General features: G+C 58.5%; 83 protein-coding genes, 1 tRNA gene and 2 pseudogenes (1 of these 86 cut by a window edge). 21 read left to right on the forward strand and 65 right to left on the reverse strand.

Annotation, left to right across the window (positions count from 1 at the left end; translation table 11 throughout):
• On the reverse strand, positions 1-93 hold the start of the coding sequence (locus QLG02_RS07695) for a hypothetical protein (RefSeq protein WP_282464906.1). It extends 231 nt beyond the left edge of the window; only the first 93 of its 324 coding nucleotides appear in the window; its start codon is at positions 91-93; the stop codon falls past the left edge of the window.
• Entirely contained in the window at positions 90-2,069 is a 1,980-nt protein-coding gene (locus tag QLG02_RS07700; protein ID WP_282464907.1) for a reprolysin-like metallopeptidase, read from the reverse strand. The genes QLG02_RS07695 and QLG02_RS07700 overlap by 4 nt, the downstream gene beginning before the upstream one ends.
• 209 nt (positions 2,070-2,278) lie before the next feature.
• On the opposite strand from QLG02_RS07700, the gene QLG02_RS07705 reads away from it, so the two are divergent.
• Positions 2,279-3,490 carry an RsmB/NOP family class I SAM-dependent RNA methyltransferase gene (locus tag QLG02_RS07705; RefSeq protein ID WP_282464908.1) on the forward strand — a complete coding sequence of 404 codons (1,212 nt, stop codon included), beginning with the start codon at positions 2,279-2,281 and terminating at the stop codon, positions 3,488-3,490.
• A 77-nt stretch (positions 3,491-3,567) separates the two neighbouring features.
• Here the strand turns inward: QLG02_RS07705 and QLG02_RS07710 are convergent, their stop codons facing one another.
• The gene (locus tag QLG02_RS07710; protein ID WP_010673955.1) at positions 3,568-3,912 is read right to left on the reverse strand and encodes a Grx4 family monothiol glutaredoxin; all 345 of its coding nucleotides are present in this window, start codon (positions 3,910-3,912) and stop codon (positions 3,568-3,570) included.
• A gap of 286 nt (positions 3,913-4,198) precedes the next feature.
• Here QLG02_RS07710 and sodB point away from each other — a divergent pair, with 286 nt between their 5' ends.
• Positions 4,199-4,780, forward strand: a complete 582-nt coding sequence (gene sodB, locus QLG02_RS07715; protein ID WP_016350066.1) for a superoxide dismutase [Fe] — start codon at positions 4,199-4,201, stop codon at positions 4,778-4,780.
• Positions 4,781-4,906: 126 nt separating this feature from the next.
• Here the strand turns inward: sodB and QLG02_RS07720 are convergent, their stop codons facing one another.
• The 41 genes from QLG02_RS07720 to QLG02_RS07920 form a co-directional block, all read right to left on the reverse strand.
• A complete protein-coding gene (locus QLG02_RS07720) occupies positions 4,907-5,719 on the reverse strand; it encodes a VacJ family lipoprotein (RefSeq protein WP_016350065.1) in 813 nt (270 codons plus the stop codon).
• A gap of 80 nt (positions 5,720-5,799) precedes the next feature.
• Positions 5,800-7,074 carry a c-type cytochrome biogenesis protein CcmI gene (gene ccmI, locus QLG02_RS07725; RefSeq protein ID WP_276844490.1) on the reverse strand — a complete coding sequence of 425 codons (1,275 nt, stop codon included), beginning with the start codon at positions 7,072-7,074 and terminating at the stop codon, positions 5,800-5,802.
• Positions 7,071-7,550 carry a cytochrome c-type biogenesis protein gene (locus QLG02_RS07730; RefSeq protein ID WP_273762643.1) on the reverse strand — a complete coding sequence of 160 codons (480 nt, stop codon included), beginning with the start codon at positions 7,548-7,550 and terminating at the stop codon, positions 7,071-7,073. Before QLG02_RS07730 ends, ccmI begins: the two co-directional genes overlap by 4 nt.
• Positions 7,551-7,561: 11 nt before the next feature.
• Entirely contained in the window at positions 7,562-8,092 is a 531-nt protein-coding gene (locus QLG02_RS07735; RefSeq protein WP_005298853.1) for a DsbE family thiol:disulfide interchange protein, read from the reverse strand.
• Positions 8,089-10,044 (reverse strand): heme lyase CcmF/NrfE family subunit, encoded by a 1,956-nt coding sequence (locus QLG02_RS07740; RefSeq protein ID WP_276844486.1) that lies wholly within the window; start codon positions 10,042-10,044, stop codon positions 8,089-8,091. The genes QLG02_RS07735 and QLG02_RS07740 overlap by 4 nt, the downstream gene beginning before the upstream one ends.
• An 82-nt stretch (positions 10,045-10,126) precedes the next feature.
• Positions 10,127-10,618 carry a cytochrome c maturation protein CcmE gene (gene ccmE, locus QLG02_RS07745; protein ID WP_011705301.1) on the reverse strand — a complete coding sequence of 164 codons (492 nt, stop codon included), beginning with the start codon at positions 10,616-10,618 and terminating at the stop codon, positions 10,127-10,129.
• Positions 10,615-10,821 (reverse strand): heme exporter protein CcmD, encoded by a 207-nt coding sequence (gene ccmD / locus QLG02_RS07750; RefSeq protein ID WP_011705300.1) that lies wholly within the window; start codon positions 10,819-10,821, stop codon positions 10,615-10,617. The genes ccmE and ccmD overlap by 4 nt, the downstream gene beginning before the upstream one ends.
• A 2-nt stretch (positions 10,822-10,823) precedes the next feature.
• The gene (locus tag QLG02_RS07755) at positions 10,824-11,564 is read right to left on the reverse strand and encodes a heme ABC transporter permease (RefSeq protein ID WP_011705299.1); all 741 of its coding nucleotides are present in this window, start codon (positions 11,562-11,564) and stop codon (positions 10,824-10,826) included.
• Between the two features lie 163 nt (positions 11,565-11,727).
• Positions 11,728-12,396, reverse strand: a complete 669-nt coding sequence (gene ccmB, locus QLG02_RS07760) for a heme exporter protein CcmB (protein WP_011705298.1) — start codon at positions 12,394-12,396, stop codon at positions 11,728-11,730.
• Between the two features lie 5 nt (positions 12,397-12,401).
• A complete protein-coding gene (ccmA, locus tag QLG02_RS07765) occupies positions 12,402-13,037 on the reverse strand; it encodes a cytochrome c biogenesis heme-transporting ATPase CcmA (protein WP_011705297.1) in 636 nt (211 codons plus the stop codon).
• A gap of 154 nt (positions 13,038-13,191) precedes the next feature.
• On the reverse strand, positions 13,192-13,578 hold the full coding sequence (locus tag QLG02_RS07770; protein WP_011705296.1) for a DUF2802 domain-containing protein: 387 nt from the start codon (positions 13,576-13,578) through the stop codon (positions 13,192-13,194).
• 18 nt (positions 13,579-13,596) lie between these two features.
• Positions 13,597-14,085 (reverse strand): chemotaxis protein CheW, encoded by a 489-nt coding sequence (locus QLG02_RS07775; RefSeq protein ID WP_005298836.1) that lies wholly within the window; start codon positions 14,083-14,085, stop codon positions 13,597-13,599.
• 69 nt (positions 14,086-14,154) lie between these two features.
• On the reverse strand, positions 14,155-15,027 hold the full coding sequence (locus tag QLG02_RS07780) for a chemotaxis protein CheW (RefSeq protein ID WP_139390161.1): 873 nt from the start codon (positions 15,025-15,027) through the stop codon (positions 14,155-14,157).
• Positions 15,024-15,818 carry a ParA family protein gene (locus tag QLG02_RS07785; RefSeq protein WP_011705294.1) on the reverse strand — a complete coding sequence of 265 codons (795 nt, stop codon included), beginning with the start codon at positions 15,816-15,818 and terminating at the stop codon, positions 15,024-15,026. Before QLG02_RS07785 ends, QLG02_RS07780 begins: the two co-directional genes overlap by 4 nt.
• Positions 15,819-15,822: 4 nt before the next feature.
• Positions 15,823-16,749: an OmpA family protein gene (locus tag QLG02_RS07790; RefSeq protein ID WP_282464909.1), complete on the reverse strand. Its 927-nt coding sequence runs from the start codon at positions 16,747-16,749 to the stop codon at positions 15,823-15,825.
• Between the two features lie 2 nt (positions 16,750-16,751).
• Positions 16,752-17,489, reverse strand: a complete 738-nt coding sequence (locus QLG02_RS07795) for a flagellar motor protein (protein WP_282464910.1) — start codon at positions 17,487-17,489, stop codon at positions 16,752-16,754.
• A 2-nt stretch (positions 17,490-17,491) separates the two neighbouring features.
• The gene (locus tag QLG02_RS07800) at positions 17,492-18,607 is read right to left on the reverse strand and encodes a chemotaxis response regulator protein-glutamate methylesterase (RefSeq protein WP_016350060.1); all 1,116 of its coding nucleotides are present in this window, start codon (positions 18,605-18,607) and stop codon (positions 17,492-17,494) included.
• A gap of 32 nt (positions 18,608-18,639) precedes the next feature.
• The gene (locus QLG02_RS07805) at positions 18,640-20,832 is read right to left on the reverse strand and encodes a chemotaxis protein CheA (protein ID WP_282464911.1); all 2,193 of its coding nucleotides are present in this window, start codon (positions 20,830-20,832) and stop codon (positions 18,640-18,642) included.
• Positions 20,833-20,843: 11 nt separating this feature from the next.
• Positions 20,844-21,584 (reverse strand): protein phosphatase CheZ, encoded by a 741-nt coding sequence (locus QLG02_RS07810; RefSeq protein ID WP_011705289.1) that lies wholly within the window; start codon positions 21,582-21,584, stop codon positions 20,844-20,846.
• Positions 21,585-21,596: 12 nt separating this feature from the next.
• Entirely contained in the window at positions 21,597-21,980 is a 384-nt protein-coding gene (cheY, locus tag QLG02_RS07815; RefSeq protein ID WP_010634617.1) for a chemotaxis response regulator CheY, read from the reverse strand.
• Between the two features lie 111 nt (positions 21,981-22,091).
• A complete protein-coding gene (locus QLG02_RS07820) occupies positions 22,092-22,811 on the reverse strand; it encodes an RNA polymerase sigma factor FliA (protein ID WP_011705288.1) in 720 nt (239 codons plus the stop codon).
• On the reverse strand, positions 22,804-23,679 hold the full coding sequence (locus QLG02_RS07825; RefSeq protein ID WP_010634619.1) for a MinD/ParA family protein: 876 nt from the start codon (positions 23,677-23,679) through the stop codon (positions 22,804-22,806). The genes QLG02_RS07820 and QLG02_RS07825 overlap by 8 nt, the downstream gene beginning before the upstream one ends.
• 1 nt (position 23,680) lies before the next feature.
• Positions 23,681-25,102, reverse strand: coding sequence for a flagellar biosynthesis protein FlhF (gene flhF / locus QLG02_RS07830; protein ID WP_194758976.1), 1,422 nt, complete (start codon positions 25,100-25,102; stop codon positions 23,681-23,683).
• 16 nt (positions 25,103-25,118) lie between these two features.
• On the reverse strand, positions 25,119-27,221 hold the full coding sequence (flhA, locus tag QLG02_RS07835; protein WP_029301481.1) for a flagellar biosynthesis protein FlhA: 2,103 nt from the start codon (positions 27,219-27,221) through the stop codon (positions 25,119-25,121).
• Positions 27,222-27,328: 107 nt separating this feature from the next.
• Entirely contained in the window at positions 27,329-28,459 is a 1,131-nt protein-coding gene (gene flhB, locus QLG02_RS07840; protein WP_282464912.1) for a flagellar biosynthesis protein FlhB, read from the reverse strand.
• 134 nt (positions 28,460-28,593) lie between these two features.
• Positions 28,594-29,385, reverse strand: a complete 792-nt coding sequence (gene fliR, locus QLG02_RS07845) for a flagellar biosynthetic protein FliR (protein WP_041217138.1) — start codon at positions 29,383-29,385, stop codon at positions 28,594-28,596.
• A gap of 67 nt (positions 29,386-29,452) precedes the next feature.
• On the reverse strand, positions 29,453-29,722 hold the full coding sequence (gene fliQ / locus QLG02_RS07850; RefSeq protein WP_041217139.1) for a flagellar biosynthesis protein FliQ: 270 nt from the start codon (positions 29,720-29,722) through the stop codon (positions 29,453-29,455).
• A gap of 27 nt (positions 29,723-29,749) precedes the next feature.
• On the reverse strand, positions 29,750-30,529 hold the full coding sequence (gene fliP / locus QLG02_RS07855) for a flagellar type III secretion system pore protein FliP (RefSeq protein WP_016350054.1): 780 nt from the start codon (positions 30,527-30,529) through the stop codon (positions 29,750-29,752).
• Positions 30,516-30,899, reverse strand: coding sequence for a flagellar biosynthetic protein FliO (fliO, locus tag QLG02_RS07860; protein ID WP_017778741.1), 384 nt, complete (start codon positions 30,897-30,899; stop codon positions 30,516-30,518). Before fliO ends, fliP begins: the two co-directional genes overlap by 14 nt.
• Complete coding sequence (gene fliN, locus QLG02_RS07865; protein WP_011705280.1) at positions 30,896-31,288, reverse strand: flagellar motor switch protein FliN; 393 nt, start codon at positions 31,286-31,288, stop codon at positions 30,896-30,898. The genes fliO and fliN overlap by 4 nt, the downstream gene beginning before the upstream one ends.
• A 51-nt stretch (positions 31,289-31,339) precedes the next feature.
• Positions 31,340-32,410 (reverse strand): flagellar motor switch protein FliM, encoded by a 1,071-nt coding sequence (gene fliM / locus QLG02_RS07870; RefSeq protein ID WP_011705279.1) that lies wholly within the window; start codon positions 32,408-32,410, stop codon positions 31,340-31,342.
• A 9-nt stretch (positions 32,411-32,419) separates the two neighbouring features.
• Positions 32,420-32,938 (reverse strand): flagellar basal body-associated protein FliL, encoded by a 519-nt coding sequence (fliL, locus tag QLG02_RS07875; RefSeq protein ID WP_011705278.1) that lies wholly within the window; start codon positions 32,936-32,938, stop codon positions 32,420-32,422.
• A gap of 57 nt (positions 32,939-32,995) precedes the next feature.
• Positions 32,996-34,996, reverse strand: a complete 2,001-nt coding sequence (locus QLG02_RS07880) for a flagellar hook-length control protein FliK (protein WP_282464913.1) — start codon at positions 34,994-34,996, stop codon at positions 32,996-32,998.
• 91 nt (positions 34,997-35,087) lie between these two features.
• Positions 35,088-35,528, reverse strand: a complete 441-nt coding sequence (fliJ, locus tag QLG02_RS07885) for a flagellar export protein FliJ (RefSeq protein ID WP_011705276.1) — start codon at positions 35,526-35,528, stop codon at positions 35,088-35,090.
• Positions 35,529-35,554: 26 nt separating this feature from the next.
• On the reverse strand, positions 35,555-36,886 hold the full coding sequence (gene fliI / locus QLG02_RS07890; RefSeq protein ID WP_011705275.1) for a flagellar protein export ATPase FliI: 1,332 nt from the start codon (positions 36,884-36,886) through the stop codon (positions 35,555-35,557).
• 72 nt (positions 36,887-36,958) lie between these two features.
• Complete coding sequence (gene fliH, locus QLG02_RS07895; protein ID WP_282464914.1) at positions 36,959-37,765, reverse strand: flagellar assembly protein FliH; 807 nt, start codon at positions 37,763-37,765, stop codon at positions 36,959-36,961.
• A gap of 64 nt (positions 37,766-37,829) precedes the next feature.
• Positions 37,830-38,891, reverse strand: a complete 1,062-nt coding sequence (fliG, locus tag QLG02_RS07900; protein ID WP_011705273.1) for a flagellar motor switch protein FliG — start codon at positions 38,889-38,891, stop codon at positions 37,830-37,832.
• A complete protein-coding gene (fliF, locus tag QLG02_RS07905) occupies positions 38,884-40,596 on the reverse strand; it encodes a flagellar basal-body MS-ring/collar protein FliF (protein ID WP_016350050.1) in 1,713 nt (570 codons plus the stop codon). The genes fliG and fliF overlap by 8 nt, the downstream gene beginning before the upstream one ends.
• A gap of 57 nt (positions 40,597-40,653) precedes the next feature.
• Positions 40,654-40,971: a flagellar hook-basal body complex protein FliE gene (gene fliE, locus QLG02_RS07910; RefSeq protein WP_011705271.1), complete on the reverse strand. Its 318-nt coding sequence runs from the start codon at positions 40,969-40,971 to the stop codon at positions 40,654-40,656.
• Between the two features lie 202 nt (positions 40,972-41,173).
• Complete coding sequence (locus QLG02_RS07915) at positions 41,174-41,950, reverse strand: lipoprotein (protein WP_043124314.1); 777 nt, start codon at positions 41,948-41,950, stop codon at positions 41,174-41,176.
• Between the two features lie 228 nt (positions 41,951-42,178).
• Entirely contained in the window at positions 42,179-43,270 is a 1,092-nt protein-coding gene (locus tag QLG02_RS07920) for an HD domain-containing phosphohydrolase (protein ID WP_282464915.1), read from the reverse strand.
• Between the two features lie 269 nt (positions 43,271-43,539).
• On the opposite strand from QLG02_RS07920, the gene rimO reads away from it, so the two are divergent.
• Entirely contained in the window at positions 43,540-44,868 is a 1,329-nt protein-coding gene (gene rimO / locus QLG02_RS07925) for a 30S ribosomal protein S12 methylthiotransferase RimO (RefSeq protein WP_011705268.1), read from the forward strand.
• A 100-nt stretch (positions 44,869-44,968) separates the two neighbouring features.
• Here rimO and QLG02_RS07930 read toward each other — a convergent pair whose 3' ends face one another.
• The 4 genes from QLG02_RS07930 to QLG02_RS07945 form a co-directional block, all read right to left on the reverse strand.
• Positions 44,969-45,463, reverse strand: coding sequence for a GNAT family N-acetyltransferase (locus tag QLG02_RS07930; RefSeq protein WP_226033192.1), 495 nt, complete (start codon positions 45,461-45,463; stop codon positions 44,969-44,971).
• A 377-nt stretch (positions 45,464-45,840) separates the two neighbouring features.
• Positions 45,841-59,148: an MARTX multifunctional-autoprocessing repeats-in-toxin holotoxin RtxA gene (gene rtxA / locus QLG02_RS07935; RefSeq protein ID WP_282464916.1), complete on the reverse strand. Its 13,308-nt coding sequence runs from the start codon at positions 59,146-59,148 to the stop codon at positions 45,841-45,843.
• Positions 59,149-59,165: 17 nt separating this feature from the next.
• Positions 59,166-59,627 (reverse strand): RTX toxin-activating lysine-acyltransferase RtxC, encoded by a 462-nt coding sequence (rtxC, locus tag QLG02_RS07940; RefSeq protein ID WP_161772470.1) that lies wholly within the window; start codon positions 59,625-59,627, stop codon positions 59,166-59,168.
• 20 nt (positions 59,628-59,647) lie between these two features.
• Complete coding sequence (locus QLG02_RS07945) at positions 59,648-60,046, reverse strand: peptide chain release factor 1 (RefSeq protein WP_076361215.1); 399 nt, start codon at positions 60,044-60,046, stop codon at positions 59,648-59,650.
• A 332-nt stretch (positions 60,047-60,378) separates the two neighbouring features.
• On the opposite strand from QLG02_RS07945, the gene QLG02_RS07950 reads away from it, so the two are divergent.
• The 5 genes from QLG02_RS07950 (at position 60,379) to QLG02_RS07970 (ending at position 68,160) form a co-directional block, all read left to right on the forward strand.
• Positions 60,379-62,442 (forward strand): type I secretion system permease/ATPase, encoded by a 2,064-nt coding sequence (locus QLG02_RS07950; protein WP_282464917.1) that lies wholly within the window; start codon positions 60,379-60,381, stop codon positions 62,440-62,442.
• Entirely contained in the window at positions 62,439-63,803 is a 1,365-nt protein-coding gene (locus tag QLG02_RS07955) for an HlyD family type I secretion periplasmic adaptor subunit (RefSeq protein ID WP_224480156.1), read from the forward strand. The genes QLG02_RS07950 and QLG02_RS07955 overlap by 4 nt, the downstream gene beginning before the upstream one ends.
• Positions 63,804-63,805: 2 nt before the next feature.
• The gene (locus tag QLG02_RS07960; protein WP_282464918.1) at positions 63,806-65,965 is read left to right on the forward strand and encodes a type I secretion system permease/ATPase; all 2,160 of its coding nucleotides are present in this window, start codon (positions 63,806-63,808) and stop codon (positions 65,963-65,965) included.
• 138 nt (positions 65,966-66,103) lie between these two features.
• Positions 66,104-66,778, forward strand: coding sequence for a response regulator (locus QLG02_RS07965; protein WP_016350040.1), 675 nt, complete (start codon positions 66,104-66,106; stop codon positions 66,776-66,778).
• Positions 66,778-68,160, forward strand: a complete 1,383-nt coding sequence (locus tag QLG02_RS07970) for an ATP-binding protein (protein WP_282464919.1) — start codon at positions 66,778-66,780, stop codon at positions 68,158-68,160. The genes QLG02_RS07965 and QLG02_RS07970 overlap by 1 nt, the downstream gene beginning before the upstream one ends.
• A gap of 302 nt (positions 68,161-68,462) precedes the next feature.
• Here the strand turns inward: QLG02_RS07970 and glk are convergent, their stop codons facing one another.
• The gene (gene glk, locus QLG02_RS07975) at positions 68,463-69,431 is read right to left on the reverse strand and encodes a glucokinase (RefSeq protein WP_241870984.1); all 969 of its coding nucleotides are present in this window, start codon (positions 69,429-69,431) and stop codon (positions 68,463-68,465) included.
• Positions 69,432-69,780: 349 nt separating this feature from the next.
• On the opposite strand from glk, the gene QLG02_RS07980 reads away from it, so the two are divergent.
• Together QLG02_RS07980 and pyk are read left to right on the forward strand one after the other, a co-directional pair.
• Entirely contained in the window at positions 69,781-70,635 is an 855-nt protein-coding gene (locus tag QLG02_RS07980; RefSeq protein ID WP_005298732.1) for a MurR/RpiR family transcriptional regulator, read from the forward strand.
• Between the two features lie 163 nt (positions 70,636-70,798).
• Entirely contained in the window at positions 70,799-72,238 is a 1,440-nt protein-coding gene (gene pyk, locus QLG02_RS07985) for a pyruvate kinase (protein ID WP_011705256.1), read from the forward strand.
• Positions 72,239-72,303: 65 nt separating this feature from the next.
• Here the strand turns inward: pyk and QLG02_RS07990 are convergent, their stop codons facing one another.
• From QLG02_RS07990 to QLG02_RS08005, 4 genes are all read right to left on the reverse strand, one after another.
• Complete coding sequence (locus QLG02_RS07990; RefSeq protein WP_282464920.1) at positions 72,304-73,350, reverse strand: efflux RND transporter periplasmic adaptor subunit; 1,047 nt, start codon at positions 73,348-73,350, stop codon at positions 72,304-72,306.
• 15 nt (positions 73,351-73,365) lie between these two features.
• Complete coding sequence (locus QLG02_RS07995; RefSeq protein WP_282464921.1) at positions 73,366-76,428, reverse strand: efflux RND transporter permease subunit; 3,063 nt, start codon at positions 76,426-76,428, stop codon at positions 73,366-73,368.
• Positions 76,429-76,598: 170 nt separating this feature from the next.
• A complete protein-coding gene (locus QLG02_RS08000; RefSeq protein ID WP_282464922.1) occupies positions 76,599-78,923 on the reverse strand; it encodes an acyl-CoA dehydrogenase in 2,325 nt (774 codons plus the stop codon).
• Positions 78,924-78,971: 48 nt separating this feature from the next.
• Positions 78,972-79,625, reverse strand: coding sequence for a TetR/AcrR family transcriptional regulator (locus tag QLG02_RS08005; RefSeq protein WP_011705252.1), 654 nt, complete (start codon positions 79,623-79,625; stop codon positions 78,972-78,974).
• Between the two features lie 468 nt (positions 79,626-80,093).
• On the opposite strand from QLG02_RS08005, the gene QLG02_RS08010 reads away from it, so the two are divergent.
• The 3 genes and pseudogenes from QLG02_RS08010 to QLG02_RS08020 all read left to right on the forward strand — a co-directional run bounded on the left by QLG02_RS08010 (position 80,094) and on the right by QLG02_RS08020 (position 82,255).
• Positions 80,094-80,834 (forward strand): phosphatase, encoded by a 741-nt coding sequence (locus tag QLG02_RS08010; RefSeq protein WP_118881649.1) that lies wholly within the window; start codon positions 80,094-80,096, stop codon positions 80,832-80,834.
• An 85-nt stretch (positions 80,835-80,919) separates the two neighbouring features.
• Positions 80,920-80,995: transfer RNA gene (locus QLG02_RS08015), tRNA-Thr, on the forward strand.
• Between the two features lie 203 nt (positions 80,996-81,198).
• Positions 81,199-82,255: pseudogene (locus QLG02_RS08020) on the forward strand (IS3 family transposase).
• Between the two features lie 140 nt (positions 82,256-82,395).
• On the opposite strand, the gene QLG02_RS08025 reads toward QLG02_RS08020, so the two are convergent.
• The 3 genes from QLG02_RS08025 to QLG02_RS08035 all read right to left on the reverse strand — a co-directional run bounded on the left by QLG02_RS08025 (position 82,396) and on the right by QLG02_RS08035 (position 84,554).
• The gene (locus tag QLG02_RS08025) at positions 82,396-83,094 is read right to left on the reverse strand and encodes an EAL domain-containing protein (protein WP_348994621.1); all 699 of its coding nucleotides are present in this window, start codon (positions 83,092-83,094) and stop codon (positions 82,396-82,398) included.
• A 9-nt stretch (positions 83,095-83,103) separates the two neighbouring features.
• A complete protein-coding gene (locus QLG02_RS08030) occupies positions 83,104-83,472 on the reverse strand; it encodes a winged helix-turn-helix domain-containing protein (protein WP_201903579.1) in 369 nt (122 codons plus the stop codon).
• Positions 83,473-84,035: 563 nt separating this feature from the next.
• Positions 84,036-84,554: a hypothetical protein gene (locus QLG02_RS08035; protein WP_282464924.1), complete on the reverse strand. Its 519-nt coding sequence runs from the start codon at positions 84,552-84,554 to the stop codon at positions 84,036-84,038.
• Between the two features lie 746 nt (positions 84,555-85,300).
• Here QLG02_RS08035 and QLG02_RS08040 point away from each other — a divergent pair.
• Positions 85,301-85,597 (forward strand): type 1 fimbrial protein, encoded by a 297-nt coding sequence (locus QLG02_RS08040; RefSeq protein ID WP_282464925.1) that lies wholly within the window; start codon positions 85,301-85,303, stop codon positions 85,595-85,597.
• A 151-nt stretch (positions 85,598-85,748) separates the two neighbouring features.
• On the opposite strand, the pseudogene QLG02_RS08045 reads toward QLG02_RS08040, so the two are convergent.
• The 7 genes and pseudogenes from QLG02_RS08045 to QLG02_RS08075 form a co-directional block, all read right to left on the reverse strand.
• A pseudogene (locus tag QLG02_RS08045) lies at positions 85,749-86,017 on the reverse strand (IS5/IS1182 family transposase); the annotation flags it as partial.
• 1,391 nt (positions 86,018-87,408) lie between these two features.
• Positions 87,409-88,197, reverse strand: a complete 789-nt coding sequence (locus QLG02_RS08050) for a hypothetical protein (RefSeq protein ID WP_201903585.1) — start codon at positions 88,195-88,197, stop codon at positions 87,409-87,411.
• Between the two features lie 1,220 nt (positions 88,198-89,417).
• Positions 89,418-89,642, reverse strand: coding sequence for a transposase (locus tag QLG02_RS08055; protein WP_282464926.1), 225 nt, complete (start codon positions 89,640-89,642; stop codon positions 89,418-89,420).
• Positions 89,643-89,854: 212 nt separating this feature from the next.
• Positions 89,855-90,841, reverse strand: a complete 987-nt coding sequence (locus QLG02_RS08060) for a fimbrial protein (RefSeq protein ID WP_282464927.1) — start codon at positions 90,839-90,841, stop codon at positions 89,855-89,857.
• Between the two features lie 314 nt (positions 90,842-91,155).
• A complete protein-coding gene (locus tag QLG02_RS08065) occupies positions 91,156-93,807 on the reverse strand; it encodes a fimbria/pilus outer membrane usher protein (protein ID WP_282464928.1) in 2,652 nt (883 codons plus the stop codon).
• Positions 93,808-93,896: 89 nt separating this feature from the next.
• Positions 93,897-94,595: a molecular chaperone gene (locus QLG02_RS08070; RefSeq protein ID WP_282464929.1), complete on the reverse strand. Its 699-nt coding sequence runs from the start codon at positions 94,593-94,595 to the stop codon at positions 93,897-93,899.
• 127 nt (positions 94,596-94,722) lie between these two features.
• Entirely contained in the window at positions 94,723-95,250 is a 528-nt protein-coding gene (locus QLG02_RS08075) for a fimbrial protein (RefSeq protein WP_201903590.1), read from the reverse strand.
• A gap of 661 nt (positions 95,251-95,911) precedes the next feature.
• Here QLG02_RS08075 and QLG02_RS08080 point away from each other — a divergent pair.
• Positions 95,912-96,070 (forward strand): hypothetical protein, encoded by a 159-nt coding sequence (locus QLG02_RS08080; protein ID WP_282464930.1) that lies wholly within the window; start codon positions 95,912-95,914, stop codon positions 96,068-96,070.
• 1,232 nt (positions 96,071-97,302) lie between these two features.
• Here QLG02_RS08080 and QLG02_RS08085 read toward each other — a convergent pair.
• Positions 97,303-99,591 (reverse strand): FdhF/YdeP family oxidoreductase, encoded by a 2,289-nt coding sequence (locus tag QLG02_RS08085; protein ID WP_282464931.1) that lies wholly within the window; start codon positions 99,589-99,591, stop codon positions 97,303-97,305.
• Positions 99,578-100,384, reverse strand: coding sequence for a formate dehydrogenase accessory sulfurtransferase FdhD (locus QLG02_RS08090; protein WP_282464932.1), 807 nt, complete (start codon positions 100,382-100,384; stop codon positions 99,578-99,580). The genes QLG02_RS08085 and QLG02_RS08090 overlap by 14 nt, the downstream gene beginning before the upstream one ends.
• Positions 100,385-100,532: 148 nt before the next feature.
• Here QLG02_RS08090 and QLG02_RS08095 point away from each other — a divergent pair, with 148 nt between their 5' ends.
• From QLG02_RS08095 to QLG02_RS08120, 6 genes are all read left to right on the forward strand, one after another.
• The gene (locus QLG02_RS08095; RefSeq protein ID WP_274436885.1) at positions 100,533-101,447 is read left to right on the forward strand and encodes a LysR family transcriptional regulator; all 915 of its coding nucleotides are present in this window, start codon (positions 100,533-100,535) and stop codon (positions 101,445-101,447) included.
• 413 nt (positions 101,448-101,860) lie between these two features.
• Positions 101,861-102,433: a TetR/AcrR family transcriptional regulator gene (locus tag QLG02_RS08100; protein WP_016350031.1), complete on the forward strand. Its 573-nt coding sequence runs from the start codon at positions 101,861-101,863 to the stop codon at positions 102,431-102,433.
• 21 nt (positions 102,434-102,454) lie between these two features.
• Entirely contained in the window at positions 102,455-103,264 is an 810-nt protein-coding gene (locus QLG02_RS08105; protein ID WP_282464933.1) for a winged helix-turn-helix domain-containing protein, read from the forward strand.
• Positions 103,264-103,779, forward strand: a complete 516-nt coding sequence (locus tag QLG02_RS08110; RefSeq protein WP_017408465.1) for a FidL-like protein — start codon at positions 103,264-103,266, stop codon at positions 103,777-103,779. The genes QLG02_RS08105 and QLG02_RS08110 overlap by 1 nt, the downstream gene beginning before the upstream one ends.
• Positions 103,780-104,504: 725 nt before the next feature.
• The gene (locus QLG02_RS08115; RefSeq protein WP_010634659.1) at positions 104,505-104,783 is read left to right on the forward strand and encodes a BMC domain-containing protein; all 279 of its coding nucleotides are present in this window, start codon (positions 104,505-104,507) and stop codon (positions 104,781-104,783) included.
• Positions 104,784-104,799: 16 nt separating this feature from the next.
• On the forward strand, positions 104,800-105,043 hold a 244-nt coding region (locus QLG02_RS08120), incomplete at its 3' end, for a BMC domain-containing protein (RefSeq protein WP_282464934.1).

Below are 105,043 nucleotides of genomic sequence, written 5' to 3' on the forward strand. Positions count from 1 at the left end.
GGCCAGACTGGCGCTGACCGCCTGCTCCAGGGTATCGGCGTCGGCCTGACAGCCGCCAAGCAGGGACACCAGCACCAGCCAGCCAGCTCTCATCCGCGCCTCCGTTGCCAACCCAGCAAGGCCAGCGCCAGAGTCCAGAGACCGAGGGCACCACCGCCGCCACCGCCCGAACTGCCGCCGCTTTGGGCGACCGGCAGCTTGGCAGGACTGATGGCGAAGAAGATGTTGTCGCTGCAGGCCACCTTGAGGCGGGCGGCGCTGGCCAGATCCGCCGGCAGGGTGACGGTGGCGGCGCCGCTGTTGGGTTGGCTGACCGCCAGATTGCTCCAGCTGGCCCCCTCGTTCTGGGTGATGAACAGGTCTACCTTGCTGCAGCTGATCGGCGCCAGCGTGGTGCCGGCCACATCCCAGCTGACCGCCTGGTTTGCCCCCGGCGTCAATGCCACCCCAAGCGGGGCGGTCAGGCGGAAGGCGCTGCCGGTGTTGACCACCTGAACCTTCATGTCGTCGCTGGCGACACCGCCCTTGCCATCACGCACCGTCAGCCGGAAGTTGAGATCCCGGTTGGTGGTGGGCCAGGCTTCGCCCTTGGCGAGCGTGCCCGAGAGCAGAGAGGGCAGGCTCGGCAGGATCCGCTCCGGCGAGCTGGTGGGGGAAACAAAGCGAAACAGCGGCCGGCTACCGTCGTCCACCATGGTGGCCGGGCTGCTCGACTCCGTGCCCAGGTCGATCTGCTCCCAGGTGTAGGTCAGAGGATCCCCGTCCAGATCGGCGCCGGCCCCCTTGAGTACGAACGGCGTGTTGGCCGGAATGATGCGGCTGGCCCCGGCCGCCGCCTGGGGCGCATTGTTGCCGAGGTTGAGGGTGGTGCCGCAGGCCGGCACGGTCGCCATGTGCGCCCGCATCTGCTCGATGGACTTGCTGTGGAAATAGGGGTCGCTGTGGGGCTGGATGTTCTCGTCCCCGCAGATCCCGGCATAGGCCATGATGGAGGTGCCGCTGCCCGGCTCCCAGGCTTGGGTCGCCTCCCGATTGCCGCTGCCACAACTGTTGGTGGTGCCGTTGAAGGTGTGGTCGGCGCCGAACTGGTGGCCAATCTCATGGGCCACGTAGTCGATAAAGAAGGCATCCCCCACCGGGGTGGCCGAACCGGTCATGCCCTGCGAACGGGTGGCGGTACAGAGCGCATCGAGATTGGCCAGCCCGCCGCCCCCGGTATTGACCACATGGCCGATGTCGAACTGTCCAAGCGGCGCGCTGGGCAGGGTCTGGGCATTGGCCTGCACCACGCTGTTGATGCCCATGTCGGCATCACCATTGGTGAAGGGATCGCTGGCCGGATCGATAAAGATGATGTTGTCGTTGCCGCTGGCCAGCTGAAACTCGGCCCCTACGTCGCGCTGGTACACCTCGTTGACCCGGTTGAGCAGGGTGGCGATGGCCGCGGTGGCCAGCACCTTGGAGCCACCATGGAACTGGGTGTACTCCCCCGCCGCCGAGATGGCGATAACGTAACGCTTGCGCACGTTGCCATCCACCTGCACCTTGTGCGCCAGCGCCCTGCTGGCCTCGCTGCCGATAACCTTGTCCGCGTCCTCCTCCAGCCGGCTGTAGGCATCCTGCTGGTAATAGACGGCATAACCGTCGGCATTGCGCAGCGGGTCGACGAACACCGTCTTGCCCTGATGGGTGAACATGGCATGAAAGCCCAGCGGCCCCAGGTCAAAACGTCCCGTCTCTACCGGTGCCGCCGGGTTATGGCCCTTGAAGGTCAGGATCTCGGGGAATTTGGCCGCCTGATCGGCCGGCAGCAGATCATAGGCCTGCAGGGTGAAGGTCACCTCTCCCCCGTCGGGCAACGGCAGGGTCAGCGAACGGGCCCCGGCCTGCAGGCCGGCAAAATAATCGATGGGCACCTTGGCGACCCGAAACTGGTTGGCCCGCACTTCATAGCCGTCGGCGGCGCTGGCGCGCGCCGCCACCGTGTCCCACTCCTTGGCCGCGAGGCCACCCGAGCTCATCAGGCTGGCTACCACCAGCGCCAAGGGAGAAAATTTCATCAACTGCATCTTTTTAGTCCTTTTAAATGCACTCACCCAAACTGCAACTGGCATCATTCGCCTGCCGCCCTGCTTAGTCCAGCACCAGCTAGCGGATATTCCCCGAATGGGGAGTGTTGCACCAACCCTGTCTAGCCCCTATCATTGCGCGGATTTATCAGTTTTTGAGCCGCGTCACCATGACGACGGTTCGTCTTTATCTGACCAAGGTTAATCTCATGCTCAAGTCCCCACTGTTGCCCCGTTTCGGGGATCTGATCGTTGCCATCGTTGACGATGTGCTGGGTCAGGGTCTTACCCTCGACCGCGCCTATGCCCGTCACTTCTCCGGCATCGAACTCAAACCGCAAGAACAGGCAAGGATTGCCCTGGTCACCGGCGATCTGCTGCGCCGCCTCAGCCTCTACTGCTTCCTGACCGGCATTCAGGTTCGTCAGGCCGAGAAGAACGTCTGGCCGCTGCTGCACAGCTGGCACGCCTTCCACAAGATAGACCAGCCGAACCACCCGACCCTGGATCGCTTCAACGAGGAGGCGTTCCGTCGCCGCCTGACCGAGGCGAAGAAGAACCCGGTGCTGATGGATGGCTGCCCGACCTGGCTGGAAAAACTCGGCAGCGAGCAGCTGGGTGAGGCCTGGCCTGCCGAGCGTGCGGCCCTGGCCTGGATGCCCAAGCGCTACCTGCGGACCAACACCCTCAAGGGCACCCGGGACGAGCTGCAGGCCATCCTGGCCAAGGAACATGTCACCACGGTGCCCGTCGACGGCGTTGAGACCGCCCTGCAGGTCACCACGGATGCCGCCCTGTTCCGCACCCAGGCCTTCGCCGATGGCTGGTTCGAGCAGCAGGATGCCGGCTCCCAGCAGGTTGCGGCCGCGCTGGAAGTGCGCCCCGGCATGCGCGTCATCGATGCCTGCGCCGGTGCCGGCGGCAAGACCCTGCATCTGGCCGCCATGATGGAGGGCAAGGGCCGCCTGCTGGCGATGGATGTGGAAGAGTGGAAGCTCGAAAACCTCAAGCAGCGCGCCCGCCGCGCCGGGGCCCACAACGTAGAGACCCGGGTCATCACCAGCAGCAAGACCGTCAAGCGCCTCAAAGAGAGTGCCGATCGCGTGCTGCTGGACGTGCCCTGCTCCGGCCTCGGCGTGCTCAAGCGCAATCCGGATGCCAAGTGGCGCGACACCGCCGAGCGGCTGCCGGTGCTGGTTGCCCTGCAGGCAGAGATCCTGCAGCGCTACAGCCAGATGGTGAAGGTGGGCGGTCTGCTGGTCTATGCAACCTGCTCCATCCTGCCGGAAGAGAACCGTCAGCAAGTGGACAAGTTCCTCGCCGCCAATGAAAACTACCGCCTGCGGGATGACCACACCGTCAGTCCGGCCGCCACCGGCTTCGATGGCTTCTACATGGCACGCATCGAACGCATCGCCTGATGCCTGTCGTGACATAAAGTTGTGAAATAAAAAAGGGGAGCCACTGGCTCCCCTTTTTGCATGATGCAGCTGCTGCCTTATTCGGCGGCGGCGTCATCCTGCTTGTGTTTGGCGGCCGTTTCCTTGATCAAGGTCTGCAGCTCGCCGGCCTGGAACATCTCGATCATGATGTCGCAGCCACCGACCAGCTCACCTTCCACCCACAGCTGGGGGAAGGTCGGCCAGTTGGCAAACTTCGGCAATTCGGCGCGGATATCCGGGTTTTGCAGGATGTCGACGTAAGCAAACGGCTCGCCACAGGACATCAGGGCCTGGGAGGCCTGGGCAGAGAAACCGCAGCTGGGTAGCTTGGGGGAGCCCTTCATGTACAGGATGATGGGGTTTTCAGCCAGCTGCTGTTTGATCTTTTCAATAGTTTCCATAGGTGCCTCACTAGAGCGATTTCGGCGGCCATTCTACTGCAATCCGGGCAGACCACAAACTGGCAAACCACCTCGGATGCAAGAAGTGATGAATCAATACGCCGCAGCTTGATCCGGATCATGGCGAGAATCAAGAGTTGTTAGCCCATCTTTGATGCTGGTACAATCGATGGGCTTTGGGCCATCTGGCCCCCTTATTTCAAGAACAATTCTTTTCAAGATAGAAAAGAGTACGCAATGTCTTGCAACCGTCGCCTTCGCACGGCCAGCCAATGGAGAGTAGAAAATGGCATTCGAACTTCCCGCTCTGCCCTATGCAATCAATGCTCTGGAACCGCACATCTCCCAGGAAACTCTGGAATACCACCACGGCAAGCACCACAACACCTATGTGGTCAACCTGAACAACCTGGTGCCGGGTACCGAGTTTGAAGGCAAGTCTCTGGAAGAGATCATCAAGACCTCCACTGGCGGCATCTTCAACAACGCCGCCCAGATCTGGAACCACACCTTCTACTGGCACTGCCTCTCCCCGAACGGCGGTGGCGAGCCCACTGGCGCCCTGGCCGATGCCATCACCAAGGCCTTCGGCTCCTTCGCCGAGTTCAAGGATGCGTTCACCAAGTCTGCCATCGGCAACTTCGGTTCCAGCTGGACTTGGCTGGTGAAAAAGGCTGACGGCTCCCTGGCCATCGTCAACACCTCCAACGCCGGTTGCCCGCTGACCGAAGCCGGTACCACTCCGCTGCTGACCGTCGACCTGTGGGAACACGCCTACTACATCGATTTCCGCAACCTGCGTCCGAAGTACATGGAAACCTTCTGGACCCTGGTCAACTGGGAATTCGTGGCCAAGAACCTGGCCTGATAGCCCCCGTTCTTGCCAAAACGCCCCGCTCTTGCGGGGCGTTTTTTTTATGCCTGTGCAACAGCAGAGACGAAAAAGGCGCCCGCAGGCGCCTTTGTTACGTTACTCGAGCCGGATACGCTGGCATCACTGGTCGATTTCATCCAGATAGTCGTCCAGATTGCTGTCGTCTTGCTTCTCCTGCTGCTCTTGCTTGAGCTCGGTCTGACGACCGGTCACCTTGTTCTGGTTGTACTGCAGATAGAAGTCCTTGGTCAGGGCGTAAGGATCGAGCGCGTTGTCGATGATCCGCTCCTGATCGATCAGCTTGGAACGGGTACCCAGACCATCCAGCGCCCAGTGCACCACCTTCAACGGGAAAGTCAGCAAGGCATAAGGGAAATACAAGGTATCCACAGTATCCCCCACCAGCTTGCGGGTGGTGGTCGGGCCGTAGACCGGCACCATCAGGTAGGCGCCATCGCCGATATCGGCGCGGCCCAGCACGGTATTGAGCTCCAGCTTGTTGCGCGCCAGACCGGCATGCTTGGCCACATCGAAGATACCCAGCAGACCCACGGTGGTGTTGAGGGTGAAGCGACCCAGGTTGGTGCCCGCCCCCTTCAAATCGCCGGTGATGAGATGGTTGACCATGCTGCTCGGCTCGTTGAAGTTTTCCACCAGGTTTTCGATGCCGTCCTTCATTCCCTGCGGGATATAGCGGGCGTAGCCATGCACCACTGGACGGGCCACATAGGGCTCCAGCACATCGTAGTTGACGGCCCACATGGCCCGGTTGGCGCCCTGGAACGGGTCACGACCATCGCTGGCCGTGCTGGTCGCACCGGGCCGGCTCGGCGTCTCCTTGAGGTCAAGGCTCTCGGGCCCCTGCTTGGGCGGGCCGCCAGCACAGCCGCCCAGCAACAAGGCCACCATCAATGCCCCTACACGCACATACATATGGAAGTCCTAGCTTTTTATTGTGATTAATCTGAATTATAGGCAGCCCGGCTCCATCGAGGGGCCGGGCCAAAGGCGTATTAGAGGGCGTGATCGATGCGGATGTCAATCGGTGCTGAAGGAATCGAACCGGTAGCAACCGGAACGGAGACGCCTTCAAACGCCCCTTCCTTGTTCATGACGTTGCCGCCACGGGAGAGGCGCGCCTTGAACTGCAGCTCGGGGTAGGCAGCCAGCTTGTTGCCTTCCATCATGGCGTCACCGTCACCCAGCGACAGGGTCAGCGGGAAGTGCGGCCCCGGGATACGCTTGACCGCGATGGGCATGGGCGGTCCGTTGGGGATCACCGCAAACACGAACAGATGGGCATCTTCCGGCAGTGCAATGCCATCGGCCAGCGTCACCTTGAGCGGGAACTCGCCAGCCTTCACCTCCAGCACCTGGTCAGAGGCCGCGTTCTGCCCGCTCGCCTCAACCGGCACGGCCGCACTGACCATGCCGCGCTTCTTCAACTGCTGCTCGGCGTAGTCGATGGAGCGCTCCACCATGGTGTAACGGGTCGAGCCCTTCTCCATCAGTGGCAACATCTCGCGCCAGCGTTGCAGAGCGGTCTTGAAGTCCTCTTTTTGCAGCGCCATGAAGGCGTAGACAGAGCGCGCCTCGATATTGGCAGGATCCTGGGCAATGGCCACCCGCAGCAGCTGATCGGCCTGCGCGTCATCCCCTGTCATCATCAGCGCCTGGGCGTAGGGCACCGCCACCATCGCCTTCTGCGGGGCCAGCCCGTAGGCCCGCTCCAGCGCCTCGCGGGCCATCTCGGGATCATTGCCATCCAGCGACAGCCGACCCAGCAGCAGCCAGCCGCGGTAATCATTCGGCTCATCCTTCAGGCGGGTACGCAGGGCCAGGGTGAAGTCCAGCAGATCCTGCTCGGTCACCTCGGCGTCCCGCTCCACCAGGATGCGGTTGCTGAGCTCGCCCAGCCGGCTGTTGGCATCCTGCCAGCGGCTGACCTCCTGCCAGGAGCCGAGCTTGTAATAGAGCCCCAGGCTCACCACCAGCAGCACCAGCACACCCGGGATCCAGATCATGCTCTTGCCGCCGCGGGCGGTCTGCTCCACGTCGGGAATGTCGTCCAGCAGGCTGCGTTGCAGCTCGATCAGGGAGTCCTGCTCCTCCGCCAGCACCCCTTGCTCGCGCTCTTCCCCGATCTCCAGCAGACGCTGGCGATAGAGCTGTTTGTTGAGGGCCGAGCGGCTGATGCTCTGCTTGCCCTCACCCCGCCACAACGGCAGTACCAGCGCCAGACTCACCAGCGCCAGCAGGGCCGCGATCACTATCCAAAATGCGGTCATTGTTTCTCTTCCTCTTTGAGCAGGGCAGCCAGACGACGCTGCTCCTCCGCGCTCAGGGCGCTATCCGCCGGCGTGGCAGCCGCGGGACGACGGCGACTGCGCACCACCACTATGACGACACCGATGACGATCACCAGCAGGGGGCCAAGCCAGAGGATCAGGGTCGACGCCATCAGCGGCGGGTTGTACAGGATGAAGTTGCCGTAGCGGGCCACCATGTAGTCCACCACTTCCTGCTTGTCCTTGCCCTCGCGCACCATCTGGTAAGTCTTGTCACGCAAGTCCTTGGCCAGGCCCGCGTTGGAGTCGGCGATATCCTGGTTCTGGCACTTGGGGCAACGCAGCTCCTTGGTCAGCTCGCGAAAGGTCTGCTCCTGGGCGTCGCTGTCGAAGGTGTAGACATCGATGGCGGCCAGCGCCTGGCCCGCCCCGCCCAGTCCCGCCAGCAGCAGCAGGGACGCAATAAACATTCTCATCAGGCTCTCCCTCACTTCATGGCGTCATAGATGGGTTTGAGGGTGCTGGCCCACACCTCGGGGTTGACGTCCCCCACGTGGCGATAGCGAATGATGCCCTGGCTGTCGATGAAGAAGGTCTCCGGCGCGCCGTAGACCCCCAGATCCAGCCCCAGCATGCCGTCGGGATCATAAAGATTGATCTGGTAGGGATTGCCGAGCTCCGCCAGCCAGTTGATGGCCTTGGCCCGTTCATCCTTGTAGTTCATGCCGACGATGTAGATCCCCTGCCCCGCCAGCTGCTTGAGGTAGGTGTGCTCCCCATAGCAGGTCGGGCACCAGGTGGCCCAGACGTTGAGCAGCATGGGGCGCCCCTTGAGGATGCTCCTGTCATGCTGCTTATTGAGGTCGTAGATGTCCTGCAGGGTGAACACGGGCACTTCCTTGCCCACCATCACGGACTCGAGCTTGGTGGGATCGGAGTAGAGCCCCTTGAACAGAAACACGGCCCCCAGCAGAAACACGATGAAGGGGATCAGAAACAACCAGGTCTTCTTGCTCATGCCTTGGCCTCCTCGTCACGGCGACCGAAACGGTAACGCTTGTCCAGCATCGCCAGCATGCCGCCGATGGCCATGAAGACGCCGCCGAACCAGATCCAGCGCACGAAGGGTTTGTAATAGATCCGAACCGCCCAGGCGCCGCTATCGAGCTGCTCGCCGAGCGCCGCGTAGAGATCCCGGGTGAAGCCGGCATCGATGGCCGCTTCGGTCATCGGCATCCGGGTCACCTTGTACATGCGTTTCTCCGGCTTGAGCAGGGCGACCTGCTTGCCGTCCTTGTGCACTTCCAGCACGCCCTTGAAGCCGTCGTAGTTGGGGCCGTTCTTCTCCTTGATGCCGGTGAAGACGAACTCGTAGTCGGCAAACTGGACCCGATCGCCGGCCTGCATCCGCAAATCCTTCTCGATGCTGTAGTTCTGGGTACAGGCGATGCCGATGATGCTCACCGCAAGGCCCACGTGGCCCAGGATCATGGCCCAGTGGCTATTGCCAAGGCGGCGCACGCCGACGGCGAAGCTGTGCTTGTGGGTGGCACGCACCCAGGTCTCCTGCACGCTGGTCACGATGATCCAGGCGCCAAGCCCGATACCGAGCGCAGCCCAGGGCTTGAACTCCTCGGCCAGCAGCAGCGGTAGCAAAATGGCGGCGGCCAGGCTCAATACCAGCGCCAGCACCACCTTGCCCTGGAGCTCGCCCAGCTCCTGGCGGCGCCAGCGAAACAGCGGGCCGACCCCCAGCAACAGGGCGAACGGAATGATCAGCCAGCTGTAGATGTGGTTGAAGAAGGGAGTACCGATGGAGATGCTGCCCAGCCCCAGCTCCTTGTGTACCAGCGGCAACAAGGTACCGAGCAGCACGGTCAGCAGCCCCGCCACCAGCATGATGTTGTTGCACAGCAGCAGGGTCTCGCGGCTCCACAACTCGTGCTTGCCGTGGCTTCTCACCTGAGAGCCCTTGAAGGCAAACAGCAGCAAGGATGAACCGATGACCGCCAGCAGGAAGCCCAGAATGAACAGGCCGCGGGTCGGGTCGGAGGCAAATGCATGCACCGACACCAGCACGCCGGAGCGCACCAGGAAGGTACCGAGCAGGCTCAGGGAGAAGGCGGAAAGCGCCAGTAGCACGGTCCAGGCCTTGAAGGTGGCGCGTTTTTCACTCACTGCCAGCGAGTGCAGCAGGGCGGTGCCCGCCAGCCAGGGCATGAAGGAGGCGTTTTCTACCGGATCCCAGAACCACCAGCCGCCCCAGCCGAGCTCGTAATAGGCCCACCAGGAGCCCAGCACGATACCCAGGGTGAGGAAGACCCAGGCCGCCATGGTCCAGGGACGCGACCAGCGCGCCCAGGTGGCATCAAGCCGGCCTGTCATCAGCGACGCGATGGCGAAGGCAAAGGCCACCGAGAAGCCCACATAGCCCATGTAGAGCATCGGCGGGTGGAAGATGAGGCCGGGATCCTGCAACAACGGGTTGAGGTCGCGCCCATCCACCGGGAAGTAGGGCAAGGTACGGATGAAGGGGTCGGAGGTAAACAGCACGAAGGCGGTAAAACCGACCGAGATGAGGCCGAGCACGCCGAGCACCCGCGCCACCGCGTCGAGCGGCAGGCGACGGCTGAACATGGCGACAGCCGCAGTCCAGCCCCCCAGGGTCAGCACCCACAGCAGCAGAGAGCCCTCGTGGGCGCCCCACACCGCGGAGATGCGATAGGCCAGCGGCAGCAGGCTGTTGGAGTTGGTGGCCACGTACTGCACCGTGAAGTCGTTGTCGATGAAGGCCCAGGTCAGGCACAGGAACGACAGCAACAGCAGCAGGAACTGGGCATAGGCCAGCGGACGGGCCGCCGACATCATGCCAAGGCGCCCCCATTTGGCCCCGAGCAGCGGATAGCTGCCCAGCAGCAGGGCGGTGGCGAAGGCCAGGATCAGTGAAAACTGTCCCAATTCAGGGATCATGGCTGAACTCCTTTCAAATGAGCCGCAGCACGAACCTGTAAACCGGCTTGAAAAGGTGAAAACGGTGCGAATGCTGCCGGGATCATTGCTTGCTCCCCTTCAGCTGCGCCTCGGTATATTCCGGCTTGAAGTGCATGCCGTTGGTGGCATCGGCCACTTCCGGCGGCATGTAGTTCTCATCGTGTTTGGCCAGCACCTCGAAGGCGGCGACCGTGGTGGCATCCTTGAGGGTGCCCTGGGCGACGATGCCCTGCCCTTCGCGGAACAGATCCGGCAGGATGCCGTCGAACTCGACGGTCACCAGATGCCCACCGTTGTCCACCAGCTTGAAGGCCACCTTGAGGCTCTGGGGATCCCGCTGTACCGAACCCGGTACCACCAGACCGCCGATGCGCAGGCGCTGTCCCTCTTCCGGCTTGATCTTGTCCGGGCCCTTGCCCTCCACCAGCTCGCTCGGGGTGTAGAAGAGATCGATGTTCTGGCTGAGGGCATAGAGCACCAGGCCGATCACCGCGGCAAGCCCGGCACTGATCGCCAGGATGATGGTGAGGCGTTTCTTGCGTCTCGGGTTCATAGGGTGTTCTCCATCTGCTGGGCCGCCTTGCGGCGGGCCTCGCGCGCCTGCTTGTTGCGCAATTCACCGAGCAGGGCGCGGGTTTTCATACGGGTGGAAATGACGATGCCGACCAGGCAGAGCAGGGTCAGACCGAAAGAGAGCCAGACGTAGAAGGCGTAACCGCCCATCGCCAGAAAGTCACTGAATGAGGCAAAGTGCATGCTTACTTCTCCTGCTCGGCTATCTCTTTGACCCAGGGGCGGTGCCACTCCCGCATCAAGAGCTCGTTTCGAAAACGCATCAGGGAGAGGGCCCCGAGGAAAGCGGCAAAGGCCAGGATCATGATGAGCAGCGGCCACAGCATCTCGGGCGAGATGGAAGGCTTGTCAAACTTGGTGATGCTGGCGCCCTGGTGCAGGGTGTTCCACCACTCCACCGAGTAGTGGATGATGGGCAGGTTGATCACCCCCACCAGCGCCAGGATGCCGGCGGCGCGACCGGCCAGCACCTTGTCGCTGAAGGCGTTGTAGAGGGCGATGACACCGAGGTAGAGGAACAGCAGGATCAGCTCGGAGGTGAGTCGTGCATCCCACACCCACCAGGTGCCCCACATGGGTTTGCCCCAGGCGGCGCCGGTAAACAGTGCGATGAAGGTGAACACGGCGCCGACCGGCGCGACCGCGGCCACCGTCATGTCCGCCATCCGTAACTGCCACACCAGGCCGATGAAGGCGGCCACCGCCATGGTGGAGTAGGCCCCCATGGAGAGGATCGCGGCCGGAACATGGATGTAGATGATCCGGAAGGAGTCGCCCTGCTGATAATCCGCAGGTGCAAAGGCCAGCCCCCAGAGGGTGCCGATGATGAATGCCAGCAGGCTTGTCACGGCAAACCAGGGCAGCAGGGTCCCTGCCAACTGGTACGCGCGCTCGGGTTTAGCGTAAGGGTGCAACCATTTCCACATAGCTCACAAAACCTTTCTGTTATTAATATCGTGGCGAGGCCTACCATACCCACTGCCGGAAAACATCACATCCCCCGAAAGCAATAAGCAGCCATCCTCTTGATCTATCTCAATTATATTTTTTATAACGGCCCTTCCATTGCCACTTTTTCAGACGCTTTCGTCAATTCACGCTGACTCGCAGCGCCGCCGAGACCGCCAGCGGGGTCAGGGTCAGCGCACCGGCCAGCATGGCCCCCAGAATCGCCAGCTGCCCCGAATAGGGCAGCCCCATCCCCGCCGCATCGATGGCGGAGGTGGCAAAAATCAGTACCGGAATATAGAGCGGCAGGATCAGCAGGCTGAGCAGTACCCCCCCCTTGCGCAAACCGACCGTCAGGGCGACGCCGACCGCCCCGAGCAGGCTCAGCACGGGCGTCCCCAGCGCCAGGGTGGCGACCACCGCCAGATAAGTGTTCATGTCCAGCGACAGCAAAATGGCGAGCAGCGGAGAGATGAGCAGCAGTGGCAGGCCAGTCAGCAACCAGTGAGCGATCACTTTGGCCAGCGCCAGCAAGCCCAGCGGATGGGGCATCAGCATCATCTGCTCCAGCGCGCCGTCGCCAAAATCATCGCGAAACAGCCGCTCCAGCGACAGCATGGCCGCCAGCAGCGCAGCCACCCAGATGATGCCGGGAGCGATGCGGGCCAGCAGCTTGGGCTCGGGGCCGATCCCTAACGGAAACAAGGTGATGACGATGAGGAAAAACCAGAGCGGGTTGAGGATGTCGGAGCGCTGGCGCAGGGCCATCAGCAGCTCGCGGTGGATCAGGTGCATTACGGCGCGCAACATCAGAACTACTCCTGCAGCAAGGGCGTGAGAGAGAGGGTCTTCAACCGTCCCTGCATCAGGGTCATGTCCTGATGGGTGGTGAGGATCACCATGCCCCCTCGTTCGGCGTGGGTCAGGAACAGCCGCTCCAGCACCTTTACCCCCTGCTTGTCGATGGCGGTGAACGGCTCATCCAGGATCCAGAGTGCCGGCTTGTCGCTGAGCCACAGGCGGGCCAGCGCAACACGGCGCTGCTGGCCGGCAGAGAGCTGACCGGTGGGATTGTCTTCAAACCCGGCCAGACCGACCTGGGCCAGTACCCGCCACAGATCCACGCTGGTATCGGCCGCATGATGCAGTTTCTGGTAGAAGGCGAGGTTTTCGAGCGGTGTCAGGGCAGCCTTGACGCCAGGCTGATGACCGAGATAGAGCAGATTGGCGTGATATTCATCGCGGCAACTGCGGATATTTTCGCCATTCCAGCACACTTCACCGGCGAATGGTTGGGACAAGCCGGTCAGCAAGCGCAGCAGGCTGGTCTTCCCTACCCCGTTGGGGCCTTCAATTTGCACCAGATCACCGGGAGCCACCGCAAAGGATAGATGTTCAAACAGAGTGCGATCTTCACGCACGCAGCTCAGATTGTGAATTTGAAGCAGCATGAGGATGTAATCAGTGAAAAGAAGCGGCCTGCATATTAACACAGTATCGGGAAGCGTCTTTTCAAAGATGCCAATTATCAGCAGGATTTGTGGGGGAGATCCCGCCTTGAAGAGAGGGGAGGAAAATCAGGAAGGCGGATGCCTTCCCGAACATTCATGAGCGGCCTTTTCGCAATGAAATCAACAATTCAGCCTCGGCCTTAGGCAATTCACATTCATTCATGACCTCATCGAGGTCGGCACCGAGTTCCACCATCTTGGCGGCGCGGCTGTACAGGCGACGTTCCGGATCCTGCAGGGTCAGCTCCTGCTGGCGATCGTTGATCTGCTGCATGGCCCCTTCGACGGACTGCAGACGCTGGCCCATGCCGATGGCCCCGGTATGCAGCTCCATCATCTGCTTGCGCAGGCTCTCGAGCTGCCCTTGCAGCGTCTCCACCCTGGCCTCGGACTCTCGCTGGCCACGTCGGCTGCCAATCACCCCATACAGGGCCAGCACCAACGCCAGCAAGGACAACCCCAAGGCGGCAATTTCAATCATCAACACATTATCTTCCTATCAGAGGGAACCGATATCTTCCCACTCTTCATCGGAGAGCAGCTTGTTCAGATCGACCAGGATCAACAGCTGACCATCGCGGTTGCTGACACCCTGAATAAACTTGGCACTCTCTTCGGTACCCACCGCCGGGGCCGCGTCGATCTCGGAGGAGCGCAGATAGACCACCTCGGCCACGCTGTCGACCATGATGCCGATCACCTGCTTCTCCGCCTCGATGATGACGATGCGCGAGTTTTCACTCACATCGCCGGAGGGCAGGCCGAAACGGGAACGGGTATCGATGACGGTCACCACGTTGCCGCGCAGGTTGATGATGCCCAGTACATACTCGGGTGCACCGGGCACGGGAGCGATCTCGGTGTAGCGCAGCACCTCCTGCACCTGCATCACGTTGATGCCGTAGGTTTCATTTTCCAGCTGGAAGGTGACCCATTGCAGCACTTCATCTTCGGCCAGATTCTGTGCAATATTGCGCTTTTCTGTCATGTTTTTATTCCTTTTATGAAAACGTCTACTGGTAAAACTAGCAATAAAACAGCCCGAGTGCAGAAGTTATCAGCGACCTTCTATGTTGACCCCGCGCTCCAGCAACAGGAGCAATTCCTTCACGTGCAGCAGGGCACACATCTTCTCCTTGACCATGCCCGCCAGCCAGGGACGTTTGCCCTCCTGATGGCGCCATTTGACCTGGTCACGATGCAATAACTCCGTTCCCTTCAGATGATGGCAGGCAAGTCCCCAGGGAGATTCACCCAACATGATCAAATACTTGTAATCAGGCACTTCCAGGTGTTGGCCGGGCATGACCCACTGCGCCGTGTCCACCACGTTCATCTTCTGTTCGCGGGAAGTCATGATCCCCTTGTACCAGCCTGGCTGACCAAACAGGGTGTTCACTTCTCCCAGTTGATGAATGCCGCCAAGCTCGGTCAACGGCACCGCAAAGGTGACACCGGCGACCTCAAAGAACAGCGCCTGAAACTCCTTGCCGGTATCGATATTCTCCCAGGTGGAGGGTGCAACCTCCTCCTGTGGCGCCAGCGCAACTTCTGTCTCCGTCACCACCAGCGTGGCAGGATCCGCAGCTGCAGGCTCGGGCATCACCTCGGGCCAGACTGGCTCGACGGGCAGCAGGGCATCTTCTGCCTCAATCTGGAGCGGCTCGCTGACGACCTCTTCATGGCTCAGCGCGTCGATTTCAAACTGCACCTGACCGACCTGAGCCAGCAATTCACTCAACTGCTCCAGCCGTTGATCCGCTTCCAGATAAGGCTGCGCCACCTTATCGGCAACCGGCTGGGGCTGACGCTGCAACTGGATGACGGGGGCAGAGTCAGGCTCGTCGGACGAATCCAGCAACAGCGCATCATCCAGCAACAGGGAGTGGAAGTAATCATCCATGGCCCGAACTTGGGTGGTATCTCTCATGATGTCACCTCATGAGCACGCTGACGCTCTTGCGCATCAAGATAGTTGAGCAGGGTCTCATAGGCATAGGTGCCACGGCTGCTCGGCGAATAGATGGAGGGGGGAATGTGAAGCAAACTGGCATCCCGGAATTTGGTATCTATGGGTATGACGGCATTCCATACCGCATTGCCGTGCTGCTCCTTGATGGACTGCAGAGTCATCAACGAGGCACGGGTTCGCTTGTCAAACATGGTGGGAATGACGGTATAACGGAACTTCTCCCGTTTGGAGCGCTGCATGATTTCAAACGTCTTCATCATCCGCTCCAGCCCTTTGAGCGCCAGAAACTCGGTCTGCACCGGTACCAGGATCCGGTCACACGCCGCCAGCGCATTGACCATCATGACCCCCAAGACAGGCGGGCAGTCGATCAGCACGTAATCGTACTGATCCTGAATGCGCAGCAACGCCCGCTTGAGTACCAGCCCCATCCCTTCCCGATTGCCCATCACCCGATCCAGGGTCGCCAGGGTGATTGACGCGGGCAGCAGATGAATGTTGTCAAACTTGGTGCGCAGCGTCAGTTTATTGACGAGCTCTGCCGTTGGTTTGACCGCCTGAAACAGCTCATAAAGAGTGCCATCCAGCCGGTCGGAATCAAAATCGAGATAAGAGGTCAGGGAGGCATGAGGGTCGGTGTCAATCAACAGCACCCGCTGACCGCGCTGGGCCAGAATACCGGCCAGCGAGACCACTGTGGTGGTTTTACCGACCCCACCCTTTTGGTTGGCAACCGTCCAAACAATCACTGTATCAATCCTGCCTCGTTGTTATGCGTATGCCACCACCTGGCAGCGTGATCACCTTGACCTCTCCTGCCTCGACCGCCTGTTGCACTGCCGGCACTGGTGTCTCCGTTACAGGCTGCACCGAGGGAGTTGATACCGGTACGGGTGGCACCCAGGCGAACTTGGAAATAGCGACCACCACCTTACGATTCTGTAAGCGCCCCTGCTCGGTACTGTTATCCGTGAAGGGAGAAAACTCCCCGTAAGCTTCATAGGCCAACCGCTGCGGCGCTATCCCTTTGGTGATGAGCGCGGTGAGCACGGCTTCCGCCCTTGCCGCAGACAACGTCCAGTTGGAACGAAAAATTTCATTATTTATCTGCTGGTTATCGGTATAACCGCGCACTCTTACATAGTTATCGACCTGCTTCAGAATACTTGAAAGAGTATTTAGCACGGGATCGGCATTGGTACTCATGAAGGCGCTGCCGCTGCCGAACAACAGACCTGAGCTCAGCTCGACGGTCAACCAGTTGTCATTGAGTGTCAACTTGACTACCCCGGCATCGACCAGAGAACCCATGCTCTCCTGCAATTGCGTATCGATCTTCGCAAGAGTCATACCATCTTGCACGATGGGAACACCTGAGATGGGAGCCAAAGAGGGTGAGCGGGCTGTGGCGCTCTCCAGAACCGAGGAGGCGGCAGATACCTCGTTGTTCAACAACGACTTTCCCTGCCCTTCCAGCAAACCGTCGCTGCGTGGCTGCATGACGTTGAATGCCTGGGTCATGCCATCGATGACCGCGCGATACTTGTCCTTGTTGACCAGTGCCACCGAATAGAGCACCACGAACAGGGCGAAGATCAGCGTCATGTAATCGGCGTAGGAAACCAGCCAGCGGTCGAGATGTTCCCGGCCTTGCAGATGCAAACGGTAGCGCTTGCGCATGGCTATTCTCCCTTCAGATAAGCCTTCAACCGCCGTTCAACCTGAGGACCGTTTTCGCCGTGGGCGATTGCCATCAAGCCTTCCAGCGTCATCTCCTGAAACAGGGCGTAATGATAGTGAAAAGCCCGCAACCGGTTGGCAATCGGCAGGTATAACAGGTTGGCAAAGCCAACCCCGTAAATAGTGGCGACAAACGCAACGGCGATACCGGCACCCAGCGAGGCGGGTTCTTCCAGATGAAACATGGCCTGGATAAGTCCAATCACTGCGCCAATGATACCTATGGTCGGACTGTAACCCCCCATGGCTTCAAAGACCCTGGCGGAGTGTTCGTTTCGCTCCTGCTCGATGTCAATATCCGCTTCCAGCAAGATGCGAATATCATCTATCGACACCCCGTCCACTATCATGGTGAGCCCCTGCCGGGTAAATTCGTCGCTCTCCTGATCAGCCTGGTTCTCCAGCGCCAGCAACCCTTGCTGACGTGCAAACACGGCCCAGGCTTGCAGTCGTTCAGCTTGTGCGACCAGATCCCAGGCAGGAGGTAACAGCATCCAACGGGTCTGTCTTATCGCTTCCAGTAGAAACTTGCGTGGCGTCTGCAAAATGACAGCCCCCCAGGTTCCTCCTACAACGATGACGAAAGCAGGCCCATCAAGCAGGGTGAGCAGGTTGCCGCCATGCCATAACTGGGCAATGGCGATGGCTCCCAGTGCCAGGATCAGGCCGAACATGCCCATCGTTAGCGGCCCAGCTCAACCAGGATTCGTTGTGCAACCCGATCAAGCGGCAGTGATTCCGTGGCGATGCCGGCTTTGGCAACCGCTTGCGGCATGCCATATACCACGCAGGAGGCTTCATCCTGTGCCCAGATGGTAGAGCCCTGCTCCTTGAGCAGACGCGCACCATCCCGACCATCCGCCCCCATCCCGGTCAACACGATGGCAAGCACCTTGTCGGCATAGGTTTTGGCAGCTGACGCAAAGGTGATGTCGACGCACGGTTTATAATTCACCTTGTCATTGCCATCGACAATCCGGATACGGGCCCCCGCACCACGCCCCTCCAGCAGCATCTGCTTGCCGCCCGGAGCCAGGTAGGCATGGCCAGGTTTGAGCACATCGCCATCTTCCGCTTCCTTGACTCCGATCTGGCACAGACCATTGAGTCGAGCGGCAAACGCGGCGGTAAAGGTCGCCGGCATATGCTGGATCAACAAGATGGGATGAGGGAAATCACCGGGTAATTTGGTCAACACGTTCTGCAGCGCAACCGGGCCACCCGTCGAGGTACCGATGGCCACCAGCTGATAACTCTTGCCACTGCGTTTGAAGGCTGCTGCAGGCATGGCTCGCGGCGGCTCGGCCTGACGCTCTGCTGGCCGGGCGATTGGGCTGCCTAGCGGGGAACGGGCAGCGGGTTCAGGCGCTTTCGGACGAGCAGGTGCTGCCATCAGGAAACGCTTGCGAGAAATCTCCTTGACTCGCTGCTGCAACAGGCGAACGGCCTCATCCTTGTCACGGGCGATATCTTCAAATTTCTTGGGCAGGAAATCGAGCGCCCCGGCATCCAGCGCATCCAGCGTCGCCTTGGCCCCTTCATGAGTCAAAGAGGAGAACATCAGGATCGGAGTCGGACACTTGGCCATGATCTCGCGTACGGCACTGATGCCATCCATCACGGGCATCTCGATGTCCATGGTGATCACATCCGGGCGCAGCTGGATCGCCTTGTCCACGGCCTCACGTCCATTTTGAGCCGTATCGATCACCGTCAGCATGGGATCCTGAGTGATGATCTCGCTGACCCGACGACGGAAGAAGCTCGAATCATCGACAACTAATACCTTGACTGCCATTGTTATTTTTCTAACTCCTTGGGCCTGGGCTATCAATGTCTACGGGCATACGCCTTGAGCAGACTCGGCACATCCAGAATGAGTGCAATACCGCCATCGCTGGTGATGGTGGCTCCCGCCATGCCTGGGGTACCTTGCAACAGGCTGTCCAGCGGCTTGATCACCACTTCTTCCTGGCCAATCAGGTTATCCACGACAAAACCGATCTGCTGCGTGCCAATCTGCACGATGACCACATGACCCGTATCCTGCCGTGACTTCTTCTGTTTTCCTCTGACCAGCCAGTTGTACAGATAGAAGAGCGGGATGGCTTTTTCGCGCACTATGATGGTGAGCTGTCCATCCACCATGTTGGCCTTCTTGAGATCCAGGTGGAAAATCTCGTTCACGCAGCCCAGCGGCAACGCGAAGGTCTGTTCACCCACTTCCACCATCAGGGTCGGCAGAATGGCCAGGGTCAGCGGCACCTTGATTTCAAGACGGGTGCCCTTGCCCCAGGTCGAATCGATATGCACCGAGCCATTGAGGCTGACGATACTGGTCTTCACCACGTCCATCCCGACACCACGGCCGGAGATATCCGAAATCTCGGACTTGGTAGAGAAACCTGGGGCGAAGATCAGGTTGTAGGCATCGTTGTCGCTCATCCGCGCCGCCGTATCGGCATCCAGCACACCACGGCTGATGGCGATGGACTTGAGCTTCTCAGGATCCATGCCGGCACCATCATCTTCGATGCACAGCAAGATATGATCGCCCTGCTGGGAAGCGCTCAGGGTAATGGTGCCCTGCCGTGGCTTGCCTGCTTTCTCACGGACATCCGGCATTTCAACCCCATGGTCACAGGAGTTGCGCACCAGGTGAACCAGCGGGTCAGCCAGCGCTTCAACCAGGTTCTTGTCCAGATCCGTCTCTTCCCCGACCATCACCAGCTCAATTTCTTTCTTGAGGGTACGAGCCAGATCACGAACGACGCGCGGGAAGCGACCAAACACTTTCTTGATGGGCTGCATGCGGGTTTTCATCACCGCACCCTGCAGATCTGCCGTCACCACATCCAGGTTGGCAACCGCTTTTGACATGTCTTCATCGTTGCTGGCAATACCAAGGCTGACCAGACGGTTGCGCACCAATACCAGCTCACCCACCATGTTCATGATGACGTCCAGCGTCTTGGTATCCACCCGAACGGTGGTATCGCTCTGCACTGCGTTGTCAGCAGGAGCAGGGGCCGGTTGCTTGGCTGGCGCAGGGGCTGGTGCCGGTTTTGCCGGTGCAGCAGCCGGTTTGGCGGCGACCGGTGCCGGGGCTGGCTTGGCTGCCGGAGCTGGCGTGGCGGCAGCGGGTGCTACCGCGGCCTGTACAGGCGCGGCTGGCGGCGGCGTAATACTGGTTTGCGGCCCCTGGCCACGACCGTGCAGTTCATCCAGCAGTCGCTCGAATTCATCGTCATCGATCAGTTCATCAACTTCTTTTTGTACTGATTTCAATGGATTGCTATCAGGTGCTCCGCCATGTTGGCCCTGACCATGCAACTGATCGAGCAGGGCCTCGAACTCATCGTCGGTAATATCTCCGGAGCTTGCCACCACCGGGCTAGCGGCAGCAGTTGGTGCGCCTCCCACCCCATGCAGTTCATCGAGCAGGCGTTCGAACTCATCGGCGGAGATCTCGTCGATGGATCCCCCACCGCTGACTACGGAAGACGCGGGGCCGGGATCGGCGACAGGTTCCGGAATGGCTGCGGCTACCTCGACCACCTCTTCAACGGCAGGAGCCATCTCTTCGGATGCAGCATTGCCACCCGCAGAGGCGGTCAACAACTGCTCTTCCCCTTCAGGCTTGCAGAGCTCATGCAGGTCGTGCAGGATTTCAGCGGAAGCCGGGCTTGGTGGTTCGCGATTCTGCACCTGGGCAAACATCACATTGATGGCATCCAGCGCCTGCAAAATGACATCCATCAACTCGGCGGTAACGGTCCGCTTGCCATTGCGCAAGATATCGAACACGTTCTCGGCACCGTGACAAACATCCACCAACTCGGTCAGCGAGAGAAAGCCGGCACCGCCTTTGACGGTATGGAAGCCGCGAAATATGGCATTCAACAGATTCTTGTCATCGGGTCGCTTTTCCAAGTCGACCAGTTGTTCAGACAACTGTTCCAATATTTCGGATGCTTCGACCAAAAAGTCTTGCAGTATGTCTTCATCAACTTCGAAGGCCATGCGTCACTCCATTAAAATCCCAGGCTAGACAGCAGATCGTCCACATCATCCTGACCATTGACCACATCGGAACGAGTCTCAGGGTTCATGATGGGGCCTTCAGCTTCAATCCCGCTTACAGGAAGGCTGCGAGAAGAATGCTCAGCAGATGCCTCACCAAACATAGTCAGCATTTCTATTAATTTAGTTTCAACTTCCTGAACCAACTTGATGACCTTGCGGATCATCTGGCCGGTCAAATCCTGAAAATCTTGCGCCATCAGGATTTCTGTCAGCAGTTGCCGTAATTTATCGGCATCAGATTCAGAAGCCTTAATGAAATCATCCAGTTGGTGACATAAAGACTTGAACTGCCCAACACTCATCTCTCTGCTCATCAGGGCATTCCAGTTGGGCAGAACAAGCTGAATATTGTCATTGAGTCGATCGGCAATCGGTAGACTGGCTTCCACGGCATCCATGGTGCGATTGGCAGCCTTGTCCGTCATGTCGATGACATAACTGAGTCGCTCCCGCGCATCGGGAATTTCATGGGTGGCCAGATCGGGGATCCGGGGATCTAACCGAAAATCTTGTAGGGAATCATGCAGTTGTCGGGTCAACTGACCCACTTTGTCAAACAGGGCCGCCGCATTGGGAGCACACGCATCGGCGATGAGAGTGTCGGCCTGTTCAAATTCACCTTGCTCAAGATGGGCAACAAGCATCCTTGCCTGATCGAGCGAAATCATTGCACTCGTTTTGGCCTTCATCCCTGCTGCTCCTTAGCCGATTCGTTCAAAGATTTTGTCGAGTTTCTCTTTGAGCGTTGCAGCAGTGAAAGGCTTGACGATATAACCATTGACGCCCGCCTGGGCAGCTTCAATGATCTGCTCGCGTTTCGCTTCGGCAGTCACCATCAGTACCGGCAGGTGTTTGAGTTTGTCATCGACGCGAATAGCCTTGAGCAGGTCGATGCCTTGCATGCCCGGCATGTTCCAGTCGGTCACGACAAATTGAAAATCACCATTTTTCAACATTGGCAAGGCCGTGTTGCCATCGTCTGCTTCGTGGGTGTTGTTGAATCCCAAGTCACGCAGCAAGTTCTTGATAATCCGGCGCATCGTTGAAAAATCGTCAACAATGAGGATTTTCATGTTCTTGTCCAAAATTCCCTCCTAAATAGCCGCCAGAGCGGCTCACTTACATGATGCAGATCGCAGGTTTTGTTTTGCGGATTATGCCTTAGAGTTTTGTTTCAGTGTAGCCAGTACAAACACTTATACATGCCAATCTCTTAAACGCGCGCGTAATCTGTGCATCGCCTGACTGTGTATCTGGCTCACGCGAGACTCGCTGACGTTCAATACCTCGCCTATTTCACGCAAGTTCAGTTCTTCATCGTAGTAAAGGGAGAGCACCAGCGCTTCCCGCTCCGGCAGGCGGCCGATGTGTTCGGCCAGCGCCCCTTGAAAACGCTCGGCGGCCAGTTCATCAAACCCGTTGCTGCCCGGCTCGTCATCGGGGTGGCCAATGACATCCTCGCTGACGCCAAGATCTTCGATGCCGATGATCTTGCCGCAGGAGACATCCTGCAACATGGTGTGATACTCACCAAGGCTGACCCCCATCTGGGCAGCGACTTCGCTATCGCGAGCATCACGGCCATGGGCTTGTTCAACATTTTCGATGGCTTCGGCGATGGTGCGGCTGTTGCGGTGTACCGAACGCGGCACCCAGTCACCCCGCCGGATCTCGTCGAGCATGGAACCGCGGATACGGATCCCTGCGTAGGTTTCAAAGCTCGCCCCCTTGCTGCCGTCAAAATTGCGGGAGGCTTCGAGCAATCCAATCATACCTGCCTGGATCAGGTCATCCAGCAAGACACTGCTTGGCAGGCGAGCCAACAAATGCTGGGCGATCCGTTTCACCAGCGGAGCATGACGCTCGACCAGCACATAGGAATCCTGATGACGCAAGTACGCTTGGGCTTTATTCACGGGAACCTTCCTGTGCTATGACCGGCTTTTGCAGCAAATTTTCCAGGAAAAATTCGAGATGACCACCGGGTTGGTTAGGAATGGGCCAGCTTGCCGCCTTGTTGGCCAGCGCTCTGAACGCCAGCGCGGCCGGGGACTTGGGAAAGGCTTCGACAATCAGCTTCTGCTTGCGCACGGCGGCTCGCAGATTGGTGTCGTAGGGGACGCAGGCAACCAGCTCCAGCGAGGTATCCAGGAAACGGTCGGTGACCCGGGTCAGCTTGGCGTAGAGTTCCTGCCCTTCGCGCAAGGAGCGAACCATGTTGGCCACCACCTTGAAGCGGAAGACACCGTGCTCCTTGGAGAGGATCTTGATGAGGGCGTAGGCATCCGTGATGGAGGTCGGTTCATCGCACACCACCACCATGATGTCCTGGGCCGCACGGGTGAAGCTCAGCACCATGTCGGAGATGCCGGCCGCCGTATCCACCAGTAGGATGTCGACCTGGGTCTTCATCTCGCTGAAAGCGCGGATAAGCTCGGCGTGTTGCACCGGCGAGAGCTCGACCATGGACTGGGTACCCGAGGTGGCCGGCACTATCATCATGCCGTACGGGCCCTCGACGATGATGTCGTCAATGGTGCATTCGCCGGCCAACACGTGGGACAGGTTGCGATGCACCCGCAGCCCCAGCATGACGTCCACGTTGGCCAGGCCAAGGTCGGCGTCCAGTACCATCACACGTTTGCCCTGGGCGGCCATGGCTCCCGCCACGTTCAGGGTCACGTTGGTCTTGCCGACGCCCCCCTTGCCACCAGACACGGCGATCACTTTTACTCGATTGTTTTGACGCATTTTGCGCAGACCACTCGCCTGATCCATATACATGTTACTCATAAAACTCCGAATCTTCGGCCTCGCCAAAGCCTGTGCCCCAGAAATAGGGTTCTTCTGTTTCCCGCTCCAGCGAGCCCATGGCAGCTCCGACGAGCTGTGCCGCATTGGCGACCTGAATATCTTCCGGAACCCTTTGTCCATCAGTGATATAGCTGATGGGCAATGCATTCTGGATACACACGTTAATCACTTCGCCCAGATTCAGACTCTCATCCAATTTGGTAAGTATGCAGCCGCTCAATGGAATGCGCCGGAAATGGTCCACCGCTTCCTGCATCACCCGACGCTGGGAAGTGGCCGACATCACCAGGTAGCTGCGGATGCGTACCTTGGCATTCTTGACCAAGGTATCGAGCTGCTCGGTCAGCCGGATATCCCGCTGCCCCACTCCGGCAGTATCGATGAGCACCAGCCGGCGGTGGCGGAACTGATAGAGCGCATTGGCCAGCTCCTCGGCATCCCGCACCTGCCGCACCGGGCAGCCCATAATGCGACCATAGGTCTGCAACTGCTCATGGGCACCGATCCGGTAGTTGTCGGTGGTGATGAGCGCCACCTGCTCGGCGCCATACTTCATGGCAAACCGCGCCGCCAGCTTGGCGATGGTGGTGGTCTTGCCCACCCCGGTCGGCCCGAGCAGGGCAACCGCCCCACCCTGCCGCAGAATTTCGTCTTCGCTAATCTTGAGCTGGGCCGTCAACACCTCGGCCAACTGGGCCATGGCCTGATGAATGGACATATCCTCGGGGATAAGGCCAGCCAGCTGATCGGCAAAGGCATCGTCAAACCCTATCTTCTTGAGCTCCTTGATGAGCAGGGCACGCATCGGCTCGCGGCGCTCCACCTCCTGCCACATCAAGCCGGAGATCTGGTGCTCCAGCAGCTTGCGGATGCTGGCCATCTCCTTGCGCATCCCCTCCATCTCCTGATCCCGCTGGGGGGATTGAGGAGCACGGCCGGGCGCGGCGGCTCTCGTCTTCGGTTTGGCAGGCTCGGGAGCCGCTCCCCACTGCCCCTGCTCGGCCAGAGTACGGGGCGCACCGCTGGCAGCAGCCGACGGGGCGCCGTTCAGGCCCGCCTGACCATTCTGGGCCGGGTTCAGCTTCTGCTGGCGGGCCAGCAAGGCGGCCAGGGTGTCGGCATAATGTTCGTTCTGCTCCTGGGCCGGACTCGGTGCAGGGCGGGTCATCTGCCGTCCGGCAGACGAGATATTGACGCTCTCATCGTTCAACTGACGGCGAACCGGCGCATCTTTGGGTCCCGGAACCTGGGATTGATAATCGACAGCGGCGACTATCTCCACCCCACCGGTGACCTTCTTGTTGGACATGATGACGGCATCGGGCCCGAGAGTCTCCTTGACCTCGGCCAGAGCCGTTCGCATGTCCTTGGCAAAAAACCGCTTAATCTTCACCCGTCATCTCCGCTAACTAGTTCTGCCCTACCGCACTGACGATGCGGATTTGCTTGTCATCAGGCACTTCCTGATAAGACAGAACGCGCAATCCAGGAATGGCATTCTTGACAAATTTCGCCAGGGTATTGCGCAGTATCCCTGATGTCAGAAGCACGGCCGGTTGGCCTTCCAGTTCTTGTCGTTGAGTGGCTTCCACCAGCGAGCGTTGCATCCGCTCCGCCAGACCCGGCTCGATGCCGGCGCCATCACCACCCCCTGCCTGTAGGGATTGATGCAATATACGTTCCAATTCCGGTGCCAAGGTGATCACCGGCAGTTCGGGATCCGGGCCGGCAATCTCCTGCACGATCAGCCGGCGCAGGGCGATACGGCAGGCCGCCGTCAGCACTTCCGGATCCTGGCTGCGCGGGGCATATTCCACCAGGGTCTGCAGGATAGTGCGCATATCGCGGATTGGCACGCCTTCATTGAGCAAATTCTGCAACACCTTCACCAGGTTACCCATGGTGATGACCTCAGGAACCAACCCTTCCACCAGCTTGTTCTGGTGCTTCCCAATCATGTCGAGCAACTGTTGTACTTCGTCATGGCCCAGCAGCAAGGCGGCATGGTTGGAGAGGATCTGGCTCAGGTGAGTGGCCACCACGGTCGCGGTATCCACCACTGTGTAGCCAAGGGTCTGCGCCTGGGAGACCTGCTCCTTGGCAACCCACACCGCCTCCAGTCCGAAAGCGGGATCCCGGGTCGCAACCCCCTGGATCTGGCCGAACACCTGGCCCGGATTGATGGCCATTTCCTTATCATGGTAAACATTGGCCTCGCCGGTACTGACTCCCATCAAGGTGATGCGATATTGGTTCGGGGCGAGATCCAGGTTGTCGCGAATATGCACCGCAGGCACCAGAAAACCCAGCTCCTGGGAGAGCTTCTTGCGCACCCCCTTGATCCGGTTGAGCAGCTCGCCGCCCTGGTTGCGATCCACCAGCGGGATGAGTTGATAGCCCACCTCCAGCCCGATGATGTCCACCGGCATCACGTCGTCCCAGCTCAGGTCTTTCTGCTCGTGGGTCTGCTCCGTGCTCGCCGGCATCAGCTCGCCCTTGGCCGCCTTGGCCGCCAGCTGTTTCTCGCGGCGCAGCAGCCACCAGGCACCGGCGGCGGCGATGGCCCCCAGACTCAGGAACGCCAGATGGGGCATGCCGGGCACGCTGCCCATCATCAGCAGGATACCGGCCGAGATGATCAGGGCTTTGGGATTGTCGAACAACTGCCCCAGCACCGCGGTGCCCATGTCCTGATCCGTGTTCTGGCGGGTCACTATGATGGCAGCAGCGATGGAGAGCAGCAGCGACGGGATCTGGGCCACCAGACCGTCACCGATGGCGAGCAGGGTATAGATCTGGGCCGCTTCGCCGAAGGTGAGCTGGTGCTGCACCATGCCGATGATGAAGCCGCCCAGGATGTTGATGAAGAGGATCATGATCCCTGCCACCGCATCCCCTTTCACGAACTTCGAGGCACCGTCCATGGAGCCGTAGAAGTCGGCTTCCTGGGTCACGTCCTGGCGGCGCTTCTTGGCCTCTTCCTGATTGATGAGGCCGGCGTTCAAGTCCGCATCGATGGCCATCTGTTTGCCGGGCATGGCATCCAGGGTGAAGCGGGCGCTGACTTCTGAGATCCGGCCCGCCCCCTTGGTGACCACCACGAAGTTGATGATCATCAGGATCATGAAGACGATGATACCGACCGTGTAGTTGCCGCCGATCACCACGTTGCCAAAGGCTTCGATCACGTGGCCGGCCGCCGCACTGCCGTTGTGGCCTTCCAGCAGCACCACCCGGGTAGAGGCGACGTTGAGCGCCAGCCGCAGCAGGGTCGCTATCAGCAGCACAGTCGGGAAGGCGGCAAATTCGAGCGGGCGGCGGGTGTAGACGGCCACCAGCAGTACCACGATGGAGAGCGCGATGTTGAAGGAAAACAGGATATCCAGCATCAGCGGCGGAATGGGCAGCACCACCATGCCAAGAGAGGCCAGCACCAGCAGCGGCGTCCCCAGGCCCTTGGTCAACAGCCACTTGTACTCTTTGATTCGGCCCAATGATGCCTGGAGTTTCATCGTTTTTCTCAATCTCAAACCGCTGATGCCAGATTAAAGCAAACATCAAGCCAATAATACAAGATATTGAAATACAATGATTTTATTTTGACTGTGTCAGAAGTTTGTCATTTGCGGAATTCGGTTGGAATGGGCAGATCCTTGGCCAGCGGATTGGGACGGCGACCACGGCCACGGCGGAACTTCTTGAGCTGATAGACATAGGCCAGCACCTGGGCCACGGCGGCAAACAGCCCTTCCGGGATCTCGTGACCAATCTCGGTGGCGTGGTAGATGGCGCGGGTCAACGCCGGGGATGGCATCACCGGGATCTCGTACTCCCTGGCTATCTCTCTGATCTTCATCGCGATTTCATCGGTGCCCTTGGCCACGACCTTGGGCGCGCTACCCGGCTTGGCCGTATCGTACTTGAGTGCCACCGAGTAGTGCGTCGGGTTGGTGATCACCACGTCCGCCTTGGGCACATCCCCCATCATGCGGCGCATCGCCATCTCCATCTGCAAGCGGCGGATCCGCCCCTTCACCTCGGGTTTGCCTTCGCTGTCCTTGAACTCGTCCTTGACCTCCTGCTTGGTCATCTTGAGCTGGCGCATGTGGTTCCACTGCTGGAACGGCACGTCGATGGCCACGATGGGAATGAGGGCACAGCAGAGAATGATCAGCATCCACAGCAGCAGATCCAGCGCGTCTATGATGCCGCCCGGGTAGCCCTCGAGGGAGAGATTGAGCAGATGGTTGAACTGGCTGGAGAGCATCCACCAGGCGAACAGGGTGATGAACACCACCTTGGCGATGGACTTGACCAGCTCGACCAGGGATTGTACCCCGAACATCCGCTTGATGCCGTTGAGCGGGCTCAGCTTGCTCCACTTGGGCAGCATGGCCTCGGAGGAGAAGTTCATCCCCCCCATCAGGGTGTTGCCGACGAAGGCGGCGATGGCCACCAGCATGAACAGCAGACCGAGTGGGTGCAGCAGCTCGCGCAGCAAGGCCGGCAGCATGGTCATCATGGCATTGGGATCGAACGCCTGCTCCCGATCCAGGGTAAAGCCCATGGTGAGCACCTTGACCATGGCACCGGCCAGGCTCTCCTTGACCATCAGCAGGCCAAACACGGCCGCCAGCAGGACGCTGGCGGTACCCAGCTCCTTGGATCGTGCAATCTGCCCTTTATCACGGGCTTGTTGCAGTCGTTTGCCCGTGGGTTGTTCGGTACGTTCCTGATCGGTATCAGCCATGCTGACCCCCGCACAGGTCGAGGCAATCAGGCATCAAAGCCGCCTGAGCGCCGTTGTTCAGTAGCACCATGCCAACGGTGCAGATCCAGGAGATCCATCCCAGGCAATGGAGCCCCCAGCCTGCCGCCTGCATCTTACTGGCCCCCCAGACACTGGGTGCCGATGAGGGTGCAACTGGTCTCCTGCACCCGCTCCCACATGCTGTCGAAATGGCCGAGGAAGCCACCGATGGTGAGCCAGAGGATCAACAGGCCCGACATCATGCTGACCGCAAAGCCGATGCTGAAGATGTTGAGCTGGGGTGCGGCACGGGTCATGACGCCGAAGGCAAAGTTGATGAGCAGCAGGGCGACGATGGCGGAGAGCGCCATCACCAGCGAGGCCTGATACATGACCCCGAGAAAACCGATCAGATCGCGAATGGAAGGCAGGCTGAGGCCGCTGTCCGACACCGGCAGGGTATCAAAGCTCAGCACCACCATGCGCAGCATGATGAGGTGGCCGTCCACCGCCAGAAACACCAGGGTCGCCAGCATCAGGTAGAACTGGCCCACCACCGGTGCCGATTGGCCGTTCATGGGATCCACCAGGGTAGCGAAACCCAGGCTGGTCTGCATGGCGATGATCTGGCCGGCCATCACGAAGCTCTCCATCAGGAACTGGGTCATGAGGCCGAGCGCGACCCCGATGAGCAACTGCTGGCCCAGCACCAGAAAACTGCCGACCGAGAACAGCTCGATCTTGGGCATGGGAGGAAGCAAAGGGGCAATCATCAGGGTCAGCGCCAGCGCCAGGCTGATGCGCACGCGAGCCGGTGTCAGCCGGCTGCCAAACACCGCCATCACCATCAGCAGCCCGCTCACCCGCGCCAACGGCCAGACGATGGAAGACAACCACTCCATGATGAGAGCGGTGGTGTAGATCATCCCGGCACCTTGCGGGCCATCGAGGCCGGCAACGAGCGCAGAAGGCCGCTCTGCTCGAGCGGGCCCCTCATCCCACCACCTCCGGAATTTGGCTCACCATCAGCAGGAAGAAGTCCATCAAACTCTGCAAGCCCCAGTGCGCCCCCGCCCCCAGTGCAAACAGGGTGACGATGAGGCGGGGCAGAAAGCTCAAGGTCTGTTCGTTGATGGAGGTGGCCGCCTGGAAGATGGCCACCACCAGGCCGATGGCAAGGCTCGGCAGGATCACGGCGCTAACCATGATGGTGACCAGCCAGAGCGCCTCGCGAAACACGTCGATAAAGGTTTCAGGACTCATGCCATTCGCTCCTTGCGTTGCTCGCCTTTAACCACCGGCACCCAGCCCGAAGCTGTTGGCCAGGGATCCCAGGATCAGGTTCCAGCCATCCACCATGACGAACAACATCAGCTTGAATGGCAGGGAGACCAGCATCGGCGACAACATCATCATCCCCATCGCCATCAGGATACTGGCCACCACCAGGTCTATCACCAGGAACGGCAGAAACAGCATGAAGCCTATCTGGAACGCGGTCTTGAGCTCGCTGGTGACAAACGCCGGGATCAGCACCCGCAGCGGCACGTCGGCGGGCTTGTCCACCTGCACGTTCGCTATCTCCATGAAGGTGTTGAGATCCTTGATCCGGGTCTGGGCCAGCATGAACTGGTGGATGGGCAGCTCGGCCTTCTCCAGCGCCTCCTTGGCCTGGATGGTCTCGGCCAGATAGGGTTGCAACGCCTCGTTGTTGATGCGATCCAGCACCGGCGACATGATGAAGAACGACATGAACAAGGCGATGCCGATCAACACCTGGTTGGAGGGGCTCTGCTGCAGGCCGATGGCCTGGCGCAGGATGCCGAGCACTATGATGATGCGGGTAAAGGAGGTCATCATGATGACCATGGCCGGCAGGAAGGAGAGCGCCGTCATCAGCGCCAGCACCTGCAGGGTCAGGCTGTATTCCTGGCTGCCGTCCGCCATGGTCTTGATGGTGACTGCCGACATGCCGTCCTGGGCCAGCGCCAGCGGCGAGCAGAGGATCAGGAGGGATAACAGGCCGACCAGCAGCCCACCGTGCGGCCGTGAGCCGTTAGCTTTTTTCATGCTTGCCCATCAATTTGCCAAGCTGCTGGGAGAACGCCTGGGGCTGGCTCTCGTCCAGCGGCTCTTCCAGGCGATAGAGAAAGTTGACCTGCTGCGGCGTCACCCCAAGCAACAGTTGCTGTTCGCCTACCTTGACCACCAGCAGCTTCTCCTTGTAGCCCACCGGCAGGCTGGCGATGACCCTCATCTGACCGCCCCCCATGGCGGTGGCAATCTTGCTCTTCTTGAGCAGGAAACCGAGTACCAGGATGAGGCCGATGACCATCAGGCTGGAGAGCAGCCAGGAGGTGAGGCTGGGCGGATTGGCGCCCGCACCGGGTTCGGCCAGTGCGGGGAGGGACAACAGCAGTAACGGGAACGCGCGGATCATTTGAGTTTCTTGATCCTTTCGATTTGACTGATGACGTCAGTCAGCCGGATGCCGAACTTGTCGTTCACCACCACCACCTCGCCATGGGCGATCAGGGTGCCGTTGACCAGTACGTCGAGCGGCTCGCCCGCCACCCGATCCAGCTCCACTACCGAGCCCTGGTTGAGCTGCAGCAGGTTGCGGATGCTGATCTGGCTGCGGCCCACTTCCATGGCGATGGTCACCGGAATATCCAGAATGGTATCCAGCTTGCGCCGCTCCTCGGCACTGATGGGGGCATCATCCTTGAGCTCTTCGAGGGGAGCGGGCTTGGCTTCAGCAGTCACCTGCTCTTCCAGCGCGGCTGCCCAGGCGTCCGCCATCAGATCCTCTTCATCAGTTCCGCTCATCTTGAATTCCTTATGCTGCTTTCTTGACGGCCTGCCAGCGCAGAACGCCGTTTATCGTTGTTGATCTTCGATGCTGCGCTCGAGCTCTTCCAGCTCGGCCTCGCCATCGATGCGTACACCGCCCCGGGTCACCAGATGCATCTCGGTCTTGACCCCTTCCGGGCGCTTGAGTTTGTCGGTGATCTTGAGCGCCACATTGTCCTTGGTCCGCCCCATCTTGGCATGGAAGGTGGGCAAGTCCTCCACGAACACCAGCAGGTTTTCCGGCATCTCCACCGGGATGATGTCGCCGGGCTGCAGCTCCATCAGCTCGCGCAGGGTGAGCTCGGTTTCCAGCAACTTGGCCCGCAGCTCCACCTTGACGTCCATGATCTCGTCGCGCAGCGCCTTGCTCCAGCGCACGTCGGTGTCACCCTTGTCGCTCTGCACGCCGGCATCCAGCAGCTCGCGGATGGGCTCCAGCATGGAGTAGGGCATGGCCACGTGAAAGTCACCGCCACCACCATCCAGCTCGATGTGGAACGAGCTGACCACGATCACCTCGGTGGGGCTGACGATGTTGGCCATGGCCGGGTTCACCTCGGAGTCGAGGTACTCGAAGCCCACGTCCATCACCGGCGCCCAGGCGTCCTTGTAATCCTCGAATACCAGCTTGAGCAGCATCTGGATGATGCGCCGCTCGGTGGGAGTGAACTCGCGCCCCTCGATCTTGGCGTGGTAGCGACCGTCGCCACCGAAGAAGTTCTCCACCAGGATGAAGACCAGTCGCGCCTCCATGGTGATGAGCGCCGTCCCCTTGAGCGGACGGAAGCGCACCATGTTCAGGCTGGTCGGCACGAACAGGGTGTGCACGTACTCGCCAAACTTGAGCATCTGCACGCCGTTGATGGAGACCTCGGCGGTGCGGCGCATCATGTTGAACAGGCTGATCCGCATGTGGCGGGCGAAACGCTCGTTCACCAGCTCCAGGGTCGGCATGCGACCACGGACGATGCGGTCCTGGGAGGAGAAGTCGAACTGGGCGACGCCGGGATCCCCCGCCGCGCCTATCTCTTCCTCTTCGACATCATCGACCCCGTGCAAGAGGGCATCAATTTCGTCCTGACTTAACAGATCGCTCACGCTTCACCCTTATTGCATGACAAAGCCGGTAAACAGCACTTGTTCGATAACGGGGGAAGAGACCAGGTCATTGAGCACCCGACGGCACTCTTCCAGTGAATCCTTGCGCAGCTTCTCCTTGCCCTCGAAGGTCATCAGCTGCTCGCTGGTGGCCGCACTGAAGACCCGCAGCAGGGTGCCTTCGATGAGGGGGATATTCTGCTTGGCCAGCGTCTCGTCGGCGGTACCGCGCACCATCAGCTGGATCTTGATCTGCACCAGCCGGTCGCGCTGACCACCGGAGACGTTGAACACGAAGGGGCGCGGCATGCCCACGTAGAGCGAAGGCTGGGGTGCCGCCTCCTTGGGCTTGGCATCCTTGCCCTCCCCCGCGGCTTCGGCCGCCGGTTTGTCGCCGCCGGACAGCATGAACCAGGCGCCGGCCCCGCCGCCACCCAGCACAATCACGGCCAGGGCGATAATCATGATCAGCTTCTTTTTCTTGCCTGCCGCCGGATCTTTCAGCGTCAGTTCGTTATCGTCTGCCATCCCTTGTCCACCCTAGTCTCAAACTTGTTCGATATCATAAACTTACTCGGGCTGGCATCAAGCATAGAAATCAATTCCGCTGTCGTTTGTCGATTCCGTCGACAAACGCATGCCGGCGCCCGTGACCTCTGCCTCAGTTTGGCCTGTTTCGGCAAAAGATCCGCTGCCTTTTTGGCCTTGCTGGCCCTGACCGGCAAACGCCGACTGACCCTGTGACTGCTGCTGCGGCTGTTGTTGCACCAGGGTCTGGCCCAGCTGGATGCCCTGCCCGGCCAGCATATCACGCAGCCTGGGCATGGCCTGCTCCAGCATTTCCCGGGTCTGGCCGTGCTGCACCACGAAATGGACGTTGGCCTGGCTGTCTGCCCCCATCTGGATCTGGATCTTCATCTTGCCAAGGCCGAGGGGATCGAGCTGGATCTCCGCCTGCTGCAGCTTGTCCGCCAGCATCAGGTTGACCTTCTGGTGCAACTGGGCCGGCGCCTCCGGATCGGCCAGCTTGAGGTGGGGCAGGTTGGCGGGCTCGCGCCGCGCGGCTGCTTCGGTAGCCGCCGGCCGGTTGTCATGCCCCACTGCCTGGGGCTGGCTGTTCTGCTGGACCTGCTGGCTGCGGCTGCTCTCCGGGGTGGTGGTCGTCTCGCTGCTCTCCTGGGCGCCGCCGCGAGCCAGCTCTGCCACCTTCTGCTTCACGTCGACTTTCACCTCGCTGCGGGCCCTGGGGGCTTCGCTGCGCTCGGTGGCTTCCATCTGCTTGAGCCCGGCTGACAGGCTGGCCAAGGACGCTTGCGGGCCCTGCGGCTCGCTGCTGGCGAGCACCTGTTGCGGCGCCACCAGCACGGGTTCGCTGGCGGGGGCAGTGGCCGGCGCCGGTGCACCGCTGCTGGCGGCAGGAGCAGGCTGACCCTCGGCCTTGGCGGCCACCGCCTTGGACTGCCCATCCACATCGGCGGCGGTCTGCGTTGGCGCCTTGTCAGCAGCGCCGTTGCTCGAGCCGCCATCGGTGCGGGTCACCCCCTCTTCAAACGCTCTGGCGGCGCCGGGCTGAGTGGCCACGGCCTTGTGGGTGGCCTGCAGCGGAGCGGTTTTTACCGGCTCTTCCTTGCCCGCCATGGGCGGCACCACAGGCTTGGCCCCCTTGTCGGCGCCCTCCAGCTGGATCTTGGTGTCATTCTCACCCTGTTCGCTTAACGCGGCGGCAGGCACCTTGCTCAACAAGGCCGCCCGCTCGGCGGCGGAGAGCTCGCTTTTGCTCCCCTTGGTCTCTTTGCCATTGTTATCGGTAGGTTGGTCGGCATTGGCGCCGCTCTCCTTGCCGCTTTCCTCTTTTCCGGTTTCCTGCAGCTGAGCCGCCAGGGCGGCGTCATCCGTCGTGACGGCATCTGGCTGCGCGGCTTTCGCATCAACCGGCACTCTGGTTTCGCCCGTGAGCAAGCTGGCAGTCTGGCGGGCCAGCGCGGCGGCACTGGTCATCGCCCCCTGTTTATCGCTGCTGCCGGCGAGCGGCTGGGTGAGGGTGGCCGCTGCCTCGGTTGACTCGGCGTCCGCGTCTGCCTGCGGCAACATCTTGCCGTCCGTCTCGACGACGGGCGCCGTGGCGACCAGATTGATGGCCGGCGGGGCGACCAGGGAGGTGTCCTGTTTGAGGGCATCCTGCAGACGCTGCAAGAAATCGTTGGGGGCGAGAGCGGGGTCGGGCTCACTCCCCTTCTGTGGTTTGTCGTCGGCACTACCGGCCTCTTCGGCCTCATTTGCCAAAGATTTGGCAGCCTCGCCCTTGGCGGTGGACACCGGCTTGTTGCTGTCCGCTGCACCAACATTCCCCTGCTCGGCGCCGGGCCGCGCCGGAGCCTTGCTATCAGCGTTGGGGGCCTTGCCATCGGCTTTGGCATTGACCTTGTCAGCCTGCTGCACCCGGTTCATCACCTCAGAAAAGCCGACCTTGCCGTCGCTCTGCTGGGCCCCTTCACCGCCATCCTGGCTCGCCGTCAGCACAGCGCTCTTGTCGGCAGCGGCAGCGGTCAGTGCGGCGGGAGAATTGGTTAACAGTGTCTGCATCATGGTGAAGATTCCTGGCGACATTCGGCTTCGGGTTTATCCTCAGCTCCCCGGGGGAAGTGAGGCGCACACGGGATGGCAAGAAGAAAGCAAGTTACAGGCCAGAATGGTGGAAACGGCGCAGCATGGCGTACTCGTCCAGCATCTTCTGCTCCTGGCGCTGGGCTTTCTGCTGCTCGCGTCCCGCCTGCTTGGCCAGCAGCAACTCCACCGCCTTGCGCCGCTGCTGGGCAGCCAGCCACTCCTCGCGGCGCAGTTCCAGCGCCTGGCGTACCTGCAGCACCCCTTCGTACTGCTGGGTGGCCGCCTGCTCGAGCTTGTTGATGAAGGCGTGATACTGGCTGTTCTGCTGGGCACCTATGCCCTGCAGGCCGCGGTCGGTCCACTGCTGGTGGTAGATCTGGCGGTACTGGTTGAGCGCGTCCTGCTGCTCCATGAAGATCTTCAAGTCCTGCTGGGCCTTGGCCAGCGCCAGCGCCGCCTGCTGTTCGGCCTCCACCAGCCGCTCCGACAACATTACCAAGCCTTTACTCATGGGCACGCCTCCCTCTTATCTTCTCGTCAACGCATCAGCGGCATGGCCACCAGCTGCAGGGCCTGCAGGCCCGCATCGTAGTGAATGACCTCGCGCATGCCCTGTTGCAAGAACTGATCCAGATAGGGTTTCTGGATTATGGCGCGGTCGATACGGGGGTCGGAGCCCTGGCTGTAGGCACCGATGGTGATGAGATCGCGGTTCTGCTGGTAGAGGGAGTAGAACTGCTTGAGGGTGCGCGCCAGCTCCATGTGTTCCGGCGAGGTCACCATGGGCATTACCCGGCTGATGGACTTTTCGATGTCGATGGCCGGATAGTGGCCCGCATCGGCCAGCTCCCGCGACAACACGATATGGCCGTCGAGGATAGCCCGCGCCGCGTCGGCGATGGGATCCTGCAGATCGTCCCCTTCCGTCAATACGGTGAAAAAGGCTGTGATCGAGCCCTGGCCGTCGCTGCCGTTGCCGGCCCGCTCCACCAGTGCCGGCAATTTGGCGAACACCGAGGGCGGATAGCCCTTGGTGGCCGGCGGCTCGCCCACTGCCAGGGCGATCTCGCGCTGGGCCTGGGCGTAACGGGTGAGCGAGTCCATCAGCAGCAGCACGTTGAGCCCCTGATCGCGGAAATACTCGGCGATGGCCAGCGCCGTCTCACACCCCTTGAGCCGCATCAGCGGCGAGGCATCGGCCGGCGCCGCTACCACCACGGAGCGGGCACGCCCCTCCTCCCCCAGGATCTCCTCGATGAACTCCTTCACCTCGCGGCCCCGTTCGCCGATGAGCCCAACCACCACCACGTCGGCCACCGAGCCGCGAGTCATCATGCCAAGCAGCACGGATTTGCCGACGCCGGAGCCGGCGAACAGCCCCATCCGCTGGCCCTGCCCTACCGTCAGCACGGCGTTGATGGCGCGCACCCCCACGTCCATCGGCTGATGGATCGGGCGGCGGGAGAGCGGGTTGATGCGGTGCTGGGCAAACTGCACCGTCTGGGAAGAGAGGATGGGGCCAAGCCCGTCCAGCGGCTGACCGATGCCGTCGATGACCCGCCCCAGCAGGTTCATGCCGACCGGGATGCCGTGCTCCTCGGTGATGGGCACCACCCGGGCGCCCGGAATGACCCCCTTGAGCTGCTCGCTCGGCATCAAAAACAGCCGATCGCCGGAGAAGCCAACCACTTCGGCCTCCAGCGAGCCATCCTGGGTATCGATGCGACAGAGTGCCCCGATCGCGGCGCGGCAGCCGATGGCTTCGAGGGTCAGCCCCACCACCCGGGTCAGCTTGCCGGCCACCGGCGGTTTGGGGGCGATATCGCGTACCCGATACCCTTGCAACCGATTGAGTAACGAGCCGCTCATCCGGCCTCCTGAGATATGACGTTGAATGGGTAGAGAAAGCAGACGGGCCGCACCCTGGCGGCCCGCACGCCCTTAGCCACGGGCATCCTGCGATGCATTGTCGCGCAGGAAGTTGCGCAGCAGCTGATCGATGCGCCCCGCGAGGGTCAGATCGATGCTGGAGAGTTCGGTGGCCAGTTGCAGATCGCCGGGGGAGAGGGTGGGATCGCTTTGCAGCCGCCAGTGGCGCTTGGCGCACTCCTCGGCGCCGAACGCCTGCTCGACCCGGGCCAGATCATCCGGGTGCAGCATCAGGGTGACCCCCAGTTCGGCGGCCGGCAACAGCGCCAGCCCCTGCTTGAGCGCTTCGAGCAACAGCCGGGGCGAGGTTTCAGCCTCGTGACGGATGAGGGCGCGGGTCAGCTGCATCACCAGGGCGATGAGCTGCTGCTCCACCGCACCGTCCAGCTCCTTGAGCGGGTTGGCGAGGCGATCGATGAGCCCCTGCCAGTGGCTCATCTGCTGATCCACCAGCTCACGGCCGAGAGCCAGCCCCTCCTCCTTGCCCTGCTCCAACCCGGCAGCATGGCCCTGCTGCAGGCCTTCCAGCTTGCCCTCTTCGAGCCCCTTGGCGTAACCGGCGTCACTCCCCTCGGCCATTCCCTCTTCCCAGGCGGCCTGGCGGATCGCTTCGAGCTCCTCGGCTGTGATGCTGGGGGCCGGCTCCTCCACCGGCTCTTCGACCGGGACCTCTTCTTCCTGCCGATACCAGTCCGGCGTCAGCCCGAGGGCATTGGTCTCGACTTCGGCCTCGACCTCCATCTCGGGCCAGCCCCAGGTCTGGACCTGGCTCTCATCCCCGTCGGGTCTGACATAACCACGCAGCTTGTTGTTGTTCATCTGTCTGCCGCACTCCTCGCCATAACGCTGCCCGCTCTGCTATTCACGCCGACGTGACCGCTCATCAGAGGAACTCCTCGCCGCCACCGGCACCCAGCATGATCTCGCCGGCATCCGCCAGACGGCGGGCGATGGAGAGGATCTCTTTCTGGGCCGCTTCCACTTCGGAGACCCGGATCGGCCCCATGGCCTCCAGATCGTCCGCCAGCATCTCGGCGGCCCGCTTGGACATGTTCTTGAATACCTTCTCGCGCATCTGATCGTCGGAGCCCTTGAGCGCCCGTTGCAGCAGATCGCCCGGCACTTCCCGCAGCATGGTCTGGATGCCGCGATCGTCCACATCGATGAGGTTTTCGAACACGAACATCAGATCCTGGATCTGCTGGCTCATCTCCTCGTCCGACTCGCGGATGGAGTCCATCAGCTGGCCTTCGATGTTGGTGTCGAGGTAGTTCATGATGTTGGCTGCCGCCTTCAGGCCGCCCATCTTGGCTGCCTGGGCACCCGCCGCACCGGCGAACTGTTTCTCCATGATGTCGTTGAGCTCTTGCAGCGCCGCCGGTTGCACCTCTTCCAGGTTGGCGATCCGCATCACCAGATCGAGGCGCACCTGTTCCGGGAACTGGCTCAGGATCTCGGCCGACTGTTCCGGCTCCAGATAGGAGAGGACGATGGTCTGGATCTGCGGGTGTTCGTTCTGGATGATGCTGGCCACCTGGCGGGCATCCATCCACTTGAGCGAATCGAGGCCGCGGGCACCTGACCCCAGGATGATCTGGTCCACCAGGTTGCTGGCCTTGTCTTCGCCAAGGGCCGCCACCAGCGCCTTGCGCACGAAGTCTTCGCTGCCGATACCGATGTTGGTGTACTTCTGGATGTCGTCGATGAATTGACGGTGTACCGCCGCCACCCGGTCGTGACTGAAATCCGACATGGAGGCCATCGACATGCCGAGCCGCTGCACCTGCTTGGGCTCGAGATGGCGGAAGATCTGGGCGGCATCCTCTTCGTTGAGGCTCAGCATCAATACCGCCGCCATCTCCATCCCGCTCATCTGATCCAGGATCTGGCGCTGACTGTCGGTGATGTCATTGCCGGTGACCTGTGTCTTGTTTTCGTCAGCCATCTTTGTTCGCTACCCATTCTTTAATGACCTGTGCGGCCAGATCCGGTTCGTTCGCCACCAGCGCACGTACCGCCTTGAGCAAGTCCTCGTCACGGTGCAGATCCGGCAGTTTCAGATGGCCATCACGTACCCCGAACACCGGCTCGGATTCAGCCTGAGCCGCCAGCAGACTGAGCTCGTCATCCCCACCCAAGACGGTGTGGTTGTCGAAGTCCAATTCCCCTTCCGGCTTGGCATCCGGATAGAGCAGGCGCTTGAGCATGGGCCGCACCACGGTGACGATCAACACTATGATGACCAGCACGGAGGCGGCGATGCGCACCGCACGCCAGAACCAGGGCTGCTCGTAGAGCGGCGCTTCGGCCACGCTCTCAAGCTCGGGCCGGTTGAACGGGATGGCGACCACCTCCAGAGTATCACCACGGGTCACATCAAAGCCAAGGCCACCGCTCAGCAGACGGCGCAGGGTATCGAGTTCGGGCTGGGTACGGGGCTCACGGGTCACCTTGCCATCGGCAGCGGTAGACGCCTTGTAATCCACCGCCACCGAGACGGTCATGCGGCGAATGCCACCCATCTGACGCCGGATATGGCTGACGGTGGTATCCAGTTCGAAGTTGCGGGTCGCCTCCTTGCGGGAGCGGCCGGAAGAAGACGCAGTTGTTTCGGCATTGGGGCCGGTCGCCTGCTGCGGAATGTTGGAGGCGGCAGGCGGCTGGTTGGAGAGGGCGCCGGGCACGCCACCGTTGCTGCCGTTGGCGCTGTTCTCTTCCATGGTCATTTCGGAGCGCACCGCCGGCAAGTCCGGGTTGTAGGTCTTGCGGGTCTGCTCCTGCTGGGAGAAGTCGAGGGAGAGATCGACCTCCGCCGTATAATTGTCGGCGCCGAGCACCGGGATCAGGATGGCGTCAATTTTTTGTTTGTATTCCAGCTCCTGCTTCTGCTGCATCGCAAACTCCTTGCGAGTCTGGGCAGAGACGGGATCCTGGGAGCCCGAATTGAGCAGGCGGCCGTTCTGGTCGGTCACGGTGACGCGAGTCGGCTCCAGACCGTGCACCGCGGAGGCGACCATGTCGACGATGGAGTCCACTTCCCCCTGGCCGAGGGCATTGCCCTTGAGGCTCAGCACTACAGTCGCGCTGGGTTTGCGTTCGTTGCGGGCAAACACATTGTCTTTCGGGATGGCCAGCAGCACCTGGGCCTTGGCCACGTTCTGGAACTGTTCGATGGCGCTGGCCAGCTGGCGCTCGCGGCTCAGCTTGAGACGCTCGCTCTCCATGCGCTGGCTGACGCCAAAGCTGGAGTCCTTGAGCAGGATGTCTTCCCCGTCACTGGTGGTGTCGGTGGCGTTGGCCAGGCCGGCACGGGTCAGCGCCAGCCGGATGCTGGAGTAGTTCTCGGCACTGACCAGCACGCTCTTGCCATCCACCTGATAGGGGATCTTCTGCTGATCGAGGTAGTCGAGGGTCTTGACCAGCTCCTGGGTGGTGTAGGTGCCAAGGGGCCGCATGTCCGGCTCCTTGCCCCACAGCAGGATGAAAACGGCGATCGCCAGACAGATGGCCAACCCCAGGATCAGGGTGATCTGACGCAGCACATCCGTGTTGGACAGAAAGCCGAGTGCTGAACTCTTCTGCTCATTCTCATCGAGGGCGGCACTGCCCTCATCGTTCATCAGCAGTTCGCCGTTTTGGTCATTAGCCACGATTTATGTCCTTATTGCTGACATGTTCATGATATTCAGTTGCCATGGTGAGCGCGCTTATACCGGCATGTTCATGATGGTCTTGTAGGCATCGACCATCTTGTTGCGAACCTGCACCGTCGCCTCGAAGGCGATGGAGGATTTCTGCCCGGCGATCATCACCTGGGACAAGTCGACCGAGTTGTCGCCCATGTCAAAACGGGTACGCAGATCGTTGGCGGCCCCCTGCAACTCGTTGACGTTGCCAAGGGCCTGTTGCAGCAACTGGCCAAAGTCGGACGTGACCTGGCGGCCGGGCTGGGTCAGCGGCGTGGCGCCGGCTTCGACCTTGAGAGCCTGCATCTCTTGCATCAGGCTGCTTGCACTAATTTCCATATTCCATCCCCAGACAAATCATTGACGCTGTCAGGGTGTAAGCAATTAGGGTGCCAACAAGTAGAAAACCACAAGGCAAGCGGGATGAGAGGGGGCAAGCAGCCCGTAACAGGCGATGCGAGGGCAGATTATTTGCCAAGTAGCAGGCCTTCCCGTCAGCCAGCAAGATGCGGGCCGACGGAAAAGGCCGGAAAGCGGGTGACTAGCGGGTCAGGTCCTTGTCCACCCAGTACTTGGAGCCAGAGATGTTGGCATCGAGCAGCAAGCCTTTCTCGCCGATCTGGTAGATGGCCATGCCACCGTTGTACTTGGCGCTGAGCTCAGCGCTCTCCTTGCCCGCCACGGCCCCCATCTCGGAGGTGGCCTCCCAGCCCTGGCTCACGAAGGCATCGAACCTAGCCTTGTCTTCAAACAGGATCACCTGCTGGTAGAACTTGCCGCCGAGCCCGGCCGCGAGCCCGGCACCGAACATCTTCATGTAGGTGTGCTTGCCGCTGGTGCGGTTGACCGCCACCCCGGCCCCCTGGTTGGTGTGCAGCATCAGGGAGAACTTGCGCGAGTCGAACACCGCATAGCCATAAGCCTTGTCAAACAACAACTTGGCAGAGGGTTGCTGGTTGAACAGCCGCACCAGGGCGGTATCTGCCATGGTATCGAGGGCAAGCCGCGCCTCGTCGGCCGTCTTGGGCTCCAGCATCTCGTCGAGCTTCTTGTCGGCCACCGTCAGCCACTCCTTGCCGGTGGCCACGCTCTTGTCGGTCCAGGCGCCGGCAGTGTTGAACGCCTCCGAGCCCCACTGGGAAACCGATGCCCAGGTCGCCTTGGAGAAGTCGGTGACGCTCTGCCACGCCTCCTTGCTGGTGTCGCTCACCGCGCTGCCGAGCTCGCTCGCGGCCGCCTTCACCTTGGCCCAGTCAGCCAGACTGGGGGCCGACGCCAGCGCCATGGCCGTTGCTATCACCAGGAATCGAATCTTCATGCTGTGCTCCACCCTTTGTGATGAGTTGATGGTCACAGTAGCAGATCTGGCCAGAGCCGGATAAGCCCAATGGCACGAAGCGGGTCAATCAGTGACGCTCGTCATGATGGGCTCTATCCGATTGGCAACCTTGATGAGGCAGAGCCAGCCGCCGCTCTCACGCTATCTCGGGCAGAGTCGCAACAGGGCAAAACGAGGTAGGGCAAGTCATGACACCAGGCCCGCCGCCTAGCTGGCAGCGGGCTCTCGGTATTGCTGATGGATGGCGCGAAACGCCTCCTTGTTGCACAGCGCCGCGGCGACGCAGGCGGGGTCGAACTGGCTGCCGGCGTGGGTTTCGAGGTAGGCAAAGGCCGCTTCGAACGTCCAGGCCTGCTTGTAGGGCCGCTCGCTGGTGAGTGCATCGAACACGTCGGCCACCGCGACGATACGGGCCTCCAGCGGGATCGCCTCCCCCGCCAGCCCCTCCGGATAGCCCTGACCGTCGAAGCGCTCGTGGTGATAGGCGATGATGTTCTTGAGCATGTCGGTGTGATGGATGCCGTCGAGGCCAAACTCGCTGATCATCAGGGCGATCATCTCCCGCCCCTTGAGCGGGTGGATCTTCATCACCCCGTACTCCTCTGGCGTCAGCTTGCCGGGTTTGAGCAAGATGGCGTCGGGCACCGCAATCTTGCCGATGTCGTGCAGCTCGGAGAAGAGATAGATGAACTCCACCTCCTCGTCGCTCAAGGGATAACGGGTGGTCACGGCGCGGGCGATGAGCCGTGAATAGGCCGACATCCGGTGCAGGTGATTGGCGGTCTCTTCATCCCGGTAGCGGCTGAACTCCCGCGCCGTGGTAAGCGCGCCGCTCAGGGTCTGAATCGAGAAAAATTCCACTGCGATGATGGCCGCCAGGATCTGGGCGTATGCCGCCAGTTCGCCGCGAATGGCGGGGTCGAAGTAGCCAGGCTCCCTGGCATCGCAAAACAGAAAACCGAACAGCTTGCTGTTGAACAACAGCGGCTCGGTGTAGCTGGATTCATAACCGGCCGCCAGCAGCTTGCGGCTGTGCTCGGAGGGGGAGCCCAGCAGCGAATCCAGCGTGTCGAGCACCCTTGCTTGCCGGTGTTCGGCCAGATAGCGCAGAGAGGGGACGTCGCTCAGCTTGACCTCGTACTGCACCAGCGGGGAATTTCCCTCGGTGCTGTGGGCAAAGGTCTTGAGCCTGTCCGTGTGCTGGTCATAAATCGCGATGGCCACCCGGCTCAACTTGTCAAACCGCTGCCTGAGCGTAGCGTGCACGTTCTGCATTCTCTCGCCAAATGAGCTGTCCATCCCGTCCTTCCTTCCAGTCTGCCTGCAGGGAGTATAGTGACCCCCGTCTTCCCGCTCTCGCAAAATTGAGTTGAAACTCAACAGCCAGCGAACTGACGGAGCAAGGGCGCCGTCATCGCCCGTATCGGCTCAAAACGGGCCTGCCTTGGCACAATCCTGCCTCGCCGGAGATATTGTTCGATTCCGCCGTGCCGGCTGTATAGTTTTTGGTTAGCCATTCCGGTAAAATCCGCGCCCTAAAACTAGAGCCACCTAAGAGTGATTGAGCGATGTCCAACACAAAACAGGCCCCCAAAGTAGGATTCGTCTCCTTGGGTTGCCCCAAAAATCTGGTCGATTCCGAGCGCATCCTGACCCAGCTGCGTACCGAAGGGTACGACGTGGTGCCCAGCTATGACGATGCGGAAGTGGTGGTGGTCAACACCTGCGGCTTCATCGACAGCGCGGTACAGGAATCCCTGGAAGCCATCGGCGAGGCCCTGGCCGAGAACGGCAAGGTGATCGTCACCGGCTGCCTCGGTGCCAAAGAGAACCAGATCCGCGAGATCCACCCCAAGGTGCTCGAGATCACCGGTCCCCACGCCTATGAAGAGGTGCTGGGTCACGTGCACAAATACGTCGAGAAGCCGACCCACAACCCCTTCACCAGCCTGGTGCCGGCCCAGGGCGTCAAGCTGACCCCCCGTCACTACGCCTATCTGAAGATTTCCGAAGGCTGCAACCATCGCTGCACCTTCTGCATCATCCCCTCCATGCGCGGGGATCTGGTGAGCCGTCCCATCGGCGAAGTGCTGGCCGAGGCCAAGCGCCTGAAAGAGGCCGGCGTGAAGGAGATCCTGGTGATCTCCCAGGACACCTCCGCCTACGGTGTCGACGTCAAGCACCGCACCGGTTTCTACGACGGCATGCCGGTCAAGACCAGCATGGTGGCCCTGTGCGAAGAGCTGGCCAAGCTCGGCATGTGGGTACGCCTGCACTACGTCTACCCGTACCCCCACGTGGATGACGTCATCCCGCTGATGCGCGACGGCAAGGTACTGCCCTACCTCGACATTCCGCTGCAACACGCCAGCCCGCGCATCCTCAAGCTGATGAAGCGCCCGGGCACCGTCGAGCGCACCCTGGAGCGGATCCAGAAGTGGCGCGAGATCTGCCCCGAGATCACCCTGCGCTCCACCTTCATCGTCGGCTTCCCCGGCGAAACCGAAGAAGAGTTCCAGATGCTGCTGGACTTCATCGACAAGGCGGAGCTGGATCGGGTCGGCTGCTTCAAATACAGCCCGGTCGAGGGTGCCAAGGCCAACGAGCTGCCGGATCCGGTGCCGGAAGAGGTGCAGGAAGAGCGCTTCCAGCGCTTCATGGAGCTGCAGCAGCAGGTTTCCATCCGCAAGCTCGCCCGCAAGGTCGGCAAGGAGATGCTGGTACTGATCGACGAGGTAGACGAAGAGGGTGCCACCGGCCGCTCCGCCGCCGATGCCCCCGAAATCGACGGTCTGGTCTATCTGAACGGTGAAACCGGCCTCAAGCCCGGCGACATGGTCAAGGTCCGCATCGATGAAGCGGACGAGTACGACCTGTGGGCCAGCCTCATCGACTGATCCCCGACAAGCGCCAACAAAAAAGCCAGTCAGTGACCCTGACTGGCTTTTTTATTGATTGTGCGAACTGGCTATACCGGCAGAACAGCAGTATCAAGCATCACTGGACCACCTTTTCTGACGAGGACGGGACGCCGGTATCCGCCACCATCACCAGCACATGAAGGCCTTTATAATGGACCTCCTCAAGGGCCTTGAAACCATGACGGCAATAAACGCCACCGGTCAGGTTCTCGGTTTGCAAGTACAGCTTGCTGATCCCCGCCCTGCGAGCACGGCTGAGGATCTCTGTTACCAGCAAGGAGGCGACCCCCTGCCCGCGTGCGTTTTCAACCACATAGACCCCACCCAACCAATGCTCGTACTCGGGAAACATCGCCATTTCGCGGATCTTGAGCTCGGCAGCCCCCACCCATTCACCGGCCAGGCGGGCCAGCACCATCAGCGGAGCCCGGTCGACCTGAGTAGCCGCCGTGACCTTGGCCAGTACCTGCTCTTGCGTGCAGCGACCACTGTCGCGGCACCATTCGTCAAAATACCATGAGGCAACCACGCCTGCGGCAGATGGCGCATCCGCCAGTAACACCAACTCCATAAAATCCTCTTTTGCCTATGACCCCTGACCAGCAGGGGAAGGATGAACACGGCAAGGCGAAACCCAGGGGCGCACCAGCGGACATCGGCCTCGGCGGCAGCGAGTCTCCGGGACTCGTCTGCCCCAGACCAGGTTATCAAATGGATATCATAACCAGCCGGGGAGCGGAAGCTGACCATGCCTGGAAAGGCAGGTGCAGCCCCATCCGTTGGCAGAGTCAGTGATAGGCGGCGAGCAGGCTGCGCTAAAGAGCCGGCAGCCAAGGCGCACTTTCCCGTCGTCACGCACCGCCAAGGAGGCTCACACCCACCGTTTTCCCATAAAAAAACCTGCTCCGAAGAGCAGGTTTTTACCTAACGGGATGGGAGTCAGGTCGCTCAGGCGACCCGGCCCTTGCCCTGGATCACATCACCCCAGGCCGACTGCACCAGGCTGTTGGCCTGGCTGTCGAGCCGGTTGAGCAGGCCCATGTCGCCCGCTTCGGGGGCGAAGCTGCTCATGGCCTGGATCAGCTTGTCCACCGCCTGATGGGAGAGCGCGCTGTAGCTGCGCTCGCCGTCAGCCTGCTGCTCGCCAAGCCCGATCACCAGCTGGGCCCGGTTGTCGGCGAAGTAGTTGCTGAAGGTGGCACTGCCCAGCTGCTCGAACTTGCCCTGCTCGCTGGTGCCGTCGGTGTGACGGTTGACCAGCAATTGCAGATCGTAGCCGCTGCGCTTGAACCAGAGATCCCGCCAGCTGACGTCGTTGAAGACGATGAAGTCCTCCTTGCCGATGTCCTGCACCAGGTTCTCTATCACGGCGCCACTGAACACGAAGCTGTCGACGCCGGTGCCACCGCTGAACTGGTTCTGATAACCCCCCAGCACCAGCAGGTCATCGCCGGCGCCGCCATCGAGCTGGCTGAACTTGGCGACCTGATCGGCGATCAACCGATCCTGGCCGTCACCACCCCGAATGGTGGCGTGATAGCCCATCAGCTTGACCTGGTTGTTGCCATGTTCGGCCAGCAGGCGGTTGTGATTGCCAAACACCATGGCAAAGTCGTCGCCCTCTCCGAGCCGGATCTGGTTGTGATGGCCTATGGTCACCGTGAAGTCCTGATCCGCGCCGGCATCTATCTGGTTGTAGTTGCCGGAGGTCACCAGATAATCCTGACCGGCCCCCCCTTCCACTATGCCCTCTTCACCGAAGATGAAGGCCTGATCGTTGCCCTCCCCCATGAAGGCGCGGTTGACACGGCCGGCCAGCACGGCGACATCGTCACCCTGCCCGCCGAACATCATGTTCTCCCGGCCCATCATGATCCCGGTGTCCTGACCGGCACCGCCGGTGAAGATGTTGGAGGTCCCGGTGGCGTAGAAGACATCGTCCCCGCGGCCACCCCAGAAGTTGTTGTTGTCGCCGAGGTAGGCCCCAAGATCCTTGCCGTCTCCCCCCCAGTTGAAGTTGTAGTTGCCAAGGGAGACATGCATATCGCCATCCCCCTGCAGGTGACCACTGTTGCGCAGGAAGTCGAAGGTCTGCTCCTTCATGTTGAGCAGGTCCGCCGTCAGGTTCTGCTTGAGGTTGCTGGCCAGCGCCACCACCTCCGCCTGCTTGTCCCGGTTGAACAGGGTGGCAAACAGGTTGGGCAGACTCAGCGCATTGAAGCCGAAGGCACGCTCCTCGGTGGCGGCCGGCAGCGCCGCCGGCTTGGCGTCGTTACCCTGCTGCACCGTCAAGGCAGCGGACTTGGCCTCCTCGGGAGCCTCGTCCTGCAGGCCGTGGCTGCGGGCAAAGCTGCTGAGGGCATCCTCCCCCAGATCCAGCCCGGCCTTGAGCTGCTCGACCCACTGGGCCGGATCGGTCAGGCTCTTGAGCTGATCGCCACCAAACTCGGCGATGACACCCAGCATCTCCTGCAACATAGCCGGCGCATCGATGGCCGCCCCATCGCGGGCCACCAGCTCACTACGAGCGTTGTAATCCACGCCGAAGATGTCCGCCAGCGTGGTATCGGCGCCCACCCCTGCCAGGCGACCCAGCAACCGGTTCTGCAGCTGACGCGGCAGATCGGTCGGGGTGAAGGTAAAGGTGGTTTTCGCCTGCCCGCTGGCGGTGAACTCCTGGGTCATCAGCCCGAACAGGGAACCCAGGTTGGTGTCCAGGATCGCCTGGATATTGTCACCGAACACGAAGTTCCAGTTGCCCGTGGTGACCTGGATATCGGCCCCCTGACCGGCCACGGCAAAGTTGAAGACCAGCTTCTCGTTGGCCTGGCGCAGCTTGTCCGCTCGGCTCAACGGTCCCTGTTCGCCCTGGCCGCCGCCCGAGATCCGCTTGTTGAACTCCTTGTTGAGGGTTGCCTCCAGATCGCTCTTGAGCCCGCGGCTGCTGCGCTCATGGTCGCTGTCCAGACGCGTGAGCGAGCCGTACTCGACGCTGCTGGTCTGATCCAGACCGGCCATGTCGGCCACGAACTTGTTGGCACCAGCCAGGGTCCACTGATCCCACTGGCTGGCCACCCAATCCGGCTTGGCACCGTCACCGGCGATCTGCTGGAGGGCGCCGGCAATGCGGGCCGCCCCGCCAAACGGGTTGACCAGCGGCGGAGTGGGGATGGATTTTTCCAGCATCACGATGAGATCGTTGCTGCGCCCCAGGTTGAAGCTGACGTTGCGTTGCCCCACGAACAGCTGGGCCCCTTCCAGCGCCCGGTAGCCGGCGATGTCGACGCTGTGTTTGCTGTCGCCATCCCCGATGTGCACCATGACGTTGTTGTCGCCGAAGGCCAGCGACTTCATACCGCCCGTGCCCACTTTGACACCCAGGTTGGTGGTCCCCCAGTTGAGGGCGGTGAACTCGCCATCCCCCACGTCGACCTGGATGTTGCCCGAGTAGCTGACCGCATTGTCGGCCTGGCTCGAGGCCGTTTCCGGCTGGCGCTGTTTATCGGGTGCGACGAAGGTCTCGTCGTTGTCGGCAATGGCGCCCCGGGCACGGCTTTCGCCCTCGCCCACTTTCGCCAGATCGATATCCCCTTCTGCCACGCCGCCGCGTACCCGCTCGTTGTGCACCACAGGTTCGCCGGCGTCATCCAGGGTCAGTACCACCTTGTTGGCTGCCACCTTGCGGGCCCAGACATCCGCCTCATCGCGGGTATGCTTGCGCCCTCCCTGATCGACCGCCACCTCGCTGCTGCGGGCCGATACCTGGGTACGGATCCCCTCGCCAGCCAGCGCCTGGATGAAGCGGCGGGCAAAACCGGTCTGCAGGTCGTCGCTCACCAGGGAGCAACCCACCAGACTGATGTGGCTCGGCTTGGTGGTCACGCCAGCCTCTTGCTGCAGGCGATCGCCCAGGCGGCGCAGATGACCGGCCAGCTCATCGGCACTGTAGCCGCTGAGACGGCTGTTGTTCTGCCCGTCCGCATCGCGGCCATGCCCCACCACCTGCCAGCGGATATTGCCGGCCAGTTGCGCAGGGTCGCCATACACCACCCGATAGTTGCCATCCGCATCCAGCTGTACCACCAGACTGCGGTCGGGGTGCTTGCCGGCCAGGCTGGCCGCGGCCTTGGCGGCCACCGGATCATCTTCGGTCTGGATGATGATCTGGCTGGTGAAGCGGGTCTCGCCCCCTTCGCTGCCTAGCGCCACCTCAGGTCGCTGCCACTGCTCGACCCGCTGGTTGCGAACCGGCTGATCCGCACCATCCAGCGCCGCCGGCGTGCGGCTCAACAAGCCGCCAACAATCTGCTCGGCGTACTGACTCATCAGGCGGTTGCTGGCCAGATGGCCATAGAAGGTCTGTTCACCGCTGACCTGATAACCGGCCACGGCCAGCTTGGCCCTCAGTTTTTCCCCTTCGCTGCCGAGCCCCTCGTTGTCGGTCAGCAGCATGATGGGCGTGCTCTTGGGCAGGCCGTCGAGGTTTTTCTCCACCGAGAAACGGCCGTTGATCGCCTTGGCGATCGCCCCCACCAGACCACCCGGGTTGGGCAGCTCGTGGGCCGTTATAGCCTTGCTCATGCTGGGCATGGGGCGATCGAGCAGCAGCCCGCCCACCGGCTTGCCCCGCTCGGCGGCATAACGGGCCAGATCGGCGGCAATGGGGCCGCCCATGGAGTAGCCGTGGATCAGGATCTTGCCAGGCGCCACCCCGCGCTCTTCCACCAGATAGCGGAACATGGTGCGGGCATCCTGGTAGACCCCCTGCTCGCTGGGTCCACCATCGCTGGTCCCATAACCACGCAAGTTGACCGCCAGCATGTCGACGCCCTGCTTCTGATAGTGGCTGCGAACCGCATCGGCCTGCTCCTCGGCGGAAGAACCCGAACCGTGCAGGAACAGCACCACCTCGGGCTTGCCATCCTGCGGCGTCCCCGGCCGCTCGGCCCCCTTGTGCAGGTAACCAGACAGACGGCCGGCATCCCCTTGCAGGGTCACCTGCTCGGCCTCGCCCTTGCTCACCGCATGGTCGAGCAGTTGGCGGGTGATGTCGCCCACCTGGCGCCGCTCATCGCGGGTACCGTAGAGGTTGTCGTTGAGGAAGCGGGTCAGCGGATTGAGTGGCTGTTTGTCCAACGGGGCCGAACCATCGTTCGCCACGGAGACGGGTTTGCCGGAGCCTGCTGGCAGCTCACCATCGGCAAGCGTATCGCCCTTGCGTGGCGTGCCAAGAGCGACCAGCTCATCGAGCTGCGCCGTATAGGCATGCTGCTGATAGAACTCGAGAGTACGGTCGAAGGCACCATCGAGTGCAGCCTGTACCGACGCCTTGCTGTCTTCGCCAGCCAGATCGACCAGATCCCGGTAGTTGGCGGTATAGCTTTCCAGCACCTGCTTGCGCGCATCCCCGCTCTCCTGCAGCGCCCGATAGACCGCCAGACTCTCGTTCACCGAGTGACCACCATCGAATACCAGGAAGGCAAGGGTGTTGAGGTAAGCCTGGCTTGGGGAGTAAGCAGGATCTTTGGCCGCCAGATAGTTGTTCAGGTGGACCATGATGTTGGTCGAGCCGGAAGCACCTGTCACCACGGACAGTCCCTTGTCCAGCGCATTGCGCTCAAAGGTGGTCTCCTTGCCCGGTGTCAGGATGCGGCCATCCGCCACGCTGCGCCCGTTCAGGAAATCCTCGTACTTGTCACCACCGGGCTGGTAGTGCAGACCGGTGCCATAGTCGCTGGTGGTACGGCCAGGCAGGTCGACCTGCAGCAGACCATCCTTGGCCGAAGCAACCTCGGTACTGGTCGAGCGCGCCTTGGTGATGACGCTGCCGTAGAAGCGATCGCCCTCTCTCTTCCAGTTGGCCGTGTCCATCCCGAGCTCGGGGTGGGTGGCCATCTTCACCGCCAGGAAGGGGACCTTGATGACATCGAAACCGTTGTCGACCCGGGTCATCATCTGCTTGAAGTTGGCAAAGGTAGGCTCGGCCAGGAACTCGGTCAGACTGGGCACCCGGCTGAACCAGGGGCGGGTGTCTTTCTTGATGGCCTCGGCGAATGCCGCCATCTTCTTGTCGATGCGCTGGGTGCGGGTAGCTTCATCCAGTTGCAGTGTCTGGATCCAGTCATCAAACTCCTTCACCAGCTTGGATCCCAGCTGTGCCGAGGTATCGAGCGCGGCCTGCGATGGGGCCGTCACCAGCCCATGAGCGATCTCCGAATCGAAGCGACGGCCAAACAGGTTGTCGATGTACTGGCCGGTCGCCTTGCTGCGCTGGGCATCTGCCAGCAGCGATTGGGCCAGCACCTGCAACTGCGGATAATCCCCCAGCGTCTTGCTGGCAGTTTCAAACAGGGCAATGGTACGCGGCCCCCGCACGTCGCCCGACAGCCAGAGGGACTTGATCTCTGCGGCCAGCAGACGGGTTTGCGGCGTGTCGAACTGGTTCAGCTGGTGCGCAAATGCGATCAGACTGTCATGCTCGGTGCGCGGAGCCTGTCGCTCGGCGCGGGAGTTGGTCTCGGTCAGCGACCGGATGCCAAGCTCGTTCACCTTGGCGATGTCGGTGGCGCTGAGCTCGCCCACGGCACCGATAATCCGGCCGATGCCATCGAACACCAGTTGATCTTCAAAGCGGGCAGCCTGCTCCGGTGGCAAGGCCAGGCCATACACGCCAGCACTCTTGGCTCGGGAGGCGAAAGTATGGCTCAGCAAGGATGCCGCTTCGAAACGCAGCGCCTTCACTTGCTCGCCGCGCCGGGCAAACTCTTTCGGGTCATTCGTCTGCCACTGGGTCAGGCTCTGTTCCAGCAGCCCCAGATTCGCCTCCGATGGTTGCTGTTGCACCCGTACCACGGCCTCACGCACGGCCTTGAGGCGCTCGCTTGGCAGATCGATGGAGAGCTTGCCCAGCTGGCGACGGGTGGAGTCAATGAAGCCGTTGTCTCCGCTCTTGAGCAGCTGGAAGGCAAAACCGGCGGTCTCGGAAACGGCGACGGCCGGTCCCCGCACCAGGTGCTCCGGCGGGGCCGTATCGGCATTCGCCACGCCCGGGATCTGGTTTCCCGGTTTGTGGCCGCCCAGAGCCTGCAGTCCGCTTGCATCCTCCGCTTGATGCTCGGCGGTGAGCTGGCTCCATGCCTCGGCATGGTTGGCCATCACCCACTCGGCCTTGTGGTTGGCAGAGGCCACCTTCTTGGCATTCTTGACCGGTGGCAACCCCTGGCGCTCCCGATAGGCCTGATACCAGCTGTCGAAGTCCGCGCTCTGCTCGACCAGATTGTTCACCGCCGCCACTATGGTGCGACGACTGACCGGGTCGAACTGGTCGAGGGTCTTCACCTCCACCCTGGCGGTCGATTCCGACTTCGGCACAAACTGGCTCAGCTCGTTCGGTACCTGGCGGAACTCGAACAGGATGGCCGGCTCGGGGTGCTTGCTGTCCCCCGTGGTCGCATTGTTGATGCCATGCCCAGCCACTTCGCCACCAAATTTGAAGTAGTCATAGATGTTCTGTGCCAGCGCCGGTGAATAGGCCGACTTGAGGGTCGCCAGGATCTGCTCGGACACCAGCTTGCGGTCATGGGCACTGAGCAGGGCCAACATGGCCACCGGCTTGGTTCTCGGCAGGATTTCCCAGGCATTCTTGACCTTGGGATCGGTCAACCCCTGGGCGTTGGGCGTGATCCCCTCAGCCAGCGGATCCCAGTCATTGATGTGAATGCCGTATTCCCGGGCCAGATCGGCCGTCTTGCCGTAAATGGAGGTGAGGTAGGCAAACACATTCTGTGCGGTGGCCGCATCCTCCCACTGCACATTGGCCGTGTTGGACAACAGCAGATCCTTCAGCTCGGGGTGATACCAGGGAGCGGACTCCAGCAGCCGGATCTCCTGGGAAGAGCCGCTACCAAACGCCTTGGCGCTGACCGCCACGGTCGCCTGCTGGCCGCTCGGCGTCATGCCGATGGTCTGCCCCTGACCGTCACGGGCGGCGCCATTGCCGGCCGCGATCACGTGGTTGGCATTGGAGATGACCAGGGTGAAACGGCCATCCTCGCTCACGAGATCGGACAGTCTGGTGTGATTGGTCTGGCTGATGTGCTGGGTGAACTCTCTGGCAAGCCAGAGCATGGCCTCCTTGCGAGCTTCCACCGCCTGCTGATCCTGCATCTCGCTTGGATAGGTCACCAGCTCGATGGTATGGGTCTGCCACTGGTTGATCCCTTTGACATCGCTGATCCCGGCGGGATTGGTGTACCCCCCCTGGTTCATGTCCTTGGTCAGCATGAACAGCGGGTTGCCTGCCGCATCGTGCACGTAGCCAAACTTCTGTGCCGAGTTCTTCGGCAGCGCCACCACCAACCCAGTCAGCTCGTTCTCGATGCCGATGGAAGAGCCGTCGAAGTGACTGCTGAACTCAGGCACGGCCTTGCTGCCCGTGCGGGGGCCATGCAGACCGGTGAGATCCACGGCCGCCGTGGCCAGTACCTCATGCTGCTGCACCGGTTTGGTCGCCGTGGCTGTCGCCTGCACCTCCTGCTGCACCTGGCTCGGCGTTGGGGTCGGGGCCACCGGTGGTGTCGCCGGTTGACGGATCCCGGCATTGATCTGCAGCCGGTTGACCGCCGCCAGCGCCCCGTCGAGGGCGGACTGCTCCTGCTCGCTCAGCCCGGTGGCAGTGTCGATGGCCGAGGGTTGGACCTCATCAGGAGCAGATACGGTGCCGACGGCTGGCACATCCAGCTCGCCGGCCTGCGGCAGGGGCTGTGCGGTGGCCGAGGGCTGGCCGGGCTGGGCACCCTGGCGGTTCGGCTTGTCGCCGCTTTGCTTGAGGCTCGCCGCATTCTGTTTGGCCTGGTTGGCCTGCAAACCGGCCTGGCTGGCCGCCTGCTCGCCAGCGAGCTGCGCCTGGCTGGCATTCGCTTCGCCCTGCTGCTGCCGCGATGCTGCCTCCCCCTGGCGAGCCAGCGCGTCGAGACGGCGCTGTTCGGCCTGGGCGGCCCGCTGCTGGCCAGCCGCCTCGGCGTCACCTTGCAGCTGTTCACTGCGCTGCTGACCCGTCTTGGACTTGGCCAGCGCGCTATCGACCTGCTGATGCTGCGCCTCATGGCGAGATCTGGCCTCTTCGATCGCCGTGCCAGCAGTGTTGCCGGCATCGTCCAGATCTTCCTGGACCGTGCTCAGCAGACGATCGGCAAAGCCGGTGCGCCAGTGCTGGCCGGACGGCTCGCTCGCCGCGTCGGACGCTCTGACCTGCTCGAAGCGGCGGGCCAGCGTATCGAGCTGCGCCGTCATCTCGCGAGATTCCTCCTCGATGGCGGCACGCTGATCCTGACCATTTTGCGCCAGCTTGTGCTGATCGGTGGCCTCCAGCTGGGCCTGGGTGCCGGCAATGGCGGCCAGCTGCTGCCCCTTCTCCTGCTCCAGCCGCTGCTTGTCGGCATCGGCACTCGCCTGATCGCCTCTCGCCCGGGCAGCGTTGTCGTCTTGCACCAGCTGGGCGCTGACCTGGCCTATCTCGGCCTTGCCAGAGGCGGTGGCCTCCACGTTGTCGAGCAGGTAGCCAAGGCCGTTGCTCTCACCGATACCGCGGAACGCCAGGGTGTTGCGACCCTCGCGGGCCGTCAGCGTCAGCGCCTTGCTCTGCCAGCTGCTGGCATCCCCTTCGCTGGCAAACACCCGCTCGCCATTCCACAACACCTCGATGCCGTGTTGCAGGGAAATATTGGCCCGGCGGGCAAAATCAAATGTCAGGTTGACGGTCTCGCCCGCCTTGAGGCCGGCAAGATCCTGGGAAATCTGGGTATTGCGGTCAGTCGACAGTTCGCTGACCCGGGCACCGTGCCCGTCAGCAGCCAGCCCGTAGGTGGCAGCAGAAAAATCTGCCTCGATCCCGTCACCGGCATGCTGCCAGCCGTGGGCGCCCCGCTCGAAATCGCCGTTGACGATGAGGTTTTCACCGCCCCTTGCCAGGCCTTGCTCATCGAGCTGCAGCGCCTTGTCCATGGCCTGCTCGTCGCGCTCGCCGGCCTGGCTCACCTTGCCGGTCAGACTGCCGGCCAGGGAGGATTTCACCTCGCTGATCTCGTCCAGACCAAAGCCGCTCAGTCCCTGCACCTCGCCCAGGCTGGCCGCGTGCGGGGTCTTGAGCGGGCCCTCTTCATCGCCCTGCACCAGATAGTTGATGGCCTGGTTGCCTGCGCTGCCGAGCAGGGTCTGCTTGATGTTGTCAAACAGGGTGCCGAGCTTGTTGCTGCTGGTATTGCTGCTGGCGATGGCCAGGCTGTAGAAATCGCCATTGCCGATCTTGATGGCCACGTTGTGGCGGGCATAGGCCGCCGTGATGTCCAGTCCGTCACCGATCTGGACGTTGGCATTGCCCTTGCCCTTCATGACAGCGATGTTGAGGCCGTTCCCCACCTTGGTGTTGAGGTTGTAATCACCCCACGCCAGGTTGACGGTGGTGCCATCACCCACCTTGACGTTGTTGTTGAACTTGCCGTAGGCGGCCGTCACGCTCAGGCCGTCCCCGACCGTGGTGGTCTGGTTGACCTCCCCCTTGGCGAGGGTGACCTGGATGCCGTCTCCCACCCGGGTGACGATATTGGCCTTGCCGAGCAGCGCCTGATAGCCATCTCCCTTCCCGACCTGGGTCACTATGTTCGCATCGCCCTTGGCCAGCACGACCTGACGGCCATCCCCCACCTTGGTGATGACGTTGGCCCTGCCCCAGGCGCCAGTGTAGCCGTCGCCGTTGCCGACCTGGGTGACCAGGTTGGCCTCCCCTTGCAGCACGGCCACTTCCCGGCCATCGCCCACCTTGGTCAGCACGTTGGCACGGCCCTTGGCGAAGTTGTAACGATCGCCGTTGCCGACCTGGGTCAGCAGGTTGACGTCGCCCCAGGCGCCCTGTACCACCAGCCCGTCACCCACCTTGGTGATCAGGTTGGCGCGCCCCTTGGCCAGGCCGATGGTGCTGCCGGCCCCGACGTGGGTCATCACGTTGCCCACCTCGGAGATGAGCAGACCCACCGTGGTGCCGTCACCGATCTTGGTCAGCAGGTTGCCCTTGCCCCACAGCACGCCGGCGGTGGTGCCATTGCCCACGTGGGTCAACACGTTGGCATCGGCCTTGGCGATGGCACCGAGGAAGTCATCCCCCACCTTGGTGATGATATTGGCCTTGCCCAGCGCCAGTACGCCGGTCAGACCGCCGCCGACATGGGTCACTATGTTGGCCTTGCCGAACAGGGCTGCCAGCGTGGTGCCGTTGCCCACCTTGGTCATCACGTTCAGCTCGCCGGCAAACAACCCCAGGCTGGTGCCGTTGCCGATGTGGCTGTAGACGTTGGCCTTGCCGATCATCAGTGCGGCCGTCAGACCATCCCCCACCTTGGTGAACAGGTTGGCCTGCCCCAGCATGGCGGCGAAGGTTTCGCCAGCACCGACGTGGGTGAAGACGTTGGCATTGCCCACCATGGCGGCCAGCGTCATGCCGTTGCCCACCTTGGTCGCCAGGTTGCCCTGGGCCAGCATCAGCGCCACGGTCAGGCCGTCACCGATATGGGTGAAGACGTTGGCCTTGGCCACCATCAGCGCCAGCGCATTGCCATCGCCGACCTTGGTGAAGACGTTGGCCACCCCGCCCATCAGGGCCCAGGCATCGCCTTGGCCTATCTGGGTAAACAGGTTGCCGGCGCCGATCATGGCGGCAATCGCCGTACCGTCGCCCACCTTGGTAAACAGGTTGCCAGCGGCCCCCATCACGCCCAGGGTGTCGCCGTTGCCGACATGGGTCAGCACGTTGGCGCCCCCCAGCATCACCGCGGAGAGATCGCCATCACCGACCCGGGTCAGCACGTTGGCAGCCCCCAGCAGCAGCGCCTGGGTATCACCCTGACCAATCTGGGTCAGCACGTTGGCGCCGCCCCCCAGAATCGCCTGTACCTTGCCGTTGCCCTTCTTGGTCAGCACGTTGGCACCGCCCAGCAGCACGGCGCGGGTGTCGGCAGCCTCCTCGCCCTGAGTGACGTGAGTCAGCACGTTGGCGCCGCCCAGCAGGCCGGCGGTCAGTTGACCCGCCCCCAGCTTGGTCAGCACATTGGCCCCACCCACCGACAGGGCGTCGAGCCGGCCGTTGCCGACCTGGGTCAGCAGGTTGAAGCCGCCCCCCGCCAGCCACAGACCACGGCCGTCGCCCAGCTGGGTATGGGTGTTGTAACCGCCCAGCATGACCACCTGGCTGTCGCCACGGCCCTGCTGCACCGAGATGTTGCCATAGGCCAGCAGACGGGCCAGGTACTCGCCGTCACCGCTGCGTACCAGCACGTTGGCCGCACCGGCCGCATAGACATCCATCCGACCCTGGGCACCCTGATGAACCAGCACGTTGGCCAGGCCCGCCCCACGGAACACCAGGTCGCCGTGCTGGCCGCGCTTGATCAGCACGTTGGCCGCACCGGCGCCGTTGAAATGGATATTGCCTTCGGTCACGTCGGACTCGATGACGTTGCCGCCACCGGCGCCGTCAAAGAAGATGTCACCCTTGCTCTTGCCGCCACTTTGCTGGCGGGGCAGCAACGGCTGGCTGGAGAACTCGCGGGTGGCCGGCAGTCGATCCGACACGGCAGTAACGGTATCGAGCTGATAGCGCACCTCGCTCAGGGAGTAGCCCCCCGTCCCCATGGCGGTGAAGCCGGTATGCTCCGAAATGACCTTATCGGCCAGCCCCGCCAGGTGGTTGCCCTCCTTGTACCAGGCCTTGGCGAGGTACTTGAGCGCCCCGGTCTCCCGATCATTGGCCAGCTCCACCACCACTATCTTGGTGTAGGTGCCAAGTAGCTTGGCAAACACATAGGTGTTGGCCTGCGCCCGGGATTTCACCGCACTCACGTCGACCTTGGCGCCGTCCTGATAAACGGCGTAGCCGCTCATCTTGGCGCTGGAGAGCGTCACGTCGGCAGCCGCCACGTTCACCCCGCCACCGTAGTTGATCCAGCTGTTTTCGGTCAGATCCGCTTCCACCGCCTCCAGCTTGATGCGCTGACGCCGCTCGAACACCAGATCGCTCAGCCGATAGGCCCCGTCGGTTTGCGTCGAGACGAAGCCGTTGCCCGCATCAATTTGACGACCGGCCAAGCCATCGAGGTGGTTGCCCTCCTTGTACCAGGAGGTGGCGTGATAGCGCAGGGTACCGTTCGCGCCATCGTTGGAGAGCTCAACCCGGTTGACCTTGGTGTACATGCCGTCAAAGAAGGCAAACAGGTAGGTATTGGGCTGCAGGCTGGACTTGATGGCCGTGACGGCCTGGGACTGGTTGATCCAGCTGCCGCCCATGGTGGCAGTGGTCAATGCGATCTCGTCGGCACGGGCGCCGGCGAAGGGGGAGCTGTCGCTGTCCGAGCCCTTGCGGGAGAGGTGGTTGTAACCCCCCGCCCCCTTGAAGTGGATGTTGCCCTCGGCCACGTCCGACAGCAGCCGGTTGTAGCCACCGGCCCCGTTGAAGCGGATGTCGCCGCTGGTCTGCAGGTACTCATCCTGCTCGTTGCGCAAGCGGGAGAGCTCGTTCCAGCCGCCGGCCCCGTTGAAGTTGACGTCCCCCTCGCGCCCCTTGCGGAACACCTTGTTGTAGGCACCGGCGCCGTTCAGGGTGACGTTGCCGGACTCCACCTGGGAGCTGATGATATTGGCCGCACCGGCCCCCGAGAAGTGGATGTTGCCCTGCGAGCCTTGATACTGGCTGTGCCAGGTGCGGTCCAGCTTGTTGGCCGCCCCGGCGCCGCTGTAGCTCAGATCGCCGCGGTCGGTCTGATGCCAGAGCTTGTTGTAGCCGCCGGCCCCCTCGAAGCTGACGTTGCCGCTGATCCCCTTGCGGGTCAGGAAGTTGGCCAGCGCGGCCCCCTGATAGCGGATGTCGCCGTCGCGCCCCTGGTGATCGATGTTGGTGGCGCCGCTGGCGCCGGCGAAGTGGACATTGCCGGACTGGGACTTGCTGATGTCGGCATAGCCCGCCGCCCCCTTGACGGTCAGGTTGCCGGAGTCGTCAACCACCTTGAGGTAGGCGGCACCGCCATAGACGCTGTCGTTGCCCGTACCGGTGTAGACGGTGGCGCCGATGGAGCCGACCCTGATGGTGTCGTCACCACCATAGGCATGGATGACGCCACCGAGGCCATAGGCATCGATATCATTGTTTCCGTCATCTGCCGTGTAATTACCGGTAAAGAAGTACTCAATACTTCTCCATACACTCTTTCCCATGTATTAACTCATTATGATTAAATGGAAAACCACTGCACCCTGCGCACACAATGGCCAAGTTCGGCATGAACATGACCGCGCACAGTGCAGACCCGCTGCCCTTTCCATGGCAAGAATATCCGGCGACGCAGATCGCTCACCACGGCGCGGGCGTGTCCGTATGGCGCTATCATCTCCGGAATAAAAATGTGGTCGCCGGATTGCCAATCCTCACGGATCAGCTCCCGCTCGGCGGCCAACAAGGTGTCACGAATGGATAAAGAGACAAACGCCCAGTTGCAAAATGCAACCGGGCGTCCGCATGAGTCTTCGTAATAGCAGAACTGGTTCAATTCAAATGCTGGCAATATACGTTGCTGCCACTCGGCGACGGAATAACGCCGGTGCAGGGAGGAGTGCTGGCTGAGCAGCATGACACCTCCCAACATATGTTGTTTTTGTTGCCAGTTAGGTTCCGTTGGTTGCAATACCAAGTGCATTGACTCCCCACACCGGAAACTTATTTCTTCTTGCGCGGCGCAGCCTGTGCAGTGGCGGCAGGAGCGGTTTCCTGCGCGTCGGCGGGGGCGGCCGGGATCAGGCCAGCGGCAATCAGCTTGTCGAACTCGGCCGCCATGCGCGGATCTTCAAGCATGTTTTTTATCATTGAAACCATATACATAAAGCCAGCTGCCGGCATGTGCACCGTCTGTTTCAGCGCCAGCTCATTGTCGCTTTCGGCCATGACGCCCTGCGCCATCTTGAGCGGATCCTGGCCGACGAAATAGAGGGAGAAAATCCCCTTGTTGTAGTTGACGCTGGATACTGTCTGTACAAACTGCTCTGTCATATAAATTCCATTATCAATAAATATAAGGTAAAACAAAAAACAAAAATCCCACCAAAGATAAATCAACATGGTGCTAACATTTCATTTTTCGCTATATTTACCATATTTGAAAATATTATTTGATTCAATTAAACAATGATTCAAAAATAGAGTAATTACGTCAAAATAAATATCAACAAACTCATTAAGGTTAATAATGAGGCCACACTTGAGATTACCTTTAGATATATTGACTCAGTGAATTTATTATTGATTTTGTCAGCGCACATAATATTTGACAGATAATTATAGGCTCGTTAGTATGCGCGCCCTGCCTGTAACAGGTCACCTTGCCCCATATAAACAGGAGGGGTTTAAACGCGGCAACGGGGTATATTATGACTGCGCATGACGAGTCTGTTTTGGCATGCTTGAAGATTATTACCGGATTATTGGGCTGTCCCCCTAAAGATATAGATATCACGCCAGACGAACCCTTTGATATTATTGTCGATAGGCTGCAGCAGCAGACCGACAGCCGGATCCGCCAACGTCACATTGCTCCCCGCAAACTCGCCAAACAGACGCTCCCGCTGGTCCTGCTCAGTGACAACGGCAACCCCTGCGTCCTGGCCCAGCGTCAGGGGGAGCAGGCCCTGATCCTGGACCCCGCCGTCGGCAACCCGCAGGTCGTCGACCAGCAGGCGCTGCTGACTCGCTGGAACGGACGAGTCTATCAAGTACGCAGACAACAGAGCCGCTTTGACATCCGCTGGTTCATTCCGGCCTTCCTGCAGCAAAAACGGCTGCTGGGGGAGATATTGCTCTTTTCGCTGGTCTTGCAGTTCCTGGCTCTCATCTCCCCGCTCTTTTTTCAGGTCGTCATGGACAAGGTGCTGGTGCATCAGGCCTGGTCGACGCTCGATGTACTGGTGTTCGGGCTGCTGATCACCGCCCTGGTGGAGGTCTGTCTGCGCGGATTGCGGGAGTACCAGTACGCCCACACCGCCAACCGGATCGACATCCAGCTCGGCCTGCGCATGGTGCAGCACCTGTTTGCCCTGCCCCTGCTCTATTTCAAGAGCCGCCAGGTGGGGGCCATCGTGACCCGGGTGCAGGAGCTCAATACCATCCGCGAGTTTCTGACCGGCACCATGTTCACCCTGACGGTGGACGTGCTGTTCATGTTCGTCTTCCTGGCGGTCATGGCCAGCCTCTCCGGCATGCTGACCCTGGTGATCCTGCTCTCCATCCCCGCCTATCTACTGATCGCCTGGTGGATCACGCCGCGCATGCAGCAGGCGGTCGAACAGCAGTTCGGCCACGCCGCCGCCAACACCGCCTTCTTGAACGAGACGGTCGCCGGCGCCGAGACCCTCAAGAGCCTGGCGCTGGAACCGCGCTTCGTGCGGCGCTGGGATGAGCAGACCAGCCAGATGGTGACCGCCGGTTACCGGGTTCAGCAGCTCAACAACGCCTCCCAGCACGGCGTCATGTGGCTGCAAAAGCTGGTGAGTGCCGGCGTGCTCTGGCTCGGCGCGAGCGAGGTGATCAGCCTGCAGCTCACCATCGGCCAGCTCATCGCCTTCAACATGATGGCCGGCCACGTGGCCCAGCCCCTGTCACGGCTGGTCGAGTTGTGGGGCCAGTTCATCCAGACCCGGATCGCGGTGGACAAATTGGGTGACATGCTCAACCTGCCCCCCGAGCACCAGCGTGACGGCGCGGGCCAGGTGAGTGCCGGTGCCATTTTGCTGGAGCGGGTGCGGTTTCGCTATCAGCCGGACGCCCCCCTCATCATCGATGATCTCTCCCTGACCATAGCGCCCGGCGACACGCTCGGGGTGGTCGGCGGCTCAGGCTCGGGCAAGAGCACCCTGGCCAGGCTGCTGCTGCGCCTCTACCAACCCGAGCAGGGCGAGATCTTCATCGACGGCCAGCCCATCCGCCAGCTTCCCCTCCACCACCTGCGTCAGCAGATGGGGGTGGTGCTGCAGGAGAATCACCTGTTCAACAAATCGGTACGGGACAACATCGCCCAGTCGATGCCCCATGCCAGCCTGGACCAGATCATCCGCGCCGCTACCCTGGCCGGCGCCCACGACTTCATTTTGCGGCTGCCCCTTGGCTATGACACAGTGCTGGCGGAGGGGGGCAGCTCGCTCTCCGGTGGCCAGCGCCAGCGCATCGCCATCGCCCGCACCCTGCTGGCAGACCCCAGGATCCTCATCTTCGACGAGGCCACCAGCGCCCTCGACGATGAGTCCCAGGCGCTGATCCAGCGCAACATGCGCCAGATCGCCTGTGGCCGTACCGTCATCACCATCGCCCACCGTCTCTCCACCGTGCGCCAGTGCGACCGCATCATCGTCCTGCAGCGCGGCAAGATCGTCGAGCAGGGCGACCACGCCAGCCTGCTGGCGCGAGGAGAGCACTACGCCCGGCTGTGGCGACTGCAGCAGGACTTGCACGAGGAGACCCCATGAATCTGCGTACCTGGCTGGCCCGCTTTCGCCAACCCCGTCCACCCCGGCAGGCGGATACCCACTACGGCTTTCTGCCGGCCCACCTGGCGCTGGCCGAGACGCCCCCCTCCCCCTTTGCCCGCATCACGGCGCTGACCCTCAGCGCCGGCGTGCTGCTGACCCTGCTATGGGCCTGCTGGGGCGAGCTCGACATCCAGGCCACCGCCAGCGGTCGCCTGCTGGTGCTTGGCCGCAGCCAGATGATCCAGTCCTACGAGCAGGCCAGGGTGGTGAGCATCCACGTGGAAGACGGTCAGGCGGTTGGCGCCGATGCGCCGCTGCTGACCCTCAATACGCTGGGGGTCAGCCAGGATCTGAGCCGCTTGCGCCAGCAGCAGGCGTTCCAGTACCAGACGTTGATCCGCTACCAGTCGCTCTACCGTGATCAGGCCCCCGACCAGCATCCGGACTATGTCAGGCTCACGCCGGAGCAGCAGCTGGCGCTGGTGGAGAACTACCAGAGCGAGCTGCACGAATTTCACAGCACCCTCGGCAACCTGCAGGCCGAGCTCGGGGTCAACCAGGCCAACCAGGCCGCCAGGCGGGGCGACATGGCTTCTCTCACCACCCTGCTGGCCAACATTCGTCCCCGCCTGCAGGCCCGTCAGACCCTGAGCCAGTCCCATGCCATCTCCCGGGTGGAGTATCTGGAGCAGGAAAAAGAGCTGCTGGAGACCCAGCGTCAGCTCGCCCAGCAGCGGGCCGAACTCGAGGTGCTGCAATCCCAGCAGCAGAGCCTGCAGGAGCGGCTGGCCGGCTTCAAGGCACAAAAGCAGCGGGAGTGGATCGAGAAACGCCAGCAGGCCAGGCTGCAGCTGACCGCCATCGAGCAGGAGCTCGCCAAACTGCGCGAGCGGGAACACCTGGAGGTGATCCGCGCCCCCGTGGCCGGCACGGTGCAGCAGCTGGCCATTCACACTCAGGGCGCCGTGGTGCAGCCGGCCCAGCAGTTGCTGGTGATCGTACCCAACGAAGGGGTGCAGCTCGCCGAGGTGAAGATCCTCAACAAGGACATCGGCTTCGTGCACGAGGGGCAGGCGGTGAGCATCAAGGTGGATGCCTTCCCCTACACCCGCTACGGCACCATAGATGGCGAGCTGGTGAGCGTGTCGCGCGACGCCACCGCCGATGAGCAGCTGGGGCTGGTCTTTGCCGCCAGGGTCAAGCTGAGCCAGGGCGAGATGCTGATCGACCAGCAGCCCGTCAAGCTCACCCCCGGCATGTCGGTGGTGGCGGAGATCAAGACCGACCGGCGCCGGGTCATCGACTACCTGCTGAGCCCCATTCGCGAGTATCAGGCCGAGGCACTGCGGGAGCGATGACGATGCAGCAGACTCACGCCGCCGACAGCGCCCCTGTCGCCAATGGCGCCCTCGCCGCCCTCACCCAGGCGGCCCATCAGCTGATGCTGACGGCCGATGCCGAACAGCTGGCCCACGCCCTGGGTTGCGATCTGGCACCGCCCGACCTGACGGTGCGAGAAGCCGCCGCCCGTCTTGGCCTGCGCAGTGCCCTGTCGCAGGGACCGGGCTGCCCGCTCGCGGCGCTGCCGCTGCCGGCCTTGCTCAAGCGGGATGGCTGCTGGTACACCATCACCGCCATCACGCCAGAGGGCTGGCAGCTGTTTGATCCCGCCAGCGGCAGCAGCGGACTGCAGTCGCTGCCGAGCCAGGCCGAGGCGGCGCAGTGGCACTTTCTGTTGCTGGCCCAGCAGGATCTCACCCCGGCCGAGGTCAAATTCGGGCTGGGCTGGTTCAGCCCGGCGGTGCTGCGCCAGCAGAAACAGCTGCGGGACGTCTTCTGTTTCGCCATCCTGCTGCAGCTCATCGCCCTCGCCAGTCCGCTGCTGTTCGAGAACATCATCGACAAGGTGCTGGTGGGGCGCAGCCTCGGCAGCCTGCACGTGCTGGCCCTGGCCATGGTGGCACTGGCCTGCGCCGAGCCGCTCTACGGCTTTCTGCGCGGCCAGGTGTTCGGTCACCTGGCCAACCAGGTCAATGCCGAGCTCTCCGGCAAGCTCTATCGCCATCTGGTCGGCCTGCCCATCGGCTATTTCAAGGCCCGCCAGACCGGCCAGATCATCGCCCGGGTCAAGGAGATGGCCCAGATCCGCCAGTTCCTCACCGGCTCGACCCTGATGCTGGTGCTGGATCTGCTGTTCATCCTGCTGTTCGTCGGGGTCATGTTTCACTACGCCCCGCGCCTGACCGCCTGCGTGCTCGGCTCGTTGCTGATCTACTTCCTGCTCTGGCTGCTGATAGGGCCGCTGGTGCGCAGGAAGGTCGAGGCGGAGTATCAGGCGGATGCCGATGCCACCAGCTTTCTCACCGAAGCGGTCACCGGCATCGAAACCATCAAGACCACGGCCACCGAACGCCGCTTCTACCAGGAGTGGCAGCGCCTGCTGGCACGCCAGCTCAGACGGGGCTTTCAGGCCAAAAAGGTGGGGTTGGCGGCCGGCCAGGGCATCGATCTGGTGCAAAAACTCACCGCCGCCCTGCTGCTCTGGCTCGGGGTCGGCGAGGTACTGAACGGTCGCATGAGCCCGGGGGAGCTGGTCGCCTTCAACATGCTGGCCGGCCACGTCACCCAGCCGGTGCTGCGCCTGGCCCAGGTGTGGCAGGATTTTCAGCACACCCTGATCGCCCTGCGCCGGGTCGGCGACATCCTCGACGAGGCGCCGGAGCATGGCAACCACGGGCTCGCCTCCGTGCCCGCCCTCCAGGGCGCCATCGAGTTTCGCCACATCCGCTTTCGTTACCAGCCGGATGCCCCCGAGGTGCTGGCCAACCTCTCCCTCACCATCGAGCCGGGGCAGTTCATCGGCATCACGGGTCCGTCCGGCTGCGGCAAGAGCACCCTGACCCGTTTGCTGCAGCGGCTCTATGTGCCCCAGCACGGTCAGGTGCTGGTGGACAACATGGATCTCGCCATCGCCGACCCCGTCTCCCTGCGCCGCAACATGAGCGTGGTGCTGCAGGAAAGCGTGCTCTTCTCCGGCACCATCGCCGACAACATCCGCATCTGCCGCCCCGATGCCAGCCAGGCCGAGCTGAAGCAGGTGGCGCAGCTGGCCGGAGCCCTCGCCTTCATTCGCGAGCTGCCCCAGGGCTTCGAGCAACAGGTGGGAGAGAAGGGTGCCCGCTTGTCGGGCGGCCAGCGCCAGCGCATCGCCCTGGCCCGCGCCCTGCTGGTCAACCCCAGGATCCTGCTGCTCGACGAGGCCACCTCGGCCCTCGACTATGAGTCGGAAGCGGCCATCATGGCCAACATGGCGGCCATCCGCCGCGGCCGCACCCTCATCAGCATCGCCCATCGCCTCAATACCCTGCGCGAGGCGGACCGCATCCTGGTGATGGAGGCAGGGCAGATAGTGGAGTCGGGCAGCCATGATGAACTGCTGGCCCGCGAGGGGCTCTATGCCAGGCTGTGGCGTCAGCAGACCGGTGATGAGGCGAGTCAGACCCAAGCTCACACAGGCTAGGAAGTGGCTAATGATGGGGTGGTGAATAATGGCGGGCTGATTCAGTCCCGATACAGCCAGGGCTGTTAGGATCCGGATTGACTCTCCCCGTCATAAGCCCTCTAATTGACAGCCTGGATCCCCATGATCGCGCACCTTATGAAAATATTGTTGGTCGAAGACGACAAGCTGCTCAATCACCATCTCAGCACCCTGCTGACCGAAGCCCAGAATCAGGTACACAGCACCGACAGCGCCCAGGTGGCACTGCATTACGCCGCCGACTATCCCATCGACGTGGCCATCATCGATCTGGGCCTGCCGGACATGGATGGCCTGCAGCTCATCCGCCAGCTGCGCGAGCAGCAGATCCCCTTTCCCATCATCGTATTGACCGCCCGCGGCAACTGGCAGGACAAGGTGGAGGGGCTGGAAGCCGGGGCGGACGACTACCTGGTCAAGCCGTTCCAGAAGGACGAGCTGCTGGCCCGCCTCAACGCCCTGGTGCGCCGCAGTGCCGGCTTCATCTCCCCCAGGGTCAAGGCCGGCGACTACGAGCTGGATCTCTCCCGCAAGGAGCTGACCATCGCCGGCACCCCGGTGGTGCTCACCAGCTTTGAATACCTGATCCTCGAATACCTGATGCGAAACGCCCGCCAGGTGGTCTCCAAGCAGCAGCTGCTGGACCAGCTCTACGGCGACGGCGAGGGGGACCCCAACACCATCGAGGTGATGGTGAGCCGGCTGCGCAAGAAGCTGGATCCGGAGGGGACCATCCAGCCCATCTCCACCATCCGCCGCCAGGGTTACATCTTCAACCTGTCGTGCAACTGATGGATTTTCGTCTGCTGCGCCCCATGCGCTTCATCCGCCGCTCGCTGCACATCAAGCTGATGCTGAGCGCCATGCTGGTCATCGCGCTCATCATGGCCTTCTCGGTCTACATCCTCTATCTGGGTCACACCGAGGAGCAGGCCCAGAAGGCCAGCACCCGCATGCAGGAGAACCTCTCCAAGCTGTTCTCCTCCAAGCTGCCGGACGCCCATGCCACCACGGATCTGGGCCGGATCACTCCGGATGCCGTCGATCCCAATCTGGATACCCTGATCTGCCGGGCCGACGGCCAGCTCAGCTGGTCCAGCATGCACATGCCAGAGGTGATCCAGGCCAGGGACACCATCTGCCAGGATCTGATGAAGTATCTGGGCGGGCTGGATCAGGACTACTTCTTCAAGCGTCACACCATCAAGAACGGCGAGAGCTACTTCATCTACAGCCTGCGCTTTTTGCGCAATCACGGCGACGGCCCCACCACCTATTACGTGGTGATGGTCGATTCGGCCAAGCGCTACCTGGCCCAGACCCGCGATTACCTCTACCAGTGCATCCGCCAGGCCCTGCTCGCCTACTCCCTGCTCGGCGCCCTGCTGCTGCTCACCAGCTTCTGGAGCCTGGGATCCCTGCGCACCATGGCACGCCAGATGGACGAGATCCGGGCCGGCAAGCGGGAGGCGCTCTCCAACGACTATGAGCGGGAACTGACGCCGCTGACCGAGTCGGTCAACCAGCTGCTGGAGAACGAACGCCAGCAGACCCAGCGCTACCAGCACGCCCTCAACGATCTGGCCCACAGCCTGAAAACCCGGCTGGCGCTGATCCAGATGACGGCGCAGGAGGTCAAGCTGGGGCGCGACATCCACGACAACATCAATGAGCAGATCCTGACCATGGATCAGATCATCCAGTACCAGCTGCGCCGCGCCGTCACCGGCCGCAAGCGCCTCGCCAGCAAGGGTACCGAGCCGGTGCCCCTCATCGAGAAGCTGCTGGCCAGCCTCGCCAAGGTCTATCGCCACAAGAAGCTGCAGACCCGCTTCAACTTCGATGACGACGTCTTCTTCGCCGGCGAACAGGGGGACTTGATGGAGCTGATGGGCAACCTGCTCGACAACGCCTTCAAGTTCGCCATCAGCGAGATCAAGGTGACGGTGAGCCGCCGGCTCGACCGGCTGCGGATCGAGATCGAGGACGACGGCCCCGGCATCGACCCCGGCAAGTCGCAGCAGATCTTCCAGCGCGGGGTACGCGCCGACAGCTCCCCCGGCCAGGGCATCGGGCTGGCGGTGGTCACCGAAATCGTGCACAGCTACGGCGGCCAGATCATGGTGGATGAATCCCCGCTAGGGGGCGCCCGCTTCACCCTCGACCTGCCCTGAGCCCATCCCTGCCAATGCACTGCGCCTGCCACCCGGCAGGCGCAGTGCATTGCGGCGCAGGCCCATCCGTTCACAGATGACGAGAACCCCATCCAGCCGGCAAACCGCAGGCATAAAAAAACCGGCCGCGAGGGCCGGTGAAACAGTTCAGGCTTGTCAGGTGACAAACGCACCCAGCGGATGAAGACAAGTCCCAACTCCTTATGGAGCCCTGCCCTCTTGAGTACGTGTTGACACTCTACGCCATGGTCACTGAATCAAGGCTGAACCATGGCCGATCCGTCCCCTGGCAAGCCGCCGGCTTATAACTTGATGCCGAGCGACTGGCGCAGATAGGCGCCGGCACCGAGCAGACCCGGCCCCTCGTGGGTGATGAGGAAGACGGGGATATCCTTGAGGTAGGATTTGAAACGCCCCTTGTCTTCGAAGGCCACCCGAAAGCCCGAGCCGATGAAGAACTCCTGAAAGCGCGGCACTATGCCGCCGGCGATGTAGACGCCGCCGAAGGTACCCATGTTGAGCGCCAGGTTGCCGGCAAAGCGGCCCATCAGCACGCAGAACAGGCTCAAGGTACGGCGGCAGTCCAGGCACTCGCCCGCCAGCGCACGCTCGGTGATGTCCTTGGGTTCGAACGCCTGTGGCTCGCGGCCGTCGGATTTCACCAGACCACGGTAGATGTTGACGAGGCCGGGGCCGGAGAGCAGCCGCTCGGCCGAGACGTGGCCCAGCTCGGCGCGCATCACCTGCAGCACCGCATCCTCTTCTTCGCTGTTGGCGGCAAAGTCCACGTGGCCACCCTCGCCTGGCAGACTCAGCCACTGCTCGCCGGTGTGCACCAGGTGGGCGACCCCAAGGCCGGTGCCGGCCCCGTAGATGGCGATGGGCTTGCCGGCCACGGGCGCCGCGCCTCCCAGCTGGATGCAGTCAGCCGCGTCCAGCACCGGCACCGCCATGGAGACGGCGGTGAAATCGTTGATCACCTGCAACCGGCTCAGGCCCAGATTGGCCTGCATCTCGCTGATGGAAAACTCCCAGCTGTGGTTGGTCATGGCGACCCAGTCGCCGTTGATGGGGCAGGCGATGGCAATGCAGGCTTCGCCCACCTGCACCTTGTGTTCATCCAGATAGAGGCGAACCACGGCTTCCAGACTGGGATGGGCCAGCCCGGAATAGGTCTTGGCCCGGGAAATGGTGCCGGTTGCCAGCTCGCACAGGGCCAACCGGGCATTGGTGCCGCCTACGTCGCCGACCAGCGCATGGGTATGCTGCATAAAACAACTCCTTCGTTACTGGGGTCGGGGCGGCCGTTACCGTCCCGCACTTATTATTTGGAGCCAATTCTACCCGAGCCCCTCCCCTTGCGGCGCGTTTGATGGGTGCAACTGTGCGCCCGCTCACAGTGTTGTTGCTTTGCAACATTTGTAAGCGCTTTCACGGAATGACTGGAAGTTTGTAACCAAAACAACGAAATAATTAGACATGAGTCATACTTTGCAGGGCCGAGATTAGTTTCGATAAGAGCTTGTCTTGTATAGTCATCAAGTTGATTGGAAACCTGCTTAGCCATGAATTTAGTGCAAAGACACTGAAGCTAAATTACAAAAACGCCTGGTGGTGATGATGAATACCCTTGATAAAATTACTAATAATTTGGAAAGTTTCAGTAAATCAGAGCGTAAAGTCGCCGAGGTCATCCTGGCCTCCCCGCAGACGGCCATCCACTCCAGTATCGCCACCCTCGCCAAGATGGCTGACGTCAGCGAGCCGACCGTCAACCGTTTCTGCCGCCGTCTCGATACCAAAGGCTTTCCCGATTTCAAACTGCATCTGGCCCAGAGCCTGGCCAACGGCACGCCCTATGTGAACCGCCACGTGGAGGCGGAAGACGGGCCCGATACCTATACCGCCAAGATCTTCGAATCCACCATGGCCTGCCTCGATGCCGCCAAGAACAGCCTGGACATCTCCGCCATCAATCGCTGCGTCGATATCCTGACCCAGTCCAAGAAGATCAGCTTCTTTGGCCTTGGCGCCTCCTCCGCCGTCGCCCGCGATGCCCAGAACAAGTTCTTCCGCTTCAACATCCCGGTAGTGAGCTTCGATGACATCGTCATGATGCGCATGAGCTGCATCAACAGCAGCGAAGGGGACGTGGTGGTGCTCATCTCCCACACCGGCCGCACCAAGGCGCTGGTGGAGATTGCCGCGCTGGCCCGCGAGAACGACGCCACCGTCATCGGCATGACCGCCAAGGATTCCCCGCTGGCGCGCGAGTGCAACCTGGTGCTCTCCATGGACGTGCCGGAAGACACCGACGTCTACATGCCGATGGCATCGCGCATCGCCCAGCTCGCCCTGGTGGACGTGCTGGCGACCGGTTTCACCCTGCGCCGCGGCATGAAATTTCGCGAAAACCTGAAGAAAGTCAAAGAAGGTTTGCGCGAATCCCGCTTTGATACACCCCACTCTTCGTAAGCAGCGGGGGCCTCGGCCCCCGGCTGTCTCTGCCACCTTCCTTGGTGTAGTATTGTAATTTAGTAACAAAAGCCACCCAGATGGCTTGCAAGCGGGTGCAATGGGTCATGCGCTTGACGGGGCAGTATCTCAAGTCATATCAACTTCAAAACTGGAGTCTTTCATGCCAAGACGTACAAAGATTGTAACCACACTCGGTCCGGCCACCGATCGCGAAGGGATCCTCGAGGGGATCATCCGTGCCGGCGCCGACATGGTGCGGATGAACTTCTCCCACGGCACTGCTGAAGACCACATCCTGCGCGCCAACCAGGTGCGTGACATCGCCGCCAAGCTGGGTCGTCACGTCGCCATCATGGGCGACCTGCAGGGCCCCAAGATCCGCGTTTCCACCTTCAAGGACGGCAAGATCTATCTGGCCGTCGGCGACAAGTTCATCCTCGATGCCGCCCTCGGCAAGGGTGAAGGCTGCCAGGAGCAGGTCGGCATCGACTACAAGAGCCTGCCGGGCGACGTGATCGCCGGCGACATCCTGCTGCTGGACGACGGTCGCGTGCAGCTGAAGGTGGAGCAGGTCGAAGGCACCCGCATCCACACCACGGTCACCGTGGCCGGTCCGCTCTCCAACAACAAGGGCATCAACAAGAAGGGTGGCGGTCTCTCCGCCCCGGCCCTGACCGAGAAGGACAAGGAAGACATCAAGACCGCCGCCCGCATGAACGTGGACTACCTGGCCGTCTCCTTCCCCCGCTGCGGCGATGACCTGCGTTACGCCCGCGAGCTGGCCCGCGAAGCCGGCTCCAACGCCAAGATCGTGGCCAAGGTCGAGCGCGCCGAAACCGTCGCCACCGACGAGGCGATGGAAGACATCATCCTCGGCTCCGATGCCGTCATGGTGGCCCGTGGTGACTTGGGTGTCGAAATCGGCGATCCCGAGCTGGTCGGCGTGCAGAAGAAACTCATTCGCCACTCCCGCCGTCTGAACCGTGTGGTCATCACCGCCACCCAGATGATGGAGTCGATGATCAACGCGCCGCTGCCGACCCGCGCCGAAGTGATGGACGTGGCCAACGCCGTGCTGGACGGTACCGATGCGGTGATGCTCTCCGCCGAGACCGCCGCCGGTCAGTTCCCCATCGAGACCGTCACCTCCATGGCCAGCGTCTGCGTCGGTGCCGAGAAGCACCCGAGCCTGAACGTCTCCAACCACCGTATGAGCTACACCTTCACTTCGGTGGAAGAGGCCGTCGCCATGTCCACCATGTATGCAGCCAACCACCTGGAAGGGGTCAAGGCGATCGTGGCGCTGACCGAATCGGGCACCACCCCGCTGCTGATGTCCCGCATCAGCTCCGGCCTGCCGATCTTCGCCATGTCACCGCACAACAAGACCCTGGCCTGGACCAACCTCTACCGCGGCGTCACCCCGGTGCTGTTCGACGGCGACGAGACCAAGCCGGTCTACGAGGTGTGCCGCGACGCGCTGGACGTGCTCAAGGCCAAGGGACTGCTGCAAAGCGGCGACATGGTGTTGCTGACCCACGGCGACAAGATGGAAACCGTCGGCAGTACCAACACCTGCAAGGTGATGATGGTCGAGTAATCGCCCTTCACCGGCACCAAAAACGGCTCCCGCAGGAGCCGTTTTTTTATGGCGAAACCGCCGCCTCAGCCGCGAAACAGTTCGACCTTGTCGCCATCCTGCAAGCTGCCGGCGCCGCGCACCACCACCCTGTCCCCCTGCTTGAGCGCCCCGCTCACCGCCACCTGCCGGCTGTCGCCAAACAGCACGGTCACCGGCACCCGGTTCACCGTCAGCTCCTCGCCGCGCTGCTCCACCTGATAGACCACGCTCCCCTCGGTGTTGAGCACCAGGGCATCGCGCGGCAGCAGCATGGTCTGCGGCTCCGCCAGCGGCAGCGCCACCCGCACCGGCGAACCGATGATGAAGCGGCCCGCTTCGGGCTTGAGGCGCAGCTCGATGAGGCGCGACTTGGGATCGGCGCTCGCCGCCCGCTGGTAATAGACCCCGTGGCCGCTGAGCTGCTCCCCTTCCACCCGCAGCCGGGTCTGGGGCACCAGCTGACCGGCCCAGACGATGGGGGCCTGCAGCCGGATGTCGGGCTGATCGGGATTGACCAGCTCCAGCGCCTGCTCGCCGGCATCCACATGCTCCCCCGGCTGGATGAAGTGGTTGTTCACCACCCCGTCGAACGGGGCGAAGATGTGGCTTCTGCGCAGTTGCTCCTCAATCTGGCGCACCTGTACCCGTGCCAGCCGCTCGGCCAGTTCAGCCTGCTCCACGTCGTAGCGCGCCTTGTCATACTGGCTCTGGGAGGTGCTCTTCTGGCGGTGCAGCGTCGCCAGCCGGCCAAACTCGGCGCGGGCGAAACGCACGTTGCTCTCCCACTTGGCCTGCTCGGCCTGGGCCTGCTCCAGCGAGAGCCGCAGCGCCGCACTGTCGAGGCGCAGCAGCTCATCCCCCTTGCTGACCCGGCTGCCGAAGTCGGCGATCCACTCCACCCGGCCGCTCACCTCGGCGCTGAGCGCCGCCTGCTGGTGACTCGCCACCGTACCGCTGACCCAGATGCTGGCTGCCGCCTCCCCCCGGGTCACGTCCGCCAGGGTCACCATCTTGCCCTGGGCCAGCGCGGGGAACACGCCTCCCGCCAGCAGCGCCGCGCCCACTACCATCCTTGTAAAACCGTGTGTCATCGATGAGCTCCTTGCTCAGGCCCGCTGGCGCAGGGCGAGCGGTGGTTCGGCCCGCTCTCCCAGTCGCAGGAAAGCGGGCAACAGGATCAGGGTAAACAGGGTGCTGCAGCTCATGCCGCCAACGATGACGGTGGCCAGCCCCCGATAGATTTCACTGCCCTCGCTCGGACTCAGCATCAACGGCAGCATGCCGAAAATGCTGGTGAGGCTGGTCATGGCGATGGGCCGCATCCGGCTTTGCAGGGCATCGGCCACCGCCAGCTGGCGGCTCATCCCCTCCCGTTCCGCGGTGCGGGTCTGATGCACCAGCAGGATGGCGTTGTTGACCACCAACCCCAGCAAAATGACGAAGCCGATGATGGTCAGCAGATCCATCGGCAGCGGCACCAAGAGCCCGCTCAGGTGCAGCGCCAGCACGCCGCCGACGGTGGCAAGCGGCAGGGTCAGCAGCACCAGCACGGCATCCTTGAGGGAGGCAAAGACCCCCCACAACAGGATCAGCAGGATCATCACGGCAAACAGGAAGATGGCCCCCAGATTGCCGAGCGCCTGCTGCAAGCTGTCGGCATTGCCGGAGACCCGCAGCTCACCGCCGGCGGGCAGCAGTGGCCGGATGGCGGCAAAGCTTTTGCTCTGCAGGGTATCGAGCACCTGCTCCATGCTCATCCCCGCCGGGGGCGAGATCTGCAGGCTGATGCTGCGCCGACCATCGGCCCGAAAGATGCTGGCCGGCCCCATGTCGTGCTCGACCCGCAGCAGCTCGCCGAGCGGCACTATGCGCCCGGACGGGGTCGCCAGCGGCACCGCCTTGAGCTCGTCCGGGTTGGCCGAGGTCTGTCCCATCAGCATGATGTCGAGCCGCTCCTCCCCGTCGAAATACTCGCCGACCCGCAGCCCGTCACCGAAGGTCTGGATGATGGCGGGCATGGGCGTGCGATCCCAGCCCACCTCGGCCAGACGCCTGTCCTGCGGCACCAGCCGCAGCTCGGGGGCGGTGAAATCGAGATCCGGCTGCGGCCTCACCTGAGCGCCCGGCAGATCCTGTTTGACGATGGCCATGGCGGCCCGCGCCGCCTGGTAGAGCTCGGCCAGATTGCCCCCCTGCAGCAGCAGGGAGATGCCGTTCTCGCTGTCAAAGCCGCCGAACAGCGACCCCTGGCCGCCAAACACCTGGGTGTCGGGGATCCCCACCAGCAGCTGCTTCATCAACAGCTGCTCCAGCACCTTGATCTGCTCCTCCTCTTTCGGCCGCACCCCGATCTGGGCGCCGCCCGGATAGCGCAGGATGTAGTAATTCTTGAGGGCCGGCTCCCGCTCCCCCTTCATGTAGGGGGCGAGGCGGGCGATCAGGGTGTCGATCACCTCCTCGCGCTGGGCCTGCAGGTTGAAACCCGGGGTGAAGTTCATCCAGACATCCACCGCATCGCGCTTCACATCCGGCAGATAGTCCATCTTCGGCAACAGGGCCCAGGTGGCCAGCGCCGGCAGGCTCATCATCAGGGTGATGACGGTCCAGCGCTGGCGGGAGGTGCCGGTCCAGCGGATCACCCGTCGGGTGGTGCCCTGCCACAGCCCCTCATAGGGATCGATCAGCCGCTCACGTCCCATCCAGCGCGCCGCCACCGCCGGCAGCACGGTGACCGCCACCAGCATGGAGACGGTCACCGCGCAGGCGATGGTCAGCGCCAGATCGGCAAACAGCTGACCCTCCACGTCGTTGAGCAGCAGCACCGGCAGGAAGATAGCGACCGTGGTCAGGGTGGAGGCTACCAGCGCGGTCCACACCCGGCTGGTGCCTTCCAGCGCCGCCTCCGCCTTGCTCAGATCCCCCCGCTCGTGGCGCCGGTAGATGCTCTCCAGCACCACGATGGCGGCATCGAGCACCATGCCCACCGCAAAGGCGATCCCCGCCAGCGAGATGACGTTGAGGGTCCGCCCCAGCACCTTGAGCAGGCAGAAGGTGAGCATGATGCTGATGGGAATGGCGATAGCGATCATCAGGGTCGCCTTGAGCTGGCGCAGAAAGACCCAGAGGATGGCGCAGGAGAGCAGCACACCAAGCCCCAGATTGGCGGTCACCATGCCCACCGCCCGGTTGATGTAGAGGGAGGCGTCGAACGACTGCTCCATGTGCAGCCCGACCGGCTCCAGCACCTCGCGGTTGAGCTCGCCCACCTTGAGCTTGATCGCCTCCAGCGCCGCCAGGGCGTTGGCACCGCTCTCCTTGAAGATCTGGGCCGCGATGGCGGTGTTGCCGTTCTGGATGCGCAGCACCGGGTTCTCTTCCCGGGCCACCCTGATTTCCGCCACATCCCGCAGGTAGATGGGCAGGCCGTCGCGCCAGTCCACCACCTTGTCTCCCAGGGTCGCCACGTCGTAGCGGCCGGCAAAGCGCAGCTTGTACTCCCAGCGACCGATGTCGAGGGTGCCGGCGGAGACGTCCCAGCCGGTGCTGGCCCGGCTGGCCAGTACCGGGATCTCCACCCCCAGTTCGGCGGCGCGGTAAGGGTCGAAGCGGATCTGGATCTGGCGCTCGTTGATCCCCTCGATGTCGACTGTCGACACCCCGGGGATCCGCTCCAGCTCCGGCTTGACCCGCGCCTCGATCAGCGCCTGGTGATCATCGATCTGCCCCTTGGCACCGGGCAACTGCTGGATGAAGAAGAAGGTAAGGGTATCGTTGCTGCTGTAGTTGTTGACGTAGGGGCCGCCAATCTTGTCCGGCAGGCCGGAGACCCGGTTCAGGCGGGAGATGACGTCGAGCTGGGCCCGCTGCATGTCGGTGCCGAGGGCAAACTCCAGGTCGATTTCGGTAAAACCGGGGAAGCTGTTGCTGGTGAGGTTCTTGAGCCCCTGCACCCCCTGCATCTCCTGTTCGATGGGGTCGGTTATCTCCGACTCCATCTCCTGGGGCGAGGCCGAGCGCCAGTCCACCGAGATGTTGAGGTGCGGGCGATCGATATCGGGAAACAGCTGGATCGGCAGCCCCCGGATGCTGAGCAGGCCCAGCAGAAAAATCAGCACGATCGAGACCGCCACCCAGATGGGGCGTTCGATCGCCGTTTTGGCGAGATTCATTCACTCTTCCTGAGTTTGTTGTTGTCGGCCATTCCGCTGGCCTTGCTTCCTGCCCCAAGGGTGAGGGGCCATTGCATTAAACTGGAATTAATCGAGGTTGTAAATGCAGGGTTAACAAACAAAAAAACCGGCCATGACGGCCGGTTTCAGGTTCAGGAGTGAGCGCTCTCTCAGGCGGCGTGCACCACCGGATTTTGCTGGGATAACCCCTCCAGCTCGCCCGGGGCAAAGTTGTCCACCTGGATCGCATCGTAGCGCAGGGCATCGGCGGCCAGCAGCTTGTCCGCCTCGTCCTTGCTCAGGATGGACTGAGACAGAGCAGCGGCCACCAGCTCCGGCAGCGCCAGTTTGCGGGGCAGTTTGCCCTCTTTCTGGGCCTGCACCAGTTTCTTCTCGTAGGGCTGCACTGCGACCATGGCCTGGAAGGCACGCTCCATCAGGCCGACCGGATCCGCCTCGTCCTTGCCCACATAGCACAGCGCCGTCAGGCGGTCGCGGAACTCGCCCGGCTTCATCATGGCCAGACAGATGGCGTGGCAACGATCGTCGGCCGGCATCTTGTAACCGACGCCGAACGGGAACACCACGCGCTTGAGCACTGCTCCCACCACCTTGTTCGGGAAGTTCTGGAAGAAACCCTCGAACGCCTTGCCAATCAGGTAGAGGTTGCGCTCCACCGCGTACTGCACGAACGGCAGATCGGAGACCATACGGCCCTGATCCTCGTAGTGCTTGAGGGTGGCGGAGGCCAGGTAGAGGTGGCTCAGCACGTCACCCAGACGGGCGGAGATCATCTCCTTGCGCTTGAGATCGCCACCCAGCATCAGCATGGAGACGTCGGCGCACAGCGCCAGCCCTTTACTCATGCGGGAGAGCTGCTTGTAGTAGCGGGCGGTTTCACCGGCTACCGGCGCGCTGTTGAACTGACCCAGGGTCAGCCCCTGGAACAGGGAACCGAAGAAGTTGCCGGCGCCGAAGGCGATGTGCTTCATCAGCAGGGCGTCAAACTTCTCGAGACCGCGCTCCACGTCAGTGTCGGCCGCCGCTTCCAGCTCGGCAAAGACGTACGGGTGGCAGCGGGTGGCGCCTTGCCCGAAGATCATCAGGTTGCGGGTCAGGATGTTGGCCCCTTCCACCGTGATGGCGACCGGAATGCCCATGTAGGCGTAGCCGGTGTAGTTTTTCGGGCCCAGCTGGATGGCGCGGCCGGCGTGGATGTCCATGGAGTCATCCATGATCTGGCGCGCCATCTCGGTCATGTGGTACTTGGAAATCGCAGTGACGATGGCTGGAGCCTGACCCAAGTCCAAGGAACCTGCGGTCATGCGACGAGCCCCTTCGAGCTGATAGGTGAGGCCGCCGATGCGGGCCAGCGCTTCCTGCACCCCTTCAAACTTGCCGATGGACATGCCGAACTGCTTGCGCACATAGGAGTAGGCGCCCACGGTGCGGCTCGCCATGTGACCGCAAGCGGTGCCCAGAGCAGGCAGCGAGATGCCGCGACCGGCGGAGAGGCACTCCACCAGCATGCGCCAGCCGCGGCCGGCGTAATCCGGGCCGCCGATGATCCAGTCGAGCGGAATGAACACATCCTTGCCGAAGGTCGGGCCGTTCAGGAACGCCAGACCCATGGGATAGTGGCGATCGCCGACGCGCACGCCGGGGTGGCTGGTTGGGATAAGCGCGCAGGTGATGCCGAGCTCTTCCTTGTCGCCCAGCAGTTTTTCCGGGTCATAGAGTTTGAACGCCAGTCCCAGCACGGTGGCGCGCGGCGCCAGGGTGATGTAGCGCTTGTTCCAGTTGAGGCGAATACCCAGCACCTCTTCACCCTTGTGCATCCCCTTGCAGACGATCCCCTTGTCAGGAATGGCGCCCGCATCGGAGCCCGCTTCCGGCCCGGTCAGGGCGAAGCAGGGCACCTCTTTGCCATTGGCCAGCCCCGGCAGCCAGAAATCTTTCTGGGCCTGGGTGCCGTAGTGCATCAGCAGCTCGCCCGGGCCTAGGGAGTTCGGCACCATGACGGTAACCGCCACGCTCAGGCTCTTGGTGGCAATGCGGGTGACGATGGTGGAGTTGGCAATCGCCGAAAATTCGCGGCCGCCGTAGGATTTCGGGATGATCAGGGAGAAGAAGCCTTCCTTCTTCAGATAGTCCCACACCGGCTCCGGCAGGTCTTTGGTTTCGTTGACGATCTTGAAGTCGTCGACCATGGCGAGCAGGGTTTCGACCTGGTTGTCGATAAAGGCCTGCTCCTCTGCGGTCAGCGTCGCCTTGCCGTAGCCGTGCAGTTTTTTCCAGTCGGGGTTGCCGCGAAACAGCTCCCCATCCCACCAGACGGAGCCGGCTTCCATGGCCTCCCGCTCGGTGGCCGACAAGGGCGGCAGTATCTTCTTGAAGATGCCGAACACCGGGCGGGTGACCACCTTTTTACGGATGGAGGGCACGCCGAGCACGACGGCTATCGCCAGCACCAGCAGGATAAGCAATGTGATCATACTCAAGTTCCTTCTATTTCACTGTTTCCGTTGATTTATTGTTGGTTGTTACACGGCCAGGGAGAGCCTGGTCGACTCCACGGGCGCCCCGACACCGGACGCCAGATAAGGAATGACGTTGCGTACCAGCCCCTCCACATCGAGCTGCTGGCCGAAATCGGCCTGGGCGATGTCGCGCAGCGCATCGGCCGAGGCCATGGTGAATACGACAGTGCCCAGGGTGAAGTGCAGCCGCCAGAACAGATCCGCCGGCGACAAGGCCGGGTTGGCCTTGGAGATGGCCTGGGTGATCCGTTGCAAAATGGGGCCGTAGTGGGCGGTGATGAAGCGGCGCAGGTGGCCCTGGCTGTCGATATAGCCACGACCCAGCAGCTGCATGAAGATAGCCGGGCCGTTGGTGCGCACCGCCACCAGCTTCATCAGCGGGTCGACAAAGCTCTCGAACACCTGCAGCAGAGTCAGCTGCTCCTGCGCCATCAGGGTATGCAGGCGTGCATCCAGCTCGGGCATGAACAGGCTCAGATAGCGATCGAGCACCGCCTGGATCAGCTCCTTCTTGGAGCCGAAGTGGTAGTTCACCGACGCCAGATTGACATCGGCCTCGCTGGTGATCAGGCGCAAAGAGGTATCGGCGAACCCCCGTTCGGCAAACAACACCTCAGCGGCATCGAGAATGCGGTTTTTGGTATCGATTTTACTCACAGGACACCTCACTTAAACGAATGTTTAAAAAGTACGTTTCACAACCTTTTGTGTCAAGAGAATGTGAACAGGTGTTAGTGAAATGTTTTTGTTGAAAATGGGGAACAAGGCGGGAACTTCACGGACGAATCGGACTCTATATCTATGCCACTGCAATTAAACATTAAGTCTCGCCCAACCTGCTTCATGCTAGTTGGGCATTTTTTTGCCCGGTAACCTCGCAGCGTGCTGGCAAACAGGCAAAAAAAACCGTCGCAGGGCGCGACGGCGGGGAAATGAGGTTGCACCATCCTGATCCAACCCATCGATGCGAGTTCAGGCTTTCATCGATGACGCCATCATGACCGCCAAGCGTGTTCAAACTTTGTCAGCCAGACCCCAATTTGTGACAAAGTATGACAAGCCACGACATGGTCTCGACCCGCCGCCTTTGCTATGCTGGCGCCTCACGCCAGAGGGGAAGATAAGATGAAGTACACGGTCGATACCCACACCCACACCGTCGCCAGCACCCACGCCTACAGCACCATTCACGACTACCTGCCCATCGCCAAGGCAAAGGGGATCAAGCTGTTCGCTACCACGGATCATGGCCCCGACATGGCCGATGCCCCCCACTTCTGGCACTTCGTCAATCTGCACGTGTTGCCACGGGTAGTCGACGGGGTCGGCATCCTGCGCGGTATCGAAGCCAACATCAAGAACATCGACGGTGAAATAGACTTCCCTGAGCGCTACGAGTCGCGGCTCGACATGATCATGGCGGGCTTTCACGAGCCGGTGTTTCCCCCCTGCGACCAGGCCACCCACACCCAGGCCATGATCAACGCCATCAGGAGCGGCCGGGTCGACATGATAAGCCACCCCGGCAATCCCGCCTTCCCCATCGATATCCAGGCCGTGGTCAAGGCAGCGGCAGAGTATCGGGTGGCGCTGGAGCTCAACAACTCCTCCTTCAGCCACTCCCGCCCGGGCAGTGAAAACAACTGCCGCGCCATCGTCGAGGCGGCGCGGGACATGGGTGCCTACCTCACCTTCGGCTCCGACTCCCACGTGGCATTCAGCCTCGGGGATTTCGAGCACTGCCACCGACTGGTCACCGAAGCCGGCTTCCCGGCAGAGCGGATCCTGGCGCGCTCCCCCCGTGCGCTGCTCGATTTTCTCGAAAGCCGCGGCCGGGCCCATATTCCGGAGTTCGCCGACCTCTGACATTGACCGTAACTCCATGAGCCCACTCATAAAACTGAGCACAGCTCATTGACTTGCCCCGCTGTTTTCGGGAATCTAGTGGCACGCCGGTATAGCTCAGTTGGTAGAGCAGCGCATTCGTAATGCGAAGGTCGTAGGTTCAACTCCTATTACCGGCACCATATAATAAAAATGGTTAGTTTCGTGATGAAGCTAACCATTTTTGTTTTTTAGGCTTTGGGTACCATATGGGGTACCACATTTAACAAGCGGTAGGACACTATTCTTAGTAACAAAAGGTCTTACGGTGGATATCACGTAGTGGTCTAATCATCCCGGACATCATTTTAGGTGGTACAGTCGCCACCCAGACCTGAGGTGTTCAATGACAAGATTGTGTCGCTCATTTACTGCCGAGTTCAAACTGGAAGCCGCATCCCTGGCGCTCTACCAAGCCTATTCCATCTCCGAATCCAGCTGTTCACTGGATATTGGCGAAACTGTGCTTCAACGCAGGGTTGAGCAACTTCTGCCCCAACTCTGTGGCACGACTCCAATCAGCAAAGCAGCTGACCCCAGAGCAGCAGAAAATCCAGGAACTAAAGCCTGCATCAACTGACTTGAACGTGAAAATGCCATTCTAAAAAAGCCACTGCTCTCTTGATAGCTGACTAACTCGAACGTTCCCTCTGATAGACCGATTAAGGGAACAAGCCCCCATCACGTGGGTCTGTTGCTCTTTCGGTATTCCAACTTCCTATTTCTATGACTATCTGGCTCATACCCGCACCATTGACCGCGAATGGGCGCAGTAAGAAAGCGTGCTGCGGCGCCTGTTCACCGAGAGTCGGGGTTCAGCCGGTAGCCGGGCCTTGATGTCGATAATGCGAGAGCTGGGGTATCAAATCGATCGATTCACAGTTCGTCGTCTAATGAAGGAGGCGGGGCTGGAATCCAAACAGCCCTTTGTTTATCACTATCTAGTTGCTCGGTCTGAATGACCGGATAGTCTCAATTAGCTGACGCCTGAGTTTGATGTTCTGCAACCGAATCAGCTGCAGTGCGGCGATACACCTAAATATGGGCCGATAATCATTCATTACTTGGCCGCGGTACTCGACCCCTCCCCCCCCCCTAGGCATGGGTTGGACAATCGCTGACACGCCCGAGAGCAGGTAATAAAAAGGCTGGAGATGGCCTATCAACAGCGGGGTTACCCGTCAGGCGCGTTGTTTCACTCCAACCAAGACAGCCAATACGGCAGCCGGTTATTCCGGTAACTACTGTGGTGCTATCGCATGACCGAGAGCATGAGTCGGCGGGAAGCGAAGCGGGATATTAGCGACTCTCTGATGAATAATTACAACTGGCGGCACCCACAACAACACAATGATGGGATACCGCCAGCAGAAGCCGAAAAGCGGCTTAACTATGTGTCCTAATGTAGTTGAACCACGACAGAGACTAGTCTCAAACCAGAATCTGGTAATGACTAGCTCTGCACAGATAACAAGAACGAAACAAGCCCGTATTTCAAAACTTGAAAATATTTCAAGCGATGTATAATGGTATAAATATGTAATCATATTGTTGGCCATAAATAACCTTGTCCATACATAATTGACTGACTCTTTGCATAGTTAAGGTGAGATATATCCTCTACTCCTTCTAAAATTATTCGGTCACTTAGGCCTTTAATTATATTGGTCAGATTAAGCTTCTTATAATAACTATCCCAAAAACTTATTTTATCAATTTTTACACCATAAATGACTCGCTGGGATATTAAATTTTTGGCAGCTGAAATTTCACTCACTTTAATATCATCCAACCAAATTCTTATCCCCATAGCAGACAGCAATTTAGTACAACTACGCAGTGAATCTCTCACCAAAAAAGTACTTGGACTACACTCGACTTCCAGGTTTATCTTGAATAAACAATGAAAGGGATATAATTCCATAATAAGCTCCATATCTGACACAAAATCTACTGGCACATTGATAAATACAGATGAAAAGTATTTAGCATCTTGTTCATTTAATTTTTGATACATCTCTAGCTGGCGTTGAAAAACTTGGAGCAGCTCATCCGTTGTTAGGCATTTAAAAAACAAATCGTTATTAACATCTATATCTTTTGATTGTGATAAGACCTCAAAAGCTAGTAAATTTCCATTGGATAGTTCTATGATAGGTTCTAGTTTCATGGTGAACTCGATACTTCTAATAGTGTAAGGGGATAAGGCTTTTTTATTCCTACTCATATTCCTGATAGGCATATCATAACCTCAATGCGTAATTTTCTTTAAAAAACCAGATTCTGCAGCAGAAAAAAGATATCCCTTCCCTGATATAGTCTTGAGGCAGCAACAATCTTCATCTATTTTTCTAAATAATCTCCTTAAATTTGATACCGCTACTACGACACTATTTTCACAAACTATTGTTTCTTTCCATGCATGCTCAAGTAATTCATCTTTTGATACCACCTCATTCTCATGCTTTAAAAAAAACCTGAGGATTGCAGCCTCTCGCTTGCCAAGCTTCATCATTCTTAAATTATCTTTATTACCTAACTTTATATAGCCCTCGGTGACATCGATTGTCATTAATTTAGAGTTATGCTCTAGTTGAATTTTTTCTCTTTCCACTGCCATATAGCGATTCCTTTTTAATGCTGCTATCACAACGACACGGCATATCCTTTTTTTTAAAGCAAAAGTCTCGCAACGCATGTACTATTACAGCACATAAAAAATATTAAAAAGTGAAAATAAAAATAATTAATGAGACATAAAAATCAATTAAATCAATCACTTACAAAGCAATGATATTAATTTTATATTTTCTTATGAAAATGTTTATAGCATATGAAAATTTAAAAAATCACCCTTCTTAATAATTAATCGCAGTTGCCATAACCTATATATGTAATGCTAGAACTATCTTCCGCTTAATCTTGGTGATCTCAAGAGAGTCTAGTTACAGTAGGTAAATTTGGTCAATTGGCCGAGAGTATTCGATGGGCAGGTCAAAAAATGTAACCTTCACTGGACGCAATACAATCCAACCTTAGCGTTATACGTTTTACTAACTGTATAGATTAAACTACCTAAAGGTACTCAATAAGCTTTCTTACACATAAAATTTCTTAATATCTGGTCTAAAACGTATCCTGAGTTTTTTATTTAAATAATTTCATTGAATGCTTTAAACTCGCTTATATACATTTACTGGTTATGATTCGCGGGAGTTGAACTTCATGAAACAAACGTTGACTATCTCTCTGAAAACGCGTGCCATCCGCTCTGTAAAGCAAAGACTGCGGATAGCCATCCCGATATCTGTATGGATAGATATCGAAGACTACGCGAAAAGGCCGATAAGCATTCCAGTCCACGGAAATAATAGTGCCTTTACCCCACATTAAATCGAACACTCTATCCCGGAGATAAAAAGGATAATTTTCAGAAACGACTTCCACGATAGGCCTTTGCATTTCATGGTAAAGGGTTGGGTAATTAACCAACCAATCTCCTTCTTCTGCACAGCGACCAGAAATATCAAAGTAGACCTTGGTGTATGGATAGTTTGGCATGAGAACCTGGATCCATTCAATCCCATCAAACCACCGATTAATTTGGTCTTTTGGTTGTTTCGCAATGATCACACCCTTACCATAAACGCAGCAAGTAACTTTATCTCCAATATCGAATGAAGTATCAGCTTGATGGGGCATAAGACAGACTCTCATAACGCAACAGTATTATTTTATGCGATCCAACAAGTATTTTCCTGTAACAATGGTTAATTTTAGGATTTATTTATATATTTATTTTTTTGTTATTCCTAATGACATGACACCTAAACAACTATTAAAAATATCAATTATTTAGGAGGAAGGGGTCTGTTCTCTAGACACTTGCTGCTGAAAAACATACTGCTTTCAAACTCTACTGGCGACAACTAACGTGAGTTTTATTGGAAAACCGATCATCATTTCTATGAACCTTTTATGCTACTGGAAGGAAATTAGCTCCGGCTAACCAAGGTACAGAGACCACAGAGTAACGGCTTTAGCGAGCGACGAAATCCCATCTTGCGAGGTGAGTACTTCCGTATCTAGGGACGGAGACCTGGTATGAATCGGTAGAATAGATGCGGAAAAACCTGAATAGATTTATAAATAACTAAACTTAAAGGCAGAATGATAGAGGGACAGAGTCTTTCGTGCGATACTCAAAATAATCTAAAAATAATGCCAAAGGAAGTGTGCATTTAAGTAGATTAAACAAGACTTCGACTTGATATTGGTGTCAGTTGATAACAGCATATACATATACTGGTTATCTCACATTGCAATTAGTCAACACCACCACAATTTACACCACTTCAAAAACCCTAATGTTCTGTCTAATATTGCCGATATACTACCTGGTAACAAAAGGTTGCTTCCCTAATAATCTAAACAACCAGGAGATCTACATGAAGAAAATAGCTGTGGCCCTTACCATAACAACCTTGGGCATATCAATAGCACATGCAACGCAGAAAATCAGTACTGGACGGATCTCTTTTGCGGGTGCAATTGTGGAAGATTCTTGCCGCGTCAACCAACAAGGGGAACAAATGCAACTCATCTGCCTTTCTGGTTCCGAACAAACAAAAGAAATTATTAATTTACATAGAATAGCTAAGCAGAGTTTCGCTACCAGTCAAGTCTCATATCAGTGGCTAAATAAGAATCATACTTTAGCTATGATTAGTATTAGCCACAAATAATGCCTCAAAGCTTGACCACAGTATTCCCGAAGCTAGACGATTCAGAATCATCAGCTCGGCGGCAAGCACATGCCACATGACAATGTCACGCAGGAGGCATTGTTGCCTCTATCAGCTAGCAAGCCATGACTTACACAGCCCCTAGTGACAACTACACTCGGGGCTTTCTTACAGGCAGACCAAATTCAGTTTTTTTGTCACACTCACATAGACCATCACGCCTTCTACCTGAGCGTTGTATTTTCTCAGAGCGATCTTCTCCGCCATTAACTGTTTGAACCTAGATATGATTGCTTCTGCCAATGAACTACGGTGATACATCGATATATTTTTCAAGTAATCCGGCCCTTCTTTACGCATCACCAGCATCGCCTAATTTCTTGGGTGTCACTTTATCCATACCCCAGCTTTCTTGTCAGGCTATCATCCTTCTGTACAATATTGGCTGATGTGTAGTGATGTGATGGACGCCCCCACCCAGCACGGTCAGTTTCATACTTAGGCTGACTGCGCTCAACTTAGGGGAGCACCACATGAACAGGCTCAAAGTAGTTGGAATCGATATTGCCAAGTCTGTTTTTCAGGTATGTGTATGAATGGCTGATGGTTCTGTTGTCTGGAATCGTAAAATATCTCGCCAGAGACTACTCCACATGATGCGCCAATTTCCACCACAAACACTGATATCTATGGGCTATGACGTAAAATTCATTCCCACACAGCATGTCAAAGCCTTTGCAAGACCCCTGAAGAATGATGCTAACGATGCATTAGCTATTTGTGAAACAGCTTGCCGACCTGGGATCCACTTCGTATCAGTTAAAACTACAGAGCCAAGGTGTTACGTAGTGCTCGCCAGCTCATAGTTGAAGTTCTGGCTAACCAACCACGGGTATTACTTGCCGAGTACGGAGTCATTATTCCAGCCTGGTTACAACGTCTTCAACAACAACGGCCAGAAGTGTGTGAAGACGGAAAAAATACGATAACCTTCATGCTTTGCCGACTACTGAGCCAGTTACGAGAAGATATGCAAATGGTCACTGAATAGATTGATGTCTTGGATAAAGAACTAGTCTGTGTTCTCAAAATGCTCAGATTTTATGCGCAGTAATTATCAGCCATCGACTGGATCTCTGACGTTGTTCATTTAAGTAGTTTTTAAGTAAATGAAAACAGTATTTTTGTAAGAATTTTGAAAAATAAAGTAAGAAGACTATTTTTAATAACTTGATGACCACGCCCTAGTGATTGAAGAAACGCTCCTACCAGGTTATTTTCTCTCTATTTCAATATTTTCGGTAATCACTGGTCTATGTACACGATCCATATCGGGATAATGCTCCCACATTCAGTCAACATGCTCAGAGCTGGTTAGTGTGTGCAGTCCAAGCATTGACGCGCCCTTGTCATGTACTGTGTAAGATGTAGCACCAAGGCAGCTCACCATTCTATATTAGAATAACAAGTATTGTTGACTGAAGCACAGCATCTCTGCATCAGTAGTGTTGTCTTGATTGTTCCTCACATAATCAGTATTTATAACATCTTATATAAATTAAGATTAATCTCCCACAAAAATGTAAATTAAAAACTCACGTAGACTTATTTTAATTATGAAGAAAGGTGAATGGTGTAACACATATATCTTCAATCACCTATAGCTATCATCAGAATAATGTTAACAATTGCACCAATATAACCATTAATAATCTCCACTCATTATTAACAATGTGATTGCATTTTCATTCCTCGCAAACCAAGATTCAGCACTATTCCATCAACTACTCTTCAACTTCCCCATCCCCAGCTTATTTAGACGAAATGTTAATACATACAACATTACTAAAAGCAAAGTCATCACATACAAGTTTGACTTCAAATTTCGTAATGTTTCTTCCATCAACATATGGTTTATTAGCGTTAATGAAAGCCCATGAAGATAGGTCACAAACTATACAAGAACTTATTCCTTGATATACGCCCACCTCCGAACCAAGAGTATTTCTATTACTATCTAGAAATAGGTGTGCAATAACCCCTCCCCACATTAAAATAGATATAATTTTGTAATATATAGAACTGTCGTTTATTTTATTAAAAATTGAGTCTATCTTAGAAGATACTAATGTATAAGGGTTTACATTTTTATTAGACTCATCTTTATTTAGATTGATACTATCTTTTAGTTGAATGATATCGTTACTATCAAGACCGAAATGCTCACTTAAATTAGCTCTTTTTGTTGTGCTAGCATCTAGTGGTTCAAGTAAGTTACTCTCTGTCAAGAAAACTTTATAGTATCGATTCCATGAAAATCCCTTTTTAACATGAGTAATAATTACATCATCTAATCCAATTCCCAAAAAAACATTCCGAATACTTTTAACTGCTACATTTAAAGAATTTGATGTTACGATTTTATTCGGCCAAGCTACATGAAGTAATGTCTCTCGTTCGACTAGTTCTGAGTCAGATTGAATCAATGAAAAAAATATAATTCTTTCAGAAAAGTTAAGCCGGCCAATAACTTTTCCTTGGTGATTAATTTCACCGGTATGGTGATTGTATTTAAAAGTATTAATATGAGTTTGGTCCATATAACCTCCTGATATAAACAATTAGGAATAATGATGTCATTAACTAAAATTATTTATACCTCAACTCACATCTCAGAAAGGGTGACTAAAATCACACTACCAACAATAAAGTTATTATTTCATAAACATCTCAAACTGTCATTATTATTACATAATAAAGTAAAAATTACACGATGTTAATTATAAAAAGCCAAGATGATATCAAAATGTAGCTTATTGGCTTTTCTAATTCATTTTTAGTGTTTAGTCCATAAGTCATATCTTAAACTGCAACATTTAAATATTTAGGCGTATCGATGTCCCCACCCCCAACGACAGACAGTGATTGAACGGGCTTTGTCTTTGCTATAAATCAGTACCTGCTTCTTAAACTATTTTTCATTTCTCCTCATGACACTCCGGACAGAACAGTAAAGAGACAAGCTGTCAGGTCCTTCATGAGTCACGCGCATCGATGAAAATATGCTCCGCATGAAATACTTCCAGATAACCTACGGGCCCATGGAAAGAGATATTTTTTGTCGTTCAGAGTGATAGTCAGGAAACCGAGGATCTTAACTACAGCAGTGATTTACCAGTCAGAAAAAACAGCCAGCATGGTAATAAAAACTGACACCAAAAATTATTATTGTCGAAGTAAATCAGTACAGGGGCGCTCGGTTTATATCGTCATACCACATTAATAGCAAATTCAGGACGAGTGCTTTGGCGATCCGTGACGGTATTGACCAATCAATTATCCAGTGGATAAAACATAGCAACAAAAATGGCCAGATACAGCCATCCTTCATGAGTTCGGATATCGGTGACCCAAGCCCTTCCGGGTTGCTCAGGATTGAACTGACTTTGCAAGTGATGAGACGAAGCAATAGGGTATTTTCCCTCTCGACATCTAGAATAGATGATACCCGACCTGAACCTTGATCGGAATGATTCATGAGACGATGCATACCATTAAAGCCGCAAGCAAGTCTAGCGTCATGCAGGTCAGCGTGGATTTTCCGGTCACCATGGACGTCACCGGATTCCAACCAGGACAGCTTAACTGCTATTGTCCACTGACCGGTTCCTGCATCCAAACATAGTAACCGCTGAGCTGCGCCTCGAGCACGCGACATTGCCAACATACCGGCCATTGTGCTCGATGTTCCCGGATAAAGGCGTACCTCAATTGGGCAGCTTTTCGAAGTACGCCACGACTTTTGTAAAATTTCCAGCTCTTAGGTTGCACGTTTGAATTCTTTTTGTAAGCAATGGTTCTCGGTTTGTGCCTCACTCAATTCAACATGCTCGCAGAAGCCGGGACCGAACTTTTTAATCCAGGCGTACAGATTATGAGCCGTGATATCCAACCGTTTGGCCACGTAAGCCAAGGCGTTACTGTGATTGGTTACTTGCTTGACAGCTTCAATATTTAATTCGTCTGGATAGTGCTTTGTGCTCATTGAAACACCTCTCTTTGCATGTGTTTGTCTCATTGCTAGGTGTCTACAAAACCGATGGCGATTAAAAACAAAATATCGTTCTCTGATGAGGTGGATGGCTACTACGCCCCAAAAAAGAATGGATTAAAAGCCATAATTACATATTAGATTGTATTTTATTAAATTTGAACGATCTCCATTAACTTTACAAATAAGGCCCATGGTAGCGTCATTCAATTGTATGAAACTGTAAATGTTGCTGTTGCATTTGCAGTTCCCACACCAATCGTGCTTTGTGTTTGATAATAACGAGCATAAAGGTCAACGTTATAATCTCCCGCCGCAGATGTCGTGCCGTAAGTAACCTGAGATCCTAACGCAACAGGAGTAATACCATCACCTTTAAGCAGTTGCACCCCAACACCGACAGCCGTAGTACCACTATCGTCAAGTTTCAATACACCCTGAGTGGCAGTGGTATTGGTCGCGACAGTTCCATTCATCGTGATCTTGATCGACGAACTCATGCTACACGTTAAAGGAATAATAAAAGGTTGCTTGGCCGTCGATGCACCAATCGCCCCCATGGTCCCTTTACGATGTTTTCCTAATGGCACAACAATATTACTCGTCTTCACCTCGCAAGCGGGTTGAACAATAGTTGTGTCACCTGAAAATCGAGGTGCAAATCCCAAATAATCTGAACCAGCCGTTCTTGAAGAATTAACTAAAATATGAGCAAGCGCATTCGCTGGATACTGTAATACCCCAGCAGAAATAGGCCCTATTTTTATCAGTTCAACAGTAATTGGATCATCATTACTCATGGTTATTGTACTGGACGCGGTTCTGGTATCGTAGGTCGTTGGATATGTAAATACGTGCCCACTTGCAGTCGTGACACGAACACCAAGACCTGCAATGTTTGTTTGATATATATTGTCAGCCCAATGGGTAGTAAATAACATTTTATATCCAATTGCATATGTACCAGCCGTACACTGTATAATTGGACCTGACGCTGGTATTGTACGCGTTGCTAATATCGAACCTATTGGGGCTGTACTTGATACTTGCACCGTACCAAATGTCGCATAACCAACTTGAGTGTCAGCCCCAGGGAAAGCACCATTCAAGCAAGATGAAGTATAGGCAAATGATGGAAACGCCAATAAGTAAGCGATAGAAAGCAATACCCACTGAGCTAATTTATTAAACATATAAGTATCCCTTGAAAAAAATATATATAGCACAAGTAGTTCTTTTCTCTTACACGCTTATACACTTTGGTGCAGCTCTTCAGTTGGTTTTATCGGCTACCGATGCAACCTAACAACCGCTTAACGGGCTTATGTACGCACTGAGCACTGAGCACTGAGCACTGAGCATTATTCATAAACCAGTCAAAAATGCCTGTATTAGTACCAACTTGGGCTTTATCTTAAGAAATGCTTCCGCGATACACTAACTACGGCAGTCCATAACAATCACTATTAATAGTAGTGTACAATGGAATCTACACATAACTTAACTTTCAATTGGTTGGATGGCATTGGCCATTGTAATTAATCACAGTTTCATCCTGTCCATACTTAGATAGTTGATAGTCTACCCTGCATTTTTTAACCGGATCATGCCCCCATTTAACATCCAGCTGCCCTTTTTCTGGCAAACCTGTTAAATATACTAACCCTTGCTCTCCAACAATAGCGGAATCAGAGCTATTACGATCAGTTGACCTAACAGAAGCACCGAAAGGAACATGACCATCATGGTAATTAAGTGTCATCAAAACGCGGTGCCCGACCCGAGAATTAAAGTTGGCCAATACTACTGCACCTTTTGTGGGGTATACCATTTTGGTTTGCATATCAACATCGACATTTTCACCGAGTGTAGCGGTGTCAAGTGCAATACGGTTACCCTTATAGGCGTTGACAAAAGGTACTATCGCATAGCCACGGCTGTCGGTTTTAACACCGACCTGATTCTGTATTGTGACATCGTCAGCTGCCGGTACTTGAATCACCGCAATACTGTCCCCCAACGTCTGCCCCAGCACTATACCATCTCGATAGGCAACGATACCGCCACGTAAACCATAATTTAGGCGATATGAATCTTGATCATAGTTATAACCAGCATTAACTGCGCCTTTCGAACCTCTATAATCCACCGCTAAATTTCCCGATGCACCTTGACCGTGATTACCATAGCTTTGTTGAGCACTGTAGTTCAGATTATTATCTGTGAGTGCAGTCCCGTTAAGTCCAACCTGTTGCAACGTCGTGCCATGTTTATCAGTTGTGATATTATAACTGGCCCACGATGAATCAAAAGCTGGGCTATCACTCCAGATACTGAATGGGATCTGTATATTAAAGGCAAGGCGTTGATCTGATGGCTGATCAAATACCGTGCGGCTATACGTATAACTCACACCATAACTTACACCAGCATAAGTCACATTATATCCGGAACTGATTGATCGCTCAGCTCCATCTTGCCCCCAATAGTCTTGCTGGCTTCCTGAAATATATAAAGAACCATAATCATAAATATTCTGACTGATATCCAACTGCAACCTTTGGCGCTTATTATGAAACAATCTAAAAAGATCATCACCCTGAACACGCCCTAACTCATTAGCCTCTTGGAAGCTGTAATAACCTTCTGTAGAGTACCTATAGGCGGCCAAGGTAAATGTAGTACCAGTGCTTTGCATACCTTTTGAGTATTGCGCTCGATAAGATTGCCCATTTTTTTTAGTATCATCATATAAGGTTGATTTAGCATAGGTAACATCCAGAGAAATGGAGCCTAGTTCACCGAAGCCAAGCCCCAAGCCAACGACTGTGGATAAATAATTATTAGCCCCTATTATCCCACCATAAGTCGTCATGCCATATGGTAAGCCATAAATGGCTGTCGCTTGACCAAATGTTGGTTCATTTGCATCTGAATATGATGAACGATATTGTCCTGCAGTCAGAGAGTACTTAAGGTTACCTTCCCGTTGCATAATCGGCACAGCAGCAAAAGGTTGAACAAAAGTATGCTCACTACCATCAGACTCTAAAATAGTAACCAGCAAGTTACCACTTGCGGAGGTCGGATATAAGTCTTGTATTACGAATGCACCAGGAGAAACATAGTCCTGATAAATTATATAGCCATTTTGTCTAATTGTAACTTGAGCATTGCTGCGAGCAATCCCACGGATCGTTGGAGCAAATCCACGCATACTATCAGGCAACATGTTTTCATCGCTAGCAAGTTGGACACCTCTGAATTGGATGCTATCAAAAACATCTGATGGTGTATAACTGTCGCCAAAAGTAAGTTGTGACCTCAACGTGTGGATATCACGTTGCAAATAGGTATTAATGCTATCCCAATTAGATCTATTACTATTTCCATAGTAAAGATTATCATTGTTGGTATTGTTATCTTGTTGGCCAGAAAAATTGGTATGACTGTAGGTCGAGTAGTTTCTCAAACGCCAAGCCCCAAAGTTCAGGCCACTCTGCATATTAATATAAAAATCATCATTATTCCCGCCGCTATGTTTATATTCAGTATGACCTCCCGTCATACTGTAATTTAACAGCGCAGCGTCCACACCTTGATCCCATAGTTTAGGGTCGACCCGACCTTGTGCCTGCCTATCAATGGCGGCTTGAGGTATGCTGATATCTAGTTGCAACTTTTGCACATTGAACTTTGTCGTGGCAAATGGAACATAATTACCAATATTTACCACAGGATCGTTGTGAACCGTCTTCTTAAAATTTGGAAAGGCCTCAATTTTCACACCTAAGTTCGCATAATCATCGGGGGTTAACTGTGGCCACAAGTCTCCATTTTGGTCAAAATCAAAAGCAACATCACGCATATCTATCAAGGCACCATTAAGATAGACAGCAACATGATAAGTGCCAGGAATTATTTTATTAGGGTTATTAAATAAACTTAGATCCACATTTTTCAAGTTGCTCTGACCATCAATCTCTAATGCATTAGGATTGAAATACTCTTGTCCAGTCACTGTAAAACTCGAACAAAAACTAAAAGCCAATAAATATAAAAAATGGCAAAAACTTGGCAACATCGAATGGAAAAAGAGTATACCTTTACATCTCCACGAAAGAGGATCTTGCTCTAGTATCTTATCTAATATATTCATACCATCTACCTTGATCAGCACTACCAGACCGTCACATTTCTTTATATAGAGTGATAGTGAAGTTAATCACTCATAATGATTTTTATAAATTATAATGTCTTCTCTTGCAGCGGACTCATGCCACCATAATCATTGATAGTTTGCCAACTAACTTTTATTACATCGCTAGATACTGGAAGTGGATAACTCTCACTCATTTTAGGTGAAATCATATGCATGCCATCTATCTCTTTCCCTGCGACTTTTAAACTATGAAAAGATATAAAGTACGGCGTTGGGTTGTTTATCTTTAAAACATTTCCGAGACGAGAAAACTCAATTTTCTTGAAGCTTTCCACAGACTTTCCAGGTAAATTAGTAGGTCTATAGAAAAGTTTAATCCTCGATTTTATAATAACTTGTAACAGATTATCATCTTGTGTTGTGCTGTCCAATGCTGGTATAGATTTTACATTTAACCAAAAGACAGACTCACGGTCGTTAGGCAAATTATGACCTGTATATACAATACGAAGAATATTCTCGTCACCAGGGTCCATTCTAAATAGTGGTGGGGTGACAATAAATGGAACCTTCCCTGCTGAGGATTTCTCGCCAGCGTCAATCCATGATTGAATCAGATAAACTCCATCATTTCCGGCGTTTTTAATTGAAATAGAGGTTTCTTTTTTCTCTGCGTTATAAATGACCCTAGTTCCTCCAATAACAGGTCCGGCAGTTACCAACATCGGCGCCATCAGAAGGGAGGCAGTAAAAGCACTGGATAAAAACCATGTTTTCAATTTCATACACGCCATCCATATACATATAAAAAGGAATCCCGTTTAAATCCCACTAAAAGTGAAGAATTAAAAATCGCCATCCTTGGCAACAAATAGAACTCATTATTCTTATAAAAGCCTGCTTTAAATTAATTTATTGATAGTTAAGAGTAAACTGAGTAACACCGTTAGCCGGACCTGTGGTAACACTTGCTAATGTAGAAACATAGCGAGCGACAAAGTTAAGACTATTACTGCCTGCTGCCAAGGGATATACCATTGACTCAGAGTATAATGGAATAGCTGTACCCACTTTATCTGCAATTTCAATCCCAACACCTGTCGCAACGCCAGCATCCTGAGTCAGCTTCAGCAGATTGCTATTATTACTATCAGCAGTACCATCAAATTTAACCGTCGTACCTGTCACCGTAGCCGGGCAGGAGGTTAGGTTCAGCTGGAATCCGGTCGGTGAAGACTTCTTCCCAGCCGCACCATCCAGGCTAGATTTCGAAACTTTACCCAAATTAACTGTCAAATTCTGGGAACCCGTATCAATGGTACAGGTTTCATCGGTAATCTCACCGATAAAATTGACAGTGCCATCTGCTGCATTTGCAGCATTCATTACACCAAAGAGAGCTACACCAGCAACAAAGAAGGATGTTTTATTAATTTTCATATTGACCTCTACTACGACTTGCAACTTGGGAACACGTACAACTCTTGCAAATTCGCTTCTGGAATTTAAATCCAAATAGCATGCAGCACATAAGTTATGCGTTTTTGTTTAACATTCCACATGGAGACTAATAGCCACCAAGATAATATATTGTTCAACTTTAAGTGTATCTCTGTTCCTTTTTAAGATCCCTCTAGGAAGTTACTGATGACTTTACACTAGCACATTAAATTTATGTTTTGGTGCAATACTCACCCCTAAACAAAAAATAAATAACCCAATTTATCAATGCATTAGCTGGTTTTCTAAATAAATAAATAACACCATATTTATAATTTTATATTTTTATAATTTATGATGCCAGATATCGGTATTTGTGAGTCTGGTGTTACAATGAAATCCTTTTTTAAAATGTACTTAGATAGCCCGAGATTATCATGATGTGGTGAATGCCCTTCTCAAGGCAGTCAGCAGGTACAGGACCAGATTCGGCTACCAACTGCTAGGTGACCATCTAGGCACAGATTGTGTGACTTGGCTTGATCGTGGGGTCTGGATGGTGAGCTGTGATCCAGCCACTAAACAAGGAGATGGGGTAGCTACTTGGGAGGTAGGTGAGCGAAGTGCCGATACGTCTACCGTAGATAAGGAAGGGTTCCACGTGTCCAACGATGTCGATACGATGCCCCTTGAAACCACAGGTGGTGAACTCGCCGGTTTACGGATGTTTGCCGGGCACCTTGATGGTGATGTGTTTGGCCATTTAACACCTCCGGCTTCGTTTCAAAATGGTGGGTTACAACGCTGGCCTCCGGGTTGATACTGATAAACGCTAGGGCTTGTGGGTGATACTGGTAGAGTCGCGCCAGTTCGGCACGAAACGTCTCGACGTTTTGCGCAATCACATGGTTGGTATCACCCTCTGCATAGGTAAAGGCCTCTAGCTTCTCCGTGTCACTCCAGATACCGAAGAACCAGGAGTCCTCCTCGCTGTCGTATTGCTGCCAGCCCTGAACCAGCAGTGTCCGGTCGTAGTAGTAGCGGTCTGCCTGATGGCCACCTCGGTCTATGCGGCAACCGGTCACTGTGAGTTCAAGCAGGGTGCGGCTGTGTGGCCCGCAATACCAGGAGCCATTATTTTTAGTGTGGTATTGTGGTTGAGCTGTCCGATTGCAGCGGATATATGCTGAATGGCCAGTGTGTTGTAACCATGCAAGTCATGCATGGTGGAATTCCTAGCCCCTCGGAGTGAGGGGCTCTATGGGTTGTGGGGATGATGGTCTAAAGCGATTGCTTGAAGCGGATGATGTCTCGCTGATAGCGATGGCAGTGGCAGTGGCAGTGGCAGTGGCAGTGGCAAATCATCCGCTCGGCAGCAGCCTACAGCAACACCGTGGTCACGGTGCGGGGTAAGACCTGATTTACCCCTTCCCAGTTATCTAGGTTCAGCGTGCAGGAACACACCAGACTAGCCAACTGTGCATCGAGCTTGTGGGTCAGCTCTACCTCGATATGGGTTCGTAGCCCAGCAATAACGGCCTCTGGTGACATTGCTGATACTGTCGGGACTACTCCAATCCGGCGCGTCGTTACTGCCGTGGTTAACGTAGGCTCCGACAATTACCCGTTGCCACTCACCTACCGGTTAACTCGTTGCATTACAGGCACAGTGAAAGCGGGCGAAGTTAATCTCATATAGCTGGTGTTCACGCATATCCCGTGGACTGACAAAAAGCGTGGTTTTGTGCAGCTCCAGGGGGGCGCGACCAACGGGCCGCCAATACGCCTCCCTTCCACATCGTGGGCATAGGCAAAGCCCGGCAGCATCAACTACTGACTGATGAGCTTGACAAACCCCGGATGGGCGCACATGGCCTCCGCGATGGCTGTTTGGCTAATGCGAAGGTTGGGGGTTCGACTCCTCTTACCGGCACCAATCACGCAAACAACAACGCCGCATATCTTATGCGGCGTTGTTGTTTATAGGATGTCCGGGCTCTGCTGCATTGGGCTGGCAGGCTTGAACCGGCTCAAGCCTGCAAACCTCCCAGTTCATAGCAGCAACAGATTGTCCTGCCGATTGGAAGCAGTCACCAGCACAGGGATGGACTTGGAGGTCGGGGTAAACGAGCCCGCCCCTATGCTGTCAATGGGCACCAGCGGGTTGGTCTCCGGATAGTAGGCCGCGATGTTGCCACGCGGGATCTCGTAGATCACCACCACAAAACCGGTCACGCTACGCTCGCGCCCGTCGTTGCAGATGGCCGCCATGTCGACCCGCTCCCCTTCGGCAAAGCCAAGCTGGCGAGCATCCGCCTCGTTCATGAACACCACGTTGCGCTGGCCCTTGATACCGCGATAACGGTCATCCATGCCATAGATGGTGGTGTTGTACTGATCGTGAGAGCGCAGGCTCTGCAGCAGCAACACCGGCTGATCCACCATCTGCTCGGCATGGCGGGTACACTCCGGCAGCACTGATTGCGGCAGGGTGCTGGCACGAAACTCGGCCTGGCCGCTGGCGGTATTCCAAATCAGCAGCGCTGCGGAGTTATCGAGATGAAAACCGCACGGCTGCTGGATGCGGGCATTGAAATCGGCAAAGCCGGCGATGGTCTGCTCGATGAGATCGCGGATGCGGCCATAGTCATCGCGCAGGGCCAGCCAGTCGACCCGCTCGCTGCCCACAGTGGCATGAGCCATCCGCGCAACTATATCAGTCTCGGAGAGGCAGAGCGGCGACACCGGCTCGGCTGCGCCGGTCGAGGCGTGCACCATGCTGAAGGTGTCCTCCACCGTGATCTTCTGGTTGCCGCTGCGCTGGATATCGAGCTCGGTGCGGCCAAGGCAGGGCAGGATCAGCGCCGCCTTGCCCACCTGCAGGTGGCTGCGGTTGAGCTTGGTACTGATCTGCACGTTGAGCTCGGCTTTTTTCATCGCCCCGTAGGTGAAGTCGGTATCGGGCGCCGCTGCCGCCAGGTTGCCACCCAGGCAAATAAGTACCTTGCTATTGCCCTCGTCCAGCGCCTTGAGCGCCTCGTAAACGTTGTGGCCGCGGGCCCGTGGCAGGCTCACCTGCAGGTGACGCTCAAGCCGGTCGATAAAGGCGGCAGTGGGCTTTTCGTTGATCCCCATGGTGCGGTTGCCCTGCACGTTGCTGTGGCCCCGTACCGGACAGAGACCCGCCCCCGGCTTGCCAATCTGGCCGCGCATCAGGTGCAGGTTGACGATTTCACGGATGGTATCGACCGAATGCAGATGCTGGGTCACCCCCATGGCCCAGCAGCTGATAATGCGCTGGCTGGCGGCAAACACCCGGGCGGCCTGCACGCTCTCGGCGCGAGTCAAGCCGGACTGCTGCTCGATCGCCGCCCAGTCGGTGGCACGCACCTGCGCTTCGTACTCGGCAAAGTGGCGGGTATGGCGGGCGATAAAATCGCGATCCACCGCCTCTGGCGCCTCTTCCAGGATGTACTTGGCCATGCCACGCATGGCGGCCATGTCGCCACCCAGTTTCGGCGTCAGGTACTGGTGGCTGATGGTGGTGGCCGCCGGGGTCAGCAGCTCGAGCGGGCTCTGCGGGCTGGCGAAGCGCTCCAGCGCCACCTCTTTCAAGTTGTTGAAGCTGACGATCTTGCAGCCGCCGCGCGCCGCCTGGCGCAGGGCATTCATCATGCGCGGGTGGTTGGTACCCGGATTCTGGCCATAAACGAACACCGCATCGGCCTGGTCGAAGTCATCCAGCACCACAGTCCCCTTGCCGATGCCGACCGACTGGATCAGCGCCACCCCGCTCGCCTCGTGGCACATGTTGGAGCAGTCGGGGAAGTTGTTGGTGCCAAACAGGCGGCCAAACAGCTGATAAAGATAAGAAGCCTCGTTGCTGGCACGCCCCGAGGTGTAGAACTCCACCTCGTCCGGGCTATTCAGCCCCTTGAGGGTGTCGGCAATCAGGGCGAAGGCATCGTCCCAGCTTACCGGCTCGTAGTGATCGGTCGCCGGGTTGTAGCGCATCGGCTCGGTCAGTCGTCCCTGATACTCGAGCCAGTAGTCACTCTGGGTGGCCAGCTGGCGCACCGAGTGGGCCGCGAAAAACTCGGCCCCCACCGTCTTGCCGGTGGATTCCCAGGCCACCGCCTTGGCGCCGTTTTCACAAAACTGGAAGGTGCCGTGGTCGTTGTCCCCCCAGGCACAGCCCGGGCAGTCGAAGCCGTCGGTCTGGTTGACCCGCAGCAGGTTCTTGATGTTCTGACGGGTCTTCTGGCTGCGCAGCACCTGTTTCATGGTGGATTGCAGGGACGAAAAACCGCCGGCTTTGGCGGGCTTTTCAATATGACTCATGGCACTCTCCGATGGGATCCGCCGGGCGATAGCTCGAATAGCTGACCGGGGCATCAAACTTGGGAATATGAACGACGTTGAGGTTGTATTTGAAGGCCAGCCTGACCGCCAGCTGGCTGGGCGATGCCAGACAGATAAGATGACGGGCGCCGAAGCGGGCGGCTTTTTGCACCAGCTCGCTGCCACAGCGGCTGGTCACCACCAGGGTGTCGCACGCACTTTGCTGACGCAGCAGCAGGCCAATCAGCTTGTCGAGGGCATTATGGCGCCCGATATCTTCCCGGCAATGCAGGATCCGCCCCTCGGCATCCAGCGCCAGCGCCGCATGCAGGGCGCCGTGTTGCTGACCCTTGAGCTGCCACTGGGCAATCTGCGGGCGCAGCCCCGCCAGCAAGACCCCATCCGGCGGCGGCGTCAGTGGCAATACCGGCAGTGCGGGCAGCGCCTGCTCCACCGCCGCCACGCCGCAGATGCCGCAACCGGTCGCCCCGGTCAGCCGGCGCTTGTGCCGGGCCAGGGCAGCCAGGGAGCGGTTGGCGATGGTGATGTCGAGCACCATCCCCTGCTCGGCTGGCGCGATCTGGATGTCATGGACCTCGTGGTTGTGCCGGATGATCCCCTCGCCAAACAGAAAGCCGACGGCAAAGTCGTCGAGATCGTCCGGGGTCGCCATCATCACCGCATGGTTGATGCCATTGATGTTGATGGCGATGGCTACCTCTTCCACCAGATGATCCAGTGCGGGCGAGGCAGGCAAATTGACGGGGATGTCGACGGGCGTGTAGGCAGGCATGCAGGTTGGCCTAAAAATGCAAACTGCATTCAAGTTTAGAGAGGCGGCAGACGCAAAACCAATGAAATAAATCTATATGGCAATAGAGTTGTTCTATTGACGGCGTTTTTTCAATTGATTAATTTTTAGGTTCATCCTCGCCTCCCCAATGATCATGAACATCAAGCAGCTGCACTATTTCCACGAACTGGCCAAACACCAGCATTTTGCCAGGGCGGCCAAGGCCTGCCACATCACCCAGCCGACCCTCTCGGCCAGCATCACGGCGCTGGAGAAGAACCTCGGCACCGATCTGGTGGTGCGCACCAGCCAGTTCGTCGCCCTCACCGAAGCGGGCGAGCTGGTGCGCCAGTATGCCGAGCGGATGCTGCTGGAGCAGGAGGCGCTCAAGCAGGAGCTGGCGCTGTTTCATGGCGAGCTCTCCGGCACCCTGCGCATCGGCATCGTGCCCCAGTCCAATGTCGACATCATGCCGCTCATCGCCCGCTGCAAGCAGCGCTACCCCGACATCGTCATCCGTCTCTCGGTGCTCAGCAACGAAGCCCTGCTGTCACAGCTGGAGCTGCACCAGTGCGATATCGGGCTGGGGTTTGACGAGCCGCTCACCGGCGCCGCCAGACAGACCTTCCACCTCTATCCCCAGGGCAACAACCAGATGGCCGTGCTGATGAACCGCGACGAGGCGGATCAGCGCCTCCCCGGCGATGAGCTGACCCTGACGGCACTGCAGCAGCAGCCGCTGGTACTGCCCAGCCGCACCATGCAGTTTCGCAAGTATCTGGACCGCGCCGCCGAGCGGGCCGGCATCCGGCTTGACGTGGTGCTGGAAACCGACTCCCTGTTTCACCTGGTGAGTGCCGTGCGCCACCGGCTGGGCTGGGCCATCGTCAGTGCCGGCCTCGCCCGATCCGCCAGCAAGCTCTCGGATCTGGTCTGCCTGCCGCTGGCGCCGCAACGCGACATCGGCCATACCGCCTTCATCACCCGCCAACACAGCATCACCCCCGCCATGCGCGCCTTCCTCGAACTGGTGCAAGAGGCAGACGCCCCCCTTGAAAAATAAGGTGACGCCAACAAACACTCTGCTTTTTTATATTTCTGCCACGACCAAAGGTGGCAGAAATATATACCTTCCCACTAAAAAAACCGCGCCGTGGTTAAAGAGAAGAGATAAACCCTCAGAAAAATGATTGCTGCAATGAGGTAAATAACTGACAACTTAATCCCTATCCAGACTCCTTAAAATAGTTATTCCTCATTGAGAATGACTTTAAACAGGAGATAAACACCTCGTGATTAACAGACAAACAAAGTTCTCAAACAAGTCCAATTTAAATATTTAAAGCGGTTATTTCATCTTTATTTAAAAGTTATTTGTGAAGCACCACACAATAACGACTTTTCCTCCCGTTCCCCATTTCCTCATATTGATGGCGATCAAGAATGATCATACCGTCTGGTCGGTATGATTGGGCCATGAACATCGAAACCCAACATAGAAAAAAAGACCCTGTACGTCTTTATCGACAACTGCTGGAATCGGCCGCCACCATCGCCGGCCGGGACGGTATCGCCGCCCTGTCGTTGAACGCCGTTGCCTTTGAGGCCGGGGTGAGCAAGGGGGGCTTGCTGCACCACTTCCCCAACAAGCAGGCGCTGATCTTTGCCCTGTTTGCGCGCCTGCTGGCCATCATGGAAGAGGCCATCTCAGCACTGATGGCGGCAGACAAGACCGCCTACGGCCGCTTTACCCGTGCTTACCTGCACTATCTTTCCGCTCCTGAATTGACGGATACCCAGGAGAGCCGCCAGCTGATGGTGCTCTCGTTGGCCATGCCGGATGAGCCGGTGCTGCGACAATGCTGGCGTGACTGGATGCTGGCGCATCTGGCGCAAGGGGATGAGCTGGATAATGGCCATATCGGCACCCTGGTACGTTATGCCGCAGACGGCATCTGGCTATCGGAATTGACCGAGGGGCGCACCATGAGCACCGAGCACCGTCAGGCGCTGGTCAAGACCCTGCATAATATGACGCTCCCCACGTGAAGCTGATGGATTGAGGCCGAGATGCGCTACCACATCAATGCCCGCTTCATTTATGACGCGACCGATGGTTCCCTGACTCAGCGGGAAAGCGTTGAGCCGGACAGCCAATTATCCATCACCGCCAATGCGCTGTTTTATTTTTTCTTGCGAAATACCGGGATCGTCAGCCGCGAGGAAGTGCTTAAAAAAGTCTGGGACGATAACGGATTAACCTCATCAAACAGCAACCTCAACCAATACCTGAGCATATTGCGCAAGGCTTTTCGCCACTACGATATCGATAATATCATCATCACGGTGTCACGCGGTTATTTGCAGCTCAATCCCGAGGTCATCATCGAGCCTATTGAAAATGCGCCCGCACCGTCCATTGAAATAGTGCCTTCGCCCTCCACGGTGACCGCCGCCGAGCCGGCATTCGACCCTGCCGAATGGCCACTTCCCCTCCCCCCCCGTTCACGCGGCATCTGCTGGTACATCACAGGGGGCTGCATGCTCGCGTTTGCCCTCATGCTGCTGGCATTTGGTCTGTTGAATGGCCGTGAGCCGCGCCCCGTCACCCTGACCGGGATCCCCAACAGCCAGTGCGAATTGCTGGCCAGCGACGAGATGCTGCGCTCGGTCAGCGCCACGACCTACGGTGAGCATTTCGAACAGGTGCGCCAGCGTTTGAACATCAGCTGCAAACCGGGCGAGCGTTTTCTGTTTTTCTACGGGGACAGACTGGAAACCAACGGCCTGGGCCGGGTATTTCTTGCCCACTGCGCCATGCACGAAGACAACCCGTTCAGCTACTGCGACAACTATTTCTACTACTCCTGGAAGCCGTGATGAGACTTGCGCCGCGTCCCTTCTTTCTCTTCTCCTGCACCCTGTTCCTCGCCGCGGCACTCTATGCCTGCTACCAGCTGCCCAGCGAAAATGATGGCGTCATGAGCTGCGCCACCAAAGGCATCATGCGCTTTGAGGACATGAACAAAGAGAACGTCAACGGCAACATCCACTTCAATTTCGGCCGCCAGGGGAAAGGCTCCATGGTGGTTGAAGGCTATACAGATTCGGCCGCAGGCTGGCTCTACCTCCAGCGCTACGTCACGTTTACCTACAGCAGCAACCGGGTCTCCGCCACCGAGCGTCAGTACCGCATCAACAAATGGGAAGCGAGCGCCTCCTCCATCGATCAATCGCCGGACGTGATCTTCGACTACTTCATGCGCGAGATGTCCGACAGTCACGATGGGCTGTTTCTGAGTGCCCAGCGGCTCAATCAGCAGGCCATACTGCTGAGCTCCATCAACTCGCCGCTCTGGATCTGCACCCTCAAATCCGGCAGCGAACTGAACTAGTCCCGACAATACGGCGAATGCCCCGCCCCAAGCGTCGATGACGCGCACATATCGCCCTGCCTCGACCAGCTGACTCGCGCAAGCCCCTGATGACTCTGCCCTCATGCGGCCTTTCCGCCTGTTTGCCCTGAAGGCTATGCCGTGGTGATTGCCTGCCCCCCCCTTCTCCCGACTGCACATCCGTGCCGACAAGACGCCCCTTGCGCATCACCAGGCAAGACCGGCACCTGCTACTTTTCCAGCCCGTCCCATCCACTCTCGCGCCGGCATCCACATGACTCACACCCCGCTCTCAATGCAACCTCATCCCGTCTGACCCGCCCTCATCGCCCTTATCTCTTCTTCCCGTCACACCCGGCTCACTTTTTACATTTAGCATCGCCGGCAAAACATGAGCTCCGCCACAGTTAGCAGCTGGCCAAATTACCTCTCGGCCCCCATTGCCCAACAACCCATTAACATCAGCCAACGATCTTTTCCCGGGCCTGAATTCGGCCTTATGCAAGGCGAAAACAGCCTCGTGGTCGCAGCATAAATAGATAAATACGGCTTATAAAAATCATAAATCCAGAACAACAAACTAAATATCTCAATTTTACAGATTCAAATTCCACAAATACTGCCAATACCTATAGTGGCGATTGAACGCCGCAACCGTGGCTCAACGCCGTGACACGGACGGAGTTCCTTAACCACACCACACAATCTGTTCTGAGGAGATCACCATGGGTGACGCATTGGGGCTTATCGAAACCAAAGGTCTGGTGGCCTGCATTGAAGCCGCGGATGCCATGTGCAAATCCGCCAACGTGGAGCTGATCAGCTATGAAAACATCGGCTCCGGCCTGGTCACCGTCATGGTGAAGGGGGATGTCGGCGCGGTGAAAGCGGCGGTGGATTCCGGCGTGGAGTCGGCACAGCGCATCGGTGAAGTGGTGACCTCGCTGGTCATCGCCCGTCCGCACAACGACATCAACAAAATCGTCATTAAACACAAGGCTTGAGGCCGGGAGATCGCAAATGGGTGATGCATTGGGTTTGATTGAAACCAAAGGCCTGGTGGCCTGCATTGAAGCGGCGGATGCCATGTGCAAAGCCGCCAACGTCGAGCTGATCGGCTATGAGAACGTCGGCTCTGGCCTGGTCACCGCCATGGTGAAAGGCGACGTAGGGGCCGTGAAAGCCGCGGTGGACTCCGGCGTGGAATCCGCACAGCGCATCGGTGAAGTGGTGACCTCGCTGGTCATCGCCCGTCCGCACAACG

The organism is Aeromonas sp. V90_14 (assembly GCF_029967615.1).
GTDB lineage: Bacteria > Pseudomonadota > Gammaproteobacteria > Enterobacterales > Aeromonadaceae > Aeromonas > Aeromonas hydrophila.

Bases quoted from the DNA above. Each gene is read 5' to 3' on its own strand.
- fliP (WP_016350054.1), bottom strand. From the start codon at position 30,529: ATGAAAAAAGCTAACGGCTCACGGCCGCACGGTGGGCTGCTGGTCGGC.
- ccmA (WP_011705297.1), bottom strand. From the start codon at position 13,037: ATGCTGCTTCAAATTCACAATCTGAGCTGCGTGCGTGAAGATCGCACT.
- ccmE (WP_011705301.1), bottom strand. From the start codon at position 10,618: ATGAACCCGAGACGCAAGAAACGCCTCACCATCATCCTGGCGATCAGT.
- QLG02_RS07960 (WP_282464918.1), top strand. From the start codon at position 63,806: ATGCAGCAGACTCACGCCGCCGACAGCGCCCCTGTCGCCAATGGCGCC.
- rtxA (WP_282464916.1), bottom strand. From the start codon at position 59,148: ATGGGAAAGAGTGTATGGAGAAGTATTGAGTACTTCTTTACCGGTAAT.
- rtxC (WP_161772470.1), bottom strand. From the start codon at position 59,627: ATGCACTTGGTATTGCAACCAACGGAACCTAACTGGCAACAAAAACAA.
- QLG02_RS07740 (WP_276844486.1), bottom strand. From the start codon at position 10,044: ATGATCCCTGAATTGGGACAGTTTTCACTGATCCTGGCCTTCGCCACC.
- glk (WP_241870984.1), bottom strand. From the start codon at position 69,431: ATGCAGCATACCCATGCGCTGGTCGGCGACGTAGGCGGCACCAATGCC.
- QLG02_RS08000 (WP_282464922.1), bottom strand. From the start codon at position 78,923: ATGATCACATTGCTTATCCTGCTGGTGCTGGCGATAGCCGTCGTGCTC.
- QLG02_RS07770 (WP_011705296.1), bottom strand. From the start codon at position 13,578: ATGATTGAAATTGCCGCCTTGGGGTTGTCCTTGCTGGCGTTGGTGCTG.
- QLG02_RS08070 (WP_282464929.1), bottom strand. From the start codon at position 94,595: ATGAAATTGAAAACATGGTTTTTATCCAGTGCTTTTACTGCCTCCCTT.
- QLG02_RS07915 (WP_043124314.1), bottom strand. From the start codon at position 41,950: ATGAAGATTCGATTCCTGGTGATAGCAACGGCCATGGCGCTGGCGTCG.
- QLG02_RS07755 (WP_011705299.1), bottom strand. From the start codon at position 11,564: ATGTGGAAATGGTTGCACCCTTACGCTAAACCCGAGCGCGCGTACCAG.
- QLG02_RS07705 (WP_282464908.1), top strand. From the start codon at position 2,279: ATGCTCAAGTCCCCACTGTTGCCCCGTTTCGGGGATCTGATCGTTGCC.
- QLG02_RS07800 (WP_016350060.1), bottom strand. From the start codon at position 18,607: ATGGCAGTCAAGGTATTAGTTGTCGATGATTCGAGCTTCTTCCGTCGT.
- QLG02_RS07735 (WP_005298853.1), bottom strand. From the start codon at position 8,092: ATGAGCAAGAAGACCTGGTTGTTTCTGATCCCCTTCATCGTGTTTCTG.
- QLG02_RS07955 (WP_224480156.1), top strand. From the start codon at position 62,439: ATGAATCTGCGTACCTGGCTGGCCCGCTTTCGCCAACCCCGTCCACCC.
- QLG02_RS07980 (WP_005298732.1), top strand. From the start codon at position 69,781: ATGAATACCCTTGATAAAATTACTAATAATTTGGAAAGTTTCAGTAAA.
- QLG02_RS07700 (WP_282464907.1), bottom strand. From the start codon at position 2,069: ATGCAGTTGATGAAATTTTCTCCCTTGGCGCTGGTGGTAGCCAGCCTG.
- fliI (WP_011705275.1), bottom strand. From the start codon at position 36,886: ATGAGCGGCTCGTTACTCAATCGGTTGCAAGGGTATCGGGTACGCGAT.
- QLG02_RS07825 (WP_010634619.1), bottom strand. From the start codon at position 23,679: ATGTATATGGATCAGGCGAGTGGTCTGCGCAAAATGCGTCAAAACAAT.
- QLG02_RS07810 (WP_011705289.1), bottom strand. From the start codon at position 21,584: ATGAAGGCCAAAACGAGTGCAATGATTTCGCTCGATCAGGCAAGGATG.
- QLG02_RS07965 (WP_016350040.1), top strand. From the start codon at position 66,104: ATGAAAATATTGTTGGTCGAAGACGACAAGCTGCTCAATCACCATCTC.
- fliQ (WP_041217139.1), bottom strand. From the start codon at position 29,722: ATGAGTCCTGAAACCTTTATCGACGTGTTTCGCGAGGCGCTCTGGCTG.
- QLG02_RS08115 (WP_010634659.1), top strand. From the start codon at position 104,505: ATGGGTGACGCATTGGGGCTTATCGAAACCAAAGGTCTGGTGGCCTGC.
- rimO (WP_011705268.1), top strand. From the start codon at position 43,540: ATGTCCAACACAAAACAGGCCCCCAAAGTAGGATTCGTCTCCTTGGGT.
- QLG02_RS07790 (WP_282464909.1), bottom strand. From the start codon at position 16,749: ATGCGCAAGCGCTACCGTTTGCATCTGCAAGGCCGGGAACATCTCGAC.
- fliG (WP_011705273.1), bottom strand. From the start codon at position 38,891: ATGGCTGACGAAAACAAGACACAGGTCACCGGCAATGACATCACCGAC.
- QLG02_RS07920 (WP_282464915.1), bottom strand. From the start codon at position 43,270: ATGGACAGCTCATTTGGCGAGAGAATGCAGAACGTGCACGCTACGCTC.
- QLG02_RS07970 (WP_282464919.1), top strand. From the start codon at position 66,778: ATGGATTTTCGTCTGCTGCGCCCCATGCGCTTCATCCGCCGCTCGCTG.
- QLG02_RS07710 (WP_010673955.1), bottom strand. From the start codon at position 3,912: ATGGAAACTATTGAAAAGATCAAACAGCAGCTGGCTGAAAACCCCATC.
- QLG02_RS07930 (WP_226033192.1), bottom strand. From the start codon at position 45,463: ATGGAGTTGGTGTTACTGGCGGATGCGCCATCTGCCGCAGGCGTGGTT.
- sodB (WP_016350066.1), top strand. From the start codon at position 4,199: ATGGCATTCGAACTTCCCGCTCTGCCCTATGCAATCAATGCTCTGGAA.
- fliJ (WP_011705276.1), bottom strand. From the start codon at position 35,528: ATGAGTAAAGGCTTGGTAATGTTGTCGGAGCGGCTGGTGGAGGCCGAA.
- QLG02_RS08085 (WP_282464931.1), bottom strand. From the start codon at position 99,591: ATGAGTCATATTGAAAAGCCCGCCAAAGCCGGCGGTTTTTCGTCCCTG.
- QLG02_RS08055 (WP_282464926.1), bottom strand. From the start codon at position 89,642: ATGAGCACAAAGCACTATCCAGACGAATTAAATATTGAAGCTGTCAAG.
- QLG02_RS08035 (WP_282464924.1), bottom strand. From the start codon at position 84,554: ATGCCCCATCAAGCTGATACTTCATTCGATATTGGAGATAAAGTTACT.
- QLG02_RS07805 (WP_282464911.1), bottom strand. From the start codon at position 20,832: ATGGCCTTCGAAGTTGATGAAGACATACTGCAAGACTTTTTGGTCGAA.
- fliL (WP_011705278.1), bottom strand. From the start codon at position 32,938: ATGGCAGACGATAACGAACTGACGCTGAAAGATCCGGCGGCAGGCAAG.
- QLG02_RS07945 (WP_076361215.1), bottom strand. From the start codon at position 60,046: ATGTTGATTTATCTTTGGTGGGATTTTTGTTTTTTGTTTTACCTTATA.
- QLG02_RS07880 (WP_282464913.1), bottom strand. From the start codon at position 34,996: ATGATGCAGACACTGTTAACCAATTCTCCCGCCGCACTGACCGCTGCC.
- QLG02_RS08010 (WP_118881649.1), top strand. From the start codon at position 80,094: ATGAAGTACACGGTCGATACCCACACCCACACCGTCGCCAGCACCCAC.
- QLG02_RS08030 (WP_201903579.1), bottom strand. From the start codon at position 83,472: ATGGCAGTGGAAAGAGAAAAAATTCAACTAGAGCATAACTCTAAATTA.
- fliR (WP_041217138.1), bottom strand. From the start codon at position 29,385: ATGATCTACACCACCGCTCTCATCATGGAGTGGTTGTCTTCCATCGTC.
- QLG02_RS08110 (WP_017408465.1), top strand. From the start codon at position 103,264: ATGAGACTTGCGCCGCGTCCCTTCTTTCTCTTCTCCTGCACCCTGTTC.
- QLG02_RS08065 (WP_282464928.1), bottom strand. From the start codon at position 93,807: ATGAATATATTAGATAAGATACTAGAGCAAGATCCTCTTTCGTGGAGA.
- QLG02_RS08090 (WP_282464932.1), bottom strand. From the start codon at position 100,384: ATGCCTGCCTACACGCCCGTCGACATCCCCGTCAATTTGCCTGCCTCG.
- pyk (WP_011705256.1), top strand. From the start codon at position 70,799: ATGCCAAGACGTACAAAGATTGTAACCACACTCGGTCCGGCCACCGAT.
- QLG02_RS08040 (WP_282464925.1), top strand. From the start codon at position 85,301: ATGAAGAAAATAGCTGTGGCCCTTACCATAACAACCTTGGGCATATCA.
- QLG02_RS07775 (WP_005298836.1), bottom strand. From the start codon at position 14,085: ATGACAGAAAAGCGCAATATTGCACAGAATCTGGCCGAAGATGAAGTG.
- QLG02_RS08060 (WP_282464927.1), bottom strand. From the start codon at position 90,841: ATGTTTAATAAATTAGCTCAGTGGGTATTGCTTTCTATCGCTTACTTA.
- QLG02_RS08095 (WP_274436885.1), top strand. From the start codon at position 100,533: ATGATCATGAACATCAAGCAGCTGCACTATTTCCACGAACTGGCCAAA.
- QLG02_RS08100 (WP_016350031.1), top strand. From the start codon at position 101,861: ATGAACATCGAAACCCAACATAGAAAAAAAGACCCTGTACGTCTTTAT.
- flhA (WP_029301481.1), bottom strand. From the start codon at position 27,221: ATGAAACTCCAGGCATCATTGGGCCGAATCAAAGAGTACAAGTGGCTG.
- fliH (WP_282464914.1), bottom strand. From the start codon at position 37,765: ATGAACAACAACAAGCTGCGTGGTTATGTCAGACCCGACGGGGATGAG.
- QLG02_RS07995 (WP_282464921.1), bottom strand. From the start codon at position 76,428: ATGAATCTCGCCAAAACGGCGATCGAACGCCCCATCTGGGTGGCGGTC.
- QLG02_RS07720 (WP_016350065.1), bottom strand. From the start codon at position 5,719: ATGTATGTGCGTGTAGGGGCATTGATGGTGGCCTTGTTGCTGGGCGGC.
- QLG02_RS08025 (WP_348994621.1), bottom strand. From the start codon at position 83,094: ATGCCTATCAGGAATATGAGTAGGAATAAAAAAGCCTTATCCCCTTAC.
- ccmB (WP_011705298.1), bottom strand. From the start codon at position 12,396: ATGTTGCGCGCCGTAATGCACCTGATCCACCGCGAGCTGCTGATGGCC.
- flhB (WP_282464912.1), bottom strand. From the start codon at position 28,459: ATGGCTGATACCGATCAGGAACGTACCGAACAACCCACGGGCAAACGA.
- QLG02_RS07780 (WP_139390161.1), bottom strand. From the start codon at position 15,027: ATGAGAGATACCACCCAAGTTCGGGCCATGGATGATTACTTCCACTCC.
- QLG02_RS07990 (WP_282464920.1), bottom strand. From the start codon at position 73,350: ATGACACACGGTTTTACAAGGATGGTAGTGGGCGCGGCGCTGCTGGCG.
- QLG02_RS08105 (WP_282464933.1), top strand. From the start codon at position 102,455: ATGCGCTACCACATCAATGCCCGCTTCATTTATGACGCGACCGATGGT.
- ccmI (WP_276844490.1), bottom strand. From the start codon at position 7,074: ATGACCGCATTTTGGATAGTGATCGCGGCCCTGCTGGCGCTGGTGAGT.
- QLG02_RS07730 (WP_273762643.1), bottom strand. From the start codon at position 7,550: ATGAGAATGTTTATTGCGTCCCTGCTGCTGCTGGCGGGACTGGGCGGG.
- QLG02_RS08050 (WP_201903585.1), bottom strand. From the start codon at position 88,197: ATGGACCAAACTCATATTAATACTTTTAAATACAATCACCATACCGGT.
- fliN (WP_011705280.1), bottom strand. From the start codon at position 31,288: ATGAGCGGAACTGATGAAGAGGATCTGATGGCGGACGCCTGGGCAGCC.
- ccmD (WP_011705300.1), bottom strand. From the start codon at position 10,821: ATGCACTTTGCCTCATTCAGTGACTTTCTGGCGATGGGCGGTTACGCC.
- fliO (WP_017778741.1), bottom strand. From the start codon at position 30,899: ATGATCCGCGCGTTCCCGTTACTGCTGTTGTCCCTCCCCGCACTGGCC.
- fliE (WP_011705271.1), bottom strand. From the start codon at position 40,971: ATGGAAATTAGTGCAAGCAGCCTGATGCAAGAGATGCAGGCTCTCAAG.
- QLG02_RS07795 (WP_282464910.1), bottom strand. From the start codon at position 17,489: ATGGGCATGTTCGGCCTGATCCTGGCACTGGGAGCCATCGCCATTGCC.
- QLG02_RS08075 (WP_201903590.1), bottom strand. From the start codon at position 95,250: ATGAAAATTAATAAAACATCCTTCTTTGTTGCTGGTGTAGCTCTCTTT.